This window comes from Ktedonospora formicarum (assembly GCF_016587355.1).
Taxonomy (GTDB): Bacteria; Chloroflexota; Ktedonobacteria; order Ktedonobacterales; family Ktedonobacteraceae; genus Ktedonobacter; species Ktedonobacter formicarum.
The window spans coordinates 1-115,343 of record NZ_BNJF01000003.1 but is presented as its reverse complement, the minus strand read 5'-3'; the positions used below and the strand labels follow the sequence as shown (position 1 = coordinate 115,343).

The 115,343-nt window shown below is 52.6% G+C and carries 95 protein-coding genes, 3 tRNA genes and 17 pseudogenes; 63 read left to right on the top strand and 52 right to left on the bottom strand.

Going from position 1 to position 115,343, the window contains the following annotated elements:
* Positions 1-413: 413 nt before the first annotated feature.
* Positions 414-1,172 (bottom strand): SDR family oxidoreductase, encoded by a 759-nt coding sequence (locus K3T82_RS26790; protein WP_220196627.1) that lies wholly within the window; start codon positions 1,170-1,172, stop codon positions 414-416.
* Between the two features lie 25 nt (positions 1,173-1,197).
* On the bottom strand, positions 1,198-1,395 hold the full coding sequence (locus K3T82_RS26785; protein ID WP_220196626.1) for a YwbE family protein: 198 nt from the start codon (positions 1,393-1,395) through the stop codon (positions 1,198-1,200).
* A 770-nt stretch (positions 1,396-2,165) separates the two neighbouring features.
* Between K3T82_RS26785 and K3T82_RS47960 the strand changes: the two are divergent.
* Positions 2,166-2,513: pseudogene (locus K3T82_RS47960) on the top strand (AAA family ATPase); the annotation flags it as partial.
* A gap of 342 nt (positions 2,514-2,855) precedes the next feature.
* Positions 2,856-3,242 (top strand): hypothetical protein, encoded by a 387-nt coding sequence (locus K3T82_RS26775; RefSeq protein WP_220196624.1) that lies wholly within the window; start codon positions 2,856-2,858, stop codon positions 3,240-3,242.
* 68 nt (positions 3,243-3,310) lie between these two features.
* On the opposite strand, the pseudogene K3T82_RS26770 reads toward K3T82_RS26775, so the two are convergent.
* Positions 3,311-3,550: pseudogene (locus tag K3T82_RS26770) on the bottom strand (AAA family ATPase); the annotation flags it as partial.
* Positions 3,551-4,458: 908 nt separating this feature from the next.
* On the opposite strand from K3T82_RS26770, the gene K3T82_RS26765 reads away from it, so the two are divergent.
* From K3T82_RS26765 to K3T82_RS26750, 4 genes are all read left to right on the top strand, one after another.
* On the top strand, positions 4,459-5,040 hold the full coding sequence (locus K3T82_RS26765; protein ID WP_220196623.1) for an RNA polymerase sigma factor: 582 nt from the start codon (positions 4,459-4,461) through the stop codon (positions 5,038-5,040).
* The gene (locus K3T82_RS26760) at positions 5,033-5,686 is read left to right on the top strand and encodes a DUF4179 domain-containing protein (RefSeq protein WP_220196622.1); all 654 of its coding nucleotides are present in this window, start codon (positions 5,033-5,035) and stop codon (positions 5,684-5,686) included. The genes K3T82_RS26765 and K3T82_RS26760 overlap by 8 nt, the downstream gene beginning before the upstream one ends.
* Before the next feature lie 50 nt (positions 5,687-5,736).
* Positions 5,737-6,156 (top strand): hypothetical protein, encoded by a 420-nt coding sequence (locus tag K3T82_RS26755; protein WP_220196621.1) that lies wholly within the window; start codon positions 5,737-5,739, stop codon positions 6,154-6,156.
* 234 nt (positions 6,157-6,390) lie between these two features.
* Positions 6,391-6,747, top strand: a complete 357-nt coding sequence (locus tag K3T82_RS26750) for a hypothetical protein (RefSeq protein ID WP_220196620.1) — start codon at positions 6,391-6,393, stop codon at positions 6,745-6,747.
* A gap of 42 nt (positions 6,748-6,789) precedes the next feature.
* On the opposite strand, the gene K3T82_RS26745 is transcribed toward K3T82_RS26750, so the two are convergent.
* Positions 6,790-6,933 (bottom strand): hypothetical protein, encoded by a 144-nt coding sequence (locus tag K3T82_RS26745; protein WP_220196619.1) that lies wholly within the window; start codon positions 6,931-6,933, stop codon positions 6,790-6,792.
* A 973-nt stretch (positions 6,934-7,906) separates the two neighbouring features.
* Between K3T82_RS26745 and K3T82_RS50905 the strand changes: the two are divergent.
* The 4 genes and pseudogenes from K3T82_RS50905 to K3T82_RS47945 form a co-directional block, all read left to right on the top strand.
* Positions 7,907-8,512, top strand: a pseudogene (locus K3T82_RS50905) (helix-turn-helix domain-containing protein); the annotation flags it as partial.
* Between the two features lie 272 nt (positions 8,513-8,784).
* Positions 8,785-9,138: pseudogene (locus K3T82_RS50900) on the top strand (XRE family transcriptional regulator); the annotation flags it as partial.
* 45 nt (positions 9,139-9,183) lie between these two features.
* Positions 9,184-9,861 (top strand): tetratricopeptide repeat protein, encoded by a 678-nt coding sequence (locus tag K3T82_RS47950; protein WP_236031592.1) that lies wholly within the window; start codon positions 9,184-9,186, stop codon positions 9,859-9,861.
* Positions 9,861-10,547: a tetratricopeptide repeat protein gene (locus K3T82_RS47945; protein ID WP_236031591.1), complete on the top strand. Its 687-nt coding sequence runs from the start codon at positions 9,861-9,863 to the stop codon at positions 10,545-10,547. Before K3T82_RS47950 ends, K3T82_RS47945 begins: the two co-directional genes overlap by 1 nt.
* Before the next feature lie 324 nt (positions 10,548-10,871).
* Here K3T82_RS47945 and K3T82_RS26735 read toward each other — a convergent pair whose 3' ends face one another.
* On the bottom strand, positions 10,872-11,525 hold the full coding sequence (locus tag K3T82_RS26735; protein WP_220196618.1) for a lipoprotein LpqH: 654 nt from the start codon (positions 11,523-11,525) through the stop codon (positions 10,872-10,874).
* A 337-nt stretch (positions 11,526-11,862) separates the two neighbouring features.
* On the opposite strand from K3T82_RS26735, the pseudogene K3T82_RS50100 reads away from it, so the two are divergent.
* The 6 genes and pseudogenes from K3T82_RS50100 to K3T82_RS26705 all read left to right on the top strand — a co-directional run bounded on the left by K3T82_RS50100 (position 11,863) and on the right by K3T82_RS26705 (position 17,308).
* A pseudogene (locus tag K3T82_RS50100) lies at positions 11,863-13,045 on the top strand (RNA-guided endonuclease TnpB family protein).
* Between the two features lie 46 nt (positions 13,046-13,091).
* Positions 13,092-13,394 carry a hypothetical protein gene (locus K3T82_RS26725; RefSeq protein ID WP_220196617.1) on the top strand — a complete coding sequence of 101 codons (303 nt, stop codon included), beginning with the start codon at positions 13,092-13,094 and terminating at the stop codon, positions 13,392-13,394.
* A 982-nt stretch (positions 13,395-14,376) separates the two neighbouring features.
* The gene (locus tag K3T82_RS26720; protein ID WP_220196616.1) at positions 14,377-14,985 is read left to right on the top strand and encodes a TetR/AcrR family transcriptional regulator; all 609 of its coding nucleotides are present in this window, start codon (positions 14,377-14,379) and stop codon (positions 14,983-14,985) included.
* A 131-nt stretch (positions 14,986-15,116) separates the two neighbouring features.
* Positions 15,117-16,709 carry an FAD-dependent monooxygenase gene (locus tag K3T82_RS26715; RefSeq protein ID WP_220196615.1) on the top strand — a complete coding sequence of 531 codons (1,593 nt, stop codon included), beginning with the start codon at positions 15,117-15,119 and terminating at the stop codon, positions 16,707-16,709.
* A 175-nt stretch (positions 16,710-16,884) separates the two neighbouring features.
* On the top strand, positions 16,885-17,031 hold the full coding sequence (locus K3T82_RS26710; RefSeq protein ID WP_220196614.1) for a hypothetical protein: 147 nt from the start codon (positions 16,885-16,887) through the stop codon (positions 17,029-17,031).
* Between the two features lie 37 nt (positions 17,032-17,068).
* On the top strand, positions 17,069-17,308 hold the full coding sequence (locus tag K3T82_RS26705) for a hypothetical protein (RefSeq protein ID WP_220196613.1): 240 nt from the start codon (positions 17,069-17,071) through the stop codon (positions 17,306-17,308).
* Between the two features lie 381 nt (positions 17,309-17,689).
* On the opposite strand, the gene K3T82_RS26700 is transcribed toward K3T82_RS26705, so the two are convergent.
* A complete protein-coding gene (locus K3T82_RS26700) occupies positions 17,690-18,565 on the bottom strand; it encodes an oxidoreductase (RefSeq protein ID WP_220196612.1) in 876 nt (291 codons plus the stop codon).
* A 263-nt stretch (positions 18,566-18,828) separates the two neighbouring features.
* Here K3T82_RS26700 and K3T82_RS26695 point away from each other — a divergent pair, with 263 nt between their 5' ends.
* The 6 genes from K3T82_RS26695 to K3T82_RS26670 all read left to right on the top strand — a co-directional run bounded on the left by K3T82_RS26695 (position 18,829) and on the right by K3T82_RS26670 (position 27,445).
* Entirely contained in the window at positions 18,829-20,043 is a 1,215-nt protein-coding gene (locus K3T82_RS26695; RefSeq protein ID WP_220196611.1) for an IS110 family RNA-guided transposase, read from the top strand.
* Between the two features lie 1,293 nt (positions 20,044-21,336).
* Positions 21,337-21,624: an antibiotic biosynthesis monooxygenase family protein gene (locus K3T82_RS26690; RefSeq protein WP_220196610.1), complete on the top strand. Its 288-nt coding sequence runs from the start codon at positions 21,337-21,339 to the stop codon at positions 21,622-21,624.
* A gap of 42 nt (positions 21,625-21,666) precedes the next feature.
* Entirely contained in the window at positions 21,667-22,110 is a 444-nt protein-coding gene (locus K3T82_RS26685) for a nitroreductase family deazaflavin-dependent oxidoreductase (protein ID WP_220196609.1), read from the top strand.
* Positions 22,111-22,742: 632 nt separating this feature from the next.
* Complete coding sequence (locus tag K3T82_RS26680) at positions 22,743-25,478, top strand: winged helix-turn-helix domain-containing protein (protein ID WP_220196608.1); 2,736 nt, start codon at positions 22,743-22,745, stop codon at positions 25,476-25,478.
* A gap of 199 nt (positions 25,479-25,677) precedes the next feature.
* On the top strand, positions 25,678-26,655 hold the full coding sequence (locus K3T82_RS26675; RefSeq protein WP_220196607.1) for an ABC transporter ATP-binding protein: 978 nt from the start codon (positions 25,678-25,680) through the stop codon (positions 26,653-26,655).
* Entirely contained in the window at positions 26,648-27,445 is a 798-nt protein-coding gene (locus tag K3T82_RS26670; RefSeq protein WP_220196606.1) for an ABC transporter permease, read from the top strand. Before K3T82_RS26675 ends, K3T82_RS26670 begins: the two co-directional genes overlap by 8 nt.
* A gap of 777 nt (positions 27,446-28,222) precedes the next feature.
* Here the strand turns inward: K3T82_RS26670 and K3T82_RS26665 are convergent.
* The 5 genes and pseudogenes from K3T82_RS26665 to K3T82_RS26645 all read right to left on the bottom strand — a co-directional run bounded on the left by K3T82_RS26665 (position 28,223) and on the right by K3T82_RS26645 (position 34,615).
* Entirely contained in the window at positions 28,223-30,013 is a 1,791-nt protein-coding gene (locus K3T82_RS26665; protein WP_220196605.1) for a tetratricopeptide repeat protein, read from the bottom strand.
* A 145-nt stretch (positions 30,014-30,158) separates the two neighbouring features.
* On the bottom strand, positions 30,159-30,662 hold the full coding sequence (locus K3T82_RS26660) for a hypothetical protein (RefSeq protein ID WP_220196604.1): 504 nt from the start codon (positions 30,660-30,662) through the stop codon (positions 30,159-30,161).
* Positions 30,663-31,242: 580 nt separating this feature from the next.
* Positions 31,243-32,469, bottom strand: a complete 1,227-nt coding sequence (locus tag K3T82_RS26655) for a HEAT repeat domain-containing protein (protein WP_220196603.1) — start codon at positions 32,467-32,469, stop codon at positions 31,243-31,245.
* Positions 32,470-32,846: 377 nt separating this feature from the next.
* Positions 32,847-33,380: a DUF4158 domain-containing protein gene (locus K3T82_RS26650; protein ID WP_220196602.1), complete on the bottom strand. Its 534-nt coding sequence runs from the start codon at positions 33,378-33,380 to the stop codon at positions 32,847-32,849.
* A gap of 70 nt (positions 33,381-33,450) precedes the next feature.
* Positions 33,451-34,615, bottom strand: a pseudogene (locus K3T82_RS26645) (RNA-guided endonuclease InsQ/TnpB family protein).
* A 352-nt stretch (positions 34,616-34,967) separates the two neighbouring features.
* Between K3T82_RS26645 and K3T82_RS26640 the strand changes: the two are divergent.
* The 4 genes from K3T82_RS26640 (at position 34,968) to K3T82_RS26625 (ending at position 38,353) form a co-directional block, all read left to right on the top strand.
* On the top strand, positions 34,968-35,189 hold the full coding sequence (locus K3T82_RS26640; RefSeq protein WP_220196601.1) for a variant leucine-rich repeat-containing protein: 222 nt from the start codon (positions 34,968-34,970) through the stop codon (positions 35,187-35,189).
* A gap of 5 nt (positions 35,190-35,194) precedes the next feature.
* A complete protein-coding gene (locus K3T82_RS26635; protein ID WP_220196600.1) occupies positions 35,195-37,006 on the top strand; it encodes a HEAT repeat domain-containing protein in 1,812 nt (603 codons plus the stop codon).
* Positions 37,007-37,610: 604 nt separating this feature from the next.
* Positions 37,611-37,979 (top strand): class I SAM-dependent methyltransferase, encoded by a 369-nt coding sequence (locus tag K3T82_RS26630; RefSeq protein ID WP_220197479.1) that lies wholly within the window; start codon positions 37,611-37,613, stop codon positions 37,977-37,979.
* Between the two features lie 11 nt (positions 37,980-37,990).
* Positions 37,991-38,353 carry a hypothetical protein gene (locus K3T82_RS26625; RefSeq protein WP_220196599.1) on the top strand — a complete coding sequence of 121 codons (363 nt, stop codon included), beginning with the start codon at positions 37,991-37,993 and terminating at the stop codon, positions 38,351-38,353.
* Between the two features lie 11 nt (positions 38,354-38,364).
* On the opposite strand, the gene K3T82_RS26620 is transcribed toward K3T82_RS26625, so the two are convergent.
* From K3T82_RS26620 to K3T82_RS26600, 6 genes and pseudogenes are all read right to left on the bottom strand, one after another.
* Positions 38,365-39,018 carry a transposase gene (locus K3T82_RS26620; protein ID WP_420799353.1) on the bottom strand — a complete coding sequence of 218 codons (654 nt, stop codon included), beginning with the start codon at positions 39,016-39,018 and terminating at the stop codon, positions 38,365-38,367.
* Positions 38,995-39,288, bottom strand: a pseudogene (locus K3T82_RS50095) (helix-turn-helix domain-containing protein); the annotation flags it as partial. The pseudogene K3T82_RS50095 and the gene K3T82_RS26620, both read right to left, overlap by 24 nt.
* A gap of 63 nt (positions 39,289-39,351) precedes the next feature.
* Positions 39,352-40,074 (bottom strand): ISL3 family transposase, encoded by a 723-nt coding sequence (locus K3T82_RS26615; protein WP_220196597.1) that lies wholly within the window; start codon positions 40,072-40,074, stop codon positions 39,352-39,354.
* A gap of 529 nt (positions 40,075-40,603) precedes the next feature.
* Positions 40,604-41,586: pseudogene (locus K3T82_RS26610) on the bottom strand (SDR family NAD(P)-dependent oxidoreductase).
* A gap of 319 nt (positions 41,587-41,905) precedes the next feature.
* A complete protein-coding gene (locus K3T82_RS26605; protein WP_220196595.1) occupies positions 41,906-42,478 on the bottom strand; it encodes a TetR/AcrR family transcriptional regulator in 573 nt (190 codons plus the stop codon).
* Positions 42,479-42,549: 71 nt separating this feature from the next.
* The gene (locus K3T82_RS26600) at positions 42,550-43,164 is read right to left on the bottom strand and encodes a hypothetical protein (RefSeq protein WP_220196594.1); all 615 of its coding nucleotides are present in this window, start codon (positions 43,162-43,164) and stop codon (positions 42,550-42,552) included.
* Between the two features lie 225 nt (positions 43,165-43,389).
* On the opposite strand from K3T82_RS26600, the gene K3T82_RS26595 reads away from it, so the two are divergent.
* From K3T82_RS26595 to K3T82_RS26555, 9 genes are all read left to right on the top strand, one after another.
* Positions 43,390-45,174 carry an SDR family NAD(P)-dependent oxidoreductase gene (locus K3T82_RS26595; RefSeq protein ID WP_220196593.1) on the top strand — a complete coding sequence of 595 codons (1,785 nt, stop codon included), beginning with the start codon at positions 43,390-43,392 and terminating at the stop codon, positions 45,172-45,174.
* Between the two features lie 111 nt (positions 45,175-45,285).
* Positions 45,286-45,357 (top strand) — tRNA-Cys (locus tag K3T82_RS26590).
* 158 nt (positions 45,358-45,515) lie between these two features.
* Positions 45,516-47,471 carry a variant leucine-rich repeat-containing protein gene (locus tag K3T82_RS26585; RefSeq protein ID WP_220196592.1) on the top strand — a complete coding sequence of 652 codons (1,956 nt, stop codon included), beginning with the start codon at positions 45,516-45,518 and terminating at the stop codon, positions 47,469-47,471.
* A gap of 136 nt (positions 47,472-47,607) precedes the next feature.
* Positions 47,608-47,678: transfer RNA gene (locus tag K3T82_RS26580), tRNA-Ala, on the top strand.
* 9 nt (positions 47,679-47,687) lie between these two features.
* Positions 47,688-47,760 (top strand) — tRNA-Met (locus tag K3T82_RS26575).
* A 479-nt stretch (positions 47,761-48,239) separates the two neighbouring features.
* A complete protein-coding gene (gene iscB, locus K3T82_RS26570) occupies positions 48,240-49,613 on the top strand; it encodes an RNA-guided endonuclease IscB (protein WP_220196591.1) in 1,374 nt (457 codons plus the stop codon).
* A complete protein-coding gene (locus K3T82_RS26565; protein WP_220196590.1) occupies positions 49,610-50,608 on the top strand; it encodes an AAA family ATPase in 999 nt (332 codons plus the stop codon). The genes iscB and K3T82_RS26565 overlap by 4 nt, the downstream gene beginning before the upstream one ends.
* 418 nt (positions 50,609-51,026) lie before the next feature.
* Positions 51,027-52,157, top strand: a complete 1,131-nt coding sequence (locus K3T82_RS26560) for a vWA domain-containing protein (protein ID WP_220196589.1) — start codon at positions 51,027-51,029, stop codon at positions 52,155-52,157.
* Between the two features lie 128 nt (positions 52,158-52,285).
* Complete coding sequence (locus tag K3T82_RS26555) at positions 52,286-52,708, top strand: G1 family glutamic endopeptidase (RefSeq protein ID WP_220196588.1); 423 nt, start codon at positions 52,286-52,288, stop codon at positions 52,706-52,708.
* A gap of 52 nt (positions 52,709-52,760) precedes the next feature.
* Here K3T82_RS26555 and K3T82_RS26550 read toward each other — a convergent pair whose 3' ends face one another.
* Positions 52,761-54,401 (bottom strand): IS1634 family transposase, encoded by a 1,641-nt coding sequence (locus K3T82_RS26550; protein WP_220193725.1) that lies wholly within the window; start codon positions 54,399-54,401, stop codon positions 52,761-52,763.
* Between the two features lie 618 nt (positions 54,402-55,019).
* Between K3T82_RS26550 and K3T82_RS26545 the strand changes: the two genes are divergently transcribed.
* The 3 genes from K3T82_RS26545 to K3T82_RS26535 are packed head-to-tail and all read left to right on the top strand — an operon-like array spanning position 55,020 to position 56,005.
* A complete protein-coding gene (locus K3T82_RS26545) occupies positions 55,020-55,280 on the top strand; it encodes a hypothetical protein (RefSeq protein ID WP_220196587.1) in 261 nt (86 codons plus the stop codon).
* Between the two features lie 10 nt (positions 55,281-55,290).
* Complete coding sequence (locus K3T82_RS26540; RefSeq protein ID WP_220196586.1) at positions 55,291-55,704, top strand: hypothetical protein; 414 nt, start codon at positions 55,291-55,293, stop codon at positions 55,702-55,704.
* A gap of 13 nt (positions 55,705-55,717) precedes the next feature.
* Complete coding sequence (locus tag K3T82_RS26535; RefSeq protein ID WP_220196585.1) at positions 55,718-56,005, top strand: hypothetical protein; 288 nt, start codon at positions 55,718-55,720, stop codon at positions 56,003-56,005.
* A gap of 153 nt (positions 56,006-56,158) precedes the next feature.
* On the opposite strand, the gene K3T82_RS26530 is transcribed toward K3T82_RS26535, so the two are convergent.
* Positions 56,159-56,527, bottom strand: coding sequence for a hypothetical protein (locus K3T82_RS26530; protein ID WP_220196584.1), 369 nt, complete (start codon positions 56,525-56,527; stop codon positions 56,159-56,161).
* Positions 56,528-56,558: 31 nt separating this feature from the next.
* Positions 56,559-57,482 (bottom strand): transposase family protein, encoded by a 924-nt coding sequence (locus K3T82_RS26525; protein WP_220196583.1) that lies wholly within the window; start codon positions 57,480-57,482, stop codon positions 56,559-56,561.
* A gap of 276 nt (positions 57,483-57,758) precedes the next feature.
* On the opposite strand from K3T82_RS26525, the gene K3T82_RS26520 reads away from it, so the two are divergent.
* Entirely contained in the window at positions 57,759-57,977 is a 219-nt protein-coding gene (locus K3T82_RS26520; RefSeq protein ID WP_220196582.1) for a hypothetical protein, read from the top strand.
* A gap of 878 nt (positions 57,978-58,855) precedes the next feature.
* On the opposite strand, the gene K3T82_RS26515 is transcribed toward K3T82_RS26520, so the two are convergent.
* The 4 genes from K3T82_RS26515 to K3T82_RS26500 form a co-directional block, all read right to left on the bottom strand.
* The gene (locus tag K3T82_RS26515; RefSeq protein WP_220196581.1) at positions 58,856-59,308 is read right to left on the bottom strand and encodes a hypothetical protein; all 453 of its coding nucleotides are present in this window, start codon (positions 59,306-59,308) and stop codon (positions 58,856-58,858) included.
* Between the two features lie 76 nt (positions 59,309-59,384).
* Positions 59,385-59,921 (bottom strand): DUF6036 family nucleotidyltransferase, encoded by a 537-nt coding sequence (locus K3T82_RS26510; protein WP_220196580.1) that lies wholly within the window; start codon positions 59,919-59,921, stop codon positions 59,385-59,387.
* Between the two features lie 816 nt (positions 59,922-60,737).
* Complete coding sequence (locus K3T82_RS26505) at positions 60,738-62,060, bottom strand: IS4 family transposase (RefSeq protein ID WP_220196579.1); 1,323 nt, start codon at positions 62,058-62,060, stop codon at positions 60,738-60,740.
* 826 nt (positions 62,061-62,886) lie between these two features.
* Entirely contained in the window at positions 62,887-63,030 is a 144-nt protein-coding gene (locus tag K3T82_RS26500; RefSeq protein ID WP_236031586.1) for a hypothetical protein, read from the bottom strand.
* A gap of 38 nt (positions 63,031-63,068) precedes the next feature.
* Here K3T82_RS26500 and K3T82_RS26495 point away from each other — a divergent pair, with 38 nt between their 5' ends.
* Positions 63,069-63,572, top strand: coding sequence for a hypothetical protein (locus K3T82_RS26495; protein ID WP_220196578.1), 504 nt, complete (start codon positions 63,069-63,071; stop codon positions 63,570-63,572).
* A 306-nt stretch (positions 63,573-63,878) separates the two neighbouring features.
* On the opposite strand, the gene K3T82_RS26490 is transcribed toward K3T82_RS26495, so the two are convergent.
* Both K3T82_RS26490 and K3T82_RS26485 read right to left on the bottom strand, forming a co-directional pair.
* Positions 63,879-64,106: a hypothetical protein gene (locus tag K3T82_RS26490; RefSeq protein WP_220196577.1), complete on the bottom strand. Its 228-nt coding sequence runs from the start codon at positions 64,104-64,106 to the stop codon at positions 63,879-63,881.
* Between the two features lie 131 nt (positions 64,107-64,237).
* On the bottom strand, positions 64,238-64,540 hold the full coding sequence (locus K3T82_RS26485) for a hypothetical protein (RefSeq protein WP_220196576.1): 303 nt from the start codon (positions 64,538-64,540) through the stop codon (positions 64,238-64,240).
* A 1,210-nt stretch (positions 64,541-65,750) separates the two neighbouring features.
* Here K3T82_RS26485 and K3T82_RS26480 point away from each other — a divergent pair.
* From K3T82_RS26480 to K3T82_RS47920, 3 genes and pseudogenes are all read left to right on the top strand, one after another.
* A complete protein-coding gene (locus K3T82_RS26480; RefSeq protein ID WP_220196575.1) occupies positions 65,751-66,353 on the top strand; it encodes a chorismate--pyruvate lyase family protein in 603 nt (200 codons plus the stop codon).
* 20 nt (positions 66,354-66,373) lie between these two features.
* Positions 66,374-67,630 carry a 4-hydroxybenzoate 3-monooxygenase gene (locus K3T82_RS26475; protein ID WP_220196574.1) on the top strand — a complete coding sequence of 419 codons (1,257 nt, stop codon included), beginning with the start codon at positions 66,374-66,376 and terminating at the stop codon, positions 67,628-67,630.
* Positions 67,631-67,714: 84 nt separating this feature from the next.
* Positions 67,715-67,946, top strand: a pseudogene (locus tag K3T82_RS47920) (IS6 family transposase); the annotation flags it as partial.
* Here the strand turns inward: K3T82_RS47920 and K3T82_RS50090 are convergent.
* Positions 67,903-68,154 (bottom strand): annotated as a pseudogene (locus K3T82_RS50090) (IS6 family transposase); the annotation flags it as partial. The pseudogenes K3T82_RS47920 and K3T82_RS50090 sit on opposite strands and share 44 nt — an antisense overlap.
* Here K3T82_RS50090 and K3T82_RS47915 point away from each other — a divergent pair.
* Positions 68,153-68,437: a hypothetical protein gene (locus tag K3T82_RS47915; protein WP_236031585.1), complete on the top strand. Its 285-nt coding sequence runs from the start codon at positions 68,153-68,155 to the stop codon at positions 68,435-68,437. The pseudogene K3T82_RS50090 and the gene K3T82_RS47915 overlap by 2 nt on opposite strands.
* 61 nt (positions 68,438-68,498) lie before the next feature.
* On the opposite strand, the gene K3T82_RS26455 is transcribed toward K3T82_RS47915, so the two are convergent.
* The 3 genes from K3T82_RS26455 to K3T82_RS26445 form a co-directional block, all read right to left on the bottom strand.
* Positions 68,499-69,881, bottom strand: coding sequence for a sensor histidine kinase (locus K3T82_RS26455; RefSeq protein ID WP_220196573.1), 1,383 nt, complete (start codon positions 69,879-69,881; stop codon positions 68,499-68,501).
* Positions 69,868-70,575: a response regulator transcription factor gene (locus K3T82_RS26450; protein WP_220196572.1), complete on the bottom strand. Its 708-nt coding sequence runs from the start codon at positions 70,573-70,575 to the stop codon at positions 69,868-69,870. Before K3T82_RS26450 ends, K3T82_RS26455 begins: the two co-directional genes overlap by 14 nt.
* A gap of 473 nt (positions 70,576-71,048) precedes the next feature.
* Positions 71,049-72,371 (bottom strand): IS4 family transposase, encoded by a 1,323-nt coding sequence (locus tag K3T82_RS26445; RefSeq protein WP_220196571.1) that lies wholly within the window; start codon positions 72,369-72,371, stop codon positions 71,049-71,051.
* Between the two features lie 592 nt (positions 72,372-72,963).
* On the opposite strand from K3T82_RS26445, the gene K3T82_RS26440 reads away from it, so the two are divergent.
* Positions 72,964-76,167, top strand: coding sequence for an efflux RND transporter permease subunit (locus K3T82_RS26440; RefSeq protein WP_220196570.1), 3,204 nt, complete (start codon positions 72,964-72,966; stop codon positions 76,165-76,167).
* 354 nt (positions 76,168-76,521) lie between these two features.
* On the opposite strand, the gene K3T82_RS47910 is transcribed toward K3T82_RS26440, so the two are convergent.
* The 5 genes and pseudogenes from K3T82_RS47910 to K3T82_RS26415 all read right to left on the bottom strand — a co-directional run bounded on the left by K3T82_RS47910 (position 76,522) and on the right by K3T82_RS26415 (position 79,970).
* The gene (locus K3T82_RS47910) at positions 76,522-76,887 is read right to left on the bottom strand and encodes an RNA-guided endonuclease InsQ/TnpB family protein (RefSeq protein ID WP_236031584.1); all 366 of its coding nucleotides are present in this window, start codon (positions 76,885-76,887) and stop codon (positions 76,522-76,524) included.
* 22 nt (positions 76,888-76,909) lie between these two features.
* Positions 76,910-77,161, bottom strand: a pseudogene (locus tag K3T82_RS50085) (transposase); the annotation flags it as partial.
* Positions 77,142-78,113, bottom strand: a complete 972-nt coding sequence (locus K3T82_RS26425; RefSeq protein WP_220196567.1) for a group II intron maturase-specific domain-containing protein — start codon at positions 78,111-78,113, stop codon at positions 77,142-77,144. The gene K3T82_RS26425 and the pseudogene K3T82_RS50085, both read right to left, overlap by 20 nt.
* A complete protein-coding gene (locus K3T82_RS26420; RefSeq protein WP_220196566.1) occupies positions 78,016-79,773 on the bottom strand; it encodes a recombinase family protein in 1,758 nt (585 codons plus the stop codon). Before K3T82_RS26420 ends, K3T82_RS26425 begins: the two co-directional genes overlap by 98 nt.
* Positions 79,770-79,970, bottom strand: a complete 201-nt coding sequence (locus K3T82_RS26415) for a hypothetical protein (protein WP_220196565.1) — start codon at positions 79,968-79,970, stop codon at positions 79,770-79,772. Before K3T82_RS26415 ends, K3T82_RS26420 begins: the two co-directional genes overlap by 4 nt.
* Positions 79,971-80,232: 262 nt before the next feature.
* Between K3T82_RS26415 and K3T82_RS26410 the strand changes: the two genes are divergently transcribed.
* Together K3T82_RS26410 and K3T82_RS50895 are read left to right on the top strand one after the other, a co-directional pair.
* On the top strand, positions 80,233-80,541 hold the full coding sequence (locus tag K3T82_RS26410) for a hypothetical protein (protein ID WP_220196564.1): 309 nt from the start codon (positions 80,233-80,235) through the stop codon (positions 80,539-80,541).
* 146 nt (positions 80,542-80,687) lie between these two features.
* Positions 80,688-81,922 (top strand): annotated as a pseudogene (locus K3T82_RS50895) (IS110 family RNA-guided transposase).
* 489 nt (positions 81,923-82,411) lie between these two features.
* Here K3T82_RS50895 and K3T82_RS26390 read toward each other — a convergent pair.
* The gene (locus K3T82_RS26390; protein ID WP_236031583.1) at positions 82,412-83,461 is read right to left on the bottom strand and encodes a transposase; all 1,050 of its coding nucleotides are present in this window, start codon (positions 83,459-83,461) and stop codon (positions 82,412-82,414) included.
* 538 nt (positions 83,462-83,999) lie between these two features.
* Here K3T82_RS26390 and K3T82_RS26385 point away from each other — a divergent pair.
* Positions 84,000-85,235, top strand: coding sequence for an IS110 family RNA-guided transposase (locus tag K3T82_RS26385; protein ID WP_220196560.1), 1,236 nt, complete (start codon positions 84,000-84,002; stop codon positions 85,233-85,235).
* 149 nt (positions 85,236-85,384) lie between these two features.
* On the opposite strand, the gene K3T82_RS26380 is transcribed toward K3T82_RS26385, so the two are convergent.
* Positions 85,385-86,261, bottom strand: a protein-coding gene (locus K3T82_RS26380; protein ID WP_236031655.1) for an IS5 family transposase whose coding sequence is annotated in 2 segments (ribosomal slippage) — positions 85,385-85,873 and positions 85,875-86,261 — 876 coding nt in all. Because the reading frame shifts where the segments join, the coding sequence is not laid out codon by codon here.
* A gap of 494 nt (positions 86,262-86,755) precedes the next feature.
* Here K3T82_RS26380 and K3T82_RS26375 point away from each other — a divergent pair.
* The 8 genes and pseudogenes from K3T82_RS26375 (at position 86,756) to K3T82_RS26340 (ending at position 94,562) form a co-directional block, all read left to right on the top strand.
* The gene (locus K3T82_RS26375) at positions 86,756-87,325 is read left to right on the top strand and encodes a hypothetical protein (RefSeq protein WP_220196559.1); all 570 of its coding nucleotides are present in this window, start codon (positions 86,756-86,758) and stop codon (positions 87,323-87,325) included.
* Positions 87,326-87,695: 370 nt separating this feature from the next.
* On the top strand, positions 87,696-90,437 hold the full coding sequence (locus K3T82_RS26370; protein ID WP_220196558.1) for a winged helix-turn-helix domain-containing protein: 2,742 nt from the start codon (positions 87,696-87,698) through the stop codon (positions 90,435-90,437).
* 197 nt (positions 90,438-90,634) lie between these two features.
* Positions 90,635-90,757: a hypothetical protein gene (locus tag K3T82_RS49645; protein WP_307811182.1), complete on the top strand. Its 123-nt coding sequence runs from the start codon at positions 90,635-90,637 to the stop codon at positions 90,755-90,757.
* A gap of 190 nt (positions 90,758-90,947) precedes the next feature.
* Entirely contained in the window at positions 90,948-91,673 is a 726-nt protein-coding gene (locus K3T82_RS26360) for a DUF998 domain-containing protein (protein ID WP_220196557.1), read from the top strand.
* Positions 91,674-91,889: 216 nt separating this feature from the next.
* The gene (locus K3T82_RS26355) at positions 91,890-92,759 is read left to right on the top strand and encodes a CPBP family intramembrane glutamic endopeptidase (protein ID WP_220196556.1); all 870 of its coding nucleotides are present in this window, start codon (positions 91,890-91,892) and stop codon (positions 92,757-92,759) included.
* Positions 92,760-92,787: 28 nt separating this feature from the next.
* Positions 92,788-93,027 (top strand): hypothetical protein, encoded by a 240-nt coding sequence (locus K3T82_RS26350; protein ID WP_220196555.1) that lies wholly within the window; start codon positions 92,788-92,790, stop codon positions 93,025-93,027.
* Between the two features lie 114 nt (positions 93,028-93,141).
* Positions 93,142-93,366: pseudogene (locus K3T82_RS26345) on the top strand (IS6 family transposase); the annotation flags it as partial.
* A 206-nt stretch (positions 93,367-93,572) separates the two neighbouring features.
* A complete protein-coding gene (locus tag K3T82_RS26340; RefSeq protein WP_220196554.1) occupies positions 93,573-94,562 on the top strand; it encodes an aldo/keto reductase in 990 nt (329 codons plus the stop codon).
* Between the two features lie 206 nt (positions 94,563-94,768).
* Here K3T82_RS26340 and K3T82_RS26335 read toward each other — a convergent pair whose 3' ends face one another.
* The 5 genes and pseudogenes from K3T82_RS26335 to K3T82_RS26315 all read right to left on the bottom strand — a co-directional run bounded on the left by K3T82_RS26335 (position 94,769) and on the right by K3T82_RS26315 (position 98,343).
* Positions 94,769-95,554: an RNA-guided endonuclease InsQ/TnpB family protein gene (locus K3T82_RS26335; protein WP_220196553.1), complete on the bottom strand. Its 786-nt coding sequence runs from the start codon at positions 95,552-95,554 to the stop codon at positions 94,769-94,771.
* A gap of 152 nt (positions 95,555-95,706) precedes the next feature.
* Positions 95,707-95,973, bottom strand: a complete 267-nt coding sequence (locus tag K3T82_RS26330; protein WP_220196552.1) for a hypothetical protein — start codon at positions 95,971-95,973, stop codon at positions 95,707-95,709.
* Positions 95,974-96,394: 421 nt separating this feature from the next.
* Positions 96,395-96,898: pseudogene (locus tag K3T82_RS26325) on the bottom strand (IS6 family transposase); the annotation flags it as partial.
* 244 nt (positions 96,899-97,142) lie between these two features.
* The gene (locus K3T82_RS26320) at positions 97,143-97,526 is read right to left on the bottom strand and encodes a peptidoglycan-binding domain-containing protein (protein ID WP_220196551.1); all 384 of its coding nucleotides are present in this window, start codon (positions 97,524-97,526) and stop codon (positions 97,143-97,145) included.
* A gap of 460 nt (positions 97,527-97,986) precedes the next feature.
* Entirely contained in the window at positions 97,987-98,343 is a 357-nt protein-coding gene (locus tag K3T82_RS26315; RefSeq protein WP_220196550.1) for a hypothetical protein, read from the bottom strand.
* Positions 98,344-99,015: 672 nt separating this feature from the next.
* On the opposite strand from K3T82_RS26315, the gene K3T82_RS26310 reads away from it, so the two are divergent.
* Positions 99,016-99,399 (top strand): hypothetical protein, encoded by a 384-nt coding sequence (locus K3T82_RS26310; RefSeq protein WP_220196549.1) that lies wholly within the window; start codon positions 99,016-99,018, stop codon positions 99,397-99,399.
* A gap of 288 nt (positions 99,400-99,687) precedes the next feature.
* On the opposite strand, the gene K3T82_RS26305 is transcribed toward K3T82_RS26310, so the two are convergent.
* The gene (locus tag K3T82_RS26305) at positions 99,688-100,287 is read right to left on the bottom strand and encodes a hypothetical protein (protein WP_220196548.1); all 600 of its coding nucleotides are present in this window, start codon (positions 100,285-100,287) and stop codon (positions 99,688-99,690) included.
* A 643-nt stretch (positions 100,288-100,930) separates the two neighbouring features.
* A complete protein-coding gene (locus K3T82_RS26300; protein WP_220196547.1) occupies positions 100,931-104,587 on the bottom strand; it encodes a WD40 domain-containing protein in 3,657 nt (1,218 codons plus the stop codon).
* A gap of 657 nt (positions 104,588-105,244) precedes the next feature.
* On the opposite strand from K3T82_RS26300, the gene K3T82_RS26295 reads away from it, so the two are divergent.
* Entirely contained in the window at positions 105,245-105,469 is a 225-nt protein-coding gene (locus K3T82_RS26295) for a hypothetical protein (RefSeq protein WP_220196546.1), read from the top strand.
* Positions 105,470-105,649: 180 nt separating this feature from the next.
* The gene (locus tag K3T82_RS26290; protein ID WP_220196545.1) at positions 105,650-106,174 is read left to right on the top strand and encodes a response regulator; all 525 of its coding nucleotides are present in this window, start codon (positions 105,650-105,652) and stop codon (positions 106,172-106,174) included.
* A gap of 164 nt (positions 106,175-106,338) precedes the next feature.
* Here K3T82_RS26290 and K3T82_RS26285 read toward each other — a convergent pair.
* Positions 106,339-107,049, bottom strand: a pseudogene (locus tag K3T82_RS26285) (IS6 family transposase).
* 825 nt (positions 107,050-107,874) lie between these two features.
* Here K3T82_RS26285 and K3T82_RS26280 point away from each other — a divergent pair.
* Positions 107,875-108,159: a hypothetical protein gene (locus tag K3T82_RS26280; RefSeq protein WP_220196544.1), complete on the top strand. Its 285-nt coding sequence runs from the start codon at positions 107,875-107,877 to the stop codon at positions 108,157-108,159.
* A 206-nt stretch (positions 108,160-108,365) separates the two neighbouring features.
* On the opposite strand, the gene K3T82_RS47905 is transcribed toward K3T82_RS26280, so the two are convergent.
* Positions 108,366-108,680 carry a hypothetical protein gene (locus tag K3T82_RS47905; protein ID WP_236031582.1) on the bottom strand — a complete coding sequence of 105 codons (315 nt, stop codon included), beginning with the start codon at positions 108,678-108,680 and terminating at the stop codon, positions 108,366-108,368.
* Between the two features lie 31 nt (positions 108,681-108,711).
* On the bottom strand, positions 108,712-109,644 hold the full coding sequence (locus K3T82_RS26275) for a transposase (protein ID WP_236031581.1): 933 nt from the start codon (positions 109,642-109,644) through the stop codon (positions 108,712-108,714).
* Between the two features lie 133 nt (positions 109,645-109,777).
* Between K3T82_RS26275 and K3T82_RS26270 the strand changes: the two genes are divergently transcribed.
* Positions 109,778-110,818, top strand: coding sequence for a recombinase zinc beta ribbon domain-containing protein (locus K3T82_RS26270; RefSeq protein ID WP_220196543.1), 1,041 nt, complete (start codon positions 109,778-109,780; stop codon positions 110,816-110,818).
* Here K3T82_RS26270 and K3T82_RS26265 read toward each other — a convergent pair.
* A complete protein-coding gene (locus K3T82_RS26265; protein WP_236031580.1) occupies positions 110,699-111,247 on the bottom strand; it encodes a transposase in 549 nt (182 codons plus the stop codon). The two genes, K3T82_RS26270 and K3T82_RS26265, sit on opposite strands and share 120 nt — an antisense overlap.
* A 387-nt stretch (positions 111,248-111,634) precedes the next feature.
* Here K3T82_RS26265 and K3T82_RS26260 point away from each other — a divergent pair, with 387 nt between their 5' ends.
* Complete coding sequence (locus K3T82_RS26260; protein ID WP_220196542.1) at positions 111,635-111,778, top strand: hypothetical protein; 144 nt, start codon at positions 111,635-111,637, stop codon at positions 111,776-111,778.
* Between the two features lie 147 nt (positions 111,779-111,925).
* Here K3T82_RS26260 and K3T82_RS26255 read toward each other — a convergent pair.
* Both K3T82_RS26255 and K3T82_RS26250 read right to left on the bottom strand, forming a co-directional pair.
* Positions 111,926-112,423 (bottom strand): annotated as a pseudogene (locus K3T82_RS26255) (IS701 family transposase); the annotation flags it as partial.
* Between the two features lie 44 nt (positions 112,424-112,467).
* Positions 112,468-113,130 (bottom strand): cysteine hydrolase family protein, encoded by a 663-nt coding sequence (locus K3T82_RS26250; protein WP_220196541.1) that lies wholly within the window; start codon positions 113,128-113,130, stop codon positions 112,468-112,470.
* A gap of 119 nt (positions 113,131-113,249) precedes the next feature.
* Between K3T82_RS26250 and K3T82_RS26245 the strand changes: the two genes are divergently transcribed.
* Positions 113,250-113,756: an Lrp/AsnC family transcriptional regulator gene (locus K3T82_RS26245; RefSeq protein ID WP_220196540.1), complete on the top strand. Its 507-nt coding sequence runs from the start codon at positions 113,250-113,252 to the stop codon at positions 113,754-113,756.
* Between the two features lie 106 nt (positions 113,757-113,862).
* On the opposite strand, the gene K3T82_RS26240 is transcribed toward K3T82_RS26245, so the two are convergent.
* Together K3T82_RS26240 and K3T82_RS50075 are read right to left on the bottom strand one after the other, a co-directional pair.
* Complete coding sequence (locus tag K3T82_RS26240; protein ID WP_220196539.1) at positions 113,863-114,444, bottom strand: hypothetical protein; 582 nt, start codon at positions 114,442-114,444, stop codon at positions 113,863-113,865.
* Positions 114,445-115,021: 577 nt separating this feature from the next.
* Positions 115,022-115,293: pseudogene (locus tag K3T82_RS50075) on the bottom strand (DDE-type integrase/transposase/recombinase).
* Between the last annotated feature and the right edge of the window lie 50 nt (positions 115,294-115,343).

Here is a 115,343-nt window from a genome sequence, read left to right as displayed (position 1 = left end):
CATATCTCTTTTCTCGTGATTCTTTCCTTAACGGCGGCGTCGAGGGTCATGTCCATCGGCTCAAACTCTTCAAACGTCAGGGCTAAGCCCGTAATCTCCTTCTCCTTCCTCAGCCAACGAGCTCTCTACCAAGCCATGTTGAAATTCTTCGGCTTTTCTTTCATAGGCACCTTGTAAATCGGTTAAGGATAGTTCGCCTACGTCAGCTGGTAGCTGAGCGAGATCAGCTAAATGGGACAGCCTCGTACACCTCAATATTGGCATTCGCCAAGCCCGGGCACTTTTGACCATTTGGCTGCGGCGTCAAGGCTCTCGGCTTCCAGAATGGAGTAGCCGGTGAACTTTGACGCTCCCGCCATCGATCGCTCACTCTACCAGATTGCCCCTCTCCTTGCAACAAAACCACAGAGCTTTCAGCCACGACCTATAAAGGGCATTCTGTTTGCCATCACGGTGACAAACGGGACATTGACATCGAGTGGCAGGCTCGCCATATAGAGCACCGCCCGCGCAACATGATCGGCATCCATCGTTGGTTCGACAGCAACTGTGCCATTGGCTTGGAGTACCCCATTTTCCATGTTGGCTGTCATCTCGGTTGCCGCGTTTCCGATGTCAATCTGCCCACAGGTAATATCAAATGGGCGACCATCCAACGCCGTTGATTTGGTGAGGCCGGTGATCGCATGTTTGGCCGCCGTATACGGGGCGGAATTGGGTCGGGGGGTATGCGCGGAAATTGACCCGTTATTGATGATACGTCCGCCGTGCGGATGTTGCTGCTTCATCATCCTGAATGCGTGCTGCGTGCAAAGAAATGTTCCCGTCACGCAGGTATCCAGCACACGACACCACTGCTCATACTTGAGGTCTTCGAGCGGGACGGAGGGCGCACCCACACCTGCATTATTGAATAATACATCCAACCGTCCGAATTTGTCCTGCGTTGCCGCGAATAACGCCGACACAGCTTCGGGGTCGCTCACGTTTATAGACATCACCAGCGTGCGCGACTTCGGCACACCAGCCTCCTGAACCGTCTGCTCTAAGGGTTCGACTCGGCGGCCTGCTAGCACGACGGAATATCCAGTTTCCAAGAGCAGTAATGCCGTTCGTTTGCCAATGCCAGTTCCAGCACCAGTCACGAGAGCGATACGACCTGTTCCATTCATGCGTCTCTCTTCCTTTTGTGGCATTCTATTCTTCGATTTTCTGTATGCGTCCTATCTGTCCATCGACAAGCCGTACCTTGATCCCATGCGGGTGAGAAGCGGATGTAGTCAAAATATTCTTGACGATTCCACGGGTCAGTTTTCCCGTTTGCTGGTCTTGCTTGAGGACGATTGACACTTCGATTCCCGAACGTATATCTTGACGGGTGCGTCCATCTGGCATTCAGTTTCGCTTTCTCCTACCATTCCTGGTGAAGAGATATCTATTTTATCAGAGTGGATGCGCAAGTGTTTCCTGATTTTCACAATCACACGTTGGATGTGATGTTCCCATCCACGAGTCCATTGTTGTCTGCTGCTTTCAGGAGAGATAATACATCCGAGCCACTCACTTTTGAGCGAGTGGACAGACCGGTTACGCCTATTGTACTCTTCAAAAGGCGCGGCTGTCCATCTTTGAGTCTATGTGGGTGTGCTACACTCGACAACGACGCCATTGAACACAGGGCTCTCTCAGTCCAGGAAGGTATGAACCACGAGAGATGTGAACTTCTAAGTTCTTCGACTTTATGAAAGCGCGTCCACAGCAGGACTGATACAGAGCGTGTACCATAAATCAGTTGAACCTGACCCTAAATGAACGAGGCAAATTTGGTAAACAATTTTTACGTTGCGTGAGGTGTTCGACGTACTTTTTCTGCACTCACTGTGGATTTGCGTACTTTTTCTACGCTGACCATAGCGTCGTTCCACATTACAAGGATCCGAGCGAGAAAGCCCTGCTCATTGATGACAGGGATGCATCGCCGTTCCTTGTAAGGCGGAGGAGAGGGGCGGATCCTCGCAACAGCGGATGTCGGGGCACTTGACGAAAGGTCACCATGCTACTATTCTATAGAACATATGATCCAGATACAAAACGCAATGCACGAGAGATGGGATGATGAAGCGTCAGGCTGCAAGCAACCACACACAAGCACCCACCATCCGCACCCCACGTTCCTGCTGGAACTGCCCCTTGCGGTGAACGCCGGGCAGGCCAAGCGAGTGTGTGCCCATCTGGAAGCTGCCCGACAGCTCTACAATGCTCTCCTCTCCCTCGGGCAGAAGCGCCTGCGCCGTATGCGGGATGATCCCGCTTGGCAAGAGGCCCGCTCCATTTCTTGCACCCACAAGGCGGAGCGAGCGGCGGCGTTCTCCGCCTTGCGCCAAGCCCACGGCTTCACCGAAGCTGCCCTGCATCAAGCCGTCAAAGGCTTGCGCATGAGCTGGATTGCTGAACACATTGAGGCGGTGCTTGCCCAAACCCTGGCGAGCCGCGCCTACCATGCTCTCAATCGTGATGGAGTTCTCGTTGGCATGTTCCCTCTCTTGGCCGGATGCAGGCATGCGAGCGCCTTAAGGCGCGCATCTAAAGCTAAAGCCTCCTAATGGGAATAGGGAATTAAGACTTAAGACAAAAAGATATAAAGTCCTAAGATTTACTGTGAGAAACAGTAAGTCTTAGGACTTTGCCTTATGATGAGAGCAAATGAGTAGCTAAGCGAGACATTGATGCAAGAGAGCATGCCACGCGTCCACATCCTTTGAGATAAGTTTGCTTGGAGATATATATGTAGTATGTACTTAGTGTTTTGGTTGTTGTCCTTTGAAGCCTCCGCGTTAAAGAGAAGGTGAAACACCATGTCCTTGAGAAGTAAAAGCGTTGTCCTACTCTTCCTGAGTGGGCTGCTCACCCTGTTACTCATGGCTGGCTCTCCGATATCAGCTTCTGCTGCCAGTGCCAAGGTAAGTGTGCCTACAGAGGTTTTTGGAGAGCACCAGCAGATCCAAGGCGGCCCTGGTTTTATAAGGTCCTACAGTGGCTATGATTGGTCTGGTGAGTATGGCCCTATCAAACAGTACCTGTTTGAGCACAGACGTATTGCGGCGAAGGCCTTTTCAGGGTATGACCCGATCACAAAGTACCAGTATACACACGACCCATTCTACCGCTGGTGCCTCGATCGGGGCGGGACGATACAAGCTTACGACGGCCACGAAGGGTGTTCATTATCGGTGACATTCTAAAAGAGAGAAACTGAGACCTCCCCGCGCGAAAGTAGCGGGAGTTCCAGGAGGTCGGCCCACGCTTCCAGTTCCTCACCTTCCCAATACGGCTGGTATCGGGCACACGAGGGAATGGGATCTACTGGATCAAGATAGGCAGCCAGAAGCGCTGAGTAGAGATCACGTTGCACAGGGCCCACACCACATTCGCACTGGTGCCAACACTCTGAGAGCGGTTTCTTCACTCGCCTGCCACCGCCATGAAACCATTGACTCAGCGCGGTGGTGCGTGTGGAAACTTCGACCAGGGGGCTGCCCGTGCTTGCAACCCCCAAAGGGGGCACGGCGGTGCGGTAGGATAGGCCGCCAGCGAGGTACTGGCTCACGCCAGCCCTTTTCCAACGGCCCTCCCCGAACCATGGCATGCACGATTTCCATGCACCAGGCTCTCCAGAGGCCCGCGTCTTATCAACGCAATTCCCACGATGGTCTGCTGACACATCCGTGCCAACCATTGCTTCTTGAGTCTGGCCTCCTGTTCATTCCAGCTTGGGATATGTCCCTCCGGTGGAGTATGAGATCGCTTATTACCAGGGGATGATCACTTGACTCCCCTTCTGGTCTGCCCTCATGGGTTCACTTGTATCTTAAGAGAGGGAAGGATCGGATACACTTGGAGGGAATCGAGACGAGGAGGAGAAGAACGGTGAACTTGCGGGTTCACTGAGATCCCGAGCTTGCTTTGGAGATGAGGTCCCGTTCTTCTGTGCCGGCATCGCAAACCGAACGGTATCTGAGGCATTCCCGGCTGGAGAGGTCGGCAATGAGCCTGTATTCACAAGTATGGTTCTGATCCGCGCTCCCTGCCTCTCGTCGTCAAGTGGAACAAGGAAAGGAGCTTCTCATCAATGAGCACCCTACTTCCTGCTCTCGGCTTGATATGGCCAAAAGCACCTTCGATGTCCATCTGCTCACAGAAGTAAAAGCCAACTCACACCACTTTGCCAACACGCCACAAGGATTTGATGCTCTCGCTGTCTCAGTGCAACACCTACGAAGTGGCCAAACCCTTGACAAGGAAGACGGTATCTCCAAAGGAAGGTTTTATACATTTTCTGTTTCTTCTGCAATGTCCCCAATTGGTCATTTCTGCGTTTTTATACATGCCATCATGATGGAAGGGTTTCTATTGATCAAGAGTAAATGACCCACATTCTGTAAGAAAGACAATGTGTGCATGAACAATAATCCACACCTTCTCTTGTGGGAGGAGAGAAGTCCGGAGGAGGCGGAGGCACAGCTTCTAGAAGCTGCTAAAGCCAATCCTGCGGACTTTGCCCCGCTGTATTTCTGCTATGAAGCGCGTGTCTACCGCTACTTACGCACACGTGCCAGCAATGATGAAGACGCAGACGATCTGCTTCAGCAGGTGTTTCTCAACGTCCTTGAGGCTTTGCCTGCGTATCGTGCTCGTGGTATTCCCTTTGCGGCCTGGCTTTTTCGCATTGCTCGCCATGTCGCGATCGATCACTATCGTCGCAGCAAGCGGAGCGAACGCTGGGACTTTCTCCCAGAAGAAATGCACGCTTCAACGGAGCAGAGTCCTGAAGTCATCGCGTTGAAACAGGAGGATCAGGTTCGGCTGCGAGGTTTGCTGGCTCAGCTTCCTGACCAGAAGCGCGAGCTGCTGGCACTCCGCTTTGCGGCCGGGCTGAGTACCGCTGAAATCGCTCAGGTAGTCGGCAAAAGTCATGCCAGTGTCAAAAAACAGATCACGCGCCTATTACACTCTCTGAAGGAGCAATACCGGTATGGATAAACACGAACTCCAACAACGCTATCCCGATCTCTTCGATGGGCAGGAAGATGCTGCATTCCACCAGCTCATTGAGGCATTAGACACTACCTATCAGGCGTCAGTTCCTTCCCGGCGCGCTTCGTGGTCACTCATTCAGGCCCGCTTCAGACTCGCTCATACGCCAAAAAGAGTTCTGTCACCAATCCAGTGGTTCACAAGGCAACCATCGTGGTCTGCGCGCAGCCTGGGAGTCATCGCGGCCCTGCTCGCCGTGCTGCTCATTGCAGGAACTGTGTATGCAGCGGTCTCCCCCTTCTTACGCCAAGTGCTCTTTTCCAATCCTGCGACCCATTCCCTGGTGCAAAACAATCTGTTCCATTCCATTCATCAGTCGCGGACGGTTGCTGGGGTCACCATTACCATTGAAGCAGCCTACGCGGATGCGAACGAGTTGATTATCGCCGATACCATCACCACCGCTGATGGGCATATCATCCTCTGGAATGAGAACCGTACCCCAGATCACAATCAGCTCTCGGTGCTGCGTATTGTGGTTTCAGAAAAAGATGGCACCGTTCTGGGTGATACCGACAGTGGGAAGCTCATCGTGGGGGGAGTGCCTCGCAGTTCAAGGAGGATCATCGTGGGGCCGAGGCATTTTATGTAGATACGAACGGGATTACTGGCAATCCCCAGCAATTGGATATCCAGGTGAAAATGGACGTAGGCACAGGTGCAGCCTTTCGCACACCGAAGGTCCTCGGCTCAGCGACGTTCGATTTCTCTGTTCCGTTTCACGCTGGAGGCATCATCAACCTGGGTCAGAAGCAGACCGCAGATGGGGAGACCATTACATTACAGAAGGCTGTGATCACGCCCTCTGCTGTTCGCATCTTCATCAGCGGTCAGCAACCGTGGGGGAAAGCAAGTCTTTGGGCGACGGTGAACGTTGCGCAGGACCCCAAGACGTATCAGGTGCAGGCAGGCAGTCCTCAAGTTGATGGCACCTTTCTCTTTAGCTTCCCCAATGACCAACTTTCTGGGAAGCATGGCACCTGGATCTTGACCGTCATGGAGCGGGAAAATCACCCAGGAGGGAGCATCAGGACCTGGACCTTCCGCTTCACGGTCGTATAAGTTCCTGGAGAGCGCGGGGGGAGCCATATTCCCATCCCGCTTGCAGGAGAGACATGTCTTGTCTCGAGGCGTGGAAAGGAGAGGCCTGAAAGAAGGGAGAGGTCGCTAGATCCAGTTTCGTGGGCACGGAGCATGTTAGAGCAGAGCTGTTATTGTTGCCTCCATCCCTGCATACGGCTTTCATCCAAGTGCTGGTGCCGTCTGAAAGGGCTGTCACCTGCAAACGGGATTACGTTGAACTGCTTGAACATCCTCAATACGAATGGAGCGAGGAGAGCCCAGGAGACTATTCTGAGCTCTCCTCTGGCTCACGGTGACCCAGTGTGGGAAGAGGCAAGTGGTGGTATCCTCCAAGAGAACCTGCCCCCGGATCTCGATGGTTGCGATGACCTCACATTGTTCAGTGAAGCGGGCTGCCGCCTCTCGTCTGGCGTGGACGTGCTCACGCTGTGTCTCAAGACCCAGGGGGAGCGTAAACCGGGGACAGTGTGCGTGCCCTTCGTCGCACAGTCATGGTATGTCGTGACTAGCAGTATCATGCCTTACAACGTGCCCGAGAGCGCATGCTTTATCTACGAAGAAGGGTTGTAAATCTCAGCACGGAAGTTGCGGATGAGCCAATTTGATAGAGCGTTACGGTCGACGAGAGGATCGCTCCCCTCGCCTCCGCTTCAAAACCGGACGTGCGACGTTAACCGCATCCGGCTCCTCAGTCAAAGAGTCCTTGTCATGGATACTGGTGATGAGCCAGCTTGAAAGCCGTTCTTTCCGCGCCATAGCCATTCACTCGTTACTGTTGCTGCCTTGCGGCCCTGGCAGGGTTCACGGTGCCTTCGGATCTCAACGCTTCCTGGTCCGCTTTCTTCTCTTTGACCGTCCCCACGTCAGCATATCCTGAGCATTACCTCAGGCTTTCGCTTCTTGGGGAATCCTTCCAGCCATGCCATAGGGTTGACACCTTCTCTGTTGCCAGAGAGAACATGGCTGGTTCCCACGTTCCTGAGCTTCGTTTTGCGTCGTTTTAGGCTGGTCCTATGCACCGGGTTTATCGGGAGTGAACCCTGGTCACTTAGGGGTATGCCAGGTCCCTATCCTTTACCAGTTTGGTCAAGCCACTACTCCACGTCGGCTTGTTCTCAGTTACGATGCCTCAACTAGACCTTCGCTTGCGCTAGCCATGACGACCGGCTTGCGGGGATGATCCCGTTGGAGTCGGGACGTACCCGCTTTTCTTCCCGCTTCAGCAGATTGAGCGTCAGTCTCGCCACTGGGGAAGATGCATTTCCCTGTTCACAAGGGGTTGGGAATTGGCTTTCTGCCGCGCCCAACATCGAAACTCAAGTTATCAAGGATCACTCCTTGTCGATCATCCCCCGATAGTTATCGGTCTCGACCGAACGTGTCGCACCCCTAAAGCTGAGATATACTCGAAGCTTATGGCGTCTGGATGAACGAGTGCGCGTATGATCCTGCTCGCTCCTTTGCTCCGACCGTCTGAAAACGCTGTTCATGAACATCCCCCTTTATCGCCGCTCTGGCGAAACTTCATCACGAGCAGACGCTTCCAGCTTGCCTCTTCACATCCATCAGAAGCAGGCCCCAGCAGGATACATTCTCTCAACTCTCGGCTATTTCCAGGTCAAATTGCCCCATTCACTTTACATACCGGTTTTTATTCTTTTATACTATATTTAGATGGGTAGATTTGAGCGAGGAATGACAGAACAACCGGAAGAAATGGACCTTCTTTATGCGTTTTGGGACCCGTTTGCGCGAGGAGCGATTACGTCGGCATTTGTCACAAGAGGAACTGGCAGAGGTGCTTGCCCTCTCCGCCAGGAGTATTCGCCGTTGGGAGCAAGGACAGACGCTTCCCCAACCCTCTGTCCGGCTCCAACTCTGTCGCTTTTTTGGGCTGCGCCCCGAAGAGCTGTTTGAAGATCAGGAGGCCTCCATACCTCGCACACCGTTGTGGTGTGTTCCCTATCCACGCAATCCCTTCTTTACTGGTCGAGATGAGCTCCTCACGTCACTTCACACCTCTCTGTACACTGATCAGGAGGAGACGTTCACCCATCCGTACGCGCTCCATGGGCTGGGTGGCGTTGGGAAGACGCAGATTGCCTTGGAGTATATCTACCGGTTCTCCCAGACGTACCGTGCCGTCTTCTGGATTGGGGCAGAAACTGCCGAGAGCCTTGCTCTGAGCCTGCTGCAACTTGCCGAGACGCTCCAATTGCCAGAACGAGACGACAAGGACCAGCAGCGCATCATCACAGCAGTCCGTAATTGGTTGACAGAGCATGATCAATGGCTTCTCATTTGCGATAATGTGGAAGATCTGGGCATGTTGGACCACATTCTTCCATTCGCACAACACGGGACGGTCTTGCTCACGACGCGTCGGCAGGTGTTGGGAACACGGGCACGAAGCATTCCCCTCTTGCCAATGGGGCACGAGGAAGGACTGCTGTTCCTGTTGCGCCGCGCCAGAGTGCTGGAGGCGGAAGCGACCCCTGAGCACGTACATCAGCTTGCTGGGCAACAGCCCACCCAGCACGCGGCGGCAACGGAACTGGTCGTACTGATGGGGGATTGCCTCTGGCGCTCGATCAGGCGGGGGCCTACATGGAAGAGACGCGGTGCGGCCTGCCCGCCTATCTGGAGCTTTTCCGTACTCAGCGTGCTGCTCTTCTCCAGCAGCGAGGCGAGGGGGCGGGGGCACAGGATCACCCGCTGCCAGTTTCGATCACGTTCGCGCTCGCTATCACCGCGACGGCCGAACGCCACCCAGCGGTACGAGACTTTTTGCGTGTCTGTGCACTGCTGCAGCCGGAAGCGATCCCTGAAGAGCTCTTTCGCCAGGGGGGCAAGCATCTTGGAGCAATGTTGGAGGTGGCATGCCGCGACGCGCTGGAATGGAATCGGATTGTTGCCCTCGCGTGTTCCTATTCCTTGCTCTCGCGCCAGGCTGAAACACAGACGTTCTCAATCCACCAACTGGTGCAGGCGGTGCTCCTGGATAGCATGACCGAGACAGAACGGGAGGAGTTGACCCAGCACGTTCTTCACGCGTTCGAGGCAGTGTTTCCTGAAGTGGAGTCGACGACGGAGTATTCCGTCTGGAAACAATGCGAACGGCTCGTGCCACATGCGCTTCCGAGTTTACACCGAGCGGCAGCCCCTGAACGCTCACTTACCCTGGCATCCCTGGCGTTCAAAGTAGCACAGTATTTGCGTGAGCGCGGGCAATATGAAGAGGCAGAGCCGCTCTACCAGCGAGCGCTCCATATGCGGGAACAGGGTCTAGAACCAGATCATCCCCATATAGCTGCTTCCCTGAGAAATCTAGCGGTCCTCTATTGGCGAGAGGGCAAATATGCTGAAGCAGAACCGCTCTTTCAGCGAGCTTTGTCCATAGTAGAACGAACGCTGGGGCCAGATCACGCCCAGGTGGCTGGAGCACTCAACAACTTAGCGCTGCTCTACAGCGATCAAGGCAGATATGCGGAGGCAGAGCCGCTCTACCAGCACTCATTGCACATTTTCGAGCAAACCCTGAATCCTGAACATCCACAACTTGCCTTAGCGATCAATAACCTAGCGGCGCTCTACGCCTTTCAAGGCAGGTATAGAGAAGCAGAACCGCTCTTTCAGCGCGCGTTGCATATCTGGGGCAGGCTCTGGGACCGGAGCATCCCGTAGTGGCTCAATCCCTTCATAATTTAGCCGAGCTCTACCGGTATCAGGGCAAGTATACGGATGCGGAACCGCTCTTTCAGCGGGCACTCTCTCTCCGTAAGCAGCATCTCGGTCAGCGCCATCCATTGACGGCAGAAACGTTGCGCGATCTGGCACTCCTCTACCGCGATCAAGGCAAATACAGAGAAGCAGCACTCCTTTTTCAGCGAGCATTACACATCCGGGAGCAGACGTTGGGGCCGGAACATATCTTGGTGGCCCTGGTGCTTCAAAATCTGGTCGAGCTCTACTGGTATCAGGGCAAGGGTAGAGAAGCGAAATTGCTTTATCAACGAGCGCTGCGTATCAGTGAGCAGAACCAGTGGGCTACGGACCCCAGTTTACCCGAGACGCTCAATGGACTGGCAAACTTTTGCCGAGATCAGGGAAAATACGCAGAGGCGGAGCCACTTTACCAACGAGCGCTCACTATGAAGGAACAGCTTTTTGGTCAGCATCACCCTGAGACGGCACAAACACTGCACGATTTGTCTGTCTTCTTTCAAAAGCAGGGCGAACTGTATAAAGCGTTCCCTCTGGCTGATCGGGCCCTCAAGATCCGCTCACAGGCCTTGGGTGATGATCACCCCAAGACAGCCGCCACCCGAGCGCTCTATGCCCAGCTTGTACAAGAACCAGAGGCAACATAAACGGTTGTGTTGCAAGAAATCTGGGAGGCTGGGACAGGTGAAACTGGTATTGTCAACTTGGCAATAGAGCTGAACAATATGCTAAAATCGTTTCATGAAAACAAATGGGATTGTCAACTTATTTGTGTGTGCCCACTAATGGGCGGAAGTGTTGTCTAGAAGGACTCCATTTGGATAACGATGGAAGGGTGAACGGTTGTCTGAGTTCTGACAGAACCATATGACCTGGAGAAGATCGGCTTCAAGGAGTGCGCCGGCGAGGGATGCGTGTGCTCGTTGCTGGCGCGCCTGTTTTCTCTGTGTACGCTTCTGTGAAGCTTGTGGTTATGGGCGAGGAAACGTGATGGTGGGGTTTACGTTGGACCGTTGATCGACAATCAGAAAAGCTGTCTGAGAGGTATTCAAAGAAAGTCTGAGAGAAATGCTCTCTACTGGAGAGTAGACTGGCAAATCGGTGCTATAGCGAAGGGGTTGGTTTTTTGCGGCTGTTCGTGTACAGACCCAATCAGTGAACTCACATGTGTACACTTCCAAGCGAAACGGGGCTGTTGCCGTTTCATCATGATTGTCCATTCCCTTTCCGGTTGCTTGGAGTGAAAGCTGATATGTATGCCCTTGAGAGGTCAGGCTATCTTTGTGGTCAAAGCTGGGAAACAGAGAGCAGAGCAAGAGGATGTATCCACAGATCCCCATTATACAGATGGCTGTAAGTATCCCTGCGCCAACCACCAGCCGTTTCCAGGCAATCGGCAGCGCCTTCCATGTCACGTTTCTCCCTGTTTTGGAAACAGCAAAACGTGTGAAGAGGGAGATGCTGAGAAGGATGAAAAGAGAACCGAAGAGGGTGTAATAGAAGAACCCATAACGTTGTGTCTGCACCATCAGCCAGTACAAGAAAGGCAGGTTCCAAGCGTAGAGTTGCTGATTGAGAAAGAGGAGAGCGATGATGCCGCCAGAGATACTGATGCCAAGTGCCATCCTATTGAGGCTCTTCTTGTGAGAACGTGTAGTTGCTGATAAGCCTTTCATGGTGAACGTGATGACCTCCAATGAAAACCTTCCAGTGATACAACTCTTCTACGATGTAGATGTGCTTCCAACACTATTCATCTTGCGTGGTAATCAAGTCTATCAAATTTTTTCCCCTACATGTATGCTATCCTTCACAATCCTGTTATGGAAGGTGCCAGTTATCTTATCGCGCCAGAAGACCTCTGTGCTTCACACATGGGGATGAATGGCGCGCTCCTTTGTGGGGTAGAGCGGGCGGCTCAAAAGATTGCTCTTTTACACTGTACATGGTGGACTGTAACACATGAAGCAGAAACACGCCTACAAGTATCGGTGCTCTCCCACTGACGAGCAGAAGCAGACGCTGGCTCGCACTTTGGCTGTGTTCGCTTCGTCTACAATTGGGCACTGCACAAAAAGACCGATGCGTTCTATAATGAGCACCAACGCCTCTACTATAAAGACCTCTCTGCCATGCTCCCTCTCTTGAAACAGCAAAAGGAGCATGCCTGGCTCGCCGAGGTGTCAAGCGTCCCTTTGCAGCAAGCCCTTCGCCACCTCGACCAAGCCTTCCTCAATTTCTTCGAGGGGCGTGCCAAACATCCAGCCTTCAAGAAGAAGCGCCACCATCAATCGGCAACCTACACCGCCAATGCCTTCACCTGGCGCAATGGATGCCTCACCCTTGCCCGCGATGGGTGAGCCTCTGGCAATTCGTTGGTCGCGTCCTTTACCAGAAGGTGCGACCCCTTCCGAGTGTCACCATCACCAAAGGCAGTGCTGATCGGTACGCGCATCAGCATCCTGGTGGAAGAGGAGATAGCGCATTTGCCATCCAATGAGCAGGTGATCGGGGCTGATCTTGGCTTGACGTCTTTTGTGGTGCTCTCCGATGGTGAGGTGGTCGGCAACCCCAGGTTCTTTCACAAGGATGAGAAGAGACTCGCCAAAGCCCAACGCCGTCATGCCAGGAAGCGCAAAGGCTCCAAGAACCGAGAGAAGACTCGTCTGAAGGTGGCTCGTCTGCATGCTCGTATCGCTGATCGCCGCCGTGATTTTCTGCATAAGCTTTCCACCCGTCTGATCTGTGAGAACCCGCGCGATCTGTGTGGAAAGTTTGCAGGTCAAGAACATGGTGAAGAATGGCACGTTGAGTAAAGCGATCAGCGATGTGGGCTGGTCCGAGTTTGTATCGCAACTCTCCTACAAAGCGGACTGGTATGGCAGGAACCCTGGTCAAGATTGACAAGTGGTACCCATCGAGTAAGCGCTGTTCTCAGTGTGGTCATGTGCTCGACGCTTTAGCGCTTGATCGTCGTCATTGGGACTGCCCTGAGTGTGGCGTTCATCATGACCGCGATGTCAATGCGGCAAAAAACATGGTGGCGGCTGGGCAAGCCGTCCTGGCCTGTGGAGAGGCCGTAAGACCTGGACGGGTCTTGACTCGTTCGGGCAAGCCTCAGCGAAGCAGGAAACCCAACAAGTGATTGTTGGAATCCCCTGCCCTTCCAGGCATGGGGAGCATGTTAATGCATGCAGGTGCGCAAACGGAGGGAGGCGCTGATAGAAGCGGAGGAGTTGGCGACAGCGGTGGACCAGCGTCTCAAGGAGCAGCCTGTGGAGGTGCCAGGGAGGTGGATGTGGTCGGACCTGGCGCTGAGGCGGGAGCAAATGGAGACAGCGGTGGATGTGTTGAAGCTGTGTCTCACCATCCAGCGAGACGCTGATCCCGAAACGGCGCATCACGTGAAGCGGCGGTGGCGGCGAGGGGTGGGCCTGCGGGAGGATGGATGGATCGAAGTGCGCAGCGTGAGAGGACACAGTCCATATGTGTAAGACCGATGGTGCTCTCCAGGGTCGAGGAAGGTGCAGACGAAGCACTATGGGCGCTCTGAGAGTCTCTTGTGTGAGTTGGCGCTTGATGTGAGTCTGGAGCCGTCGCGTTGATGCGTATGAGACTGGTGTGGTGGTGGGAACATGTTGTGAAACGTGGTGAGCCTGGTGCGTAAGAGGCGACACGTGGGAGGATCATCAACGGCTTCGTCTGGCCGCGCGTGTGTCCCGTGCTCGCTGCTGGGTGGGTGCCTGGTGGCATTCATGAGTGGCCAGGCTGAATGCGAAGCCTGGACGTTTGGTCTATTTTTGTGTTCGGACGAGAGACAACAATGGCTTCCCGAGGTGTGTTAGCTACGCCACAGGAAGACCATGATGTAGGTTTTGTACTTCTCTTCCTATTCATAGGAGAGGGCGCTGACGTGTATGCTTTGGGTGGTGTCGGGCGTGATCGTGAGGGTGGCCTAGTCTTCTGATGAAGCAAATTGTACGCGACAGATCCAGGTGGTGGAGGAGCATTGTTCTATTGAGAGCAGATGAAGAAAACGATGATTACTCGGATGAAGCTGGTAGTATGCTACCGTGAATTCGAAGGCGAATGTTTCGATATCCTGTGCTGTCACGAGATGGGGCGCAAGGGGGATCCCACGTGTGATCTCCGAGAGTGGAGGATCATCAGGGTTTCAGGCCACTCGACGATTTTGCACATCTAGAATGAAACAGATCAGATAGGCTTGTAGCTGCATCTCTTTGTCGTTATGGAATTATCTCTCACGTGTCCACCGCTTCATTGATCTCTCCCATTTCACACTTGGCACACACATTTTCTGAGGATATCCCTTGAGAGGTATTCAACCAACCACTAGGTTGACAAGTAGTGCATCCTGTGGTAGTATTCGACCATATGGTTGGTTGATTATCTGAGGATAGCCAATTGACCGAGAGAGTACTGAACCGACGAGGAAAGAGAAAACGGAGACGATGCATGATGACTGACAAGAACGAGATCACACACCAGAGTGAGAATCGTGCACACGCTTTGATTCTCGCCGCCTATGACACTATTGCTGAGAAAGGCTTTGAGGGTTTGCGTCTACGAGACGTAGCAGACCAGGTTGGGATGAATCATGCGACATTGCACCACTACTTTCCAACCAAAGAAGCTTTGGTTCAAGCGGTGGTGTTCTATGCGACGCAGCGTTTGGGCGAAACAGTTGTTTCCCCTGAGGGAACCCCTACGGACCAGTTACGCGCTCACTTTCGCTTGCTTTGGCAACGAATACAGGAAGAGCCAGCTCTCTTCATTGTCTTAACAGAAGTCGGACTGCGTGCACAGCGTGATCCAGCTATTCGAGCGATTGTGCAGCCACAAGCGGAAGGATGGCTTGCCTTCCTCGTGAACATCCTGCAAGCAGGGATCGAGCGAGGAGACTGGCCCAAGCATTTCGACGCCGAAACCGTCGCCTCCGCCATCATCGCCGTCATCCAGAGCGTTAGCTTGATAAATGTCAAGTTATCGCCCAAGAGGACCGAGCAAGCTCTCAAACAACTTGAGTTCTGGCTCCTGGATGAAAACGCAGAATCTCTGTCCTGACTATTCCTGCCAGTTTCTGCATCCTCTTCCCAAGAGAGCATACTATGTGTGCTCTCGAGCATCTCTTTGCCTGTTGTTCTGTCATCAGTTAGACCTGTTGAAAGAAGAAACAAAGAAGGGAAACAATCCTGATGCATCATCTGTCTCACTACGATGAACATGCCCCTGTTTTGATTGTTGGTGGCAGCCTAGTTGGGCTGTCAACGGCACTCTTTCTCTCAAAGCATGGTATTCCCTGCTTGCTTGTGGAACGCCATGCCGGAGTATCGCCGTTTGTACGTGCCGGTGGGTTTAATTCACGCACACTGGAGATCTATCGCTCGGTTGGATTGGAGCCAGCTATTCGCGAGGCAGCGCCGGAAGCGCTCAAAGAGATGAAAATCGTGCGGGTTGAGACCCTTGCTGGTCGCGAACTTGGGACCTTTCTGGAGAACAGCAGTGATTATGCCATGGCTGCCAGCCCTCTCCGGGGGAGCATTATCCCACAGAATATTCTGGAGCCTCTTCTGCGTGAGTACGCGCGCACACTCGGCGCTGATCTTCGCTTCAGTACGGAATGTGTTTCCTTCGAGCAGGATACTAATGGAGTAAATGCGGTGATCCGCGATCTGGCCAGTGGGCAAGAGCAACGTGTGCTATCAAGCTACCTGGTAGCTGCTGATGGGAATCGTAGCCCCATTGGAAAGAAACTGGGCATTGATGCACAGGGACCCGGAACGCTCGCCTATCAGATGAATATCCTGTTCCGTGCGGATCTGCGTGCCCCGCTTCGTGGTCGACGCCTGCTTGCCTGCTATGTTGCCAGCGTCCAGGGGTTGTATGGCGGCGATGAGGATGGCGGCCTTCTTTCTGTTCCCTATGATCCTGAGAAAGAAAGTGAGCAAGATTTCCTGGGTGAACGGGGTATCGAAGTTGTACGCACTGCTATGGGGGTCCCAGATCTGGCGGTTGAAATTCTGGGGACACGAACCTGGGAGATGGCAGATCGACTGGCTGCTCATTTTCAACAGAGCAGAGTTTTCCTGGCAGGTGACGCGGCACATGTCATGCCTCCAACGGGTGCCTATGGTGCCAACACAGGCATTGCCGATGCACATAATCTCGCCTGGAAGCTGGCTTTTGTTCTCAAGGGGAAAGCCGGGACGGGACTGCTGGAGACCTATGAACCCGAACGTCGTGCGGCTTCGCAACTTGCCGTGGAACAGGCATTGTTGAATTATGTAGAGCGCTTACATCCCGAACGAACTGTCCAGGTGAGCGCAGAGAAGATCGCTTACGAAATTCCCATCTTTGGCTACATCTATCACTCGGCAGCGGTCCTTTCAGAGGATACCGCTCTCTATGAAGACCCGCAGTGTCCGTCAGGACGACCAGGCACACGCGCTCCTCATGTCGCCCTGGAACGCGATGGAAAGCCTCTCTCGATGTTCGACCTTTTCGGACACGATTTTGTGTTGCTGACCGGAGCAGAAGGCGCGGCCTGGTCTGAGGCGGCTGAGGCTTGTGCGCAGCGATTGGGCATCACTCTGGACACCTACCGCGTGGGTGCTGATGTTCTGGATATCGATGGGTGCTTCGGAAGTCGGTACGGCCTTTCTTCTTCTGGTGCGACACTGGTGCGACCAGATGGCTTCATCGCCTGGCGAGCACATGAAGCCAGTCAGCAACCAGTGCAGGAGCTTTCTCAGGTCCTGACCCAGATCCTGTGCTTGAAGCTCTCGTGAAACGTTTGTCCTCTGAAACTGGGAGTGAAGCATTCTCTTGTTGAACAGCGATAAAATCGCGTTAAAAAGAGGTCGGCCCATCCAAGCTTGACAATGATGGGTAAAAGCTTGGGTGTGCTGACTTGCCAATGAGTGGAGAATGGTTTGGCTTTCGTTGAACGGGAAGGAAAAACGTATGAGAGGGCAGGAAGAGCGGAGCCATGAACACGATCAGGAGGCCAGAGCATGCCTAGTCAGGCTTATGCAGATGGGGTATTCCTGGCAAAAGGCTCAAGCTCAGGTGGAATTGCGCATCAGTAGATCGACCGCGTACCGTCTGTAACAGACGGTACAGACACGGGGAGAAGCCGCTTTGCGGGATGGAAGACATGGGCCACCCAGCCAAGCTGCGAGAAGCCGTACTTCAATGGCTGATGGCGATCTGCCGCGCCAATCCACAGATGCCGAGCCGCGAGGTGCAAGTAGCGCTGCAAGAACAATTCGGCATCCAGGTGAGTATCGGGCACCTCAATCGCGTCCGCGCCCAATTAGGCATTGGCAATCATGTTGGACGTCTGAAAAAAACGCAAATGTCATGTGCTCACCAAGATGGTAAATGACCCGAAATGTGGTTCTGGCTCGCATTTGGTGATTGATGAGCTTATTGGGCCATCCTGGCCTTTTCATTGAGGACAGAAAAAGAACACAAACTGCTGTTTCTCACATGCTTTCGCCAAATTTGGGACAGATCCGAAATCTGGGAAATCAGCGTGAAACAGAGGGATCAGCCAGGAAGACGATAGAGAAGCCCCTTCCTCCCTCGATCCATTCCCATTTGGAAATTGAGGTTCCCTTTGTGGAGAAAAAGGCGCTATGTGTCACCAAACTTCGCCATGGATGATTTACCTCTCCTAGCAGCAAGGATGACCAATACCTGATGCATAAAGAGCCGATGAGCCAATCAAAGAGAAAAACATTTCTCCTCTCTTTCCCTATTCTTCTTAACCAGAAGGACGGGTTAAAGCGGCATCAAAGGCAGTACTGACCGTGATTGGTTCCCAGGTATCAACCTCTTCTTTCACTTGCTGGAGCTTGTGACGAACACGCTCCAGAGCATCAGCACCAAGAACCAGACGCAAAGGCGGATGAGCAGTTTCCACGACTTGAATCATAGCCTGGGCTGCACGCTTTGGATCACCCGGCTGCTTGCCATTGATGTGTCTTACCTGTTCCCGCGCAACTCCGCTGGTTTGAGCGTAATCTTCAATCTGGCGAGCAGCCTCCTTTAAGGATCGTCCAGTAAAGTCGGTGCGAAAGTATCCTGGTTCAATGAGGGTCACATGGATGCCCAGTGGAGCAACATCCTGAGCAAGCGCCTCGGACATGCCTTCTATCGCGAATTTACTGGCATTGTAGATGCCAGCGCCTGTCTCACCGATGAAGCCATCAACCGATGCCATCATGAGAATATGCCCGGAGCGCTGTTGGCGTAGAAAGGGAAGGATGGCACGCGTCACATGCAGAGTCCCAAAGAAATTTGTCCCCAATTGTTGACGTGTTTCTGCATCCGTGGCCTCTTCCACGGCACCTAGCAGGCCGTAGCCAGCATTATTGACGAGCACATCTATCCTCCCAAAATGCACAGCTGCTTGGGCTGCGGCATCCTGGCCCTGATGTGGGTCTGTGACATCCAAAGGCAAGAGTTGAACATGAGCTGGAGACGAGCGGGCAAGGTCCTGTAAGCGCTCAGGGTGACGTGCCGTTGCCACGAGCCGATCACCATGCGCGAGCACGGCTTCAGCCAGCGCACGACCAAAGCCTGTCGAACAGCCAGTAATGAACCACACGCGTGGATGGGGAAGGACATTGCTTGCCATCGTGTTTCCTTCTTTTACAGTAAACTACTAGCAGGCCTTCTCGACACAAGGCCACAGCAAGCAGTACACTTGCTGATATGAACGCTCGAATCTGGAAGGCGAAAGACTCGTTTCCCCATGTGGCTTGACCAATTGAGAAAGATCGCTCTTCGCCTTCCTGGGTTCCTGGAAAACGAATCATTGGAGAGTCGCGCCGTGAGCGCCGCAGTAAAAGGACCCTCTCGCCTCACCAGGAGCCGTTGTTTCAGCAGGAGGGCCTGCGTATGTGGTTTGCAGGAATCGATTGGGCAGATACCCATCATGACATTCTTGTCCTCGATGAACGAGGGCAAAAACTCACTTCGTTTCGGGTCATGCACACCTCGAAAGGCCTCGACGAGCTGACCAACCGCCTGACAGCCATCTGTGGTCCAGAGCACAAGGCCGAACTGGCCTGCATTGTTGAGACCACTCGTGGCTTGTTGATTACGTACTTGTTGGAAGCTGGGTTTACCGTCTATCCAGTCAACCCCAAAACGGTGGATCGCAAACGCTCGGCATCGGGAGCCAAGACGGACCAGATTGATGCCTATCTGCTGGCGAAACACGGCCGATCGGAGTTGGCTGATCTGCGGCGACTGGAACCCGATAGCCCCTTGATTGCCGAACTCAAAGCCTTGACGCGCGATCAAGATGGCTTGATCCAGATGCAAACCCGCCTGGTCAATCAACTGACCGCTTGTCTCAAAGCCTACTATCCGGTTGCGCTCACCCTGTTTACCAAGGTGCAGCAACCTTCGACCTTGCACTTCTTGCTCGCCTATCCGACCCCGCAGGAGGCGATGAACGCTTCGTGTGAAGCGATTGCTGAAGTGTTGAAAAGCGCTGGGCATCCAACGCCAAAGAAGACCGCGGCCTCGATTGTGAACCAGGTGCATCAACCCCAATTGGCTGCCGATGACGTGACATGCAGGACCAAATCGCGTTTGTTGATCGCTCTGATTCGTCAATTGCAGCCTGTGATGGAAGCGATTGCCGCCTATGATCAGGAGATCGAGCGTCTTTTTTTGATGCATGCTGACAGTCATCTCTTTCTCAAGCTGCCTCGTGCAGGCAAGCGGATTGCCCCACGACTGTTGGCAGAAATTGGGGATGATCGCTCGCGCTATCAAGGTGCGGCCAGTTTGCAAGCCCTGGCTGGGACCTCGCCAGTCCCCTATGAAAGTGGTAACTATGCCAAGCCGCATCGGCGCTATGCCTGCATCAAGCCGTTGCGCAATGTGCAGCAGCAGTTTGCCTGGCAAAGCATCCAGACCGAAACCTGGGCTAGCGAGTACTATGAGCGCAAACGTCGGGAAGGCAAAAGTCACAGCGTTGCTGTCCGTGCGCTGGCCAATGTCTGGGTCCGCATTCTCTTTGCGCTGTGGCTCAAAAGAGAAGCCTACCAGCCTGCGATCTTTGAACACGCTAGACATCAGCATGCGCCTCGTGCGGCATGAGGGCTGAATCAACCACAGAGAAACGAAACACTCGCGCCTCCCAGGCAAAACAGGCGCCTGTTTTTGCCTTTCAACTCGGCATGCCTTTTTTTGACCACGCAAGCTCAGGCGTGTCAAGGAAAGCGCAGCGGCTTGACGCGCCTGAGCGACGTGGTACACTCCTTCATGCCGTGTTGGAAGCATCGTTCTTCCTCCTGTTCTCAATTGTTGCCTGGTTTCACATTGATCATTTGAGGACTTGACATAGAGAGTCTTTCTCATTTACTGCAATGACAGTGAGTAGGGAAACACCGTTCTCTGGTGTTTCGTATAAATGGTGACACGACCTGCGTCAGAGAAAAGTTCCACATGAGTAAGGCAAGCTTTTTGAGTTCATCGGTCATCCCCGCTGTTAGGAGAGGTAAATCATCCATGGCGAAGTTTGGTGACACATAGCGCCTTTTTCTCCACAAAGGGAACCTCAATTTCCAAATGGGAATGGATCGAGGGAGGAAGGGGCTTCTCTATCGTCTTCCTGGCTGATCCCTCTGTTTCACGCTGATTTCCCAGATTTCGGATCTGTCCCAAATTTGGCGAAAGCATGTGAGAAACAGCAGTTTGTGTTCTTTTTCTGCCCTCAATGAAAAGGCCAGGATGGCCCAATAAGCTCATCAATCACCAAATGCGAGCCAGAACCGAAATGTGGGCACGTTTTGCCCTCAAACCTGCACATTTGCCCCCAATCTTGAGCAGCACAACCATTGGTTCGTTGAGAAACCGCCTCTGGAGCCGTAGATGGTGAATCGTTTTTGGTAATTCCAGGTGCTATGGGCGTAAACAATAATGGACCTGAATGTTCGGACGTTCTTCCGTACCTGGCTCATATCCGAACATTCGACACCTCGCCGTAACATGAACATACTTGACGTATGTGGTCAGTGCACAGTGGTTATTTGGACTCTGCCATTCAAGCGAGAAAAGCGAGCTTGAGTACATGCTCCTGCTGTACAAATTGCTATCCGTTTATCAATGTCCACAAACTGAGAACCAGATATGAGTTTCTGGACACATGGTCTTTGCTTAGCGTTGTTTTTCGCACTGTTAATACTCGACCCCCATATACGGGTAACCCAGCCTGTTCGTCCACATGGTTGCTTCCTTGAGGACAGCGTAGATCGACGAAATACGGTAGGGAGTGGCTTGCCTGGGATCGGATGATGTCAGATACCTTTTGACACTTGCTCCTTTCTCCCTTCGTGTTACTAGGAGATTGTTTTGTCCGAAAGTAGCAGAAGGAGGGAAAGGACTCAAGCAATGCAATCGGTGATCCTTATCAATGCCTTCGAGGTAAGAGCAGGTCAGGAGGAGCAATTCAAGACGGCATGGCACCAGGTAGCCGAGCGTCTCCGACATGCAAGAGGCTTTCGCTCGACCCGGCTCCATGAGAGCTTAGACCCCCAGGCGAGGTTCCGTTTCATTAATGTCGCGGAGTGGGAATCGCCGCAACATTTTCAAGCAGCGATGCAGGAAGTAGGAGAGCAGCTTCGTGCGACCATATCCTATCAGTCGTACCCGGCGCTGTACCAGGTGATTGCTGAGTAAACTAACAGAATATGCAGAGGCATATGAAAGGAGTATCGTGCTATGGAGGAGCCATTTCACCCACCTCTGAGGCAGCGTCTCTTCAGCGCGTTCCTCAGGGCACTCAATCGTGTGGGGATAGCGGTAGGGCCGTTCTCTTTCTTGACGGTGCAGGGCCGCAAAACGAGGAAAAGCTATACACTACCGGTGACGCCCATTAAACAGCAAGGCGTGCTCTTTGTGATCTCCCCCTTTGGAGAGGTGAGTTGGGTCCGCAACGCGCGAGCCGCAGGAGTGGTGAGCCTGTCACGTGGTCGCTGGCACGAGAGGTTAGCAGTACATGAGCTGTCTCCGCAGGAGAGTGCCCCTCTCCTCAAAACCTATCTCACGCGCTTTCTGCCTTTTGTGCGCTCCTCTTTCGCTGTCACACCACAGTCGAATCTGGCGGAGTTTGCTGCTGAAGCCCCACGCCATCCCGTCTTTCAGTTGACCCAGGAGCCAGATTGAGGCACAGAGCTGGCTCCTGGGCAAGTGACCGACGACATGTCTAGAAAGAAGGAGGAAAGAGAGAGTGTACAGGAAAAGCTATTTTCCTCCTGTATACTCTTATACTCTCTCTCGTATTACTCGCTACTCTGCCCCTGGTGACACGTACGTAACGCTACCCTCCTTTCCCGCTCAGTTTTACCCGAGCGGGACGCCTATTTGTCCTTGACAACCTGAAGCGTCCAGAGTATGTTCTCTGTAGAAGTTTGAGGAAGAGTTCTGTAGAAGTTTGAGAGAACAAGAAGCATGGCCAAAGCGACACCGAAGGTTCTTGATGGATATCTGAATCTCTGCATGAGGCAAACCGATACGCAGGAGGCGATTCCTCTCGATTCTCCTGCATGGTATGGCTGGCTTGAACAACACCGTTCCTTTCGTTTCGAGAGCGCTCACGGCTGTTTCACTGCCCGGAAAGAACAGCGCCCGGGGGATGGTACTGGTATGCCTCTCAACAGCAACAGGGGAAGCTGCGTTCTGCCTATCTAGGCAAAACATCAGACCTTTCCAATGAACGCTTACACCGGATTGCGTCTCAGCTCAGTGATCGCGCTACGTCTGAGAGCTCTCATCCTGAAGCGAAAGACCACCCGTTTTTGCCCTTTGATCCTTTTTCACCACACGATCCTTTCTTAGTGACGAAACTCACTGTCCCACACACACACACGCATCTGCTGCCGCGATCTCAGCTTATCAAGCGTTTGGATCTGGCAATCGAGCGTAAACTGACGCTGCTCTCCGCTCCTGCAGGCTCAGGCAAAACAGCACTGTTGCAACTCTGGACGCAAGATCAAAAGACGCCTGTGGCATGGCTCTCTCTCGATGAACAGGACAATGACCTTGTTCGCTTCTGGGGCTCTATCCTGGCATCGCTGATGTGGTACTATCCGGCTTTGAAGACACCCTCTCTCAGCCCTCCTTTTGAAAGGCACGACCAGCAGGCGTCTGTCCTGATTACGATGTTGCTCAATACACTTGCGACCTTCGAACAAGACTGTTTTCTTGTGCTCGATGATTATCATCTGATTTACCATGCTGACATTCATGCCACATTTTCGTTTTTCCTGGAGCATCTTCCATCCTCTGTTCATCTCATTGTGGCCAGTCGCTCCGAGCCGCCATTCCCACTTGCTCGTTTGCGAGCGGCAGGGGCCATCCTGGAATTGCGGGCCAGTGATTTGCGCTGCACTGCTGCTGAAATCGCCGCCTTTTTCACGGATGTGGTTGGCCTTTCTCTTCGCCCCGATGCTCTCGATAGCCTGCAAACACGAACCGAGGGATGGATCACTGGCTTGCAATTGGTGGCCCTTTCGCTGCAAAGTATGCAGACGCCTCAGGAGCAAGAGACCTTTGTGGCAACCATGAGTGGACAGACGCGCTATATTTTCGAGTATCTTCTTGAGGAAGTGTTTCTTCGTCAATCCGCCGTTGTCCAACGATTCCTGATGGAAACCTCCATCCTCTCTCTGCTCAACAGCGCTCTGTGTCGTGCTCTCTGCGAATGGTATGATGGGTCAGACCTCCTGGAAATCGTTGACCACCGGAACCTCTTTCTGGTGAGCCTTGATTACCAGCACGCCTGGTATCGATATCACTCGCTCTTTGCTGAGGCATTGCGTCATCGTTTCCGTCAGCACTATCCTGAGCGATGGTCTTTGCTCCATCAACGAGCGGCACAGTGGTACCTGGAACAGCATATGATGAGCCAGGCCATTGAACACGCGCTCATGGCTGGTGATCTGGAACTGGCCGCTCTTGGTCTGATCCAGGTCGCAGAACCCTTTCTAGCGCGGGGCAATACGGCTCGCTTGCAGTCCTGGCTAGATGCGTTTCCTCATCTTTTCATCCGTACCCAGCCCCCCCTTGCGATCATCTCCGCGTTTCTCCTGCTGCTTTCCTCGCGTTTTGATGCAGTAGAGGCGTGGCTTCTTGATGCGGAGCATGTGCTCAACACCGGGAATTGCCCCTTTCCTTCGAGTACACTCTCCGCAGGGCACCTCCGCGGATATATCGCGACGGCTCGTGCGGCTCTTGCGCTCAACGCTGGAGAGACAGCCCAAGCGATTACCATTGCCATGGCGGCTCGCGCGTCTCTATCGGAACATAATGTCTTACTGCAAAGCCTGCTGGTCCTCAACCTCAGCGATGTGTATGAACTGCAAGGCAACATCTCCTCTGCCATTCAAGTGCTCAATGAAGCGAGCGTCCTTAACGAGACGAAGAAGGCCCCCTTTGTCTTGCTTGATGCGCTGGGAGATATGGGCAGGCTCCAGGCTGCGCAAGGGCATCTGTACCAAGCCGGCGCGACATACCGTCAGGCGCTTGATCTGGTCCGTGAAGAAGCCGGAGATGGGCGCTCTCTTCCTCCTCCTGCTGGAAAAGTCTTGATTTACCTGGGTGAGCTTCACTATGAATGGAATGAGTTAGAGCGGGCACTGCACCTGGTACGTGAAGGCATTGAGTACTGTCAGCAGTGGATGCATCTGCGGCATCTGCTGGAAGGGTATGTGCTGCTGCTTCGTATCTGTCTGGCGAGAGAAACCTGGAAAGAGTTTTTCGCGATCTTGGAAACAGCGCAACGTTTGATCCAGGAATCACAAGAAATTAGCCAGCAGATACAGGTGAGTAGTCCTGGCCCCAAATTGCTTCAGGCCATAGACCAGATTGAGGCGCTTCAGATGCGCTTGCAGATCATACAGGGAAAGCCAGAGGACGCTGAACGTGCTCTGCGGGAGCGCTATCCCCGGCTAGAAGAGCATAGTTGTGTCTGTTATGCCTGTGCGACCGTTTTTGTCGAACTGCTGCTTGCTCTCCAGCGGCCTGAACAGGCGCTGGAACTGGTGGAGCAATGGTTCACTGATGCAGAAGCGAAAGGTCAGGTCGGGAGAATTGTTGATCTCTCCATCTATCGCGCCCTCAGCTTCCAGGCTCAGGGACGCAGCGAAGAGGCGCTTACGGTGCTTCAGCAGGCCCTTGTACAGGCGAACACCGGAGGATATCACCGTCTGTTTGTAGATAAAGGCCCCTCATTACGGCCGCTGTTGCAAGGACTTGCGGCACGTGGGCTCGCTCGTCGTTTGGTTCAGAAACTTTTGGATGCCATGCCACCACAGCGTCTTCCGCAGATATTTTCGCCGGACAGGCTCAGTCAGCGAGAGCAAGAAGTCCTATATCTGCTGGCTGATGGCAGATCGAATCGCGAGATCGCAGCTCATCTGGTTTTGAGTCTGGGTACCGTCAAGTGGTATATCCATGCCATTTATACCAAGCTCGGCGTTGGTAGTCGGACACAGGCCCTTGCGGAAGCTCACAGGCGGCGTTTGCTTGGCTAACCATCGTGCGTGCCGGTCAACAAGGAACATCGTGCATTTTCCTCATCCTATTTTCCTATCTTACGATAGATGACAGGCGCAGGGTTTGGTCGCTACACTCCCAAGAAAGAGAAACACTTGTTCTTCATTCTTCTCACTTCACTTCTCTGAAAGTGATAGTGAACAAGAAGCTTTTTTTATGCGAGGAGTAGAGACGCTCATGCAGCCCAACGAGACCACGCCAGCTATTGTCATCGAAGCCCTGAGCAAAGAGTATCGTCTGCAGTCAGGGCAGGCGAAAACCGCCGTAAACCGTCTAAATCTAGCTATTCCGCGAGGGCAGATCTGTGGATTTCTCGGGACAAATGGAGCAGGAAAAACGACGACTATCAAAATGCTCTGCGGTCTTATCCTTCCCAGCCAGGGCCGCGCGCTGGTCAATGGATATGATGTGTCGCACGAACATCGCCAGACGATGCGGCACATTGGGGTAGTCCTGGAAGGAGCGCGCAATATCTATTGGCGCCTATCTGCTTTTGAAAATCTCCTCTATTTCGGGCATTTGAAAGGATGTCATGGGGCAACACTTCGAAAACGTGCGGGACAATTGTTACACGAGCTGGATCTCTGGGATAGGCGCGACCAAGCGGTGCGCACGTTCTCGCGAGGGATGCAACAGAAAGTTGCCATTGCCTGTGCTCTTATTGCTGATCCTCCCATTGTACTCCTCGATGAGCCAACGTTGGGGTTGGATGTGCAGGCAGCCCAAACAGTCAAAGCATGGATTGCGCGGCTCTGCCGAGAGCAGGGAAAAACGATTGTGCTTACCACACATCAATTGGAGATCGTCGAGGCCCTTTGTGAGCGAGTCGCGATTATGCAACAAGGTCATTTGATCGCTGATGAACCGCTGGACAGGCTCCTGGAACAATTTCAAAAGCGCAGCTATCAGATAACGCTTCAAGGGCCACTTACGCCTGAGCAGGTGAGCGCTTTTGCACCGTTGCGCGTGAGCAGCGCAGGCAGTATGAGCGTGATCTCACGGGATCAGGCTGATCAGGCAAGTCTCTATCACACGCTGACGCTCATTGAGCACATGGGTCTTTCCCTGCGTGCAGTCCAGTATGGTGAGCCCTCATTGGAAGAGGTCTTTCTCGGCTTGATGCAACAGGCAGAAAGGCAGAAAATACATGGATAGATGGTTCTTCTCCTTACGGATGGTAGGAAATGAAATAAAAAAGCGCTTGCTGATCCTCTGGGACTACAAGTTTGATGCGCTGATGCAACTGCTGATTTTCGGCTTGATATTTGTGGGGGCAACATTTTTCCTGGGAAAAGGGCACTTTAACCTGGAACTCTTATCAGTTCAATTTGTAGGCTACACGATGTGGATGTATGGGCGTGCTGCAATGAGAACGATGAGCGAGGATCTCAGTGATGAGGCGCAAGCAGGAACACTTGAACAGATGTATATGGCACCCGTTGCCCCTGAACTCTTGCTCCTCGGGCGTTTGCTCGCACTCTTTCTCTGGACATCACTCATGGTTCTGCTCATGGCTGGGCTGCTTATCACCGTGTTTCACATTGTCCTCCCGTTTCGATGGGAGGAACTGCCTATTCTTCTCTGTATGTTCTGCGAACTCTTTGGCCTCGCCTTGCTCCTCAGTGGGTTGGGACTTGTGTTCAAACAGATCTCCACCTTCGCAGATCTCCTGCAGCAGCTGTTCCTATTTCTCACCGGTTCGCTGGTCCCCATCAGCATTTTTCCTAACTGGTTGGCCGTCCTTGCCAGAACCCTCCCAACCACACAAGGCATTCTTGCGTTACAGGCGGTGCTGTTTGACCATCAGTCGCTGGTCACCTTGTGGACGACCGGAGATCTCTCCTTGTTATGTTTGCACGCCTTCCTTTATCTTGGAGGTGGTATCGCGACGTTCAGAATCTGTACAAGATATGCCAAACACCAGGGGTTACTGGGACAATACTGAAAGGTTTGCTTATGGTAAACCGCCTTATAGAGCCGACTTTCATAGAACCTCTTTCGTTAGTATCAGTTACTCATCTCACGCGCAAAAAAGTGAGACTTTGATTTTGACACGTTTTTTGAGATTGCTGTTTAGATAAACAGGACCTATGAGAACTTGCAACGCAAGTTCTGCAAAAAGGAAAACATGCTCACATTGACGACTCTCGTCGAGAGATGAGCCCTTGGTTTTGGCTTTGCGCTTGCTTTTGAGGACCACGCCATAGCGTGGAGCAGGCTGCGGGTGAAACCCACAGGTTCGTCCTGGAGATTTTCCTCGTGGTTGGCACGTCCGAGCTGGGGTTCCTTCCCAACTGTACCAAAAGGGAGGGTTAAAACAAGTTTCTTGAAGAGTGGACAAAGAGTTCTTTCTGTTGACATCTGTTGCTCTTGCATTCGTATCTCGTTTCTGCTAGAATTCCTCCTTGTACGGTGAGTGACACCGGAAGGGACGCCTGTGGAGATCCTGTAAGACCTGGTAGATCCAGGCACGTTGTTCGTTGAAGCAGGAACCGAACGCCAGATAGGGCTTGTCCCTCTTTGGGGAAGTTTCGGATAACGGCACAGAAGAGCGCAGTGTCTCCTGGGGGACTATGGACGTTTTTGGCGATGGTGAATGTTTCGTTTCCGTTGCTGCCTGCATCGATTATAAGTAAAGCCGCGTTGACGAATGAGATTGCTATAACGGGAACTCCTGTTCTTTGATATAGTCTTCAGGAGAAGAATACACTCTTTATTCTTTTCACTCCTGTTCAAAAGCCTGCCCTTGAGCGGATTGAGAGAGAGCACGGTAATCCCGCTTGAGTTCAGTTTCCCACTGCTCCAGGGCGTGACGCGTGGCCGGTGATGCATGCACGGTTTGCGTTCCAGAGATCGCCAGCGCGCGTTGATAGTAGAGATTGGCTTCGACGTATCGGCGTAGGTAGAGCATAGCTCGCATCAGAAGCCCCAGCGCTTCGCAGAGCGCGGTGTGCTGCGATCCCCATCTCTGCTCAAAGTGGTGCAGGAGGCGGCGCGCATAGTTTTCTGCCTCCTCATAGCGCTTCTGCTTGAGACAGAGGCGTGCCATGCATCGTAGAGGCAATGGATCGGAAGTCTGACTGAGCTGCGTATTCTTCGCTGCTACAGTGAGCAGGCGCTGACAGATTTTCTCTGCCTCCTCGTCATTGCCTTTATCTATCAGCGCGCTCGCAAGCAAGCTCTGTGAACTTGTGGTGTAGGTATGCTCAGGTCCGTAGAGATCTTCATAGATGCTTACAACACGCTCATAGCACTGTACTGTTTCCTCGTATTTTGCCTGTTGTTGATAGAGGCTTGCCAGAGAGCTCATGACGGTGGCAACCATCATATGACGAGGGCCATATGCCTTCTCTGTATTCTGGAGGATCCGCTGAGCCAGCGCCTCGGCCTCAGAGTATTTTTCGTTAAACTGCAATTGGCTGATCATAGAGAGATGTTGCAATCCCGACTGCTCTTGCGCGTATTCGTCGTCCTGCTGTGTCTCCTCTTGTTCATCGGGCAGCTGCTGGACAAACGCCTCGGCCTCCTGCAGCTGCTTGCCTGCCCGACCTTGCATCTGTTCGCCAAAGTCTTGCTGTATGCCTTGCATCCTCTGTTGCATCCTGTCCGAAACCTTCAACCCTGCGTTGAGAATGCGCCATTGACTGCTCAGGCTCTCCAGGTCGAAAACGTCCTGTCGCAGCGCGTCAGTATCAATGATGAGGATGTGAAGAGGGCGCAGATACTTGACCTGGCTTAGCGCCTGCCTGGCATCATCATAGCGCTGTTGCCACAGGTACACGATAGTCAGCATCAGCCAGGTGCTTACCAGCAAGGGATGCCCCTGCTCAAAATAGCGCTCACGTAGCTCCAATGCTTCGAGGAGCAGGTGCTCTGCCAGCGGGAAATCGCGCTTCTTCTGGACCGCAAAACAAGCCCAGATGCTTAAAGCGAGTGCGATACGCGAGTCCTCGGCTCCGTAGCGCTCGGCGAAGACCCGCAGCAGCTTTTCAAAGTACATCTCTGCCTTTACAAGCTTGCCCTGCTGCGCTGCCTGCTCCGCGTAATCGTAATCCATCAGTGTATCGAAGTCGAGCCATTCGTATTCATAAATATGTTCACAGAGGTCGAGTGCCTTGTGACCCAGTACGGTAGCGTCCGCAAGCAGAAGGTGCTGGGCATGAAAGTGGGCGGCGTGGAGGGTAGCGCCGATCAACGGGAGATCTAGTTTGCTGTAATCGCTCTCATCTCGCTGTTGATGCTCGTGTTCATACAGGTCGATGATGCGTAGATAGACCTGTATGGCCCCTTGTACATCTTCCTGCTGACGTAGGGTTTCCACCCTCTGTTGTAATGCTGTGACCTCTTCAAACAGCTTCAGACTGTCGGCACGGGACCGTAAGAGCGTGAGTAGGAGTGTTTGTGCCCTCTGACGTAAATCCTGTTCAACGAGAGCGATTTCTTTCTGCTGCTGCTCCTGACGTGCTCTCCAGGAGTCCATCATAGATTTTAACGGAGGGATATTGAATGACATGGCTGAACCGCCTTTCATAATTTCAACAATTTGTATTCAGGTTCATGCTTTTCTCCAGTTTTTTTACTCATCCTCTCTTCTTCACTGTTTCTTTTAACGATCCTCGCTTAACGATCCTCGCTCTTATCTGTTGCGAGGCAAGAGGCTATATTTCCTGACGGAACTTTGCTGACAAGGCCGCAAGGCTTAATTCTATGATCCCGACCGCAGACGATCCGCGAGTGAGCGAGGTCGTAGGAGTGCGTGACAGCGGTACCGTGTTTGGCCAGCCAAAGCCATCCCACAAACAGAACCAGTATTGGGCAGGTGTCGTCGTGAATCGAGCCAGCACCTGTATCAGGGTCTGGGCGTCTCCAATCGGCAGCAAACCGTTCGGTGGCTGGCCTACGAAGTCAGCCCCAGTGCCCTCCATAAGATGGGCGAACTGCACGCGTCGGTCGAATACAGGTGCATCTGGTGGAAGGAATTGTCTCCAGCGAATGTAGGTCCGATCGACGGCAGTCCCGATGTCAATAGGATGCAGTGGCCGAGCATAGGCGCCAAAAATCGGCGGTACTAAAGAAGCAACAGTAGACGAGCCGTGACGTAGCCGGTTTGTGATTGGTTCCGCTTCACTGACCTGATCACTCCAACGCAAAGGTTCACTCATATGTGCCCCTGGTAAATCGTTCTTTGTCACTTTATAGAGAGCTGCCATAAAAGACGCCGTTTGTGCACGTTTTGTGGCGATCGCATAACAAAGGCTTCTTCTCAATCAGTATATAAGGCAAGCGCTCCATTGACCAGGACAGAGATCGGACATTTCCTGGTCAATCTGCTCGAAAGATCTTCTCTAGCGGTTCCTGCCAGTCCTGATAAGAGCCAGAAATTCTGCATTTTCATTGAGTAGCAAACGCCATCGCGTAAGGATCGCATGTGAGCGTCTTCGCGCCAGCGAGAGCGCACAGAGGGTCCCAGCTGCACGATATGGAAGATGACCTTGTGAGACTGGTGCGGGAGGTCAGGAAGTGAGACGCCCTGCAGGAGCAGGGAGATGACCTCGGCAGGGAGAACCTGGGCTAAGGCATCAGGGATGGGCTGCCCCCGTTCACGCAAGCTCGCCAGGGTTGTGAGAAAGGCATGGAGTTGGGGCGTGACGCGTCGTTTGGGGACAAAGAAGACCTCATCCTCGCTTGCGGTGTTGCTTTGTTGCGCTTGGGTGCACGTTTGTTGACGAGGCTCTCATCTCTTCAGCCAAATCTTTGGCTCAAAACGGAGATGTAGCGCTCTAGGTAGTTGCGTAGGAAATCACTGTATGAAGGATCCTGTGTCATAGCGAGAAGGCGCTGAAATGTCTTCTCGTCACAGAGGGCAATGAGCGTCTCTGGTAGGAGCCTTGTCAGGTACACACCAGGATCTTCTTCCGGGTGTTCATAATCCCATGTGCGTTGCATGTAATCGTTCGCCCAATAGTAACTATTGGAAAGGTCATCCCAGTTTGATCGGGAAGGGAAGTATTTGATGATACAGTCGAGGATGAGTCCGGAAGCTGTCGTATCTCCCAGTGCTCTTAGAACAGGAAGGACATCATAGGCAATGCGCTCAAACTCGTAAACATTACTACTACGATATAAAAAATCTACTAAAGGCCCAGTTGCCGCTTGATCTTCCAATTGAGCCAATGCCCATAGAGCCGCCTTGCACACCTTTGATGCTGTATCCTGTAAAGCCGCACACAAAGGTTTCGTGGCAGCCCTCTCCCCCAGTTTTCCTAGGGCATAAGCCGCCTTCATGCGTATGTCTGGATGATTATCCTGTAATGCGGTACACAATGGTTCAACGGCTGCTTGTTGCCCCGACTCTCCTAACAAATCCACAATGTGTTCCCTCTCGCTTGCACTTGCACCCTGACTATGCAATAGCTCTACCAATGGTTTGATGGTTGTCCCTGAGAGTTCTCCTCGTTCAATTTTGACCAGAACGGAGAGCGAGGTTTCATAAAGTAAATCGTCTTTGAGAGAAGAAACAAGCCTATCAACCCAGAATATGAACAGAATACGGTTTTTCTGGGTATTGAGCCGATGGACGAGTCTGTGGAGCGCTTGGGCCATCTTCTCACGTACTCTGGGGTTTGGGTCATGAGCAGCCGCCAGTAAAGGAGCAATAGCCGTCTCATCCCCCAAGGAAGCGAGTTGGTTTGCAGCAGCAATGCGAGCGCGAGCAACGCTTCCCTGACTCACTGTATCTTGCAAAGCCGTAATCAAAGCTGGCAGTGACGGCTTCTTGCTAGTGACTGCCATGATAGCTTCGATTCGTACCGATGCAGTACTCTCCGAGAAGAGGACTCTGGCCAGTTCCCCTTGGCGAGCGAGTGCGCGAGCAGCTGCTACTCTCACTTCTAGATCTCTATCAGTTAAAGCATCGCACCAGGACTTAATGGCCGCGCTATCTTTATCTTTTTCGAATGGTATTGACATATGCGTTACCCGCTTTTAATGAGTCAATAGTTGTTTTCAACTATACTCTTTTGTAAAACATGAAAATTGAACATCAATTCCTCTTGAATGTTATCATGTTTCTTCTATGTATTTCTCATCCAAGATGTTTGAATATTTACTCATAGAGAAGGCTGCCAGTTGAAAGGAGACATGCTTTTTCTTTCTTCTCATGTGAGATATTTTTTCGAGAAGGCACAAAGAGTGACCTTCTCTTTAGAAGGCGAAGAGGGACACCTTAAAAAGGACATTTTTGATACCAAAATATTTGATGCAAGATTGCAAGAGGGAAAAGGAAGAACATACAAGGTCAGGGAGAGAGCGTCGCCTTGAAGCCCGGAGGAAGATGCAGCACTTGTTCAAGGGTATACTGCTGGGCAAACCCCGAAGGCCCCGGTCAGATCAAAAAGCACGCTGGGGCGCTCAGTGCCAACCCAGGCCCGCGCATAGAGAAAACGCATCAAAGCAAATCCTCCAAGGCTGTCAGAAAACTCCTTGTAGCCATAGTGTTGGCGGATTTCCTGGGCATGATCTTGCTGGGTCTGGATGTGTTCCGCATAGCGAACAGTACACTGCGGATTGGCAAGACGAAGCTGGGAGGCTATATATGCAATGACGCCCACCGGGATATTCACCGGGTTTGAAAGAAATGTTCCCAAGAATCTGAGTGTCCCAATTTGCACGGTAAAACCCAGCCTATTGTGGTCTCCACGTCGCTCGGCTATGAGCCGGCGATCTTCGTCGTTCAGATGAAAATAGCGAGCGAGCTGCTCAGGTGTTGGTTCGCCAATGTAGCGTCCATAGCGTTGCTCTTGTTCCTTTGTGAGATAATCAACGGGCATGGCTTGTGCGGATTCCTGCTCCAATGAATGTGGGAAAACGTCTGCAAGCATCGCCTTCCTCCATCTTTTGTTGTTGCTGCTTCCTCCGTAGGTGCCTCAAGACCAGCTGGTCTTTTTGGTCTTATCCCGCGTCCACAGCCAAGTTTGCGTCTTCGTCCGAGCCAGTACCGGAGACGGCTTGATCAACGAGCCCGATCAGGCGAAGGGCTTCTTGCAAGACATTGTGTCCAGCATTGTGATCGCGATCCTGGGGAACATGAACATACGAGCAGGAGGGATTCTGACACACAAAGATGCGATCCTTGAGGCTCATCTCATCCCAGGTCCATCCACAGCCGTGGCAGGTCTTACTGGAAGGAAAGAAACGGTCGACCTTGATCACCTGTCCACCTTGTTGAGTGGCTTTGGCTTCCAGCAGACGCACGAGCGTGCCTAGCGAAGCGTCGGAGAACGCGCGAGCCAGGCGTCGGTTTTTGAGCAATCCCTTGAGGTGCAGGCTCTCCACCCCGATGATCCCGTAACTCTCTGCCAGCCTGGTTGTGAGCTTCTGAAGGACATCCTGGCGCAAGCACACGATCTGGTCGTGCAGGCGTGCCACCTTTCTGCGCGCTTTGTCCCGATTCGCGCGATCCCACCTTCCGGCGATGCAGGCGTTTGTTGGCTTGGCGCAGCTTCTTGAGCGTGGTTGTGAGAAAGGCTTGGTTCTCGACTTGCTCTCCCGTACTCAAGGTTGCCAGACGGTTGAGTCCAACATCGATGCCCACCGCTGCCGCTTTCTCCATTGGGATCGAGTCCGGGAGTTCGACCTGGATGGAAACAAACCACCACTCGGCGGTTCTGGTGATGCGTGCCCCGAGGACTCTTCCCTGAAAGCGCAGATGCTCGGCCATATTGACCCAGCCGAGCTTAGGAACCCAGAGACGATGATCCCTGATCTTGCATTGGTCGTTGGCGAGATAGAAACTCGGCTTGCTGCGTTTCTTGCTCTTGAACTTCGGGCGGTGAGCCTTCCCCTCGAAGAACGCCGTAAAGGCTTTGCCCACATCGAGAAAGGGCTGGTCAGAGGCGTTCTTGGTCACATCCCAGGTCCAGGGGAAGGATGCTCGTCGGATCGCGTTGAATTGCTTCTTGAGCTTGAGGGCAGTTGGTTGCTCCTGGGCTTCGTATTGCCGATTCCACTCGGCGAGCGCCCAATTCCACACGAAGCGAGCCACCTCTGCGGCGCGTGCAAGGGCGTTGGCCTGTTCTGAGGTGGGATGCAGTCTGATCTTATGGGCGCGAATCATGCGGTTCTGCTCTTTCTCCTGCCTGTTGGTTTCATTATTGAAGAGCAAATGTTCTCATCTGTCAAGCAGCCCGAAAGCGTGGCCCTTGCACATGATTGATCCCTTTTTCCTATTTTTTCGGTAACAGTTGCATTCTCTTTTGCTAATTGGTTGAGCTTCTCAGAAAATGAGAAAGTCATACCAGCCTCTCTACTGATGAGTTTATCGCGGACTTTTACAAGAGGCTGCGGCCGGCGAGGACTTTTTGGTCCAAACAGAGCAAATCGCTCCCTTTTTCTCTGCTATAATCCAGGCTGGGTCTGCCATTGTTGCCGCACAGGCCCACATAGGTTCCAAGAAGGAGGTCACTTCCATGATGGAGCAAGACAGTAAAGAGCAGCGTCGAGCAGAGGCCAGCAATCCAGCAACGAATGCACGACGATTAAAAACCTTGAGTGCAGATGCCGATCTGCGTATTCTGGTGGCGGGCAACCCTGCTGCGCCCCCTCACCTGTTACAGCGCCTGGCCCAGGATCAGGATGAAGCGGTGCGCAAGAACGTCACCAGCAATCCCAATACCCCTGGAAGTACCTGAGAAAGTTGGCCTGGCAGTTTCCCCAGGAGTTTCTGCACAATCCAGTCGTGTTTCTGTACCTGCTGGCTCACCCAGAACTGATGCCAACAAACCGTCCAACTGACCATCTGTTTTGGGAAGGGCTCCTGCGTGCAGCCCCGCTTCCTCCACCCTGGTGGGACTGGTTCTGCAAGCAGCCAGGATATGCAGACACTGAGATGCTCCGTCTGCATATCCAGTGTAATGGTGAGGTGGACGATTTCTGGCGTGCGCTCCAGGCAGAAAGCGCCCCAACCCTGCTTCCTCTGATCGAGCTTCTGGTTCTTGAGGAGCGCCAGGCTTCGGCTCTGCTCGCTGCTCCTACATCTGTCTCCCTAAGTCAGTCCGAGAACGCTTTGGAAATAGCCAGAGAGGAAACCCTCTGGTGGCTGGCTTGCCATCCCCAGACACAGATACGCACGCTGATAGCCAGTTCCACACGAGTGCCCACAGAGATCCTGGCAAGTATGGTCCAGGATCTCGCCTGGGATGTGCGCAGAGAACTTGCTTGCAACCAGCGAACACCCGTGGAGGTCCTGGTCTCATTGAGCCGTCATGCAGACGCCTCCACGAGGTCTCGCGTCGCCGAAAACGAGCACGTTCCCGTGGAGACCTTGTATGTGCTGGCGCAGGATCGAGAACGGTTCGTGCGCGAGGCACTGCTCAAAAACAAGCAACTCCCCACAGAGATCCTGGCACGCATGGCTCAGGATCGTGATGAGGAGATTCGCAGACAGGTTGCCTCTCATCCCCGGACTTCTGCCGATATCTTAGGAATGCTGGCTCAGGATCGCGATGAGGCGGTACGCAGAAGGGTTGCCTCCCATCCGCAGACATCCGCCGATGTCCTATGGATCCTGGCCTGGGATAAAAGTCTCGAAGTGAGAGTGGCAGTGGCGGAAAATGAGCTGGCTCCAGCTGCGCTTCTCGAAGCCCTGATGAAGGGCGAAACCCTTGGCGAAACCCTCGGTGAAATCCACTTCAAGATGAACGTGGTTGGCAATCTGCGGGTATCGGTGTCTCTCTTACGCAGACATGCTCAGCACGAAGACCAAAACGTGCGAAGGGTTATCGCCGAGCATCCCCAAACCCCCCCGGAGATCCTGAGCCAGATGTGCCAGGATCGCGATCCCTTTGTGCAAATAGCCGTCGCTGGCAACTGGCAAACGCCTGTCGACGTGTTGCGGACATTGGCTCAGCATGAGTTTGAGGGGCTGAAGCGTTGGGGGCTGGAGGCGCTTGCCCAAAACATCCAGACGCCTTTTGAGGTGTTACAGACCCTGGCTCAGAAGACACAGCACGGCCCAACCAGATGGAGTGCAACCTTTGTTTCCCGATTACAAGTCGAGCTTGGGGAACACCTTGATCGGGAGGAGGTGGGCACCATCCTCAAGGATCTCTTTCGCACAAAGCGGGTAGACTATCCGGCGATCAAAGAGGACTCCCCTGAGCAGCAGATATTGACGCTGGCTCTTCTCAAAGGTTCAACACTGGTTCGCAGAGCCATCCTCACCGTTCTGGCGACGGAGTGGGATGTTTCAACCATGGGTGAACTGTATGAAAGCCACCCCTATTCGTGGTGGGTGGGACAGCCCGACACCGGGTTCAACCTGCTTTCTCCTGAGGTGTTACAGAAGCTGGCACTTGCTCCCAAGTGGAAAGTCCGTTTCCTGGTTGCATCTCATGAGCAAACTTCTGAGCTAACCAGACAATGCTTGAGTCAGGATGGCAACCGCTATGTGCGAGCCATCGCCAGAGCCAAAGCGGCTCATATGGGAGAGTCCGCATCTTCAGAATGATGGAATGTTCTGGCATCGCATCTTGTGTCTTTGAGTCAGTGACCCCAGCCCTTTAGGGCTGACTTTTCTACCTATTTTTAGTGAATAGCGCTGGTGTCGCTTGCCAAGACGATTCCGGAGGATGAGCTCAAGGTCATTCAAGAGAACCGTAGTGAATCTCGTTGGGCCTCTTATCAGGCTTGCTCTGGATGACCTTGAAAAATGTGTAGAAAAGTCAGGGGCTTCCTGTGGCGGTTTTGGTGAAAACTATTTCGTTTAACGAACCAGCCTGTTGAAAAAATCCTTGTTGAGTTTACGAAGATATCGATGAGCAAAAAATCCTCGGTCTCATCTTGAAGAAGCAGAAAAAAGGAAACAAGTGATATAAGGGATTAGAAATAAAAGAGGAAAAAGAATCAAAAGAAATTTCTAGAAAAAACAAAGAATGCGCACATGAGATTGTCATTTCTCAGGTAAATTGGGTCATACACAGCTTTGGTGAATCCACCCGCTTGCTTATTCTCCTTTCAGATGAAAAGAAGGATGTGAACAAAAATATATTACTTGCATGAACTCCTTCAAAATCGTAGAATAGAGCGTTGATTTTCAGGAGCATGACACAAGAATAGAAAGAGGGATCTATGAGTACCCCGACATTACTTCTGTCTCTTCCATTTACGACTCTATAGCTCAGGACTTCGAGAGTCACGCGACTCAGAGTGTATACAACGCTCACTATGATCGGCCAGCGGTGCTGAGTCTGCTCCCACCCGTACAGGGCAAAAGGGTCTTGGACATTGGGTGTGGACCTGGGTTGTATGCGGCCTGGCTCATTGAGCGTGGGGCACAGGTCGTTGGATTCGACATCAGCGGTGAGATGATTGAACGAGCAAGGCTGCGCGTTGGAGATCGTGGAACGTTCTATCAGCATGATATCTCCCAACCGCTTCCTTTCGCTGCTGATGCATCTTTTGACATTGCCGTGGCCCACTGATGCTTCATCATGTGACGGCACGCGTAGCAGCACTCCGTGAGGTGGCACGTGTCTTGACGGCTGACGGTTCATTGATCGTGTCCACATCGCATCCCTTTGCGGATTGGAAGCAACATGGTGGATCGTACTTTGCGACCGAACTCGTCCAAGACACGTGGTACAACAGCTCATCCGAAGCCTTCCAGATGCCTTTTTGGCGGGTTTCCTTGACCACCCTTTGTGATGAGTTTGCTCAGGCAGGTTTTTTTATCGACCAACTGCTTGAGCCGCAACCTGAACCAGCAGCGGCAGAGATCGATCCTGAGACCTATCGTGAGCTCATGGAGCAGCCTGCCTTTATTGCCTTCCGCTTACGCAAACGAAAGGGAGCGTGACATCCCTTTCGTTAGAGGGCATGGAGCACGCGTTGCCGAAGCAAAGGAAATCCGGCTCTACCATACATGGTTCTTTTGAGCAGTTTGAGCTTGTTGACTTGACCCTCCACCTGACCATTAGAGTAAACCAGGGTGAGCCCGGCGAGCACCGCTTCTTGGTCTCGTTCCAGTCCCGCTACAAAACGTTGCACTTCGGAGATCCCACTCTCGGCTACGTGTTGCTTCCAGTCTTCTAATCGATGTCCTTCACGTTTGCGAACGATCTGCCCAAAAGCTTGGACCAGGGGATGCAGCATCGAGAGTTGGGAACGGGTCTGGCACAACTCTAGGAGATTGCGACGTTCGTCTAGCTCCAAATCGTCAAATGGGCGAACAATCAACCAGAGAGCTTCCTGTACGGATACTCGATCTAACACAGAGGGCGCGGGAAGCTCGACTGGCCCTTGGCGCAGTGTGTGGATGAAACGGTAGACGGTACGTATGGATCCTTTAAAACCCTGTTTCTGGATTTCTTGAAAGATAAACCTGCTCTCTCGACAGCCTTGCTGCCATCGGGAGAGAACGTAGGGAGCATAGGGATCAAAGATGCTCCGACGTTTGCGTTGTGGCTGGTTAGTTGTGCCATCAGGTTGCCGAAGCCAGCGCTGTACCGTCCGTACTCCTATTGCGAGCCGACCAGCAATTTCTTTGTGGGAAAGGCCACGTAGCCGCAAGGCTCTGGCCTGTTCAAGACGCTCTTGTTTGTCGGTTTGTAGTTTACGCTGAGGACGATGCGCAGGACATACCTCTCGCTTTTGCCAGCGATACACCGTGCGTACTGGCATTGCGAGCCTTTGGGCGATCTCTTTGGGAGAAATGCCGTGTGAGAGGGAGGCTTTGACCTGTTCAAACCGCTCTTGTTTGTTAGCCTGCCGCGCTACGCGCTGGCGCTCCACCTCTGTATCAGCGGCTTGCGACCTCTCATTAGCTGAGAGAACGGAAGGTGCGTGAAGGGGGAGCTACGCAAAGCGCAGCTCTTTGTAACTGCGAGCAATTAGTGGTTCAATAGCCTCTACTAAGTTCTTCATTAAGTGAAAGCGATCCGCGACGGGAACTGCCTGGGGAGCTCCTTCACGGGCTGCTCGTGTATAGTCATTGCCTCGATCTCGACTCACGTACTCAATTTCCGGGTGCTGGCGCATCCACTTGGCGGCGGTTTCCGTCGAGCGTTCGTCAAGTAAATCGATCACTTGGTGGGAACTTAAATCGACAAGAATCGTGCCGAACCTGCGTCCTCGGCGAAACGAAAAGTCGTCAATTCCTAAAGCAGTGACCAAACCGGCGCTAGGGGTGGGAAGATCCATGATGCGTCGCACGAGAGTCATCCATGAGGTGGAAATGCCCAGACGCGTTGCTAGTCGCGCTCCCAATCTTCCCGAAGTGGAGAGACCAATAGCTTGGATTGCAGCAATCAAACGAAGCGTCATCTGCGCCCAGGGTTCCACGAACGTAGGCAGACGCTCTGTGAAGATCTTCCGCTGGCAAGCAGAATTGCGACAAAAGAATTTGCGCACTGCCAGGTGCAAACGAACGTTACGGCCTCCACAAGGCACATCTCGCACGGTTCTGCTGTAATGGTTATGAACCGAAGTGGATGCTTGAGCACAGAGAGGGCAGCGTGAACAAGGACGAGTGCTTGCCACCGAAATGGTGAGTGCTGTTGTTTCCTCTTGGATCTGCATAATGCATAGTCCTTCCGGAAGAGACAAGAGAGGCAACCCTTCCATCACCAGTTCCTCGTGAACACTAGAGAGCAGCATTTTTCACAAAGAGTATATCATTACTTCTCAATACATGTACTGTAACAGAAGTAAGCATAAAATGGCGTCCTTTTCGGGCTGTTGCAAACGGTGACGAGAAGCAAATCGGAGACAGGCCCAGGATACGTGAAAAAATCTCTCACTTTGAGTAGTTTTCTCACGTATCCTGGGCCTGTCTCCGATAGGGACACGCATCCGTTATCCGAAACTGACCCAAAGAGGGACAAGCCCTATCTGGCGTTCGGTTCCTGCTTCAACGAACAACCTGCCTGGATCTACCAGGTCTTACAGGATCTCCACAGGCGTACATTCCGGTGTCACTCACCGTACAAGGAGGAATTCTAGCAGAAACGAGATACGAATGCAAGAGCAACAGATGTCAACAGAAAGAACTCTTTGTCCACTCTTCAAGAAACTTGTTTTAACCCCCGCAACGCGGATTCGATTCGCCTTACGCGGCGGGTTGGCCGATGAGTTCGAGCGAGACCGTCCACAGTTTCTGTGCGGTGTCCGGGTCAATCGCCCACTGCTTGACGCCGTCGCCATTTTTGAACAAGTCGGCGTCGTTAGGCACCGTGTGGGCCTCCTGGCCGTCGGTAAGATAGTGCCCGCCGGTGTGGGCGAATTCGGGGCAACTGCCGCGACGAGGGTAGTAGCTGCGCCTTGCTCGACAGTCTTGTAGACGAAGACTCCGGCGGCCTCGGCGGCGGCCAAGTAATCTTTTTGTTTCTGTGTGAAGTCTCTTTGCAACCCGGTGGCGACACCGCCGGGGTTGACAGCGTTGGCGACGATGCCGTCAGCGGCCCAGCGGCGCGTGGCTTCGACCGCGAATAACGAGTCGGCGGTCTTGGACTGCGCGTAGGCCGCCTGCGGGTCGTACTCGCGTCGTTCAAAGTGGATGTCGTCGAACACGACCGGTGATCTCATATGTGCCGTGGAGCTGACTGAGACGATACGTGCCCCGCCCCGTTCGCGGGCACCAACGGCGAGGGCGTCATGCAATCCGAGGCTCAGGGTGAAGTGGCCAAGGTAATTGGTGGCGAACTGCAGTTCCCAGCCTTCAGCAGTTCGGGATAGAGTGCTCGGAATGACCCCTGCATTGTTGATCAGCAGATGTAGCGGGCCGTTCCAGTTCTGGACAAAGTTGGCTACTGAGGCTTGATTGGCAAGGTCCAGAGCGGTGACGTGCACACGCTCATTCCTGGTTGACTTCGCAATGTCCTCAGCTACCTTCGCGCCAGCGTCGGTATTGCGGACTGCGAGGGTGACTTCCGCGCCAGCACCGGCGAGTGCGCGAGCGGTCTCAAGGCCGATGCCAGACGAGGCTCCGGTGACGATGGCACGGACACTGGTGAGGTTGAGACCAGCCACGACGTCCTCAGCGGTGCTTGTGGCGTTGAAGCGGGTTGTGATGAGTGAATTGGGTGTTGTCATGAAAACCTCTTGAAAGAAGCATGAGTGTTTGTGATTGTACCGGAAGGGTGGGGAGTCGTGATTGATAACACACACACCATTTGCCCTGGCACGATCTCATCTACAGGTGACGAAGAGAACCAAAAAGTCAGGGGCATCATACCTGAACAGGCGAATGGCATGATCATGAGAGTTGGAGTCAGATCAGTAGACCAAACCGTGTGGTAATGAGTGCCATACTTACCTTCCTTTCTCAAACTCAGAACCGATAGTCAGACAACGTCTGGCAATCATTTGTTTCCTAAATGAGCGCTTACATACTCATTTAACAGGAAAATTTTTAGGGCCCTGTCACTGCATTCCAGAAAGCGGTAAATCCAGCATCCCAAAAACGATCGGCCTCTGAAGGATGGAGTGCAATGAACTCAATCGTCATATTCATGAGAGAGAGGAGTAAGGCTGTGCCAAATGCATAGGGCTGATCCTTGAGAGCACCATAGGCAAACATCTCTTGAACCATTGCATGAAGAGTTTCGTATCCTTCCATACTCAGGCGTTTGGTCTGTTCCCTAACGGAATCCGAAACGCTCAATTGGGTGATGACTTTGTATTTATCAGGATGGGCAATGCCAAATCTCACATACATGTCCCAAATGTAACGAGCACGGACCTCTAAGCTTGCATGGGCGGGATAGGTGTCGAGCATGTTTGCTCGCACTTCGGCCTTCAATTCCAAATACAATTCATTGAGTAGTGTCTCCTTGGTTTCAAAGTAGGTGAAGAGTGATCCTTCTGAGACTCCGGCTACTTTGGCGATTTTAGAGGTAGGGACACTCAAACCTTGCTCAGCGATCACCTGAACGGCTGCCGCAAGGAGAGCGTCGCGTTTCTCTGGACTTTTTAGTCTTGCCATACACTCTCACCAATTGAATAATGACTGAGTACATACTCATTGTAGCAGGTGTGTCAAGGCTGCCGCTCTCTCTACTTTTCAGAGAGCCGCCAGATTTCTCGCTTGACCCAACGTAAGCCGTGGTTAGGAGTAACTGTGGTGCGCTTTGGATGCCAGGGAAACTTCACACTTCCCTCGGTGAAAGGAATAGTTCTCGTTGCTAGACAGGTTGGACATTCAAAGCGCGAGACCCCCGCTTCTTCTGTTTGAGCACGTGTTACTGAGATAACTTCGGTAAAGGAACATCCGACGGATTTCTGTGCCGGAGAAGGAGTATTTCCAACAGGATCACGTTCTGGCGCACGTTGCCCCACACGAAGTTTGGTCGGTTTGGGGGTCACTTGCGGCATGGGGAGTACCGTTACAGTAGAGGATGCCTTCATCTGGTCGGCTTGGTCAGCATGAGGCACCCTAGATCCGTTTCCGGCTGCTTGTTTTGCCTTTTCCTTTGCTACGTTGGTCGGCTTTTTTACCAGAGCCTGGAATTGTTTGGCGCTCTCGCTATCGTGGCGGGCGATGCTATGTTCGCCCGCCCGCGCTTCCATTTCCAGACTGAACCGTCTGGCCGGATGTGGCATCGTTTGCGTCAGGACCGCTTCGGTCAGACTGGTCCCGTTCTGGATAAGTGTTGCTGCCACTGCGTCCACCAGCCAGTCCTTCAAGACCCTTTGGCGACGTTCTTCTGTATGTACCTATCCCAGATCAATGTAGTTTTGGGAACTTCATTTTTATTGAATACATTGACATACTTCCTTTCGCATGCTAGTGTTGTAAAGCTGTTAGGGCACTCATCAATGGTACTCACCCTTCATCGCTACGCATATCGTGAGGATCAACTTTCTACAAGCCTGAGCTGGAATGAGCATAGACATATGACTGATATTCGTCAACACTTGCCCGAAATTCTCTCCTGTCTACGTCACCACCTTTCTATGCCCCGAGATAATAGGTGCCTTCTACAGCAGGACGTTCAGGCAGCACTCACGCGTCTCTTACCGACAAGTTATGGCATCGGCACTGGCTTGCTGGCAAATATACACGAGCAGCGATCTCATCCTATCGACATCATTGTCTATGATAAGACCATCACGCCTGGTCCGTGGTGCGCTGGCGCGCCCATGTATGATATACGCCAGGCACTACTCGTAATCCTGCTGGCAAATGAACTTGATACGTCTGCACTTCATACGCTCTTGCAAGGAATTGCCAGTGTCAAAATGCTGCGACCAGCGTCTCAGAAGCATACAACGCAGACTGCAACGAAAGCCACCCGTATTGCCAAAAAACTCTTCCCGCTTGGTATTCTGGCGTTTCAAAGCCTCACCGACATTCAGACACGGGATCAGGAAAAACTTTGCCTTACCCTTGATGCCATACTTAAACGCCAGGATGCCGCGCTCCGCCCCGACTATCTCATCGCGCAGACCTATAATCTTTCCTACACGACCCCTCTCCTCCATGGAGATACATTTGAGCAAACCACCATCAATATAGCGCGCGAACCGAACCTGACCAGGCCACATCCTTGCTACATCTGTAAACAAAAATTCGCACGTCGCCATTTTTTCTATGAGCACTTATGCCTCCGTTGTGGCGACCTCAATTATCAAAAGCGAGCAATACGAGCCAATCTTGCGGGACGCGTTGCGTTAGTAACTGGTGCTCGCGTAAAAATCGGTTATGCCACTGCGGTGCGCCTGCTACGCGCTGGTGCGCACGTCATAGCCACTACGCGTTTCCCTTGTGATGCGGCCCGCCGCTATAGTAGCGAACCAGACTTCGACGTATGGCGTGACAAACTTCAGATCTATGGGCTTGATTTTCGCTATCTTCCAGTGCTGGAACACTTTATCGCTCATCTCCACACGACAAATCTCGGCCTGGATACCCTGATCAACAACGCGGCGCAAACGGTATGGCGTCCCCCCGCTTATTACGCCACCCTTCTCGCGAACGAGCAAGCTTCACTCTCAGCTCTACCACCAGAACAGCAGGCTTTAATAAAGCAATTACATCCAGTAGTTCATCATGTTCCATTCGCGTTATCTGAAGGGCAGGGATCGATAGATGCTACACCGCACATATCCGCGACTCATGATGTATATGCCGCAAATACTGCGTCTCTTTTCCCACCGGGCCATTATGATGAACATCAACAACAGATCGACTTGCGGCCTCAAAATAGCTGGAATCAGGGTATCGACGAAATCAGCCTCACCGAATTCCTGGAGGTACAGGTGATCAATGTCACCGCACCATTCCTGTTGATCAGTCAGTTACGCCCACTCTTACGGCGTAGCCCCTTCCCACAACGCTTTATCGTGAATGTGTCTGCAGCAGAAGGGCAATTTGCCCAGGAGAAACTCGGTACACACCCACATACCAATATGGCTAAAGCGGCGCTTAATATGCTCACTCATAGCACAGCCGCCGATCTTGCACGTGACAACATTTTTATGAACAATGTTGATCCGGGTTGGGTCTCACAGCAAGCCCCTATTACGGATCCGGCAACCCGGAAGGATATGCTACGCCTGATGCCGCTCGACATGGTCGATGCCGCCGCACGCGTTTGTGATCCCATCTTCATGAGCCTGAGCATGGGGAAGCCACCCTATGGTCAGTTCTATAAAGACTACCGTCCAGTCGCGTGGTAGCGCATCATCATAAAGGACATATGCACTACGACACATGCTCGTTGGATCAGGAGATTGACAGCGACGTTTGCCTATACTATAGTGAGCAAATCGGGCGCTGCCTGATCGATGTGGGGCATAGTGCAGTGGCAGCACACTGCCATGCAAAGGCAGAAGCGCAGGTTCGACTCCTTGCTACCTCACGTTGTATGTGGGGGCGTGGTGTAGCGTCAGCATACATCGAGGCACCAGGTTCGACTCCTGGTCGCCTCCATTTTTCTTCAAGGATGGCTTGCGTCAGGGAATGCTGATGCTTCGATGCTTCTAGAAAAAGCTTTCAAAGCGAGAAGGTTCGATTCGATATGGACAATGAGGGACGTCTACATCCACATGTGAGTGAAGCTACTGATCCCAATACCGCCTCAAGAAGATTAGCGGAACTCGCTCATGAGCGCGGGCTCCAATCAATTGTGGCAAGCAATCCCTCTACTCCCCCAGCCACGTTAAAACAACTGGGGCGGGCAAAAGATCCTCTCATTCGTCGGGCAGTAACACAAAATCCCAATACACCGCTACCACTTCTACTGGACCTTGCCCAGCAGTTTCCCCGTGAGTTTCTTGACAATCCTGTTATTCCGCTCTTGACCCTGACCCAACCCAACTTTATGAAAGCCGCTCCCAGGGAGACCTGGAAACGTCTGCTCCTGTTTGAGGATCTCCCTTCCTACTGGTTACAACTCCTCACTCAGGAAAACATTGTGGGTATCCGTTATGGCGACGAAATCAAGGTAACCGCAAAATCACATGTCGCATTGGCTGGCGAGGCGACTGGAGCATGGCGCCACCAGGCTCTGGGAGCGCTAGGCGAATATCATCACTACCGAAGTTATACTCAGATAAACATCCATCTCTTTGCGCTTTTTTCACTGGCCTTTCCAGATGAAGTGACAAAGCTCGACTGGTCAAACGACTATCTTCGTCGTCATATCAGCAAAGACCCACAAATCCTTGCTCTCCCTGATCAGGAGCTTTCCGAAATAGTCCTATCCTTCTTTGCGCGCTCACAAGATGACACACTTCAAGGAAAGGCCGCTCGCCATAGACGGACCCCTCCTGGCAGACTTACAACGCTTGCGAGGCATGAGAATCCTGCGATTCGTCGCGGTGTCGCCAGCAATCCCCGTGTCCCACATACGCTCCTACAGCAACTGGCAAGTGATAGCGACGACTCTGTCCGCCGCGCTGCCGCATTTCATCCTCACCTGACGCCCGATGAACTGGAAATCATCGCGCTTGACTCTGCCGCTCCTGTTCGCGCAGCCATTGCCTCACGCCCTCAGTTGAACGCTGCCACCTTTGCGTTCCTTGCTGCGGACACCGAAGTGCTGGTACGAGCCGCGCTGGCTTGTAACGCCCATGCCTCTCTGGAAGTGCTGACAGTTCTGGCCCATGACACTGAAATAGAGGTACAGGCTGCTGCCGCTAGCAACCCTCGCATCTCCAGAGCTCTGATGACTGAACTACAGAAGCAATCCTCAAAGGTCATACATGCTGCGCTCGCAGGAAACGCCCAAACACCTCCCCACATTCTTGCACAAATTGCAACTGATCTCTATCCACATTCCACAATGTACAGGCGCCTCGCGGCTAACCCGCGAACGCCACTCTCGCTCCTGGAAACACTGCTGCAACACAACGATAGACACGTCTGGGCTGCAATTGCGCGTAATCCAAATGCAACCCCTGCATTGCTGACTCGCCTGGCACAGGTTAGCGATGATGATGTACGGAGTGCAGTCGCAGGCAACAAGCATACCCCTATCGCTGTTGTAAGAGAGCTTGCACATCAATCACAGCGGGCAGTCTGGTATGCATTAGCAGCAAATCCGCATACACCACTGGATATCATCGAGCGCATTATTGCGACAGATGATATGGAACTGTGGCGAAGAGTCGCAAGTCATCCGACTCTCATGCGCGCTCATCGGCGTCCCTTTAGAGACCTTTTTATCAAAGAGCTCCAAAAACATCTTGAAACCTCAAGCTTGCCTCGAAACTTTTATGAGATCTTGTTACGGCTTGCACGTCGCTCGTCGACTTTGCAGGGAGCCTTGCTAGAAGCTCTTGTCCCAACCGCCTCGGTGAACTCCTCTCATTGGCCGGAACGCTACCGTACCGCGCTCCAAGAGCAGGCGTCAGATACCGAGCTCGCTGCACTGACCCATGATGGAAATCGCTTTGTGCGGGCTGCGGCCCGCACAACTCTGGCAAAACGCCGACCCAAACGGACAGGTTCCAGAAAAGAGCCTCACGCTTGATCGCTTCTTCACATGAGAGATGCGCGGATGCGGTACTTCCTACCTTTCTCTGGGCCAGTGCGCTTGACTTCCTCAGGCGTTGACATTGAAGAGTTTCTCTATTATAGTGAACAAATCGGGCATTGCTCGATCGATATGGGGTGTAGTGTAACGGTTAACAGGCGCCTTGGCAGGGCGTGATGTGGGTTCGACTCCCAGCCGCCTCATATTGTCTGTGGGGGCGTGGTGCAGCGTCAGCACATGGGGCTCATAACCCTTAGACACCAGGTTTGACTCCTGGTCGCCTCCACGCCTGATTGATACTTCTGCTCTGTTCCCCATACGACAATTGAAGCGATGGTCGATACCCTGGCTGGCAAGAAACATCCGTTAGAGAGTGGAAGTCAGGGACCCCATGCCTTCAGGCCTGTTTCTTACCCACATCTTTTTGGAGGAGCTTCACAAGCCAATCGCACTACATGTGTTTGTGGAACGCTCAACAGGAGAGTTGCCTCCTGCGTAGTTTCACAAAACCTGAAAGTAAGATGTGGGTAAAAGACAGGCCTGAAGGCAGGGGCTTGTACATGCAAGCCTGAACCTGACCAATCTGAGCCTTGAAACAGAGGCTACGTTAGGAGCGAATGCATAGGAGCGTTGGGGTGCTTTGCCAGCCTCAACCGCTTCGGCAAGTGGTTAAACATCTGCACAGGGTGAAGGACGTGCTGCTTGCAAGAAACCGCTCCATAACCTTGACGAGGCACACATTACCTACGAAAGTAGAGGCTCAATTTGAGCAACGCGTTCGTTCTTGACCACAACAAGAACCCATTAAACCCGGTGCATCCAGCAAGAGCGCGGCTTTTGCTCAGCAGTGGGAAAGCCGCCGTGTACAGGAGATACCCCTTTACGATTGTTCTCAAACGGGTGGTCGAGAAACCAGAGGTCCAACCGTTGCGGCTCAAACTCGATCCTGGGAGCAAAACAACAGGGATCGCTCTGGTGAATGATGCCAATGATAAGGTGATCTTTGCCGCTGAACTCTCCCATCGTGGGCAGACTATTAAAGCCAGTCTTGATCGTCGTCGTGCGCTTCGTCGTGGTCGAAGACAGCGCAAAACCAGATACAGAAAATCGCGATGGCAAAACAGAAGACGAAAGCCGGGATGGTTGCCGACTTCCCTGGAAAGTCGGCTTGCCAATATCCTGACCTGGGTCAGGCGATTGTGCCAGTACGCTTCTATTGTGGCCCTAAGCCAGGAGCTGGTTAAGTTCGATCCGCAATTGCTGGACAATCCCGATATTGCGGGGATTGAGTATCAGCAGGGAAAGTTGGCAGGTTACGAAGTCAGAGCATTTTTATTGGAGAAGTGGAACAGAACATGCGCCTACTGTGGGAAGCAAGATATTCCGCTTCAAGTGGAACATATCCAGGCACGTGCCAATGGTGGCACCAATCGGGCAAGTAATCTCACCCTCGCATGTCAGCCGTGTAACAAGGCCAAAGACACCTTCCCGATTGAGGTGTTTCTTGCGAACAAGCCAGAGGTACTCACGCGGCTTCTCGCCCAGGCGAAAAGGCCCTTGAAGGACGCAGCGGCAGTCAATGCGACGCGCTATGCCTTGTTGGAACGGCTTCAAGCGGTGGGCTTGCCAGTGGAATGCGGCACTGGAGGGTTGACAAAGTACAATCGAACGCAACGAGGGTTGCCCAAGTCTCATTGGCTCGATGCGGCCTGTGTTGGCAAGAGGACGCCTGAGGTGCTTCATGTGAAAGGGGTTGTGCCATTGTTGATGACAGCAACAGGGCATGGATCACGGCAGATGTGCCGTGTTGACCGCTATGGCTTTCCACGTGGTCGTGCCAAACAAGCCAAGAAGGTCTCTGGCTTCCAAACAGGCGATATGATCAAAGCGGTGGTCACATCGGGCAAAAAAGTTGGTACCTATGTGGGGCGAGTGGCTGTACGCAGCACAGGGAGTTTTAATCTCACGACGGAGCAAGGGACCATACAAGGAATTCGCTCTCGTTTTTGCCAGCCCGTCCACCGAAGCGATGGGTATGGATATCGGTATGGGGCATCCTTCCCATTGCCCCAAGAAGGAACGCCTCTTTCCTCCCCACGCCTCAAAGGGCAGGGGGCTCCAGAGGCGGAGGTTCGATGACACCTGAAGCCTTATCTCAATTTCTCCATAAACTGGTAGAGCACCGCTTGCTGTTGAGCACAATGATCTGGGGACCGCCTGGCGTCGGTAAATCGAGTATTGTGGCCCAGGCGGCGCAGGCTCATAATTTGGAGATAGTCGATCTGCGTCTTTCGCAACTAGCCCCTACTGATCTACGTGGTCTCCCCGTGGCCGATAATGGTATCTCACGCTGGTATCCACCGGAATTTCTTCCACACGAGGGTCGGGGGATTCTCTTTCTTGATGAGCTTAATCTCGCTCCGCCAGCGATGCAAGGTATGGCACAGCAATTGATCCTGGATCGACGAGTAGGTGGTTATGTGGTGCCTGATGGTTGGTTTATCTGGGCTGCCGGCAATCGCAAAGAGGATCGAGCCGCCGTCTTTGATATGCCTGCTCCGCTCGCCAACCGCTTTATTCATCTGACCGTCGAGCCACATTTCGAGAGCTTTAAAGCCTATGCGCTAAAGAACGATATTCATGAGCATGTGCTGGCATTTCTCTCGTTTCGACCTGCCCTGTTACATAAGCTAGACCCGCAACAACCTGCCTGGCCCTCGCCTCGCTCCTGGATGATCGCGAATACGCTCTACCAGGTTGGGCTCGATATCGCAACCGTTGTAGGTCTTGGTGTGGCTTCAGAATTTGCCTCGTTTACGCAACTCTACCAGCAAATACCTGACGTAATGGCAATTCTTCGGGGGGATGGAGAAACCATTGATTTTCCCAAAGAGCCATCGACACGTTATGCGCTTACCATAGCGCTGACGATGCGTGCCACAAATATACAAGAAAGTTATTGTGCCTTTCAATGGATTGCGACCAAAGCAGGTACGGAATGGGTGCAACTGTTCGCAACCGATCTCTTCCGGCAGGCACAAGCGCGCAACGAACTGGGTCGGCTAGCAACTCTGGTGCAACGTGACAAGCGTTTACAGCACATGTTCGCCGACTATATGTCGATGCTAGGTTGACATCTCCCCATGGCTCAAGCCAGGGGATTCTCACCCTCGCGTGTGAGCTTTCCTGCTTCGTTGGAGGTTGCCGCCAGAGTGACTTGTCACGCTCTTGGTCTTACACCGCCTCCACAGGCATTCACTTTCCCTGAGCCCCAGGGGAGTTTCTCAATATTGCAAGTGGGAACGTGGTTCTTGTCCCCGTTCATCAACTCACATGGTTCTCGTGAGTTGGCAATGGAAAGAGAGTGGACATTGGTGAGACACGCTCGTGCTTTTCCCCACGGGAGCGATGTACCGTGGAACGCCCAAACACTCTTCCGTTTTCAATGGATTGCTGATCTCTTCTCATTGAGCTCTTCAACACCGGAAAGGAGAGCGCCATTCATCCCCATGTCTGAAGAACAGGGGTCTTCTGGCGCGCTTAGATAAATGTATGGCACAGAAGAAACAAAGCGATGCGCTACAACGACAGATTACCGCCAGTATCCTCAAACTACGTATCCGCTCACCGTTCTTCGCCACGCTTGCGCTCTTCGCCCACCTCTTTATTACTGAGAGCATACCCACAGCCGCGACAAATGGACGCGACATCTTTTTTAATGAACAGTTCTGGAGCCATTTGACGGAACCAGAGCGTCTGGGAGTCGTTGCACATGAGATCATGCATGCGGCGTTGTTACACGTTCCCCGACGAGGCTCTCGCGAACCACAACTGTGGAATATTGCGGCAGATATCGTTGTCAATGGCATCGTGCTTGCCCAAGAAGGGTTCGCACTCCCAGCAGGGCATATACGCGAAAAGTCGTTAGAACATCTGAGTGTTGAAGAAGTCTATCATAAGTTGCAATCCCATTTTAAGAGGCATCCACATTTGGGTATGCCTGACCTGCTTGACCCAACTGATCAGGAAAAGCGACCATATGCTGAACTTGAGCAATATTGGCGGCAGGCCCTTCAACAAGCGCAGACACTTACGGAAGTGATAGGGCAGGGGAAGGTTCCTGCTGGATTACAACGTGAGATATCCCATCTGAACCCGGCACAGCTCGATTGGCGATCATATCTATGGCGTTTTCTAGGACAAACCCCAACTGATTTCCAGGGATTTGATAGACGCTTTGTCGGACAGGGACTGTACCTGGAGGCACTGGAGGGAGAGACGGTACGTGTCTACGTGGCGGTCGATACCAGTGGCTCAATAGGCTCGGCTGAGATTGCCCAATTTTTAGGAGAGGTAAGAGGCATCTTGAGTACCTATCCGCATCTTGAAGCCTCTCTGTATTACACTGATGCTGCCTGTTATGGGCCTTACCCCCTGACCCTCCAGAGTGCGTTTCCTCAACCTATTGGAGGAGGTGGTACCGATTTCCGCCCCTTTTTCCGAGCCGTTATGGGCGAGCATGATGCGGTGCAACCCCGAGTCTGTGTCTATTGTACGGATGGCTATGGAACCTTCCCTACAGAAGCACCTCCCTTGCCAGTACTCTGGGTGCTGTCCCCAGGTAGCCTGGATATGCGTGCGATTCCCTTTGGCGAAGCAGTACGACTCATTCCTGATATGTGACGACTCCCCACGCCTGAATGGCTGTCTTTAACTCACATTTCCATTTTGGTAGAATGGAGAAGTCAGATACCCCGTAGCTGTGCGCTAGGGACAAGCCCCTAGCGCACAGCTACGGGGTATCTGACGAAGTGTGGTATGAAACGCTTCCAGAATTAAGCCAGACGACATCAATGACCGTTGCTCCAGGTGATAGAATTGCTGCGGTTATGGAGCTTGAGCCTGGAAGTCATAAGCAGTGGGTTCTCTCGTTGCAAGATGTGACCCAAGGAACCATGTATACCACCAAAATCACATATCCATCGAGTCAAGTCTATGCTGACTTCATCGTTGAGGACCCATATATCCATTCCATTGAAATGGATGCTCCACTCTTTCCACTGCAACGCTTCTCACCGGTCCAATTTACGAATGCTCAAGTGCATTATTTCGATGGGTGGTATTCCATTGGGGCGTTAAAGATGTTGCAAATCTCTATGGCACAAAATGAAGAGGTGCTTGCTTCTCCGAGTCGGATTACGCTTCCCGATTCATTCTCGGTTCGACACGCTTGAAACTGTTATGATTGAAATGGGAAGAATTTATCAAGACCCACATTCCGCAGTTTTAATCTGAAAAAAAATAGAATTGTTGAGAGGCAGGCCCCAATAAAGAAAGGATCTGATGATGCAATGGTTGCAAGCGGAGGACAAGCGATTGCGTGGTGGCTGCGGTGCGGATGTGCAACAATTCAACGCCTTCAAAGCATTGGAAGACCCAGCGCATCGTCGGTCGAGCCGTGGGCTTGTTGACTTGATTGGGGATAGTTTGCCCAGTTGCCTCTAATTGCTCACGCAAGCGATGTTCCGCCAGACGGTACACCAACAAGGCAAGCACCATGATCAAGCTCAGGGCCACGATGCGTTCTGGCTTTTTCACAAAAACCGAGGACGCCAGGAACAAGGGATCTTTCAGGAACCGGAAGCCCCGTTCGACGCTTCCCTGTTCCAGATACAGGTTGATCAACGCATCGTTGGATATCTCGGCTTCATCCACCACATTGCTGGCAATGACAAAGCAGGCTTTGCGCTGGGCGAAGGCCAACAGTTTGCTTTCGTTGAGGAGAACCTGGGGCGTGACACTCCAACGCACCCCGCTTGGCTGCGCATTGCGTGCAGGACGGCCTCGTCCTTCAAAAACCGCCTGGCTCTTCAGTTCCATCGAGGCATCCAGCCACTGCGGCAGCCCTTTGAGACTTTGTTCCCAGGCCTGTTGCGCATCCTCTCGGCAGGCAAATGCCTTCGTGCTCACATGCCACACCTTCTTGCTCCACATTTCCAGTTGCTTGTCGGCCTGCTTGCGCGCCGTCTGCAACGCTCGCTTGATCCCAGCATCACTGCGAACGATGATCCACCGCTCAGGCCCCTGAGGCAGATCCATGTGCTGCACGACCAGGTGACGAATTCCATCGGCACTGGGTTGCCACGCCTCCTCGTCTTGCATCACGGCGGCTTTGGCTTCTTTGCTCGTTTCGGGGACGCGACTGACCCACCGTACCCCAGTTTGATTGAGCTGGCGCATGTTCTCTGCACTGTAGAGGCCACTATCGGCCACGTAGAGCGGGTTTTCCTCGGGTTCTGTCTCTTGCAATTGGGCATGCAGGTCGGCAATCACCTTGATCAGGCTCTCTTTATCGCTGCGGTTGCCCGAAAGCGGCTGCAAAAAGAGCGGAATATCCCCTTGATGGGTGGTCGCCAGAGCCAGCATCCACTGTTTGAGATCTTCGCGATGATCGCGCGAGTAGCCATAGGTGACTGCAATGACGTGCTCATGTTCCTGCTCGGTTTCATAGGCTCCATTCACCGAAAACGAGGTCGTATCCACATGCACGTGCTGGGCTGTTATCCCAAAACGTTGCCGGGCCTGATGGGCAATGCCAGCGAACACCGTGGTCACATCGTGCTCATAGAGCCAATCAAGGGTACGTCCCAGGCAATCATCATTGAGCATGTCCGCGCTGATGCCGGCTCCCAAGAGGTGCGCGACCGGTTTATTTTCGAAGAATTGTGGCACCAGATAGAGCTGACGATTGGCAAAGCCCAATCCATTGAGAATCATGGCGACAGTGGAGGTCCCGTAACTCACTGCGCGCTGTTGGTTGGGTTCCAAGGCATCCAACCACTGCGCCAAGCCCAATTCCTGGCACACGCCCGCCACAATGCCCAAATGGTCCAAACGTTCGTTCTGGTAATCCTCAGCTCGTTGCATGCTTTTTCTACTCCTTGCGCGTTCTGAGATTACCTTATCCAATTTCAGTTTTCCTGTCAATTACCCTGCGGAATGTGGGTCAAGAGTATCAAATGTGGGTTTAATGTTGTCAAATACTCGCATGCTAAAAACAGTAAGCATCTGAGACAGATGTTTTTTGTCATGTACGAGAAAATGCTGCTCTCCACAATTTAATAGTTGAACACGAACACAAAGTCGTGATCGGCTTGGGGTGACTCGCCCATTTCTTGTGTATCTCTTGTTTTTAGCCTGTGCCAGTGTTCAAATGAGAGTACCTTTAATTGGCAAAGGCGCTTCGGTATGTTTGCCTGTCATATCCCGAACACTGAGAGCTTGCTTCTGTATTTGGATACGAACCTATTTTTGAGCAAGTGAAATATGCAATACGAGCGCAGATGGTGAAAGAAATTAACTGCTACATTTGTAGGCTTCCCCTATATCATGTGGTTTTATTGTTGCCAGCTTGATGTCCACTGATCAATCGTTGGATACATATACGATAGTATGCTTGAGGTAGGAGCCTTTTTTCTATTGTCTTGCTGTTGTTGAATGATAGTATCGATCTCCCATGATCGATGATCATCGAGAAGGAATCTCATGCAGAAAACGGAAGCGCAGATGCGTATTCCTCTGAAACGTCATCCTTATCTGTCCAACAATAGATGGCTTTTTCTTCTCCTTCCAGTTCTCTCTTCTGCCTATTACATCCTTTTCAGGTGGAAGCCAATAGGAACAAGTTTTCAATCTCTTCTCATCAGTTACATCTTGTTGTTACCTATGGTGGGGGTATTGCTTTTTTGCGTATTGGTTCATGCGACCATGGCTGACGCCGCCACCAGTGCTGCACATCACGCATGAGGGAATCTACTTGCCTGGACCGTTGTTGTACAGAGGCTACCTGCCAGCGATCTGTACTCCTATGTTTCTTTACTGGTACGAAATACGAGCAATTTTTCCGTATCTGGCCCCTGATGATGTTCCAGTCATTGGTTTTGATGTCTACAACGACGAAGCGATATTTGCTCGCTCAATGCAAAAGAATGCTCCTGGTCCTCTCCAATCCTTCTTGCTTCGGCAACATAAACGCATCGTGCATCACAATGCACTCTATCTGACCCCAATAAATATCCGCCAAAGTGCTTTTCCCTCTTCTGCTGAAGACGTTCTTTCCCAGATCCACATGCACTTTGCCGCAGAATTACAAGAGCATCGGGTGAGCATTCTTGGGCAGCAGGATTGGAGATCGATACGTTTTTTTCGTGGTTTCCGTCTCCCGCAATGACCCGAAGAAGTCTTTGCCGGAGACGGTGGTGGATGTGCTGAAGGTGTGTGTGCAAATCGAGGGGGAGTGTGACCCCGAGACGGTGCGCAACGTGCATCGTCAACTGAGGCGGTGGCGGCGAGGGATGGGCCTGCGCGAGGAAGGGTGGATCAAGGTGCGAAGCGTGCGTGGGCATGGTCCATATGTGTATTATCGGTGGCGGCTGCCAGGGTCGAGGAAGGTGCAGACGAAATACTCTGGGCGCTATGACGCATTATTGTGTGAGTTGGCGCTTGACGCGGGTCTGGAGCCGTCACGTTGATGGGTTTGGTGAGACCTGTGTGGTGGAGGGAAAATTTTTTGAAACGTTGTGAGCCAGGTGCGTAAAAGGCGACGCGTGGGAGGACCATCGACTGCTTCGCCAGGCGCGTGTGTGTCACTGGCAGGAGCAGGCGCGTCCTGGAGGTGATCTGTGTCAAGGAGCGCGCCTGCGAGGGATGCATGTGCTCGTCGCCAGGCGCACCCGTGTGTGCTGATGTGAGTGTTGAAGGCCTGGTGGCGTCTCTTCGTGTTCTTCTAGCATTTCTTGGAGACGAAGTTCGCCTTGGAGGGGTTGAACCCAGAGCAGGCGTGCATCCTCTGGCAGTTCCGTCCCGTCGCCCAATGCGAGCAGGTTCAGACTATCATCAAGCTGACTCACGGTGACCCAGTCTGGGAAGAGGCGAGTGGTGGTATCCTCCAGGAGGACCTGCCCACGGATCTCTATAGTCGCGATGACCTCATCTTGTTCTGTAAAGCGGGCTGCGGCCTCGCGTATGGTTTGGATGTGCTCAGGTTTTTTCATAGATAGATGTGTGTATTCTAACGTATTGCCATCAATCTGTATACTCCTGGTCCAACAAGCTTCCTCTCCTGAGCCAAAAAGGTGCTAATGTGTCATGAAGAGGGTCATGTGTATCACTGTGCGGAAATGAGAAGAGAGGTTGTCTCGGGTTGGCCCAGATGATGGGATGCTCTGCCTGGCAGTGATAAGGCGTGTTGTCACCTGCGTGTGAGAAACACTGTGAAATGTTGTGAGCCAGGTGTGTAAGGGGGGTTGTGTTGCAAGAATGATAAAGGGAAAAAACTGGGTACGAAGAGTGGCTCACTTTGATCAGTTTAGGCAGCCATCCCAAATAGATTGGCAACCCTGGATGTTCTTGTAACCATTTCGCCAGGGTAGATGCCTCACGGTCAGGCAGCAGTTCAATGGGAAGACGCTTTTCCAGATCGATGAGGATCGTACCGAACTTTCGCCCCCGGCGGAAGCTCCAATCATCGACTCCAAGGATGCGAGGAGTGGCATGAGCAGTCTCAGGGGCGCGTTGGATCAGCCGAAGGAGCGTGTCAGAGCTGCTGGAGAGACCCATGCCTGCCACCAGGCGTCTCCCGGCTTCTCCGCCAAGAGCAAAGCTAACCAAGGTGAAGACATCGGTGAGTCGCATTGTGCGTCGCGCATAGGGCGCAACGACGGTGGGAAGCCGCTCGGTGAAAATCTGGCGTGGGCACTCGTGATTCTGGCAAAAAAAGCGGCGGGTATGCAGTTCTAACCGCACTGCCCATCCCATCCACGGCAAATCGGCTCCCAGGTGCGTGTAACGGGAATGCACTTTCTCTGAAGAGTACTGACACACTGGGCATTGCGCCTGTGGAGGGGCTGTTGCCACAACGGCTGTAATGAGCTGAGGAGAGGCTTGCAAGCAGATCAGATGCAAACACTTTGCATCAGGTAACAACGCTGGGTTTGTTGGAGATGCCATCGGAAGAACTCCTTCCATCATGTCCACGCAGATCGCTCATGTTCTGAGTGTAGCAGAAAGATGTTTCCGATGACATAAAAAACTCATGAAGATCCCTACTGATCAAGCAAGAAACCAGTATTTTTCATCAAAAAAGCGGATGACCCAGTATCATATGACGAGGTGTCGTGCTCTACCGGGCTTACTCTTGCTCGCTTGTGGTATTTTGTGCGAAAACATACTACAATACTCTTCTAAATGCTTTGGCATATCATCCAAGGTATGAGGAGAGAAAAGATGGATATCATCAGCATACTCAACAACCCCAATGGCTTTGCGACCCTTGCTATCCCTGTGCTGCTTGTCGTCCTGTTGCTATGGGCTATCTTCAACGCTCTCAACAGTGGCTGGTACAAGTGTAATGCGCCTGGATGTGAATTTCGCACACGTGATCCAGAGGCAGCGGCAGGTCACACAGCGCTTCATGGGATGCATAAAACGGTGCCAGAGGACTGAGGGAGGTAAACTGAAGAGAAGAAATAAGCCCGGCTCAGCGCCGGGCGTCTTTATTCATGCTCACGTGATGCTGAGCCTATCAACAAGCCTTCAACCAACTGCTCCGCGACCTCAAAAAAGACACCGCCTTATCAAACAAGGCATAAGCACATTCCACACCTTTTGGGCTTCGGATATCAATGCAAAAATTTGAATTGCGTCCTAACGGAACTACGCTCAGTGTTTATGCTTTCGGCTACGTTCACCGAGCATATGAGGGAATTCCGAGCAAAGCGTCTGCTTCAGATAAGTGCGAATCAGGAAATTCCTGTCTCTATCAATCTACAGCTTAGGAAGCTGATTCTCCATATTGTGCCTTTTAGTGCATTTGCATTGGGTGAACGTATTGATTTGCGGCTCACTTGACTCATAGACACAAATTATTTGATTTTAGATGTAAGGGTCCGACAAGCCTCTCGCGAAAGGAAGAAAATAATCGGATTGATGCCAAACTGCATTGCTTCTTAGACGCGCACAACAAACTTTCAGTTCGTATAGGTAAGATACGGTATAACTAGCCTATTTAGGGTATAGCGTGTAGACAGTGAAGGCTAATGAGAATTGAATCTAGTTATCTGGTGGGCAATGGGCCAGGATCCCCAAGAAGCAATGGCTTCTCAGGAGCGATAATTTGGGATCACCACTGTAGCAGATAAGAACGGTGCTGTGGTCTAATAAGGCAGTTAATAGTTGAAACACCAAGTAGATGCAAGGGTGACTGGTTGAGGTGATCAACGGCCATGTACGTTCCTCTCCATCTCTTGAAAGGAACACGAAGAGATGCATCCTCAAGAGCGATCTCTGTTAAGTATGCCTTCTGCTAGCAAGAATCGTATTTACTAACCAACGAGAGAAATCTGTTGCGAGGGACGTGCCTGGCTGGCAATCTCATATTTCGTGGAGAAGGCATGTGGGTTGCAATAGATGTTGCGTCGAGCAAATGGTTCTGGCGATTGCTGCCGTAAACGCTCTTGTACTGCCAGCCTTTGTGCTCCCAGACCAGTAAACCATGGGTGCGAAAGGTGATAGGTCGTATTCGTGACCCATAAAGGGCAAGGCAGTTCATGGCGTTGACATAGGTATTCTACTGTCGCTGCACAAAACGCAGCCCACTGGTGCTGTTCGAGAGACGCCTCGTGTGGTTCTTCAATGGGATCATGGATAAGCGCTGCTCGCTGGTTAACGGCATAGGCATACCAGTAATTGAGAAAATCGCCGAGGGCCGTCCAGGGGCGTTCTCCTTCAAGGATCAAACGATAGGTTGTGCGTATAGTGTGTAGATCGTTCCACATAACGTGTATTCCTCTTGGCTGGAACAGAGTGCTTCTTGTCTATTATACCATGTTTGTGACCAATAGCTGACTAGTTTTAGAAGAGTGCATCAAGCGTGGACGTCAGGTTACATTCCATTTGCCACTCCTTAGATGCATAGCGATCAACCAATGTTTGCGCTTGTTCACGTGTCTTAATGCCAATGTGCTCGCAGAGGGCGAGAATATCATCTTCATCGCGATCTCTTCCAGCCAGGAGTTTGAGAGCGAGGATATAGTTAACCTGCGGAATATAAATTTCAAGGTTGGGATACGCACGCCAGAGGGAGAGAGGTCCCGTCTCAGGGGAGAACGAAGCGACAATATCGTTCATCCAGTCTTGTTTGAGATGAAAGCGTCTTGCGACAGCCCAAATAGCAGCACGGAAGGCTTTTGTCTCGTCGCTGGGATTCATGGTATCGGGAAATGAGAGCGGGATGACATCAACATCTTTGGTTGAGGTACGATTTTTCAGAAACAGCATCATGTAGACGCCACCCACGACCACAAGTCGTGCTGGTTTCTTAATGGCGGAACGGGTGCTTAAGGCTTCATCCAGCGCTTGTAAGTATATATCAATCTCGTTACTTTGCATAAAAGTGGTTCCCTTTCATAGATGTATCTTTTGAGAGAAGAGTAGTAGAACACACGAATTAAGTAGTATGTATCCTATCACAGTGTAGGGCAGTTCGTTACATATCTCACTCTTGAGCGGCTTTTTCTGTCTCTCGCTTATGGGTGCTTTGATATCCATCGGGCATAGTAGCACCTTTGAGTGATTTTGCCTTACTCTAATATGGTACACTGACGTTGCTTCATGCCTTTCTCCTGATCTATGAGACAGCTCGAATAATAACTGGAAATACTTCTAGCATGTCACATCGACACGCGAATAGCACGAATTTTTTGCTAATCGACGTGAGTTCTGGATAAATCGGCCATTACCAATATTGTTTCTCCAGCATTCAGATGCTCTAATCAAGAGGCTTCTATGTCAGCTTCAAAACTCAACTAGAAAAGGCCCTAAGACAGATGAAGATTTTACAGACCCTTACCAGGCTTTATATTCGCAGGGAACAACTTGCCACCAGCGTGAAGTTTTATGAAACACAGTTTCAGGTGAAAAGCAGCATGCGTGTCACTTTTCCTGAAGTTGGTTTGGAGGCAGTACAGGTGGGACCGTTGCTCCTCTTTGCTGGCCCAGAACAAGCTCTGGCTGCCATCAGAGGCACGCACGTGAACGTCCTGGTTGATTCAGTTAAAGAGTGGTACGATTTCCTGAGCCAGCAGCAGGGAATCGTCTTTCTCGAAGAACCTCATTATGCGGCAACAGGTTGGGAAATGCGTGTGCAAAATCCTGATGGGGTCGTGTTCAAATATGTCGAGCCCAGTTCTGGAGACGGCATAGGCGTCAAGTTAAGCCCCAGTAAACCCCATCAAGAAGTTGATGGGAGGTACTGGGGCGCGTACTTCGAGCGGGGATGGAAGCGCTTCCCAACAACGCTTCACGGATACATGCAAGGGCTTGAGAAAGAGGGATATATCCACGAATGCCGAGAACCAAGAGCGAGAGTTGATCTCGAAAGAGATCAGCACAGAGCATCCAATTACGGTGAGGATCATCCCAACAACTCTCAAGGAGAACCCAATGTTCCACGAGCATAGCGATCAGCTTAGCATAGAACTCACAAAGAATATGGTCGGGAAGCTGGCTGCTCCATTCATCCACATGCCCATGACTCTTCCAGAGCTTGAAGAGCAATTCCACCTGCCAACGCGCCCGAAACAGCAGGAGTGCTTCTTCTGCTGAGAGGCGTTCCACAGGCGCATTGGTAACAATCAAGGTCCAGCGAGCAAGGGCAAGAGCATGTGAGGAGGGCACATGCCCTTGCTTGTTGGCCTTGTCCAGCAGATGCTCACGGCGTTTCTGAGCTACCTCATCAGAGACAGGTAAGGCAATAATCCGCGCATTGAGCCAGAGGGAGCGAATGGAGCCTAAACGGACCGAAAGATCAATGACTGTGTCGGTCAAAGCGGACAAGTGAGATGCCAAATCCAAGCGTTGCCCCTCGGGTGTACTCACGGCCAAATTGCCTCGTGGGCGAATGACAAAAACGACCCCTTGTTGGTCCATCTGACGCAACTGCTTGAGGGAGTAATAGGCAGCATCTGCCACCCACACACTGCCTTGCCCGCAAGGCAGTGTGTGGGTGCTCGTTCGGCTATCATGATCACGTCCCTGATGGAGTGCTGGCCCGTCCAACCTGCCACTGCGCAGATCCCAGCGCACGCCGAGTTTGACAGCCGATGGAGATGCATTCCCTCCGCTTCCTTTCCAGAGCCAGGCGAGAGCCGATGGCAATTCAATACAGGTAGTATCTTCGAGGAGAACTGCAGGGAAACGAGCTAGGAGCCCAACAGATAAAGAAGACGTTAGAAGGAGCGTGTGAACTGCTTGCTGTAACACGCTCAAGAGCCAATGCGCTGTGTTCTTTGTCAAGCGTTCAAAGATTGCTTGTTTACTCACTCTCACCCCCACCGAGTGCGCAAAGCGGGCCAGTTGACTGGGACCAGCTAATGGATGTTTCAGCCAGCCAAAGACGAGTAAAAGCAGCAAGGTGCTCGCAGAAAAGCAACGATGACGGACAATCAATCCTTGTTCTTGAGCCAAACGAGGCGCATCTTTATAGATCAATTCCTCTAAGGCCTGGCACAAGGGTGCTCTACTTTTCATAGAAAAGCTCCTGTTTCTGATAGCAGTTTGCCTACTTCTATCATGACACAGGAGCTTTTACCTGTCAGGTTGAGATCTCTTCTCTTAACTTGACGCCTATGGAGCCCAGTTCTGGAGACGGCTCTTTTTATCAGGTTGTGTAAGTAACGTGAGTTCTGGATACGTGCGCTCCATCGACGCACGTATCCAGAACTCACGTTAATCAGGGGAAAATTCGGGGGAATTTGGTTCTTTTCTCAAGTGCCACTGTAGTGCAAAGCTTGCAAGCAAACCAAACACCAGCCTTGTAGCGGTTGGCATAGGAGGGAGCGGAGGATTGAAACCCAAGAAGCGTATCATGATGCGCTTCTGCATGAAGTAGCGGTTCCCTTGAGAGGGAGTAGAGGATTGAAACAACAATGTCGTGCAAGATTTCGCATCCCAGTACCTTCGTAGCGGTTCGGTCGTGAGAATGAAGGTGTGGGCATGGACCATATGTCTATTACCGATGGCGAGAACCAGGGTGGAGGGAGGTGCACACGAAGTACTATGGGCGCACTGAGAGTCTCTTGTGTGAATTGGCGCTTGATGTGAGTCTGGAGTCGTCGCGTTGCTGCGTGTGAGACTGGTGTGGTAGTGGGAACATGTTGTGAAACGTGGTGGGCGTGGAGGGTAAGAGGCTGGGCAGTGCGTGAGCTACGGCTGCTTCGCTAGGCGTGTGTGTGTCACCGGCAGAAGTGGGAGGGGCCTGGGAGAATCTGCTTGAGGGAGCGCGCCGGCGAAGTCAATCAGCGAGCGCTCGATCTCGCGTGAGTGAGATGGTCCCAGCCAGCCAGAGGCAACCCATTCACGCTACTATCTTGCAGGCTTTGACGCGAATCTCATCGGCTTGCACATGTTGCAGATCCAATTGGGCCGTTTCGACGATATCTTGATGAACCTGTTGGCAGTGAGCTCCGGCTCGATCTCGCCAGCTGCTTGACCGGATCATGGGCAATCCTTTAGAGTAGGGAACAATGAGGAGACAACATGAATTTTCAAGAGGAGGACAAATTTCATGAAATGCGAAAGCAAGCGGGCATTCTTCCGTCATTCTCCTTTCTCGGTTCAGATCAGGTTCTCCGCTATCGAAAAATCGTAGAGGCACTGGCACAGCGAGATCATTACATCGAGGTGTTGGAAGCAGTATTGGATGTTCTCGGAAAACATTTGCGAGGAAACCTAGAACAGTTTAGAGACACACTTCCTGCGGTATTTGAGGGAGCAGAAATAGCAGATTTCGAGTCTCGGCGTTATTATGTCCGAGTGCTGAAGGCTCTGTTGACAAGCGTTGAGGACAGGATACCTGAAGAGACACGCTTCCCTGATTTCGAAACGCTTTCAGACGATATATATCTTCTGCCTCTCAATATGCCTGAGGGCAGGGAACAATGCACGCTACTTGATCGGATTTCCAAGCAATTTGACGCTCGGGACAGCCATATCCGCTTGTTACAAAGAATGGTGAAGGAAAAAGTGCGGAAAGAATTTTGACTGGTGTAAAGTACCTAATAATATACTTGTCGTCGACAGCGCGCCCATGTGTGCTATGAAGGGTTAAAACAAGTTTCTTGAAGAGTAGACACATAGTTCTTTCTGTTGACATCTGTTGCTCTTGCATTCGTATCTCGTTTCTGCTAGAATTCCTCCTTGTACGGTGAGTGACACCGGAATGTATGCCTGTGGAGATCCTGTAAGACCTGGTCTATCCAGGCACGTTGTTCGTTGAAGCAGGAACCGAACGCCAGATAGGGCTTGTCCCTCTTTGGGTCAGTTTCGGATAACGGTTGACCCCAGCACCTAGCGTGGAGCCACCCAGGTGCTGATGACCTGGCCGGAGCGATCATCAAGGACGATGCGAGGCACCGCTCTGCCTGCACGGGATACGACGACCCATTGGGTGATCGGTCCAAAGAACAGAAAGCGATGCCTGGGCCAGCAGGAGAATGGTTCCTGCCAGAGCAGATCAGGCCATCCTTGTGCTTGCGCGATGGCATGGGCACGTTGTAATGCTTCACCACGAGTCATGTGCACTCCTGAGACATCTCGTTTGGTGTCGTCTGTCGCCCTCTTAATCCTCTAGAACGACCCACTTGTCCGCTTCAGCTCTCTCTTCTTCTGTGTGCTGATGTGAGCGAGGCATGAACCAGGTGCGCTTGCTAGTGTTCTTCGAGCATTTCTTGGAGGCGCAATTCGCCCTGGAGGGGGTGCACCCAGAGCAGGCGTGGATCCTCTGGTATCTCTGTGCCATCGCCCAGCCCAAGCAGGTCCAGGATGTCGTCAAGATGGCTCACGGTGACCCAGTCCGGGAAAAGGCGCGTGGTGGTATCTTCTAAGAGGACCTGTCCCCGGATCGCGATGGTCGCGATGGCCTCAAATTGTTCGGTGAAGAGCATTGCCACCTCCCGTATGGCGTGGACATGTTCAGGCAGCGGGAGCAGGACCGATTCGCTGATTCTCATTTCCACACATTCCCCTTCTTCTCTAGAAAGCTGCGTATATTCTATCATGTTGTCATCAATGTGTCTACGTTTTGTGCTGTGAGCGCCCTCCATGTCCTATAGTCGTTATTGTTTATCGTTGGAAAGGCTGTTGGCCCCTGCTCTGGTTGAGGATTGGAGAAGGTGGATGGAAAGGAGGTAGGAGAGGGCAGGGGGAGTGGAACTGGAGGGCAGGCGCTTCGTGTGCGTTTCAAAACGCACACGAAACGCCCGAGGAATGCCTGGTCTTGCCGGTGTGGTGCCAGGTGGTTGGGGTGGTCATCCTGCAATGCCTCGTGCTCGGTTCTGCCCAGGTGATAGGACGCTCTGGCTGGCGGTGAGACAGGAGCGTTGTCACCTGCGTGTGAGAAAAAATATGAAACGTTGTGGGTCTGGTACGTAAGAGGATAGGCGGTGCGAGAACTGCGGCTGCTTCGCCAGGTGTGTGTGTATCACTGGCAGGAACTGGGGCGAGGTCTCTGCGCCTCGCTCAGAGGGTGGTGAACGAGGAGGGTGTGTGCCTCACGGAGATGGGAGTGCAGGATGGTGTGAGGAGGGACGAGGGAGGCGGTGAGGGCGAGATTGAGGATGTCGAGGGCTTCGGTAAGAGAGATATATCCCCCCTTTGCTTGGTGGAACGAACAAGAGCATGTGGTGTGCAGACACAGCCGAGGCTCTATGCTATCAGATGGGGTCATTTGTTTGCAATAGAGCCAGTTAGGCCATAACTAGGATAATGCAGCCACTGAAGCAGTATACAAGAAGAAAGTCCTTTTTATCTCGACTTTGTGGTTGCAACATGATAGAGTACTCTCGATGGTACTTTATCGGCTTAAAGAGAAATCCTAACAAATCGAAACCATCGTTTGTGCAAAGATAGTTGCCTGCCGATATAGTTGCCCCAACGCGCCACCAGCGATCAAGCATCGGAAATACAGAGGGGCTAGGAAACACCATTGCCTCAGCCGTCTACTGGAACATATGTTCCTCGCTATCTTGGCTCTCACGATACTTCGCTTTGGCCAAACGCATGATCTCGCACCTGCTTTTCCAAAACTTGGAAGCAGTAGTGGCAGCTATATGTAGGAAGTGGGAAACGGCTCTTTGTCGCGAGATCTGCACTGCCATATGCTTTTAACATTCTGGAGGATCTAGGATAAACTCATAAATTGAAGCAATGGAAGGAAAGGCAGTGATAGATCTAAAGATAACAACTCAGAACCTTATTTACCTGGCATTCGAACACCCCACCCTGCTCTCGGGCATCTTTATGACACCACTTCTCGAAGCTCATGCTGGAGGCCCTCTTCAGATACATTTGCTATCTCAGCAAATTCGTCAGCTTGAAGTCGCCGTACCAGAACTCCTATTGAATCAGCAGGAGTCTATCCTTGAGCGTAAAGTCTTGCTTCAAGGGAGAGGGAACTCCATCCCGTATTTGTATGCTGAAGCACTGATTGTACCAAGCGCTCTTCCCGCTCCCGCCTACGCCAGGCTCCTTCAAGGGGAAGAACCAATAGGCCGAATTCTTCAGGAGCTTCGTCTGCCAACCTTTCGGGAGGTCATCGCATACGGGAAAGCATGCCTTGGGGATCTCGCAGATGGGAAGGTCGCAGAGCATTTTGAGATTGACCTCAGTGCGGAGGTTGCCTTTAGGACTTTACTTCTGTATGTTAATCAGCACTCACAAGGTGCAGCTATGCGTATCACGGAGGTAGTGCCTTGGATCTATGCGTATGATCGGCAAGATGCCGCTACAAGCCATGCGATTGGTGGCGCCGGATTGGATCATTAGTGTTTGTGAGGAGGATTATCGTGGGTCGGGAATCTCGAAAGCACGAACCAGAGGTGGATAGGTTATCGCACTCTAACGGTGCCACAACACGAACACAAGTTGGAATTGTTGGTGCAGGTCCAGCAGGACTTCTCATTGGCAACCTGCTTCTGCAAGCAGGTATTGACTGTATCATTGTGGAGCAACATACCCGTGACTATATTGAGCATAGGGCACGTGCTGGTTTGATCGAACACTGGGTTGTTGAATTTTTACAGCGCAAGGGATTTGCGGATCGACTTCTACGGGAGGGGAAGCCTCACTCTGGTTGTGAGTTTCGCTATCGAGGGCAACGCTTCCGCATTCCATATGCCTCGTTGTATGGAGGTCGCACCCATTACGTCTACCCCCAACAAGAATTAGTGAAAGATCTCATTGCTTCATTTCTCAATGCAGGTGGAGACCTCCGCTTCACAACCCCTGCGCTTGCTGTTACCGCATACGATACACCAACTCCAACAATACGTACATCCACTGGCAATATTGTCTGTACCTTCCTTGTTGGATGCGATGGCTTTCATGGCGTGACACGTGCGTCCCTCCCGACAACGGCATTCACAGCACACGAGAAGCAGCACGAATTTGGCTGGCTCGCTCTTCTTGCGGCGGCTCCCCCGAGCACTGAGGAGATTATTTACGCATTGCATGAACGTGGTTTTGCTGGTCACATGCTCCGCTCGTCAACAGTCAGTCGCTTCTACCTCCAGTGTCCCATCGGCGATAGTATCGAGAACTGGCCGGATGAGCGTATCTGGTACGAATTGGAGACGCGACTCGCTCTCCACGAGCCTTGGTCACTCACCCGAGGGCCTCTTATTGAGAAAGGTATCCTCGATATGCGTAGCTTCGTTTATGAGCCGATGCAATACAAGCAAGTTTATCTGGCTGGTGATGCTGCACACATTATTTCACCTGCAGGCGGCAAAGGGATGAATCTCGCGCTCGCTGATGCTGCCGTCTTCGTTGAGGGAGTGCGTGCATTTTATAAGCACGATGACGAAACTCTCCTTGCAGCGTATTCGGAGCGATGCTTAAAACGGGTCTGGCGAGCGCAGGAATTCTCACACTGGATGCTCCATGTCATTCACGCTCCCACGTCGGGTCACTCCGATGCCGATTTTATGCACCGACTCCAGCACGCACGACTGGAGCGCTTGCGTACATCTCCAGCTTCAGCAGCGAGTTTCGCCGAGGAGTACATTGGATGGGACATAGATCTTGGTGCATATACTGAATAAGTAGGTCTGAGTTGTCACCAAAACGGCTCAAGGATGGTATTGTCAACTTGGCAGTGCAGCTGAGCAATATGTTAGAATAGTTTCATGAAAAAAAACGCCGCTCCTCCCAACTACAAATGTTTCCGCTTCCCGCCTGAAATTGTAAGCCACGCGGTTTGGCTGTATGTTCGTTTTTCGCTCAGTTTTCGCGATATCGAAGAACTTCTGGCACGACGAGGAGTGGTCGTGAGTTATAAAACAGTGCGACAATGGTGTTTGCGCGTTCGGGCAAACATATGCCAATGAACTCCGCCGTCGCCATAGCGAGGACGACGATGGCGCAATGCATTGGCGTACATTTGCCCAAATTTGAGGCACTATTGCCGGACCGTCTCATAGGTCACGACAAATCCTCGTTGTGCTAAAAGCCCTTCCACATCGCGAAAACTGAGCGAGAAGCGAACATACAACCAGACAGCGTGACTGATAATTTCGGAGGGAAAACGGAAACATTTGTAGAGGAAAGCTGCTTCATTCATTTTCATGCGTCGATTGTATCATACCGTCCAGCTTTTTGGAGGCTTTCCGTTTAAGTTGACAGTACCCGTTGCTCGCAAGCTGCTGGTAGTTATCTGGCATGTGCTGACCGAGCAGGAAGCCGACAGCAATGCCCACATCGAAGCTGTAGCCCGCAAATTGATTATACTGGACCCAGAAATTTGGGTCCACCATGCAACTCGGCAATGGCTTCCATCAATTTCTCTCAGTCGTAGATCTACTCTTCTCTACGGTCATCAAAAGCAATTTCGATTGATTCAGGGAATGTAGGAGCAATCAAAGCCTCTGTATGCATTGCAAGAAGAGAACGACGCCAGCGGGGAGATCTCTGTCATATTAGTATCTGTTCGGTGATCGGCAAGGTAAAGATAAAGCAGCTCCCTTTACCAACATGGCTCCGTACCGAGACCTGTCCACCATGAGCGTGAACCAATTGCTCAACAATCGCCAAACCGAGTCCATTGCCTCCCGTTGCACGAGTACGGGAGGAGTCAGCACGATAGAAATGCCTGAAGATCAAGGGCAATTGCTCATTTGCAATTCCTATGCCAGTATCACTGACGGAGATCTGTACCTCTTGTTCCAACGCGTGCACACTGACGCTCACGTCTCCCTTCTCTGGTGTATATTTGATCGCATTACTCAACAAATTCCGTAAGATTTGCCCTACTCGGTGGGCATCTGCCTCTACAAGAGGGAGATCTTTTGGGAGTTCAGTAGAGAGTGTGAGTTGTTTGCGCTCCGCTTGGAGAGAGAGTGCTTGAACGGCCTGAAGGATGACATCTTCTAACGCAATCGGCTCCCGGTGCAGGTGTAACTGACCTGCCTCCGCTAAGGTTATATCTTGTAAATCGGTGGTCAGGCGATTGAGCAACATGGCTTCTTCATAAATGGACGAGATGACTTCTGGCTCAGGATCAACTACTCCATCTTGAAGCGCTTCAAGGTAGCCTTGAAGATTCGTTAAAGGGGTGCGCAGTTCATGGGCTACATCATTCAAAAGCTGGCGACGCTGGTATTCGCTACGTTCCAGGCTCTCTGCCATCGTATCAAATGCGTGCGCCAATTCTCCTATTTCGTCCCGCCCCCTGATCTGCACACGCTGGCTCAGATCTCCCTGCTCCAGGCGTCTGGCAGCATGGGTCAACGCTCGAACTGGCTTGAGAATGGTCCTTGAGAGGGTAAAGGCCAGAACAAAAGCCGCACCTCCCGTGATGAGCACGGCGAGTACGAGCGAGCGGTTCACCGAATCAAGAACCCTGGTTGCTGGCGGGGGTTGGAAACCATCTGCGAGAATACGGCCATCTGTTGAAAAGATACTCGTAGATGGGAGGGTATCGGGTGGAGTGGTCTTTCCCACTAGCGCTTTTCGGTTCTCCAGTGTCAGGAAGAGGGAAAGTGTGAGTGTTTGACCAGTCAGCCTGTGCGTAGAATCAGCGATGATACGCTGATGCTGGTCAATTACCACGATGCGTACCTTCGTCTGTGCCGCGCTCTGTTCAATCAATGCCTGAAGTTGCTGCGTATCTTGAGGCTGGTGATAGATCTCCTGAATGTGAGCTAGCAGTTGTTTATTCGCAGTCTGTTCATCCTCTAGATACTGAAAAATCCCGTGAATCTGCTGACTGGCAAAGATGGTAAGTGCTCCTAAAGTGACGATTATGATCAGGAAAAACATAAGGAGCAAACGCATATGCAGACTACGAATTCTCATTCTCTCGCTCTTTTCTTAATTTGTAGCCCACTCCATAGACGGTTTGCAGGTAGATTGGCTGATCAGGACTAGGTTCGATCTTTTTACGTAAATTCATCATGTGAACATCAATCGTCCGCTCAAACCCTTCGTAGTCAAGGCCAAAGACGCGAGTGACCAACTCGGCGCGACTAAAGGCGCGACCAGGCTCTCTCGCCAGTGTCTCCAAAAGCTTGAACTCTTTGGGGGTCAGATGAACGAGCACATGATGCAAAAAGGCTTCATGTGCCACAAAATCGACGACAAGGTCGCCCAGGTAGAGTGGGGGTTGATTCTCCTCTGCTTGCTTCTGGCGCGCACGCCGAAGCACCACGCGCACACGGGCCACGAGTTCACGCGGACTAAATGGCTTGGTCAGATAGTCGTCTGCTCCCAGATGCAATCCGAGCAATTTTTCATCTTCGGTCGAGCGAGCAGTGAGAAGGATAATTGGAATGTCACTCTCTGCGCGCACCAGACGGCAGACCTGCAGCCCATCAATGCCAGGTAGCATCCAGTCCAGGATCATCAGGTCTGGTGGTTTCTGTCTGGCAAGATCCAGTGCTGTTTGACCATCAAAAGCGGCGCTGACTCGATAGCGTTCCTTCTCAAGGTAAAGACGGATCAAGTCCACCGTTTTTTTGTCGTCATCGACGACTAGGATCTTCTGCTGCATGGTTTTCTATTCTTTGCTAAACAAGATGGCTGAACAAAGGAATCGTGGTTGCTCATTGCTCTCTGGAGTATACACTAAATCTGTAAATTTTTGATAAGAAGTGGTAACTGTTTCATGAGATCTTCATAGCCACCCCATTCACGGCAACGAGTTGACCGAAGCGCTTGGTGAGATTGCTGGCCGTGATGACAGCTTCTTCTTGTTGGGAACTGTTTTGTACCATACGAGCTAATCCTTTCCTGATCGTCTGCGCCAACTATAGCAGAAAAGATATAAAGATCTGATGAAGATCGATCAGAATTCTTATCATATTCCGCAGAGACCAGAAGGATTGAGATGCCAGGAGGCAGTGAGCGTTCGCTCGAATCAGGAAGGCGGGACTTCATCTAGGTGGCATTGTACATCAGTTCAGGGGGTGTGAAGTCAAAGATTCTGCCAGATAAGGCATTCTCAGGAAGGTCGAGGCATAGGCGTCAAGTTAAGCCCCAGTAAACCCCATCAAGAAGTTGATGGGAGGTACTGGGGCGCGTACTTCGAGCGGGGATGGAAGCGCTTCCCAACAACGCTTCACGGATACATGCAAGGGCTTGAGAAAGAGGGATATATCCACGAATGCCGAGAACCAAGAGCGAGAGTTGATCTCGAAAGAGATCAGCACAGAGCATCCAATTACGGTGAGGATCATCCCAACAACTCTCAAGGAGAACCCAATGTTCCACGAGCATAGCGATCAGCTTAGCATAGAACTCACAAAGAATATGGTCGGGAAGCTGGCTGCTCCATTCATCCACATGCCCATGACTCTTCCAGAGCTTGAAGAGCAATTCCACCTGCCAACGCGCCCGAAACAGCAGAAGTGCTTCTTCTGCTGAGAGGCGTTCCACAGGCGCATTGGTAACAATCAAGGTCCAGCGAGCAAGGGCAAGAGCATGTGAGGAGGGCACATGCCCTTGCTTGTTGGCCTTGTCCAGCAGATGCTCACGGCGTTTCTGAGCTACCTCATCAGAGACAGGTAAGGCAATAATCCGCGCATTGAGCCAGAGGGAGCGAATGGAGCCTAAACGGACCGAAAGATCAATGACTGTGTCGGTCAAAGCGGACAAGTGAGATGCCAAATCCAAGCGTTGCCCCTCGGGTGTACTCACGGCCAAATTGCCTCGTGGGCGAATGACAAAAACGACCCCTTGTTGGTCCATCTGACGCAACTGCTTGAGGGAGTAATAGGCAGCATCTGCCACCCACACACTGCCTTGCCCGCAAGGCAGTGTGTGGGTGCTCGTTCGGCTATCATGATCACGTCCCTGATGGAGTGCTGGCCCGTCCAACCTGCCACTGCGCAGATCCCAGCGCACGCCGAGTTTGACAGCCGATGGAGATGCATTCCCTCCGCTTCCTTTCCAGAGCCAGGCGAGAGCCGATGGCAATTCAATACAGGTAGTATCTTCGAGGAGAACTGCAGGGAAACGAGCTAGGAGCCCAACAGATAAAGAAGACGTTAGAAGGAGCGTGTGAACTGCTTGCTGTAACACGCTCAAGAGCCAATGCGCTGTGTTCTTTGTCAAGCGTTCAAAGATTGCTTGTTTACTCACTCTCACCCCCACCGAGTGCGCAAAGCGGGCCAGTTGACTGGGACCAGCTAATGGATGTTTCAGCCAGCCAAAGACGAGTAAAAGCAGCAAGGTGCTCGCAGAAAAGCAACGATGACGGACAATCAATCCTTGTTCTTGAGCCAAACGAGGCGCATCTTTATAGATCAAATCCTCTAAGGCCTGGCACAAGGGTGCTCTACTTTTCATAGAAAAGCTCCTGTTTCTGATAGCAGTTTGCCTACTTCTATCATGACACAGGAGCTTTTACCTGTCAGGTTGAGATCTCTTCTCTTAACTTGACGCCTATGGCATTCTCAGGAAGGTCGAGGCTCTTTTTTTATGTTCGCGTGTAGAGGCGAAACACAGAACGTTTTCCCCCACCTTGTTCGGCTTTTTCTTTTGAGAGCATTCCGAACTTTGGTAGCATCTTCATAAGATCTTCATAACCTTTCTGCTATAGTATCTCTCGGCAAGAGGAAATCCATTCGCACTTGCCAGTGAAGTGTGCGTGTCTTTTCTCACACCTGCTTACTTTCTCGGTAATGACAAGGAGAGAAAGTATTCATGTACGCAATGAAAGCACAGTCTATGGACTGGAAAGAGGAGATCTCACTTCTCTCCCCAGCCCTAACGGCACTATCATCAAGAAAGCAGAACTTTCATTCGTAGGTAATGCAAGCATGACGTCATGTCTTGTAGTCATGATATCGCGCTCTTGGTGTACGTCTGCGAAAAGACGTCACTGATTAGATTACAAGCTTTTGGGCCTTCGGGCCAATGCGAAAGGAGTTCATGAGGCATGTCATTTCTCTCACGGCTGAGCCTCGCCAATAGAAGCATTGTCGCCCTGGTGACTATTGCTATCCTCTTGCTGGGAGGCTTTCTTATCCCCTCGCTTAAGCAAGAGCTTTTTCCCTCGATGTCGTTTCCAACTCTCTCAGTAGTCGCGACCTACGCGGGCGCGTCCCCCGAAGTCGTTGAGCGTGATGTGACTGAACCCTTGGAACAAAGCATTGAGGGGATCAAAGGACTCCAACAGGTCACCTCGTACTCCAACCAGGGAGTGGCAATTGTTACCGTTTCCTTCGATTATGGTACGAACATCGATGACGCAATGCAGACGGTGACTCAGAGCGTCAACAAAGTCCAATCGAGCCTTCCATCAGGAGTTATGCCACAGGTCCAGTCCTTTAGTATCTCTGACCTGCCTGTGATGCAGATGGCCGTGACCTCCGACGAGGACCAGCAAGTGCTCGCTGACGCGCTTAAACATGACGTGGTTCCCGCACTCGAAAAGATTGACGGTGTTGGAAGTGTCAATGTGACGGGTGTACGGGACCAAATTGTTACCATCACGGTTGATGTGAAGAAGCTCCAGGCCAAGGGCATAACCTTTAGCCAGTTGCAGGGCGCACTTCAGGCCAATAACATCACTATTCCCGCTGGTTCGACGACCAACGACGGCAAGACCATGCCGATCAATACTGGAAATACCTTCGGCTCGCTTGATGATCTGAAGAATCTGGTCATTGGCGTCCAGACCAGCCAGACCTCGCAGTTTCCTACTGGCACTAATACCACTGGCACTACTCCCGGACAAACAGGCACCCAGCAGGCGGTTCCGTCAATTCCCGTCAAGCTGAAAGATGTCGCGACGGTGAAGGAAGATCTTTCGCCTTCGACCTCGCTGACTCGCACCAATGGACATCCGAGCCTGGGCATCTCGGTCGTCAAGGCGTCTGATGGCAATACCGTCTCAGTCTCTCAGGAGGTCAACAACCAGCTTTCAGACTTGGAAAAGAAGCTTGGGCATAACGCGAAGATCACGATTATTTCCGATCAGGCTCCTACGATCAGCCAGTCGGTGAATGATCTCATACGTGAAGGCGTGATTGGTGCTGTCTTCGCCATTATCGTCATTCTTATCTTTCTCTTCTCGCTGCGTTCGACCCTGGTAACGGCGGTCTCGATTCCACTCTCCATCGTTATCGCCTTGATTGGCTTATATATTGGCAATTATACGCTCAATATTCTGACGCTCGGCGGCCTGACCATTGCCGTCGGTCGCGTGGTTGATGACTCGATTGTGGTCCTTGAGAACATCCATCGTCACCTACAAAATGGTGAGGAGAAGAAGTCCGCGATCCTCGCCTCTGTGCGCGAGGTCGCAGGTGCGGTCACGGCTTCCACGCTCACCACCGTCTCGGTCTTCCTGCCTATCGCCTTCACCACGGGTCTGGTAGGAGAGCTCTTCCGTTCGTTCTCCGTAGCGGTGACGGTCGCGCTCCTGGCCTCACTCTTCGTCTCGCTGACCATTATTCCGGTTCTGGCCTACTGGTTCCTGAAGGCTCCCAAGAGCGCCCCCCAGCTTCAGAAGCAAGCACGCAGCCATTCCGGCGGCTGGCTGGAACGCGGCTATGTGGCGATTGTCAGCTGGGTCACTGGGCGCTGGTGGCAGCGCACCATTCTGATTGTTGCCGCTCTCGCACTTCTCGTGGTTTCGCTCTCCTTCTCTACGCGACTGCAAACGAATCTCTTTGGCTCATCGAATGAGGGATCGTATAGCGTCAGTTTGAAGCTGGCCCCCTCAACTAGCCTTGATGAGGCCAACAAGAACGCACAGAAGCTCGAACAGGCCATCGACGGACTCGACGGACTCAAGACCTATCAAGTAACGGTGGGTTCGAGTAGTGGCCTCTCCTCCTTCTCGGGAAGTGGTGGCTCCAATACAGTGAGCGTCACTATCACAACCGAAGATGACGTTGATCAGACCACATTTGAGAAAGCCCTGCGTGACCGCCTGGAGCGCAGCAAGAGCCTGGGTACACTGACTGTCTCTTCAGGCAATAGTGGTGTGTCATCATCCAATCTCGAAGTTGATATTCAGTCCTCTGATGATCAAACCTTGCGCGATGCAACCACAATGATACAGGATGAGCTAACTGGTATCTCTGGGCTCACCGATATTGTCAGCAGCCTGACCGACGCGGCACCGCAAATAGAGATCGATGTCGATTCGACCAAGGCGCTCCTCTATGGGATGACCCCCGCTCAGGTAGCGCAGAACGTCCGCCTGGTCTATTCAGGCTCAACCGTATCTCATATCACCCTCAATGGCACCCAACAGGATGTCAATCTCTATGTGGGTGATCCCGCATCAAGCATCGATGACATCAAGAACATGAGCATTCCCACAACAACGGGGACAGTCAAGATTAAGGATCTCGCGACAGTCAAGCAGGTAAATGGTCCGACGCAGATTACCCATATCGATGGTAATCGCACGGCGACGGTGACCGCAACGGTGACTGATAGCAACGTCGGCGCGATCAGCACGACGGTACAGGACCATCTGGATAAGCTGGACATTCCTTCGGGTGCAACGGTCTCGCTCGGCGGCGTGAGTTCGGACCTGAGTGGCACCTTCCGCGACCTTGGTATCGCAATACTCATTGCGATCACCCTGGTCTACTGCATTATGGTCGCGACCTTCCGCAGCCTCTTGCAACCGGTGATCTTGCTGATCTCGATTCCCTTTGCTGCAACAGGCTCGCTCATTCTCTTGCTGGCAACCAATACCCCACTCGGTGCCGCCGCAATTATCGGCTTCCTGATGCTGGTTGGTATCGTAGTGACCAATGCCATTGTGTTGCTTGATCTGGTGCACCAATATCGCCAACAGGGCTACTCGGCGCGTGACGCAGTGATTGAGGGTGGACGCCATCGCCTGCGCCCCATTCTGATGACGGCTATCGCGACCATCCTGGCACTGATGCCGATGGTCTTGGGCATTGGTGGTGAAGGCTCCGGTGGCTTTATCTCCAAGCCGCTTGCCATCGTGGTCATTGGTGGTCTGACGACCTCCACTCTTCTGACCTTGCTCGTTGTGCCTACTCTCTATGTCATTGTGGAAAGTTTGCTCGGTCATGCCGGCCCCACGAAGACGGATACACCCGCGATTGACGACAGGCCAATCTCCCCTGAGGTTGCCACTGTTCACTAAATCGCCATAGCCAAAGGGAGACGCCGCGCATGTCGTGGCGCCTCCCTTTTCTTTCGTTTTCAATGGGGAGGCTGAGGTTGTGTTGCAAAAAACTGAGGGGAACGCAAGGCGCAATCCCCCATTATCTTGTTGTGCTTAGATGGCCATCCCAAACAGTTCAGCGATGAATGCTGCTTGAGTGGGGCTGTCACCTTTCTGTATCCTCTGCACTTGCCGTTCTCCGAAATTTCCCCAAATATGGACAAGCCATACTCAACATTCGGTTCCTGCTTCAATGCAGACAGCAAGCCTTTCGCTTGTCTTCCATCTGCTCCACAGGCGTCACTTCCCGCAGAACTTGCGGTACGCCATTGTTCATTGTGCCAATGCCGCGAGATTGTTGGCGGCATTGGCATCTCGATCCTGGACGTTTCCACATTTCAGGCAGACAAAAACCCGATCCGAAAGGGTGAGCGCCTCATTGACCCAGCCACAACACGAACAGGTTTTTGAAGAAGGCTCCCAGCGCGAGGCCAGCAGCACCTGCACCCCTGCCTGTTCGGCTTTATAAAGGATCTGCCGCTTGAACTCGTACATGCCCACATCGGCGATGGCTCGGGCCAACCGGCGATTCTTGAGCATGCCTGCAATGTGTAAATCCTCTAAGACGATCACACGTGGTCGCTCTTGATCGGGCGCGGGTTCTCGCCACGATCTGGATGGTCGCTTGGTGCAAGGCATCTTTGCGTACGTTGGCGATCCGGGCATGCATTCGCGAGAGGTGTTGCTTGGCTTTCTGGCGATTATGTGATCCTTTGGCCTTGCGGCTATGACGTCGTGAAGCTCGCTTGAGTGCCGTGATCTTCTTGCGCAACGCCCTGGGGTTCTCGAAGGTGCGTCCATCCGAGAGGGTCGCCAACCGGTCGAGTAGCAGGGCGGTGTTGCCACCGACCCGCCCTCTAAGAACTGCTCGTGAAACTTTCGCGTCAAGCAGCTCAAGCCTTTCTAACGCCACTCGCGGGACGCGGTTTCTCCACGTGTAAACCCTGGCTGTGAATTTGTTGATGACAATTGGGATGAAGGAGCACTCGGTTTTCTGTTGTGTCTGGGCCACCTTTTGATCTCCATTCTATGTGATGGCTGTGCCATCCCGTGATCTTGGTGATTTTCTGATGGCAGATCGGGCAAAGCCCGTTTTGTTCTTTCCAGAGGTGAATAAGCCAACGTTTCCCTTTGAAGGTACCTACCATATGAACGTCTAGACGTTTTTCATAGTAGCTTTCCCATACTGGGTCGTACGGGTTTGCTTCTCCTTTGACTTTCACATGTCGTTTGATTGGCACGTGGGCCGTCTCAGCGAAATAGTATTCCCGTCCATCCACCTCTCCATAGAAGACCCAGTTGTTTCCTTCGATGGTCTTGAAGTATTTCTTCGTGATCCATTCGTTGGATTTCTTTGGATGTCTTCTTTTCATCCATTGTCGTAGTCTCTGATAGATTGCGTCATCTACGGAGCTGAAGATTTCTGCGCTTACGACATGTTGATGGTATTGCGCCCAACCACGAATGATGGGGTTAAGTAGCACTATCAGCTTACCGGCGGAGAGCGCGGTGTTCTTCTTGATTATCTCCCGGATCTTTTCTACGTGTGCTTGCACATTCTTGTTTGACGGCTTAATCAGTAACTTCTGCCGTTTTCCTGCTTTGTACTTGCGCACGTTCTGACCCAGGAAATCAAACCCGTCCTCGATATGGGTGATGGTTGTTTTCTCTCGTGAGAGTTGCAGTCCGCGCTCATCCATGAATTGTTCGACGAGTGGTTGTACTTCTTGTTCCAGGAGTTCTTTGGTTCTTCCGGTCACGATGAAGTCATCCGCGTATCTTGCAAAATTCACAAGCGACCCGTTTCCTGTTTTCACTTTGGGAAAATGTTCCATTAGCACTTTTTCCAGCCCGTCCAGCGTCATATTCGCTAGTACGGGTGAGCACACGCCTCCTACAATGTTGCAAACTTTGGGTACGAGCACCTGATAGGTTTGATGGAGGAGTCGGATCAATCCGAAAAATCACGTTCACCTGTTCCTCATGAATTTCGACGCGTTTCACCAGCGTGCGGATCATCTCCCGACGCGTGAGCCAATCTGCTTGAGACAGCCCTTCACTCACCTTCGTGGCAAAAGTTTCTAACCGCCCAATGATCAATTGCAGCTCTTGCTCAAGACTCTCCTGATCCTGAATCTGTCGAATATGCGCTTCGAGTTGTCTGACCCGTTCACGCATCCGTGTGATCCTGGGATCAAATTCGGCTTTGTCAATGGTGCCTTCGGCATAACTATCAATCAAGCGAGCAATCCCTTGTCGCAACCGCCCCAGGCTCGTTTGGAGCCCTTTCAATTCTGGAGCCATATCCGCTGTCTGGAGTTGCTGTCGATATTCGTGTTCCAATCGTGCAGGATCCTCAAGCAGTTGGCACACTTCTTGCCACACAGCTTCATCGACCAGGTCTGTGCGCAGTTGCTTGTTCCAGCACAGCCGCACGCCTCCGAAGCGATAGGCATCCGAACCAATACAACGGTAATAGGCATAGCTGCGCGGATGCCCTTTCCGCGCGCTTGGGCTAATTGGCTTGCCGTAATAAGCATATCCGCAACATCCACAGACAAGCAACCCCTGCAACAAGTAGCGAGCCCCGCGCTCTCCAATACGAGCACGTTGTCGATTTTCTTGCAGTTGCTCCTGAACGCTTTCAAAGAGTTCCTCACTCACCAGAGCCGGAACGGGAATACTCAACCACTGCTCACGCGGAACATCCTGGGTGCTCACAGCACGTTTGGGTTGCATGGGGCGTCCCCGTTGTGCGCGTAAGCGTGGTCGCAGTGGCTCAACGCTCGTTTTGCCAAAGGCGGCCATCCCTTTGTAGGCTGGATTTTTGAGCATATCCCAGACCGTCGCGCGATCCCAGACCGTTTTGCCGGTTCTCGTCTGCTCTTTGGCTGCGGTTAGCCGACGACAGACCTCACCAATGGAACAGCGATCGTGTCCGACCCAGGCGAAGACCTGACGGACGACACGCGCTTCTTCCAACAGGATATCGAACCGCGCTTCGCCGGCCCCCTCATGCTTGCCGATGTACCGATAGCCATAGGGCGCTCCACTCAAAACGCTGACCATGCCTGCCTGTGCCGCGTGCCGCTTGCCACGGCGACTGCGTTCCATGATTTTCGCTCGCTCGTATTCGGAAATCATGCCTTGCACCTGTAACAAAAGTTGATCTTCCGGTGTCTGCCCAACTTCTCGATTGAGAAAATTCACCTCGACCCCCGCGCGGAGAAACTCTTCAAGCAGGAGCACCTGATGGGCATAGTTGCGGGCGAAGCGATCGGGGCAGAGCACATAGAGCCGGTCAATCCCTCCAGCAGCGGCCACATCGCGGAGTTGCTCCAAGGCTGGGCGAATCAGCGTCGCGCCACTGTACCCATTGTCGATAAACTCATGTTCTCTGGGAAGCGACAAGCCTAGGGTACTGACATAAGCACGCAGTTCGCTCACCTGGCTGTCAATGGTCTTGGTCTCGCTTTGCTGCTCGGAGGACACACGAGCATAGATCGCCACTTGTAGATCGTTCATGAACGTTTCCTTTCTCCCACCTGCCCCTGGGTTTCAGATGAGATCGCCTCGATTCTCGCAGGCGTCAGCCGTCGTCGCCTCGCGCTGGGAAGGAGGAAGGCGTAGGCTGTATGCAGCACCTGGTGTTCTTCGCGGTTGGGTTCAAACAGGACCTGCACCTCCAACGTCATCGGTTGCTTGCGAGCGCGTTTGGTCATGATGAGCTCCTAGATCGCGCGTGCCCGTATCTTCAGCTTGATGCCCGTTGCAATCAAGGGGTGCGCCATGAAAGCCATCTCCATAGGCTGCGCACAGCTGAGCTCGCGGGATCGCTCTCTGATACACGAAACTCTGTTATTGACCCGGTTTGGATGACTCAATAAACTGAACATGGAGAGTCGTAGAAGAAGTGAGGAAACGATGGCAACGGGACAGACATATGACAAAAGCTTTAAGCAAGAAGCAGTGTGATTGGTTCAAATGAGCGGAAAATCACAGAAGCAGGTAACGGACGATTTGGGTGTAGCGATGAGCACGCTCAGCCGCTGGTGCTCAGAATTGGCTGCCAACGGAGAACGAGCCTTTGTCGGGAGTGGAAATCTCCAACCAGAAGCTGAAGAGTTGCGCCGCTTACGCCGAGAAAATGAGGTCTTGAGGCAGGAGCGTGACATCCTAAAAAGAGGCATGCTCCTGCGGAGCACCACCGCGGATGAACCAGGGTATACTTGGAAGGAAGGGTCCCAACGTACAGGACGAAGTTCACGCTTGATAAGCCTTGAGCTTGGCTAAAAAGATGTTCCTGGGTATCGAAATGCACCACCGTATGTCGCTCCTGTAGAGGAAGCACGAAGAGGAAAGTATCATCTGTGCAGATACCTCGTTGGCGATCTTTCGTCCACCAACGTCTCCGAGCTTCACCAAGGAGGGTGGTTGCCATGCATGTGCTTTACCAATGTTGTTGCGGTCTTGATGTTCACAAGCGCTTCGTGGTTGCGTGTCTGATCTGGTATACCGACGATGGCAAGCAGCACAAAGAGCTCCAACGCTTCTCCACGCTGACCCCTGATCTGCTCCGCCTCATTGATTGGCTCCAAGCTGCCCACTGCACCCATGTGGCCCTCGAGTCCACGGGGGTCTATTGGAAGCCAATTTTCAACCTGATGGAGGGGCTCTTCGAGATCGTGTTGGTCAATGCCCAGCACATGCGCGGCAGTTCCTGGTCGCAAAACCGACGCGAAAGATGCCCAATGGATTGCTGATTTGTTGCAGCATGGCCTGCTCAAAGCCTCCTTCATTCCCCCTCAGCCCCAGCGCGACTTGCGCGATCTGACCCGCTATCGCAGCAGCCTCAAGCAAGAGCGAACGCGCCATGTCAACCGTCTCCACACATTGCTGGAGGAAACCAACATCAAGCTAAGTTCCATCTTCGCGGACATGATGTGCAAAACGGGACGTGACATTCTGCATGCGCCTCTCCGCTGGGGAGACGAGACCCGAGGTGTTGGCCGATCTGGCGCTGCGACGTATCCCAAGCAAACGAGATGCTCTAGTTCCTGCCTTGCAAGGATGCATGCGAACCCACCATTGCTTCCTGTTGGGGGAACTGCTCTTGATGGTTGAGCACCTGGAGCGCAGCCTCGCACGGCTGGACCGTGAAATTGAAGAGCGTCTTGCGCCTCAGAAGGAAACGATGGAACGGCTTGACGCGATCACTGGAGTCAGTCAACGTGTGCTGGAAACACTCTTTGCTGAGATCGGATGGGATCTCTTAACCTTTCCAGATGCGGCTCATCTCGCCTCCTGGGTGGGCATCTGCCCAGGACAACACGAGAGTGGAGGCAAGAGGATGAGTGGGCGGACGCGCAAAGGGAATCGGCATGCCAAAACCATCCTGGTGCAGGCGGCTCACGCTGCCGGCAAGACCAAAACGTACCTGGGAGCACAGTATCGCAGGATGAGCAAGGGCCGAGGGGGCAAACATGCTGCGGTAGCGGTGGGACACAGTATTCTGCTGATCTACTATCAGATGCTCACAACGGGGCATCCTTATGACGAGAAAGGGGAAGACCACTTTACGAAACGCGATCAACAGGAGAAACAACAGCGATTGGTCAAGCAACTGGAGCGGCTTGGGTATCACGTCGATTTGACGCCGCACCACGTCGCCTAGCTTCTTCTCTTCCTCACCTCGCACCTGATGCGGGCACAGGGGGACTTTTTTTGCCTTGGACACAGCTGGTTCAGAGGAAAGCGGCCATGCCGCAAAGCGCCACCAATGATGATGAAAATCGGGTATACTCGCAGCAGAGGGAAGCGCAGAGAAGCCACCAAGCGCCGTGGAGCAACGAGCCCGTTAAAAAAAGCTGGCTGAGGGATGCCCAGAACCAATGATTGTCGCCACCTCGCTAGAATTCTTTGTGCCAACCGGCAAACAATTCGGAGAAAAGGCAGCACCACCCTTTCTATGAGCTCAGTTCTCCTTGCTTTTTGTCTCGCGCTGCGAGAATTTAGTCTACCTAAGTTTCGCCCAAAGTAACGACAACGTGTAACGGTTTCAACAAGCTCTGCAAAGGATGGAGAAATGAATGAGCTAGGCAAGCCTGTTGGTTCAACACAATCTCAGCAACAGCTCCGGAGACATCAAAGCAGAGCAAGCCACTCACGTGAAAGACATCACGACCATCCGCAGGGGGCCGTAGTGTTGGATCTTGTGGCAACTCAGCCATTGGCGTGCCCAGACCACCACGTTTTGGGCCAAAGAGCCAAGCAGCACCAGCATATGCTGAGCTTCAAAGCGCTTCTTGTTGCGTTTGGTGAGGCCCAGCCCTTGCTTGTCCCCTTTGAAAGCCGTTTCGATCCCTCCCCCTCGCTGATCATAGACGGTGACATACGCCAAGAGCACAGCCACCGAATCGTTGGCCTGTGCTGCTTGCCATCCCAGCATGGTGAGCACCTGCTGGATTTCCAACGAAAAAATCAGAATGCCATAGGCAAACGTCCCATCAATGCGGCGACAACGTACCGCAATGCGCTGTACGGGACGGATATACCCAGTCGCTGGCTCGCTCACCCAGCCAAAGGAGCGCTCCGACCAGGTGGGGTCCTGGACCCACTCGTTGACCGTCTTCCACAGACGCGCGATGCGCCGTCCTGAATATTCTTTCGCCATGATCTCGTATCCTCGCGCAAGCAGCCAATTCAGGTCATCCTCAGTTCCGGCTCCTGCATCCACGCGAATGATGGTCCGCCTGCGTTTGGCTTCGTCCAGTTGCAAGGTGGCTTCCGCAGCCTCCACCAACGGTTGCAACGCTTTGATCAACTGAACGTTGCCTGTAAAAAGTTGATCGACGACCACTTCTTCATAGCGAGTCGCCAACACGCGACCCAATTGCCGCCCCCGGCGGTGAGAGAGTCCGGCAAAGTACCCCTTCGTCGCAAAAGCCGCTTTGGGTCCACAGGGCATGCCAGTCAGATCCACATCCAGCAGTTGGGAACCGGCTTGAGAGTCGTGCCGAAATCCCTGGCTGTGGGAGCGATAGATCTCATCGAGCGCCTGATGCAGTTGGCTCACATTTTCAGATGTGCAGGCATCCAGCGTTTCTTGTACCACTGACTGCTCGGCACAGGCCGCTCGACCGAAGGCTTGTTGCAAGCCTGGGTCAGCTCGCAGTCGAGTATTGATTTCGATCAGTCCATGGGCTCCAGCCAACAGACGAATAAACGCATCTGTCAGCTTGTCGATGGGGGTATGCTTGACGGTTTTCTGTTTGATCTAGACCTGGGCGCGAATCGGACCAAAGAGATCAAGTTGACGCAACTTCACTCCTATGGCCGCCAGAGAAGCGGCTGGGCTAAAATGGTTCGTTGTGTCTATGATAGGCTTGTTCATAGTGGTGCTCCTTCTCATGTCAGCGAATTTGGTTTTTTTCATGAGCTCAGAGTCATCACTTTTCTTCTGGCTTTGGCAAGCTCGTCTTTACCGAGACAACCCTGCTGCTATTTTGGGCGAAAGCGTGATGTCGCTCTGCGACGTGAAAGCGGATGAAAATGGACTATACTGACCAGGGAGATGAGCGCGAGTGGTCGTACCTAAAGTGATACCCTCAGTTCGAGGCAAAAGCTGACCGGGGTGCGTCCAGCATGAATGACTGTTGCCATGAGCACGCGGAGGAATCTTGTCCGTTTTTTCGCACCCAGCGCCCATCATCCGTAACAGAGAGGCCAAGTTCATTCTGGGGAGGTTCGTTATGCAAGTGGTCTACGAGCACTGCGCCGCCATCGATGTACATCAGGAGACAGCTGTGACTACCATCTTGATGACCCAAGCGAATGGGCATGCGCAGAAAGAGACCCGTACCTTTACGACGATGACCAGTGACCTGCTCAGGCTCGATGATTGGCCGCAGGAGCGAGGTGTGACTGTCGTCGCGATGGAAAGTACGGGGGTGTTTTGGCATCCAATTTTCAACATTCTAGAAGAAGGACGAGAGATCATCCTGGTCAATGCTCAGCATATGAAAGCTGTACCAGGACGCAAGACAGACGTGAAGGATAGTGAATGGCTGGCAGATTTATTGCGGCATGGCTTGCTGCAAGCGAGCTTTATTCCGCCGAAGCCGATCCGGGAACTGCGCGAACTGACACGCTATCGTAAGATGCTGGTGCAGGAACGCAATCGAGAGGTCAACCGGTTGCAAAAAGTGTTGGAAGGAGCCAACATCAAACTGGCGATAGTGGCTACTGATGTGTTGGGCAAGAGTGGACGCGACATGCTTGAAGCAGTGGTGGACGGAGAGCAGGATGCCGAAGTGTTGGCTGCCCTGGCCCGTGGGCGGCTGCGTGCCAAGCTCGCCGACCTACGTCTTGCCTTGGAAGGGCGCGTGCAACCACATCATCGTTTTCTGCTCCAACGTATTCTCGCTCATATTGACTTTCTGGACCAATCCATCGCTCACATCGAACAGGAGATTGAGCAGCGCCTGCGCCCTTTTGAGGAGGCCGTGAAGTTGGTGCAAACCATTATGGGGTTGCAAGCCACAACGACTGCAGGGATTCTGGCGGAGATTGGCATTGATATGACGTGCTTTCCTTCCGACAAACACCTGGCGTCTTGGGCAGGGGTGTGCCCCGGCAACAAACAGAGTGCGGGCAAGCGTCTGAGCGGGAAGACGACGCAGGGCAATACGCACCTGCGTGCGCTCTTAGGAGAGGCTGCCTGGGCTGCTGCTCGCACCAAAGGCAGTTATCTGTCCGCGTTCTATCATCGCCTGGCCCGTCGTCGGGGAAAGAAAAAAGCCCTCGTCGCTCTGGAACACAAGCTCCTTATCATCATCCATCATGTCTTACGTACGAAGAAGCCCTACAATGATCTGGGAGCCGAGTACTTTGACCATTTAGAGAAAGGTCGCCTGGAGCGGCAGCATATCCATCGCCTGGAACAACTCGGCTATACGGTCACACTGACCCCAAAGGAGGCCGCTTAACCTTTACCATGTCATTCCATCAACCAATGGCTCTTCCCAAGGAGCAGTGGCGCTCTGCTTCTGCCTCCGCTGGTTCCCTATGCGTTTCTGCATCCTCAAAGAGGGGGAGGATTTTCGGAGGAACTTAGAAAGTGTCCGAAGAAGAAAGTTTAGTATCGAAAAGGAGCTAAGCGAGAAAGCATGAGCCGGATAGAGGCAAGCTGGATGAATGCCTCTGAACTGGTCGGTAAGCCTTCGTAATCGCGAGCGAGCCGACGAAAGCGCGTAAGACACGCGAAAGTGCGCTCAACGACCCATCGTTTGCGTTGTACCAGAAAAGCCCCCTTGGGCTTCTTCGCGGGCCTGTAAACTGGCTTGGCATTGACCCAAACCCATGTGCCCGAAGCCGCAGTGATTGGGCTTGGACGGGCAACAATTTCCGTCCTCCATCCCAAATGCATCCTGATCCAGTCGGTCAGAGGCCCTCGATAGCCACGATCAGCAAACAGGTGCCGCACTCGGGGAAAGCGACCCTGCTGGTTTTGCAGCAGCAAGGGAGCCCCCAGGCAATCGACGATCTGTGCTGAATGGACTTTCACCGCAAGCAGGTGACCTTGGGTATCAACCAGAATATGGCGTTTACGGCCGGTAATTTTTTTTTCCACCATCAAAGCCGCGTTCAGGCCCTCTGACGGGAGCGGTTTTGATGGACTGGCTATCAATGATAACCGCGCTGGGCTCAGGATCTCGTCCCATAGCGGCACGAGATCGTTTGCGCAGATGGGTCATGATGGGCTCCCAGACCCCTTGCTGGCTCCACATGCGAAAGTAGTGATGTGCCGTCTTGCCATGAGGCAGATCATGTGGCATTTGCCTCCATGAGCATCCTGTACGCAAGACATACAAGATCGCATTGACGAGTTCCCGTCGATCAATGGTTGGGATGGTGGCGTTGGCTGACACTTTGGGTATGAAGGGTTCTATCAGTTCCCATTGGGCATCCGTCACATCCGATGGATAGGCTTTTCGCTTGCTCGTCTCACACATCTCGTTCGTTCCTTTCGGCTCATCTATTTGGGGCATTGCTCCTTTCTTTTTTCTATCGGCTACTCTTTGGTCTTAGGACACTCTCTTAGGTAGTCTAAACGTCAATCTCTAAATAGGCCCAGAATCACTCTGCAACAGCTACACACAAGGCAATTCCTATGGAAACTGCACATATATGCCAATCCATCAAGGGTCAGATTCCGCAACTCATTCGCCAAGATAAATGGAAAACGTGCCAAGAAATGCCTGAAAAAGCTCGCATTTCTCACTCATCCCAGGTATACTTGCTACAAGGAGATACCCGCTTTCAGTACGACTCAGGGAAAGATGGTCATGAGAATGGCACCCGAAGCATTCCATACTCGGAGCCAGCACCTTCGGCTGAACGCTGAAACCGAAATGCTCATTGCCTCCATTCGCTCGTTGCCCCCGATTTGCCGGGTGAGTAGACGTATCAGGAACATCACCAGCCGCTATCCGAGTCCCAAGAGGGCATGCCCATCCAGTTTGAAAGCGATCACGCCGAGCTTTGGGCAATTTACCAGATGAAACGAGACGAGGATGTCTTGGAGTATTACGGCCAGTCTTCTCGCATCTTGCTCAGTTGCAACGCCAAATCTGGCCGCAGAACTACCCAATGGCACACTCTGGGCTTCTTTGTATTATGCCGCGAGTCAGCCGGCTGGAAAGAATGGAAGTCAGCCCGCTCGCTTGACTGTCTTATGGAAAATCAGCCTGCTCGCTATCAACTTGCCGGGACTGGACAATGGCACTGTCCTCCAGGGGAAACCTATGCAGAGCACCTCGGTTTGACCTATCGGTTGCGTTCTTCCGCCGAGTTCCATCCCCTTGCGATTCAAAATCTGGAGTTTTTACAAGACTTCTGGGAGCCTGATGTTCCTCCCCAGTTGGAGCAAGAAGCGTTGGTTTTGACGTATATCCAGGCCTACTCTGGTACTCCCCTGAGCGAATTTCTGGCTCTGTACCCTGGCCTCGCCGTGACGTTATCTGGATGCTGCTTTCCACCTGCCGAGTGTTCGCCGACTTTTCCGCAACCTTGTTGATGCGTCACGAGTACGTGACACTCTATGCGGAAGAAGAGCAGATCCCGGGTGCTCATCAGAGAGAGCTTGCCCATCTTTCGACTCCCTTTGCCTTTGTGGATGGGTAATGATTGACCTGTACGGCTGATGCCTTTCTTCAGATGCAGGGGCATTCGGAACGGGAATGGGGGCTGATCCTGGATGAGGAGTGCAAACAGCAACGAGCCCATCACCGCAAGTAAGTGAGCATGGACTGTTCGCTGCTCATAGCGTTTGCAAGAGTTGCTGATCGAGGAGGCGATGCTCTCCTACTGAATGAGCAAGAGACATGCAGGAAAATAGACCCCCAGAAGCGCGTTCTGGAAAGTTGAAGAGAAGGGAGACTGATCCTTTGCTTAGTCCAGACTTGCTGGTAACGAAGTTCACCATTCCACCTATTCGTTCGATGCGACTTCCTCGCGAGCATCTGTTGAGGGCTCTTGAGCAGAGCCGCACCAATCCCTTGACGCTGCTCTCGGCCTCGGCTGGTTTTGGCAAAACGACGCTGCTCTCGGCCTGGGCCAGACAAACTATGAGTCAGGTCGCATGGGTGACACTGGATGAGCAGGACAATGACCCAACACACTTCTGGGCCTATGTGATTGCCGCGCTCAGGAAAGCTGGCTCTCCGGTTGGAGAAGCGACGCTCGCTATGCTGCACTCACCACAACCCTCGACGCTTCCAGGTGCGTTGACTGCACTCATCAACGAACTGGCATCACGTGCACAAGAGGTCGCCCTCATTCTGGATGATTACCATCTGATACGCGAGCCAGCGATTCATGAATCCCTGCGGTTCGTACTTGATCATCTTCCTGCCTGCATGCACGTACTTCTTGCCAGTCGAGTCGATCCTCCTCTGGCGCTTGCTCGCCTGCGTGCGCGTGGGCAGGTAGTCGAGATCCGCGAAATGGATCTGCGCTTGCGTGGCGACGAAGCCGCCGGGTTTCTCACTCAGGTAATGGACCTCCCGCTCTCAATGGAAGCGATTCGCCGTCTGGAGCAGCGCACGGAAGGGTGGATTGCGGGACTTCAACTAGCAGCTCTCTCATTACGTAGACACCATGATGCCTCAGCCTTTGTCCAGACCTTTACCGGCAATCATCGCCTGATCTTGGATTATGTGCAAGAGGAGATTCTTGACCCCTTGCCTGAGGCGCAGCAACGTTTTTTGCTCCACACGTCTGTGCTGGAGCGGATGAATGCTGAGGTCTGCCAGCGGCTTTCTGGTGAGTCAACCAGTCAACAGATTCTGGAGGCGCTGGAGCGCGCCAACCTCTTCCTCATTCCATTCGACGAGGAGCGGCGCTGGTATCGCTGGCACACGCTCTTCCGCGAGGTGCTGCTGGCTCGCTTACAGGCTACCCAGCCTGATCTGGTGCCCCGCCTGCACCGGGAGGCTGCGCTCTGGTATCAACAGCAGGGATGGCTGTACGAGGCGATCTCCCATGCGAGGGCCTCACAGGACTTCTGGTTTATGGCTGAATTGCTGGAGGGCTGTGTCGAGCGTTTGCATCTGCAAGGGGAGCTCAAAACGCTGCTGAACTGGATCAAGCTCCTCCCTCAAGAGGTCTTGAGCGCGCATCCGCACCTGGCCACCAGCTACATCTTAGCGTTCAATATGCTGTCCCCTTTCTCTGATGGAGAGGAAAATGAGTATCTGACCCTGCTCTGGGTAGGTGTGGAGCAGACGTTGCGGAGTGAAGATCAAGCCACTCTTTCCCAAACCGAGCGCGACCGACTGCACCATCGGATGATGATTCTCCAGGCATGGAAACTGGGGAAAAAAGCGCTCTCTGATGACAATGTGGAGCAACTGAACAGCCTCGTGGAGTCGCTGCAACACCTGTCTTTGGATGACGATACCGTGTGGAAGCAGCAACTTGGGGGAAGTGTTGCTATGGCACTGCGTCTGGCGGGGAATTTTCCTCCGATGGTCGCAACCTTGCAGGAGATGAGGAAGATGACCAGGGGAACACAGGATCGTTATCAGGAGGTGCAAACTCTCTGGGGGCTAATTGGTGCCATGATCGCCCTGGGACAGCTATCACAAGCCCAGACTCGCTGCCAGGAATTCCAGCAGTTAGTGAACCATCTGGGAGCGCCTCTCCCAGCAGCAGCGTATCCTCATTTCTTCCAGGCTCAGCTTGCCTATGCATGGAATCAACTGGAGATCGCGAAAAGCGAAGCCTTGATCGCGATTGAGAAAACGACTCCTCTGCACTATCTGGACATTCTCATGGGAAGCTATGAAGTGCTTGGACGGTGCTGTATAGCTCAGGGAAATCTGGTCGAAGCAGAACACGCCATACATGAGATGGAGCAAGTGAACAAACGCGCCAGACTTCCACTGTTTCTTCCCGGGTTCGAAAGTCTCCGGGCCCAGCTCTGGCTGGCCCAGGGTGATTTGGTACGGGCAGTAGAATGGGCCAAACACATCCCCTACCGAGAGGTGGCCCTCCACTATAACCACGAAAGTGCCTATCTCACACTGGTGCGCATCTATCTCGCTACGCAGCAGTATCCACAAGCATTGCAGTGGCTTGCTGCGCTGCTGGGCAGCGCAGAGCGGGTGGGAAGAGGAGGAAGTGTCATTTCCATTCTAGCGTTGCAGGTAGCTGCTCTGCAAGCTTCAGGTGCCACACAAGAGGCGCGTTCTATTCTCTCTCGTTTGCTCATCGAAGCCGAGCCCGAGGATTATCGGCGCATCTTTCTCGATGTGGGAGAGCCGATGAAGGAGGCCCTCCTGGTTTTTCTTGAGACTTCGTGCATGCAGCAGCGTGGTGTTTCTCCTCCCCTTATTGCTTATGCTCAGACATTGCTCGATGGGTTCGCATGCGAGCAGCACCAGAATGCTGGGGAGAAGGTCATCCTCTTTGGCACCCTATCGTCCTCCCTACCCGAGCCCCTAACGCCACGTGAACAGGAGGTCCTATGCCTCCTGGCTTCGGGGGCCTCTAACCAGGAGATTGCTAATCGACTGGTGGTCTCGCTCAGAACAGTCAAGAAACATGTCGGCAACCTCCTGCTGAAGCTCTCTGCTCAGAATCGAACTCATGCCGTAGCACGGGCACGGGAGTTATCTTTGCTCTAACACGGGTGTCCTCTCAACCGCGGCTTCCTGCTCTCACGTAGATCCTCAGGCCAGGTGTCCAAAAGGACACCTGGATCCTTCCTGACACACTCCGCAAAATAGGACCCAAAGTGTCCCTTTGACAACTGTGTTTCACCTGCTGAGAGCGTATTCTTGTTCTCAGATGAGAAAACGTCATTCGAACGGAGTACCAGCAGATGAGATATGTCATTCGGGTGAAAGGGCACTTGGACACATTCTGGCAAGAGTGGTTTGATCGCCTCTCGATCACGCATCAGAGCGATGGCACGACTCTGCTTTCCGGGCATCTCCCTGAATAGGCAGCGCTCTACGGCATCCTCTGCAAAATGCGCGATTTGGGGCTGACGCTCCTTGAGCTCTCGACGAGTGCGTCCATACCGCCTCCAGAAGAGTGAGCAGAGCCTTTCTGGCAGCCCTCCATCGCTGCTCTTGTGCGGACGACATGGAACTCTTCCTAATATTGATTGAAGACAAAAGTGAGGAGCAGAAATGAATACAACATCACAGCATCCCATCGACGATACCACCACACCAGTGTTGATCGGTGAAGATTTCACCAAACCAGCGGCAATTCGGTGGCTTGTGCTCGGGGCCATCGCTGGGCCTGTTCTGTTCACCCTGGCTTGGATCATCCTTGGCTTCTTGAGCCCAGGATACACCGCCTGGGGCACGCAGGTCGCGCCCTACTCGCCCATCAGCCAACCCATCAGCGGCCTGGGTCTGGGTCCCACCGCCCCATTCATGAACGCAGCCTTCGTTCTCAGTGGACTCCTGATACTGGTCGGCATCGTTGGCATTTTCCAGGGCATCAAGGAGATGGGTACCCTTGCGCGTTGGAGCAGCACGGTACTGCTCGCGCTCTCGCCACTGGGTATGATGGTGGACGGCTTCTTCACCTTGGAGTCGATGCTGCTTCATACGGCTGGTTTCTTCCTAAGCTGCGCAACCCCGGTGCTGAGTTTCGTGGTCATCAGTCTCTTGCTTCGCCGCATCAGGAGCTTTCGACTGCTCGGCAACTGGCTACTACTGGGCAGTCCTCTGACACTGGCACTGGTGGTCCTGTTCTTCCTGACCTTCTCACCCACCGTGGAGGGAATGCAAACCGGAGTGGCAGGTCTGACGGAACGCATCCTGGCCATTGAGGTCCTGGCTTGGTTTGTGGTCATGGGTGTACTCGTCTTCCGTCGCTCATCAGGAAACAAATCGAGAGGTTGACTGCAAGAAAGGCTTCTCTTTGAACAGAGCTGAGAGAAAAGCACTAATTATTGCCCATGAGTATAAATGGATATTGTTACAAAATACGGGCTATTGTGTTTGAGAGTGAAAACGTGTTTGATCGGAGATTGTGATTTTGAGTGATTCAGCAGGTATGCGTCCTTTTTAATGTGCACCATTTCTTATTCTGCTGTTAAGGAAGGGGAATCTCTATTTATGAATGAGATGCATGATTCAACGACGCTCCCATCCGGGAAAGATCCCTTTCCCTCAGAACCAATACAGGTTTCCTCTCCCGAAGAAATACCCTCCCTCCCAGCAAAACGCTCGCATGCGAAGGCATTCTGGTTTTTGCTCCTGTGTACAGCTATGAGTAGCCTGCTGATCATTCCCTATACCTTTGCATTACTCGGTATCAATAATCCCAGTATGTCAGTTATTACAATCACTACTATCGCAGAGATTGTACAGGATGTTATCTTCTCAGCTATTGGCGCGGGCATAGGTCTCTGGTTGGGAAGCGGCATTGGATTAGGCGCGCCACTACTGGAAGACTGGCTGAATGGGAGACGCGAGGCAGCACGTGCCTTCGTTAAAGGACTCCCCTTGGCCTTCATTATCGGGCTCCTGGCTGGAATTATCGTCTTCATCCTGGCGGCTCTCCTTTCTCTCGTTGCGCCTATGAAAACTAGTGAGCCTGCTAACCTTCCCTCAACCTGGCAGGGCTTTCTTGCTGCGATCTCAGCAGGTATTCGTGAAGAGATCTGGACACGCTTAGGTCTACTGACACTTTTCGCCTGGCTCGGAACAAAGATTGTTCGCGGTGGGCGTCTCTCGGCATCCATATTCTGGATAGCAAATATTCTGGCGGCTCTCATTTTCGCTTCATTGCATTTCACGAATGCGGCTATTATTGGCGCATCGGGCGTGGCGATGGTGCTCAATATTCTGCTGCTCAATAGTATTGTTGGCCTGACCTTTGGGTGGGTCTACTGGAAGCGTGGCATTTTATTGGCAATGGTAGCGCACTTTGCCTGCGATATCATCCTCCATGTTATCCCACCACTGCTCGTTGGTAAGTTTTAGCCCTCAGCTCGTTTTTTAATGAGTTTGATTGTCAAACATTTTAACTGGTAGTAAGCCTTATAACATCCATACCAAGGAACGATTGCGTCTCCTTCGGCAATTGGATGATCTCTCTCGGCAGGGTTCCCGGCTTCAAGGAGCGGTATTGACCTTCCCGATGCTTCCTATACACCTCTGGATTATAGAGCATGGGAGCCGAGAGTTTCTGGCCTGGCGGGACTTGGCTGACTGTTTCCTGATCTGTTTTGAGCAGCGCGTAGATCATTGAAGCCATCTGTCTGCCAATGCGTCCAAGAACTCTCTTCTTGCCACGGTAATCCAGTTGTGTTGCAAGAAGTAAGCTGATCTTCTAAAGTGAAGCGAAAAAACAAAAGAGGACCCCATGACCGAGCAGAATCCGTTCAAAGGACGTCATTTCCAGGCCGAGATCATTCTCTTGTGTGTGCGCTGGTACCTACGATACGCGCTCAGCTCTCGCGATCTGGCAGAGATGATGTCCGAGCGCGGACTCCACGTCGATCACACCACCGTGTATCGCTGGGTTCAGCGCTACGCTCCCGAACTGGAAAAACGCTGTCGACCGTCCCTAAAAGCTTGCAGTGACTCCTGAAAAGTGGACGAAACACACATCAAGGTCAAAGCAAAAGATACTGAACAACGTGTTGGGTAAGTTTGGACAAACAAGAAGAGATGTTACTCAGGCTATCTTTACTACTTTTGGAGGATGTGGAGAACAAAACTTCAGCCTTATACTCACCAGTGTAGTGACGAGCAATAACGACTCAATCAATTTTTTTGGAGGAGGAAGCAGCAATGAGTCAAGGAATGACCCGAACATTAGGACGAAGCGGTATCAAGGTGAATGCATTAGGAATGGGCTGCTGGGCCATCGGTGGGCAAGATGGAGGGAACCTCCCCAGTGGCTATGGGCCAGTAGACGATGTCGAGTCCATTCGTGCCATCCATCGTGCGCTAGAACTTGGTGTAACTTTTTTCGATACGGCGGCTGTTTATGGCTGTGGACATAGCGAACACATTCTTGGGCAGGCATTGGGAAAACAGCGCCAGAACGTCACCATCGCAACCAAATTTGGGGCACAGTTCAATGAAGCAACGCGCATTGTTACTGGCGGATTTGAGTGTTCGCCAACGTACATCCGTCAAGCCTGTGAAGCCAGTCTGCGCCGTTTACAAACAGATTACATAGATCTCTACCAGTTCCACGAAAACCATTATGACCTCGAACATGCCTTCGAGGTACGCGAGATTCTCGAACAACTGGTAGCCGAAGGCAAAATCCGCTTCTATGGTTGGAGTACCGATGATCCAGAGCGAGCACGCTTGTTTGCTCTGGGACCTCATTGTACTGCTATTCAGCATACCCTGAATATTTTCGCAGACACCCCAGATATGCTTGCCATTTGCGAAGAATACCACTTGGCAAGTATCAATCGTGGCCCCCTGGCGATGGGTCTGCTGAGTGGAAAATATACTTCAAGAGACCAGATTGGACAGCAAGACATTCGATTTTCTCAGCTGCCGTGGAATCCCTTCAACAATGAGCGTCTTCCTGGCCTCTTGCGCAAGCTAGAGAAGGTACGTCGCATCTTGACCGATGATGGACGCACTCTGGCTCAAGGAGCACTCGCCTGGATCTGGGCACGCAGTGAACACACTGTTCCTATTCCTGGTTTCAAGACAGTCGCACAGGTCGAAGAGAACGTTGGTGCCATGCGTTTTGGGCCCTTGAGTCCGACTCAGGTAGACTTGATCGAAGCATTACTCAATAGAGCCGATGAGTAGACGAGAAAACAAGGCCAGTTGTATCCTGCCTCTCGTAGTTCTTTGCGCTCGTAGGGAAGAGAATATCCGTTCTCCGAAATTTCCCCAAATATGGACAAGCCATACTCAACATTCGGTTCCTGCTTCAATGCAGACAGCAAGCCTTTCGCTTGTCTTACATCTGCTCCACAGGCGTCACTTCCCGCAGAACTTGCGGTACGCCATGTTCATTGTGCCAATGCCGCGAGATTGTTGGCGGCATTGGCATCTCGATCCTGGACGTTTCCACATTCCAGGCAGACAAAAACCCGATCCGAAAGGGTGAGCGCCTCATTGACCCAGCCACAACACGAACAGGTTTTTGAAGAAGGCTCCCAGCGCGAGGCCAGCAGCACCTGTACCCCTGCCTGCTCGGCTTTGTAAAGGATCTGCCGCTTGAACTCGTACATGCCCACATCGGCGATGGCTCGAGCCAACCGGCGGTTCTTGAGCATGCCTGCAATGTTCAAATCCTCGAGCACAATCACACGCGGCCTCTCTTGATCAGGCTTGGTTCTCGCCACGATCTGAGCGGTCGCTTGGTGCAAGGCATCGTTGCGTACGTTGGCGATCCGGGCATGCATTCGCGAGAGGTGTTGCTTGGCTTTCTGGCGATTATGTGATCCTTTGGCCTTGCGGCTATGACGTCGTGAAGCTCGCTTGAGTGCCGTGATCTTCTTGCGCAACGCCCTGGGGTTCTCGAAGGTGCGTCCATCCGAGAGGGTCGCCAACCGTTTGATCCCTAGATCAACCCCAATGATGTTACCTCTGGCTGGCTGGGGATCTTTCGCATCCTCGTGCACACAGATCGAGACGTACCACCTGCCTGCTTGCTCACGGATGGTCGCACTGCTGATCTTGCCATCCAGAGGGAAATAGCCATGTTCTTTGAGTCGGAGCCTTCCCAAACGAGGCAACTGGATGGCATCAGAAAACACCCGAATGCTCCCAGTGAAGCGAGCGGACCGCGCCATGCACACGCCTGGTAGGCGTGTACACGTCGCGGGTCCGCCCGTATTCCTTCTTGCTCGGTGCCGTGTTCATCCCACGATGGGTGGCGTGGTCCGACTTCCGAGTCAGACTTCCTCCACCCAACGCATTAGGAGCTCTGGGAGATCTCCAGGTGCTACTGCTCGGTCAACGGCACAGGTATCGCCCAGAAGAGCGCCAAGGCTTCCCCGCCGTTGACGCTCCTGGCGCGCAGCACCTTGCTGATTTTTCGATGCTGCTCCGTGGACAGACAATTGTTCATCAGCCACGCCATCTTCCCGCATTTGAGCGGCTCCTCCGACGCGCGCAGCGTCGAGAGGATCGCGTCAACCTGCTGTTCAGGCGTCAACTCCACTAGGGAGTTGAAGATGATTTTCCCGTTGTTGATCAAGGAACTGCTCATGGCGAAATCCTTCCTTGGATTGGTTGATTGGTGCATGACACGAGCAATCGATTGGCCTCTCCTTCATGTTCCAGAAGGAGGTTCATCCGACGAGGTGAGCGGCCAACTCATCTCACGGTTCCTGCTGTCTCCTCCATGATGCCTCAACGTACGAACACACGGAGGAACTGCTCTGGGGACGAACCAGAACCCAGTCACCTACCAACTCGCAAGGATGTTGGTTTGTTCTTAACCGTAAGGGACCGAGTTAGTCTATCAGGCATGACTCAATGAAGCCTGATATCTCCCTCTTCTGTTCCAATTTCAGCAGACGATGCGATCGCGAACGGGCCTTCAGCAGATCACCACGCGAACCTCGTAGCAGAAGGGGTATCATGTGTTCTCTCTTAAAGAGGGTTAACTGGTCTGATTTGGGACAGCTTTCATGCCGATTTTTCCCTTCAGTCACGGCTTTGGGATAGGCTGCGTTTTTATCGACTGTAATCACGCGAGGAATCACTGTGTGGGAGGCACTCAGGGCTTTCGCGAAAAAGCGCTTGGCGGCTTCTGCATCACGAGAAGCGCTCAGATGGAACTCCAGGGTCGTTCCTTGGGAATCCACTGCACGGTAAAGATACATCCAGCTTCCCTTGACTTTGACAGACGTCTCATCCACCCGCCACGAGTCAGTTGTTCCCTTGAGATGAGGTCGACAACGTTTTTCCAACTCAGGAGCATATCTTTGGACCCAGCGGTACATCGTCGTGTGGTCAACATGCAAACCCCGTTCCAGCATCAACTCCTCCAGATCTCGGTAGCTCAATGAATAACGAAGGTACCAGCGTATGCAGAGGAGTATAATCTCTGCTTCAAAATGGTGCCATTTGAAGGGGGCTGCTCTGCCATGATTGGTTCTCTTGTTCTTCTTTTCTCTATTTTGACAGATTAGCTCTCTTTTTGCAAAACAGCCGAAAAGAGACAGTGTTTGCTGCATTGTATTGTTCCTGGGAGTGAAGAACTGTGGTGGATGTGGCTGGGTGAGGAGGAGGCACTGACGTGGGTGTATGTAACGCAGGCCTCCAGAGATCGCTGTCGATGTGCCAATACATGTGCTTTGAGTGAGCAAGTGAGGTGACGATTGGACAAGCATCTGAGTCCAGGTGGTGTGTTTCTCCCCATGCTGCAGTGTGTTAGCAGAAGTAGAGAGCAGACCAGGTCTGTTTTCCAACGACACCATCAACGTGGAGAAAGTCCCAATCCTGAAAATCCTTCACAGCGGTCAGCGTGCCTTGGCCAAATATCCCATCCTCTTTGAGGGGATACTGCCACGTGAAAAAGTCTGTGTGCTGGTAGAACCAGTTCAGTCGATCTTGCAGCCGTTTCACCCAATACCCCGTCGAACCAAGGGAGAGGGTTGGCGGGCATGGATGGGCATCTTGAGAATGGAGTGAAGCGCTTATTGTGGTTTGTGTGCTCTGGGCAGCATGAGCGGGAGTAGGAGTACTGACCAGGAATGTCATACAGAGCAGGAGGACCAGACCTGGTAGGAGAATCAGAAGCATCTTACGAGACATCGGTATTCCTTTCTGTTTTCTCTTCTTGTCACAAGAGAAACGCTTACAGAATGAAAGAAACGAACAACAAAAAACTCCGAGTGGACTTAATTGATGAGTGTCACATGCTTCTTAGCAACGTGTCTTTCTTTGAAGTGTATGAGAAACAAGGATCTTCTACCAGGACAAGAAGCGGTCACTTTGCGGTCAAAATGTCCTAAATGTTTTAGTTGACAATTTTATCTACTTATTCTGTTTTTGAAGCAGCAGTTGCAGTGCTGGAGGCTACGGTCGGCGCGCGAGAAAAAGATTTCTTGCGCTCCGGCGAAGGAGGCGAAGTAGCAATAAAAGAATGCTTGATACACTGTATTGTCCTTGGGCGTGATGGGCTATGATGCGCCTGCTGGGTGAGGTGCAGGAGAGTGCATGTCGAGCGCACACATACATCGGCGAATGTAAATGTACATGTAAGAAGGCCAGCTTAGGCTGGTGGGGAGCCAGGGGTGGAGGCATCTGGAGTGAGGTGAGGCTCACCGTCCTGGGGCGCAGGCATTTCTTGAAGACGGAATTCGGCCTGGAGGGGGCGCACCCAGAGCAGGCGGGCATCCTCTGGCAACTCCGTGCCATCGCCCAACCCAAGCAGGTCCAGGCTATCATCAAGCTGACTCACGGTGACCCAGTCTGGGAAGAGGCGCGTGGTGGTATCCTCCAGGAGGACCTGTCCCCGGATCGCGATGGTTGCGATGACCTCACATTGTTCGGTGAAGAGCATTGCCGCCTCGCGTATGGCGTGGGCGTGTTCAGGCAGCGGGAGCACGACTGATTCGCTCGTTCTCATTTTCCACACATTCCTCATCTTCTAGAGAGAGCTGCGTGTATTCTACTATGTTGCCATCAATGTGTCTACGCATGGTACTGTGAGCGATCTCTCCCGAGCCGTTGCCACCTGCCTGTGAGAAACAATACGAGAAGTGGTGAGCTAGGTGCTACACCTGTAACGAGACGAACGTGAGAGCTGATCAGCCTGGTGTGTCTCTGTTTATTGCCTATCTTGAGAGAGGGGCTGGATCAGCCCTGATCCTAGCTCTTCATTTAGGGACGCTGGGAATGCCAGGGGAGCCAGACGTGTTCGGTATCCTCACGTCGATAGCGGTTGTGCCCAGAGCGGATGTCGACCTGAAACACTGTCTGTGCCTCGTGATTCACGATGTGGCGGCACACCAGTTCATGTCTCCATCCTTGTCTTTGCTTGGACAGCTACCTTGCAAGCTCCTTTTCGCGATGGCGAGTTTGGGGGCGGCTTCTTTCATGAAAAGTATTTCGTTTCAATAAATAAGCACAAGTGCTCGACTTTGCAAATGACGAGGACGTGTGTGCTCAGTCGCGTTGCCCCTTAGAGTCTGAGTAGCTATCAATCATTTCCAAAGAGTATCAGTGATGACGAAACGCTTGCCAGATAAGAACGAAAGACGTAGGATACAAGACAGAACGCAGCAAAGGGAAATCACAGATGGAACACAGCGATAAAGCACTTGACCACTACTTGTCTCTTAACCCCAGCTACTTTGATCTGTTTGAGCGTCTTGACCTCCGACAACAAGAGATATGGATTGATACATACAGCAGCAAATATAGCTTGTCTGTAGAAATCTGGCTCGGTACTGGAGTAAGTGATGATCGTCGCCAACTTCGTCTCGTTTTCGACGATGTTCAGGAGCTTCAATTACAAGCGGGCGCTGGTTATCTGACACTCCCACTCGTCATTCGCTCTTTACGCAATGATCAGTGGGAATACCTAAGATACCGTGTTATCGACCGGGAAGAAGAGGTGCTTTCATTTTACAGCCGAAGTTTTGAAGCACAACTAGTGGGTGAAAATGCCCACTCTGCCTAACCGTCTTTTGCCAGGCTTCATCTGAGTCTGTGTGCAATTGCTAGAGAGTTTCTTGAGGCATCTGTTGTCTCGTAGTGAGAGGACAGACCTCTGGCGGCTATTTTCCCATACAGAAGATCTCTCTCGCGTTGCTTCTCGCGCAGTTCGGTATCTTAGGAATGGCAGGCTATCAACGGTGTTTTGCCCATGATGGCCTGCTTGTAAGACAGAGTGTGGAGCAGGTCACCGTTCGAGACAGCATGTGGAGGGGGAACCGTTTCCCGATGAGTGAAGAAGGCATAGCATGAGCTACCGGTGACCCCAAACTATTTTGTTTTTCTGTGCTTCGCGAACTGAGGCATCGGGTTGCAGGGGAATTCCCAGGTCGTTGAGGTCAGCGAGCGTGAGCGTCTCAGCATCCAGATCGTCCTGGCAATAATAGTAGCGGGTGTCAGGTTCGACCATGATACGATGATACGCGCTCCCTTGCCTATTGCTCGCGAGTCGATCTAATGGATCGAGGTCGAAAACGTATCTGGCCCAGTAGAGCATACACGGCCATTGGCTTTCATCCTCATCTCGCCGCTCCCACCACACGCGCCGAAATGCGAACGTCCCCTCCTCGCGAGTCACCTTGACACTGCTTGGCTCGAGTTCGCGGACCTGTTTGTTGTTGTTGTAGGGATGCATCTCACGCAGATCGTAGAAGGTGACTTGGATTGTGCGTTGATCAATGGGATGAAGTGCGTATTTCCCTCTCACGATTGAGAGGATTGAGAGTCCGGCTCCATCGGCCATTTCCACAGAACCTGATGGAGAGAAATGCAATCGATGAAAGTAGTCAGCGAGGTGTGGGTTTGCGGCAAGCGTTTCACCGAAGGTGAATGCGATGTGAATCTCTTCTTGCATCTGATCTTCCCTGAGCAATGTGCAAGCCATTCATGCGAGATGGCCTTCTTCGCTCCCTTATTCTAGCAGCATGTTCCCTCTTTCCACAAGCGATTTTGGGACGTTCCTCAGGGAACGTGGCTGTGTTGCATCATTGTTGTATTGCGAGAAGATGCAGTTCTGGACTGTGTTACAGGTGAGAGATATTTGCGCGTGTAGGTCGTGCATGAGGGGACTGTTCCCCGACCTGTGGTTGTCCATTGAAAAAAGAGAGGTTAGCCAGGGTGGTTAACCTCTCTCGATCTATTCAATCTGCGTTGGTGGTGATTCTTGCTGACGAGGGACATGTTTGGAAAGGGCTCTGACGCCTGCCTCAACGCCGCAATAGCTTCCAACCATCCAAACAACCTGCCCAAACAAGGGAGCATCGATCCTGCGGAGAGAAAGCACAAAGGCTAATGCAATAACAAGGACCATCAAGCACGGTTTATGTAGGGGTTGTGTTGCAAAAAATTAAAGCTCAGTAAATTGACGGCGTCTATAAGCATCATCCACGAGGAAAAGATGTAGAACATTCGCCTTTTCTCTGCAGCAATGTTTCTTATGCTGTAATTACTCACTCCATTTTCTCGGCTCTAAATTTTTTGCAACACTACCGCCTCTACTATGAGTGGATCTCAATTGCCCCCAATGACAGCAACGCTGTCTTCTGTGCCTCCGTTATCCCGCGGATTCCTGTGATATTGAGCCGCTCATAGGGGCGATCCCGCCGCAATGTCCGTACCATTTCCCTTGTCTCCAGATTCCATATGCGGATCGCACCGTCATCACCACTGCTGGCCAGCCAGCGTCCATCTGGACTCACTCGCAGTGCCTGCACAGCTCCACAATGTCCCTTCCGCATGGCCAGACACACCCCATTCTGCACTTCCCACCATTGTATCTTCCCTTCACTATTTCCACTCACGATTACTTCCCCCCCTGGACTCCAGGCGACGGTTAACACCCTTCCTGGTTCTCCTCGCATCATCTGGCGCCCTTTTCCACTGGTCACATCCCACACCCATATCTCTTGCCCTCCTCCACTCGCTACGTGTTTGCCATCTGGGCTCCACCTCACACTCATGGTCCCTCCTCGGTGTCCCTGGAGTTTCTCAAGGAGTTTCCCATCAGTTGCCTGCCATAGGCAAATGCTCCCATCATCTCCGCAACTGGCGAGCCTCATACCATCAGGGCTCCACTCGACATGATGAATCCAGGTTTGGTGCTGGCGCTTCATCCAACGGCGTGTCGAGGTTGTCATATCCCACACCTGCACACCATACAGATAGGTTCCACAAGCTAACAAATTCCCCTTTGGGTTCCAGGCTACCCCGTAGAACAAGGTGTCGTTGTGGTCTGGATCGTGCAAAACCTGGAGACATTCCTCCTTGGTTGGTTCCCATATTCGGATTGCGTTATCCCATCCGCTGCTGGCGAGCCGCCCATCCGGACTCCAGGCAACGCCACGTACGGCGAAACTGTGGCCCTTCAATTCTCTGGGAGGAGACTTTCCTGCTCTCTCCCAAAGCGTGACCAGCAGATCTGAACCTGCACTTGCCAACCACTGACCATCCGGACTCCAGGCTAGGTCGTAGACCGAAACTCCGTAGCCCTTGATGATACGGAGGCACGATCCATTCGTTGTATCCCATACCCGGATCGTGCTATCGTCGCTGCTACTGAGTAAGATACGGCTGTCAGGGGTAAAGGCTATTTTATGCACTGCTCCAGTATGTCCATGCAATACTGCTCGATACTGGTTTTGTGTGATATCCCACAGCCAGATAGCCATGTCGCGTCCTGCGCTCGCCACGGTATGGCCATCCGGGCTCCAAGCCACTGCATCTACTTGCTGGGTGTGTCCTGTCAATGTCGAGCACAGCCGGACATTGACGACATCCCACACCTTGACCGTCCTGTCCCAGCTGCTGCTTGCGAGGTGGATGCTATCAGGGGCAAAGCTCAAGGAGAATACCCAATTGGTATGACCCCTGAGAACGCTGTTGCAGGGAGGTGGCTGGCTTCTTTGCATTTGCCACAGCCGAATGCTTCCATCGAAGGTACTACTGGCTACCAATTGGCCATTGGGGCTCCATGCGAGAGCGAAGACAGGTCCTGGATGGGGTACCATCTGGACCTTCCGACCAGAGGAGACATCCCAGAACTGAATGACTGCATCGTCTCCGCCGCTGGCGAGGGTTTGTCCATCCGGGGAAAACACAGCGCTGAAGATGGGGCCAGCATGCCACTGGGTCCAGAGCAAAATACCGCTTTGCAAATCCCAGAGCTTGACGGTGCCATCCCAGCTTCCAGTCGCCAGCGTCCGTTCATCTGGACTGAAAACAAGGATGAATGTCGTGTCGGTATGGGCTTGCCAGACGAGATGTAAGCGGTGACCTTCCTCACACCAGACTCGTACTTCTCCCCGCCAGCTACCAGCTGCCCAGTATTCGCCCGTGCGGCTCACAGCGACCACTCCCGTTGCGGCCAGTGCTTCGGTGAACACCGTCTCCTGGAGTTTTGATTCTCTCAGGGATGTATCTTGCATCTCAACCCCTTGCAAGGAGGCACCTCGGATCACGAGCCACGAAAGATCAAGTCCGCGCAGGTGCCCACGCACCAGGCGCAGCAGCGCGATCAGGTTCGCTGGTCCATAGCCCTGAACGGCATCAGGTTGGTTGCGAAATTGGTCGAGCAGTGAGCAGAGCGCCTCCTCCACCTCTTCTGGATTGAGGAAGGCGCGCTGGAGGCTCGTGAGCAGTGGGATGACCAGAAGACGCTCCTGAGTCTGCCGCACGTATTCTTTGGCATCTGCTTGCTCAAAGCCGTGATGGCGAAGGAGATCCATCTGGTGCCGCCGCAGTTCGCTGGTGCCTTCAGTGATCAGTGTTGCCGTCATGTATTCCAGGACCACCGATTGCAGTGTGAAACTACCCTGGCGATGCCCACACTCGATCAACGATCGACGGCGCAGGCCATCCATAGCTTCCAGCAGGCGGGTGCGTGGCGGGGGAATGACGAACATTGCCAGAAGCTCATCAAGCGTCACCGGTTCTCGGACAATGGCCAACCAGCGCAGCACGGTCTGTTCCAAGGCAGAAAGTCGGGCGAATTGCTCGTCAAGCAGGTCATCGATGGTGCCAAAGATGACCACCCCCTGCTCGAGAAATGGGCCGATGTTTCCCTCGAACAGCTCAACAATTGTTTCGGCGACGATCTTCAAGGCGAGCGGGTTGCCAGCATACAATGCTGCAAGCTGTGCTTGCTCTTCCTCTGTGCCAGCGAGCCCTTGCTCCGCGAAGAGCTGCTCGCACGCGGCACGATCGAGTCCGCAGAGACGCAATGAGCGCACAGTGGAACGCTTGCCCTCCAGCGGTCGTACCTCCGCCGGTTTTTCTCGTGAGGTGAGCAGCAGGCAGCCCTGGTGGGCTGTTTCCGCGACCCGGCGCAGCATGTGCCCATAGCCTTCATAACTAGCGCGGAACCGTCCCTGGGGTTCCCCTTCTTCCAGAAGCGCTTCCAGGTTATCAAGCACGAGGAGGGTGCGAACGGTGCGGAGTTGCTGCAGCAGGAGGCTGATGCGTTGACCGAGCGTGGCAGGAATTGCCTCAAGGGACTGAGGAGCGAGCACCTGCAGGACATCCTCGAGCAGTGCCTCGCATGAAGGCGCGTCCCGTAAGGAGCGAAAGATGACCACGTCGAAGTGGGGGGCCAATCGGTGCATCGTGCTGACTGCCAGGGCCGACTTGCCAATGCCTCCCATCCCGAGCACGTTGATGACGCGACAGCGTTCCTGCACGGCCCATTGGGTTAGCAGAGCCAGCTCGTGGTCGCGTCCATAGAACGCCGAGACAGAGAGGGCGTCTCCCCAATCCACTTGTGACTCAGCGGCAGTTGACGGGATGGCCGATCTCCTGCTACTGATTGCTTCAATGGGTGGCAATTCACCAGATGTGCGTGAGTGCGGTGGGTGACCGAGGAGCACAGCGAGCCATGGTTCATCGAGCAGCACCTTCTGATGTGCCGCTTTCCACAATGCGCGGATCTCCTCGGCTTCTTGACCAGCGGGAAAGGCCTGTTGTTGAACCCCCAGCGCAATGAATCGTTTGAGGTGGTCGACTTTGGGATAATTGCTGCCTGCCTCCCATTCTGCGACCGCGCGTCGGGAGACCCCGAGGAAGGCGGCAAGTCCCGCCTGGGTGAAACCAATGGCCGTTCGGAGCGTGAGCATCATTTGCCCAAATGTATAGTCTCGCTCACGGTAGTAGGATTTTGCCATTGGCCCCCTCCTTTCTGCCTGCTTGAGAGGAACAGCACATGGTGAAGTCATGTGAAGTGGTCTGCCATCCGGATGATCAGTGACTTCCTCGTGTACCATTGATAGGCTTGTCGTGGGCTCTGGAGCTGTACACAGGTTCTCATACCTCTAGGATTGTAGAGGCACAAACCAGATAGGACAGGAAAATCTCTACAATCACTTCCTCTTTCTGCTCTTTGTATCATAGCAGATGGCCTGGTGAAGAGCGAGGGGGGGCTGAGCGGAGGGCTGCTTTCGTCAAGCAATGCATGAGAAGACGAAAGAGCGTTTCGGGTCGTCACGTTCCTACTCTTCTGCAAGATCCTTCGCCAACTCTTCGTGTGCTTCATTGCCCTTTTGCTCTCAATACTGTGCAAACATACGATGGCAAGCGCTGCTGCAGCTCTGCGCAGGTAGCCACGTCAGTATGAAGTGAGGTGAAGTGAGGTGACACCTGAGATGTCACCTCAAAAGAAGTGACGGCTCCAGAACTTCCTTCTATACTCTCTTGGAAGAAAGAAATGATCCGCGACTGCGTGACGAAAACCGCTTGAGCGCATGATCGCCGGGCGATGTTCCTTCTAGCCAGGAGGGTGGTTGAGAAAGGAGCATGTATCAATGTTACAAGAGGAGTAGGAGATGAGAAACAGTCGAGTAATGATAGAAGAGCAGCAGGAAAGAAGCCGGATGAGTGACGAACCATCCTGGAGGAGTCCCGCAGAATGGCAGTGCCCACGGTGTGCCTGGTGTCTGTGTGAGCAGGGTCTGGAATTAGGGAATGGCTCGCATGGGATTTGCCCACGCCATGCAGAGCTGCTTCTCCAACGCCATCGAGCGCACCATGTGTGCTGCTTAAGTGCCTAAACGTGGGTGTTTCGTATGGCGGGAAGGAGAGGGCGTTGTGTCCCAGCCTGAGAGCCTTGGGAGGGAGCCTCGATCGCTTAGAGCAACGTTGCGATGTGATGAGTGATTGTGAGGTGGGCACAATCCGTTACCTTGCGAAGCATATGGCTGCATATGGCAGCGAGCAGAGGAACATGAACAATGAGTGAGCGTGAGAAGGAAAGCAGAAAACATTGTTCTGCTTCTGACGAGAGGAAGTCATCTCAGTGGCTGGTCCGAGTCATGGTCATTGATGCTTCCTCCACCATTCGTGAGATGGTTGAGACTTGTCTGAGGAGTGAAGGCTTTGTGGTCCAGAGTTTTTCTACTGGCGTGGAGGCCATGCAAAGGTTGAGGCAACCTGACGTTGTGGTTCCTGATCTCATTGTGCTCAATAGTGTGCTCCCTGATGTGAGTGGGTATGGAGTGGTACAGTATATCATGACTAAACCTCAGTTCACGCATACCCTCATTCTCATGCTGATGCATCATAATGGCGTCGTGGATCGCTTGAAGGCGCGGCTTGCCGGATCGAAAAGTTGTCTGGCGATTCCTTTTGTCAGCCAGTATCTTCTTCAGGTGATCCTGAAAATGCTGTCATCCTTGTCAGCCACTTCATCTGGGAAATCGACGAGTATACGTGATGAGATGAACCATGAATCCTCCCCTCCCTATGTCGTCTGGTAAAGAACAGATATCGATCGGAAGCGAGGGAGACAGGAAGAATATTGCCACGAACTGAGAGGGAAGCGAGGGGAGCACCCGAAAATCACCGAGCGGCAGGAACAGGGGTTGTGTTGCAAAAACTACGACGAAGGAGAGATGGACGTGAGGAGGTTCTCCTCGTTCAGTTAGGCTGCCACTCCAAAGCGTTTGGCGACCAGTGCGACCTGCCTTCCCACATCGCCTTTGTCCACTCCTTGCACTTGTCCTTTCCTCAGCATATTCATCATCTCGTAGCCTTGTAATGTTTGCCATGCTGTCTCAATCGAGAAGAAGCCCATCCCAGGTTTCGTCAACCGTTTGATGAAGCGGTGATCTTGTTCAATCAGGTTGTTGAGATACTTGACCTGTCGTAATTCGCAGTGTTTAGGGATGTGCCCTTCCGCTTTTCACTCAGCGAATGCTTTGGGATAGGCCGCGTTTTTGTCCACGTTGATCACCCGTGGCTCTGTGGCATGAGACGCAGCGAAGGTTTTCAGAAAGAAGCACTTGGCAGTTTCTGCATTTCTGGTTGGACTGAAAAAGAAATCGAGCGTGTTCCCCTGCGAATCAGCAGCCCGATACAGATACGTCCATTCCTTTTTGACCTTGATCTATGTCTCGTCAACACGCCAGGAATCAGACGTGGGTTTCAAATGGGGGCGGCAACGTCGTTCGAGCTCAGGAGCATAGCGCTGAACCCAGCGGTAAATCGTCGTATGATCCACATGCAGACCTCACTCCAGCATCCTATCTTCCAGATCGCGGTAGCTTAAAGAATAGCGCAAATACCACCTGATGCACAAGAGAATGATGTCGGCTTGAAAATGACGCCATTTGAATGGGTGCAGCTCGGTCATGATGAGTCCTCTTTTGCTCTTTTCTCTCAAATGTAGCAGATCCGCTTACTTCTTGCAACACAACCCTCTTTCGAGGGTTGGGGTAAGCGAGGAGTGCATAGAACCGTCCATCAGTTCTAATACCTTTTTGGTACGCTCACTTTCTGCCGCTGATGCGGCGCACTGCATTACCCATCGCTCTCGGTGCATAGCGCTCGATCCACCTCAGACATGGGTGGCATCGCCCGCGCTCCAGCTTGCTGCTGATAGAAGATCCGAGGTAAAAAAGATTTTCGGGTAATTGTTCCTCACCTCTCATACGCCTTATCTGGCAATCAGCACGCACCGCCCTGGATGCGCTCGACGAGTTTAATTTCACCGCTGGCTTTGTGCAGGAAGACCTGGTACAGATCGATACCAGCGCGGACGTATGACCAGCCCCATCCCGCATAGCACAAGGAAAGTAAAGAAGCATGTACATTGTTTAGGAAATTGAGAAAACACGACTTGCATTTTTCCAAGGAAAATGCTACTATTACATGTATTGATCTACTCACCTTCTGAAAGGAATGGTTCCACCTGAGAAGGCTTCGTCACTGCCTCCTGCTGCGTTTCGCGCGGAGATGGTTGACGAAGGAAAAGGCTCTACGCCTCAGCAAGAGAACTATCACATATAGGATTGCAACGCTCACTCTCCATGTCTGCGTTGTTGCCAGATCTTCAAATGCTACTCGACTCACCTGAAAGCGAGTGGATGTTTGAGGCTCTGGACACATCAAGCACTTCGTGTCTTCCTCCAGGAGACCCATCCGGGTGTCCTGACGCTGTACAGCAAGGGAGAGCACCATGAAGAGGCCGAAGGACGAGGCCCATCCGATCAACGCCGCACTCGACACCGTCACCGCCGTGCGCGACGAGGTGCGCGAGATCGCTGACACCATCCTCAACCATATCCTCCGGGGCGTGGACTACACGTGCGACGACACTCCGGACTATATCTACGAGGTGATCACCACCGAGTACACCGTCAAGTTCCAGGTGAAGAGCGTGGTCGGCGGTCTCATCTTCGCCGCCCTCAAGACGAACTCCGCCTTGAAGAAAGGTGGGGTGAAGCTCACCCTGGGCCGATGAGCACCGCAAGCCCACAGTGATGTGAAGGGAGGGGCCGCCCGAGGGCGGCCCCTCCTTTCCGCTTGTAGGAGACTCGTACATGTGATTATCCAGGCGCTATCATCGAGGCATTATGCTCGACTCTTGCCCATCGAAACCGTATCTTGCAAAATGCAGTTCGTCATACTCTCCCAGCGGACCTGGCCCGGGTTTCAGCCGCACACTATTCACCCTCTAATGCCACGCCACGTATCGCCTCCAGGCCATGCTCTAAAATAGGGGAGAGCACCGAGCAGAAGGCGCGCGGCAGGGGAGAGCAATTTATCCTCGCGCCGCATCAGGGAGAGGCGTCTCTCTCCCTGACACATTTTAAAAGCGCATGGAAAAGTGCCATCTGGTAGCGAGCTTGCGAAACGGTAAGCAGTGAACCAGATCAGCTTGATTGCTCGTTCGACGCAAAATATCCAGGAGCCAGAGACGTCCGAGACGAAAGATACCTTTGTCACGTCGATCATGTCGATCAAAGCGATCGCGTTTGCCATGATGCATGCAGGAAGCCGCCAGATGACTGACTCACCACATCGCCAAAAAGAGTGCCAAGAGCAAGCGATCCAGGCGAGCTTCATCTTTGATCAAACTGGCTTCCAGGTTCCATCCACGACGTTTGCTGTCCTGAAAGGTTGACTCAACACGCATGCGTAATGCATACTCGTTCACACGCCGTTTGCCTGCTTGTAGGTCGGAAATCAGGATCCAGCCTTCTTCGCAATCGGGCATCCAGCAGGCACTCACATAGGCTTCAATCGTATCCTCTTGCCAGACTTTTGCCCAGCCATACCATTGCTGTCCCGTTTTCTGCACAAACGCATCAAAACGGCACCAGGAACTCCACCCTTTGCCCATCTTGCGCTGACAGGTATGTTCCTTGCAGACCCGCAAGAGATAGTGAAACTTCCGATCGCGACAGATCTTCACCAACGGAAAACCTGCCAACCCTCGATCGGCGAGCAAGGTGCAGTCTCCCCCGGCGAGATGCGGGATAATGCGATCCAGCAGACGTTCCACAATGTGCCATTGCTTCTCTTCCCATTTCTCTTGAGCTGGCATCACTGCCCAGGCAACTGGCAAGACCCGTGAGTGAACGAGCAAACCCAGGTACACGATGGTTGCATCATGGCGCAATGGCGTACAATCAAGCACGAAACGCAACGACTTCCCATGCCAGAATTCAAGCACCTGCGATAAAAAAACGTCCCAGATGTTCATGACCTTGACCCAATCATTGGCGAGAAAACGAGCGAGTCTCCGTTCAATACTGTTCATCTTCGCTGGATTGATGCCCTGCAAACTGATACTCTCAGCCACCCGTTGCAGCACTGCGCTTCCTGATAACACGATGCCGATGACAAAGAACGCGAGCGTTTTCTTTTGATGCCCATGGATCGTTGGAAACAACTCCTTGACTTGAGCGCTCCATCGTTCCCATAATAAAGCGGATGCATCCATTGAGGCCGTTCCTCCGAGAATAATTTTTGCTTTCTTCTCTTTGGACGGTCTCTTTTTCTGCTCGCTTCCTCTCTAGCTAAAATATGTCAGGGAGAGAGGTCCCTATGGGCGGTCTCGTTGAAATCAAGCGAGTGTGCGGGGGATTGTTTCCAATCCAACGTATACTGGAACGGTCTATCTTGGTCGTACTCGTCGTACTCCTTCGCACCAACGCCACTCTCCTCTGGCTCCTGTCGGGCGAGACCATGGTGGTCATCCGCATACTCCGCGAGAAGAGTGGATCGCCGTGGCGCAGGTGCCAGCTATCGTGAGTCAGGAGCAATTTGAGTTGGTCCAGGAGAAATTGGCTCACAACCAGCAGTTCGCTCGCCGCAACAATACGGCACATCAGTACCTGCTGCGGGCACTGGTGAGCTGCGGCGTTTGCCGTCTGGCGTGCATGGGCCGCAACCATGAGGGAGGATACGCCTACTATGCCTGTCGCGGCAAGAAAGCTCCGATCTACTCCTGCCGCGACGAGAAGTGCCCCTCTCGTTACATTCCAGCGCAGCAACTCGACGAGTTGGTATGGCAGGATATGTGTGAAATTCTCCGGCATCCTGAGCACATCGTTGCCGCCTTCCAGCGGGCTCAGGGAGGACTGTGGCTTCCCCAAGAACTGCATGCGCGACGCGAGAATTTGCGCAAAGCCCGCGTGAGCCTGGAACATCAGATGGAGCGCCTCACTGACGCTTACCTGGCCAATGTACTTCAGTTAGGAGAGTACAAACGACGGCACCAGGAGTTGGAGCAACGGCTCCAATCCGTTGCCGAACAGGTTCGCCAGCTAGAAGCCAGTGTTGGACGCCGTGATGAGTTAGCCGCTATGGTGCAATGCATTGAAACCTTTTGCCAACGCGTGCAGCAAGGATTGGCTCAAGCTACCTTTGAGCAAAAACGACAACTCATTGAGTTACTTGTTGATCGTGTCGTGGTCACTGGAGAAGAGGTGGAGATCCGCTATGTGATCCCCCTCTCTCCCAAAAATGAGCAGATTCGTTTTTGTCATTTGCGATTAGACTATTTCCACTGTCCAACGCGCGCCGAACGCCTCGACCATCTCCTCCAGAGAGGTGCCAGTGGGAGCAAAAATCAATACATAGGCCATCTCCGCAGGTTTCGCGCCCTTCTCTAAGCTGCGTCGCACTAACAGCCAGCGCTGCCACCCCTCGGTCTCTGGTGCTGCCAGCTCGATACGTGTCCATACGAAGAGGCGCGGGCCTTTGCTGCCTGCGCCTGCACTCAATACCTGCCAATCTCCTCTCGCAAGAGCCTGGACAAACTGATCTACTCGTTTGCGAACGCTTCCCACTTCTATCTGCTCTTTGCAGGTTACCGCCAGGGCATATGCCTGTCGGCGATCCTCCAGAGCCTTCCGCAGTAACTGGGCACTCCCATAGACCGTATCTCCTGTAACCCAGGCGATGGGAAGACTAGCATCCAAGGTTCGTTCAAGCATGCGCTGCGCTAACTCCGGCTTGGTCGCAAACGTCACCGAATCTGGCACATGAGCTTCTCGGCAGCGCTCCTTGGGTGCGGCAAGTTTTTTTGCACGCAGATACATACCTCATTTATGCATTTCATTTTCTATACTCTTTGCATTGGATTGTGTATCGTTCCTCAGCGGCGCATTTGGTTGAGAACCTTTGGCGCGCGATCCATCGATCAGCAGCCCCAGTGAACCTCCTAGATCAGACGCAAGGAACGGCACCAAAACATGCCCCTTTAGGCATGGCTCCGACCTCAAAAAGTCTGTTGCAGACGTGTCATAAAGGGCTTGTATGGCGTTTCGTGAAAACGAAGCGAACACAGTTCTCGTGTTGAGAACGCTCGTTCTCTTCCTGCGTTTCTGATGATACCAAGTCTTCTCAGCCATCCTCTCCGAGGTGTGGATGAGATTGGGCAAAGTGCCCACCCTGGAAGTCCAGGATGAAGTCGGAAGGAGACAGGCATGTCCGAGAGCCCTGAGTACGAGAAGATCGAGACCCAGGAACTCCAGGACTCGGCAACCGTCGAGGAGACCTACGACGCCCAGGAGGCGTCGGAGGGCAGGATGCCGCTGGGGTTCGACGACCCGAGCCGGCACGCGAACTGATCGAGTCCCCATACTAACCAAGTATGGGGACTGAAGGATGGAGGAGCGAGGGTGTATGCCCTCGCTCCTCCATCCTTCTATTGAGTTCCCATGAGCGGAATCTTCTCATTATTACCGCCTCTCGGCGCAAAAAAACTTGCCGTACCCGCGCTCCTTGTCCTCTACCCAGCTTTTCGGCAAATACAATTCCCGGTCCAATAAGGCATGTCCACGTGCGCTTGCGTAGGAAAGAAACACGCCGATTTGACAATTCTCGATCCGTCCCGCCGTGCCACTGTATTGTCGTTGCACGCCGACTGATTTGCTCCCCTTTTTAAGAAAGCCCGTCTCGTCGATGACCACGACTGCTTCAGGCGTCGAAAGACTCTCCGAGACATAGGCACGCAACGCATCTCGTACTCTATCGCAGTCCCACTTTCCTCGATCCAACAGATGCTGGATGGCATAGGGGGTGGCTGCTCCCACCGCTTCCGCTACTTGCCATCCATTTTTTCGTTCCGCCATCCCCATTCATCCCTGCACATAGACAAGCGCCAGCTGAGAGGATTCGGGCCGCACAAAAGCCTGTCTGATCCGCTGGCCCAGCTTGTTGAAGGCGGTGGCCCATACCTCTTCAGGTAAGGCAGAGGAGGCATAAAGAGGCATGGAGACATCTCCTTTCGAGACAGAGATCGTGGTGGCGGAACGCCTCAAAGCCGGGAGATCTGTTCGAGAATCTCGTCAAGAAAGAGGACTTTCGCAAAGCCTTTTCTGAGCACCTGTAATTCGGGCTCCTGCATCGCAGGATCATCGGTGGCGGTGATATCGCTGCCGAAGATGACCTTGAAGCCGCGTTCATACGCCTGCCGAGCGGTGGTTCCACAACAGAAATTGGTGAGAGTACCACAAATGATCACCGTGTCCCTGTGTAGGTTCTTGAGGATCGTTTCCAGGGGGGTATCGTAAAATGCGCCATACGACGGCTTGTAGAGCACGATCTCGTCTTCTAAAGGTGCCAATTCGTGCCAGATGACGCCATCGCGAAACCAGGCAGCGTCTTCTTCAGCGTAGCGATTGGGCATGAGTGGCCCGGCCAGAGGCCGATCCAGGTAATGATGAGTTCTGGCAAAGGCTGTATAAATGACCGGAACGCTCTTTGCACGGCACGCTTCGATCAGTTGCTTGATGAGAGGAACCTGCCGAGTGGCTTCTGGAACCCAGAAGGGCGTGGAGTGTGGTTTGACAAACTCCTCCTGCATATCGATCACGAGTAATGCGCAGTAGTCTCGTTCCACCCCGAAGGCGGCGTTTCCTTCTCGATAGGCATGACGCGCGAAGGCGAGAACTTCTTGTTCCGAAAAGGTTTTTGTCATGGGATCTCCTTGAAAGGTCTGCTTGTCTGTGCAGAGTATAACAGGAAAGCGGTACCAAGTACATTCATTTCTGAAAGCGATATGCTATACTTCTTTCAAAATCGAAAGGAAATGGTGCGATGACTTTCAAAGATGATCGTCCGCTGGATGAGACGGGGTGGAGTATCCTGCGTGAGTTGCAAAAAGATGCGCGGCTTTCTTTTCCTGAACTGGGCCGACGGGTGGGACTTTCTACCCCAGCTGTTGCTGAACGAGTGCGCAAACTGGAAGATGCCGGGGTGATTACTGGCTATGGAGCGCGCGTCGATGCGGCAAAGGTTGGCTTGCCCATGACGGCATTTGTTCGCATTACCACGACTCCCCAGACCGAGGCCGGTCTGCGTGCCCTCATGGCGGAACTCCCTGAACTGTTGGAATGTCACCGTGTCACAGGAAATGAGAGTTTTCTGTTGAAACTGGTGGTCACATCGATCACCCATTTGGAACAGGTCCTCAATCAACTCATGGGTTCTGGACCTGTCACCACATCCATTGTTCTCTCCACGCCACTCTCTGGAGAACCGATCAAACAAGAGGCGACAAAAAGAGAGCACAATCCGATTGCTCATGCGAGCCAGGAATGCTGATCAGGCTTCTCCAGAGAAGCTACCATTTCATCTACAACTGTAGGGTTATGAGAAAACAGGGTTCTAAGTATATGCGAGAGGATGGTATTGATGTATATGGAATGTGCTAGTTTTTCCAATACAGGCTGGGCGCTACGGATTTCCCTCCATTCCAGTAGGTGAATGGTGCTGAGTTGAGTTGAGGACCTATCACTTTTATGTTAGGGAGTGCTCCTCCAGGCCAAAAGATCAGGGGATATTCATTCGGCCAGTAGCTGGAGGGATCTGATGCAAAACTATATCCTACCTGGAAGAGACGATTTGTTGGCCAAAAAATAGAGGGCTTCGCGAAAAGTAGATCCGCCATAAACCGAGTAGGCGCTGAAACAGCTGTGTTTTCTACTGCCTGTTGGTGAGTGAAGAATGTGTTGCCGACCCTGGTGAGGCTATTTGTTGGCCAATATGTGGTAGGCTGGTGGGTTATGGAAACCTTGTCTGAAGGCTGTTCCATGATTGGCGCAGACAAAGGCCAATAAGAAGTTATGAGACGAACGGCTGCTGTGCTTCCTGTAGCCTGCTGTTGATTGAAGAATACGACTCCTACTAGGAAGAGAACACCTATGATCTCAAGTACAAGCACAAAACGTTTCATACCTGTGTTGCCTTTCATTATAAATTTTTTCAGAGGTATAAAGTGAATATAGAGCACAGGTCTTCACTCTTACTCATTTCAGGTGTAATTGGTTGGGGGTGCTTACGATAAGTATGTTCGTTGGTCTACAAAAGGCGTGTCTTGGATTGTCAATTTTTCTGCTTATACAAGAATAGTACAAGCAGAACATCTTATTGCTTATACTAAAATACGAAGTCTTCTCAAATATATGCCAGTCAGTCTAACTCCAGACACTTGATGTCTGCTAGTATGGATGAGAATTAGAAGGAATGAGAGCTAGAAAAGCATTAAGGGGTTAGAAGTGCTCAAAATCTCAGAATGCTTTTTTACAGCTAGTAAAAGATAGGCAAACGCCAATTTAATCACAGTAATTGCAATTAGCTTTCCTGAATGTATATGCCAGGTATTGTCAACTTGATGAAATAAGAGAAGAGCTTTTTAAGGAAGAGACAAGAGAGAGAGAAAAGAAGCTGAGTATCAAGGAGGCAGATTCGGCCTTATGCGACTGTTTCCCTTCCAATTACCTCATTCCATATCTGGAATCGTTCCTGCATGATGGTACGATACTCCCCGGCCTGGAAACGATGTCGTTTGGGACGAAAATGATCAGAGATCAAACCAAAAGCAGAGAGAAAGCGTTGCGCGTGACCAGGGATTTGAAACGGCGCATCGTACGTTCACGTTGCCGTGTTGGCTGGTGCGAGTTCTCCGCTTGGTTATTCAAGCCCTTGTGCTGGCGATGCTCGACGCCTGGCATGATGTCTTTCTTGGCGGCAGCATAGCTCGCCAGTTTGTCGTGATGATGACTCGCGGAACGTATTGGAGTCCTTTGAGCAGCTTGCGAAAGAAGCGTTTGGCCGCTTTTTTGTTGCGCCGACTCTGCACGAGGATATCCAACACATTGCCATGCTGATCGACGGCTCGCCACAGGTACT

Coding starts and splice junctions, on each gene's coding strand:
- K3T82_RS26295 (WP_220196546.1), top strand. CDS start 105,245: ATGAGAAACAGTCGAGTAATGATAGAAGAGCAGCAGGAAAGAAGCCGG.
- K3T82_RS26560 (WP_220196589.1), top strand. CDS start 51,027: ATGGCACAGAAGAAACAAAGCGATGCGCTACAACGACAGATTACCGCC.
- K3T82_RS26265 (WP_236031580.1), bottom strand. CDS start 111,247: ATGTATCTGCGTGCAAAAAAACTTGCCGCACCCAAGGAGCGCTGCCGA.
- K3T82_RS26290 (WP_220196545.1), top strand. CDS start 105,650: ATGAGTGAGCGTGAGAAGGAAAGCAGAAAACATTGTTCTGCTTCTGAC.
- K3T82_RS26500 (WP_236031586.1), bottom strand. CDS start 63,030: ATGATCCGGTCAAGCAGCTGGCGAGATCGAGCCGGAGCTCACTGCCAA.
- K3T82_RS26340 (WP_220196554.1), top strand. CDS start 93,573: ATGAGTCAAGGAATGACCCGAACATTAGGACGAAGCGGTATCAAGGTG.
- K3T82_RS26355 (WP_220196556.1), top strand. CDS start 91,890: ATGAATGAGATGCATGATTCAACGACGCTCCCATCCGGGAAAGATCCC.
- K3T82_RS26745 (WP_220196619.1), bottom strand. CDS start 6,933: ATGGCGCGGAAAGAACGGCTTTCAAGCTGGCTCATCACCAGTATCCAT.
- K3T82_RS26685 (WP_220196609.1), top strand. CDS start 21,667: ATGGAGGAGCCATTTCACCCACCTCTGAGGCAGCGTCTCTTCAGCGCG.
- K3T82_RS26525 (WP_220196583.1), bottom strand. CDS start 57,482: ATGGCATCTCCAACAAACCCAGCGTTGTTACCTGATGCAAAGTGTTTG.
- K3T82_RS49645 (WP_307811182.1), top strand. CDS start 90,635: ATGAGATATGTCATTCGGGTGAAAGGGCACTTGGACACATTCTGGCAA.
- K3T82_RS26725 (WP_220196617.1), top strand. CDS start 13,092: ATGCAGGTGCGCAAACGGAGGGAGGCGCTGATAGAAGCGGAGGAGTTG.
- K3T82_RS26760 (WP_220196622.1), top strand. CDS start 5,033: ATGGATAAACACGAACTCCAACAACGCTATCCCGATCTCTTCGATGGG.
- K3T82_RS47910 (WP_236031584.1), bottom strand. CDS start 76,887: ATGCCTTGCACCAAGCGACCATCCAGATCGTGGCGAGAACCCGCGCCC.
- K3T82_RS26565 (WP_220196590.1), top strand. CDS start 49,610: ATGACACCTGAAGCCTTATCTCAATTTCTCCATAAACTGGTAGAGCAC.
- K3T82_RS26425 (WP_220196567.1), bottom strand. CDS start 78,113: ATGACGCTGGACGGGCTGGAAAAAGTGCTAATGGAACATTTTCCCAAA.
- K3T82_RS26690 (WP_220196610.1), top strand. CDS start 21,337: ATGCAATCGGTGATCCTTATCAATGCCTTCGAGGTAAGAGCAGGTCAG.
- K3T82_RS26505 (WP_220196579.1), bottom strand. CDS start 62,060: ATGAAAAGTAGAGCACCCTTGTGCCAGGCCTTAGAGGAATTGATCTAT.
- K3T82_RS26695 (WP_220196611.1), top strand. CDS start 18,829: ATGTGGTTTGCAGGAATCGATTGGGCAGATACCCATCATGACATTCTT.
- K3T82_RS47950 (WP_236031592.1), top strand. CDS start 9,184: ATGACCGAGACAGAACGGGAGGAGTTGACCCAGCACGTTCTTCACGCG.
- K3T82_RS47905 (WP_236031582.1), bottom strand. CDS start 108,680: ATGGCAAACGCGATCGCTTTGATCGACATGATCGACGTGACAAAGGTA.
- K3T82_RS26650 (WP_220196602.1), bottom strand. CDS start 33,380: ATGCTTGCAGACGTTTTCCCACATTCATTGGAGCAGGAATCCGCACAA.
- K3T82_RS26785 (WP_220196626.1), bottom strand. CDS start 1,395: ATGCCAGATGGACGCACCCGTCAAGATATACGTTCGGGAATCGAAGTG.
- K3T82_RS26605 (WP_220196595.1), bottom strand. CDS start 42,478: ATGGCAAGACTAAAAAGTCCAGAGAAACGCGACGCTCTCCTTGCGGCA.
- K3T82_RS26640 (WP_220196601.1), top strand. CDS start 34,968: ATGATGGAGCAAGACAGTAAAGAGCAGCGTCGAGCAGAGGCCAGCAAT.
- K3T82_RS26450 (WP_220196572.1), bottom strand. CDS start 70,575: ATGCAGCAGAAGATCCTAGTCGTCGATGACGACAAAAAAACGGTGGAC.
- K3T82_RS26275 (WP_236031581.1), bottom strand. CDS start 109,644: ATGGATGCATCCGCTTTATTATGGGAACGATGGAGCGCTCAAGTCAAG.
- K3T82_RS26415 (WP_220196565.1), bottom strand. CDS start 79,970: ATGACCAAACGCGCTCGCAAGCAACCGATGACGTTGGAGGTGCAGGTC.
- K3T82_RS26545 (WP_220196587.1), top strand. CDS start 55,020: ATGCAGAAAACGGAAGCGCAGATGCGTATTCCTCTGAAACGTCATCCT.
- K3T82_RS26445 (WP_220196571.1), bottom strand. CDS start 72,371: ATGAAAAGTAGAGCACCCTTGTGCCAGGCCTTAGAGGATTTGATCTAT.
- K3T82_RS26385 (WP_220196560.1), top strand. CDS start 84,000: ATGCAAGTGGTCTACGAGCACTGCGCCGCCATCGATGTACATCAGGAG.
- K3T82_RS26655 (WP_220196603.1), bottom strand. CDS start 32,469: ATGTCAATACCATTCGAAAAAGATAAAGATAGCGCGGCCATTAAGTCC.
- K3T82_RS26260 (WP_220196542.1), top strand. CDS start 111,635: ATGTCCGAGAGCCCTGAGTACGAGAAGATCGAGACCCAGGAACTCCAG.
- K3T82_RS26675 (WP_220196607.1), top strand. CDS start 25,678: ATGCAGCCCAACGAGACCACGCCAGCTATTGTCATCGAAGCCCTGAGC.
- K3T82_RS26305 (WP_220196548.1), bottom strand. CDS start 100,287: ATGCAAGAAGAGATTCACATCGCATTCACCTTCGGTGAAACGCTTGCC.
- K3T82_RS47915 (WP_236031585.1), top strand. CDS start 68,153: ATGCGTCGATTGTATCATACCGTCCAGCTTTTTGGAGGCTTTCCGTTT.
- K3T82_RS26720 (WP_220196616.1), top strand. CDS start 14,377: ATGATGACTGACAAGAACGAGATCACACACCAGAGTGAGAATCGTGCA.
- K3T82_RS26320 (WP_220196551.1), bottom strand. CDS start 97,526: ATGTCTCGTAAGATGCTTCTGATTCTCCTACCAGGTCTGGTCCTCCTG.
- K3T82_RS26550 (WP_220193725.1), bottom strand. CDS start 54,401: ATGCAACGAGCTGAGGATTACCAGAACGAACGTTTGGACCATTTGGGC.
- K3T82_RS26615 (WP_220196597.1), bottom strand. CDS start 40,074: ATGCAGATCCAAGAGGAAACAACAGCACTCACCATTTCGGTGGCAAGC.
- K3T82_RS26700 (WP_220196612.1), bottom strand. CDS start 18,565: ATGGCAAGCAATGTCCTTCCCCATCCACGCGTGTGGTTCATTACTGGC.
- K3T82_RS26765 (WP_220196623.1), top strand. CDS start 4,459: ATGAACAATAATCCACACCTTCTCTTGTGGGAGGAGAGAAGTCCGGAG.
- K3T82_RS26335 (WP_220196553.1), bottom strand. CDS start 95,554: ATGGCGCGGTCCGCTCGCTTCACTGGGAGCATTCGGGTGTTTTCTGAT.
- K3T82_RS26440 (WP_220196570.1), top strand. CDS start 72,964: ATGTCATTTCTCTCACGGCTGAGCCTCGCCAATAGAAGCATTGTCGCC.
- K3T82_RS26530 (WP_220196584.1), bottom strand. CDS start 56,527: ATGAAAAAACCTGAGCACATCCAAACCATACGCGAGGCCGCAGCCCGC.
- K3T82_RS26790 (WP_220196627.1), bottom strand. CDS start 1,172: ATGAATGGAACAGGTCGTATCGCTCTCGTGACTGGTGCTGGAACTGGC.
- K3T82_RS26660 (WP_220196604.1), bottom strand. CDS start 30,662: ATGAGTGAACCTTTGCGTTGGAGTGATCAGGTCAGTGAAGCGGAACCA.
- K3T82_RS26245 (WP_220196540.1), top strand. CDS start 113,250: ATGACTTTCAAAGATGATCGTCCGCTGGATGAGACGGGGTGGAGTATC.
- K3T82_RS26705 (WP_220196613.1), top strand. CDS start 17,069: ATGGAAGACATGGGCCACCCAGCCAAGCTGCGAGAAGCCGTACTTCAA.
- K3T82_RS26310 (WP_220196549.1), top strand. CDS start 99,016: ATGGAACACAGCGATAAAGCACTTGACCACTACTTGTCTCTTAACCCC.
- K3T82_RS26515 (WP_220196581.1), bottom strand. CDS start 59,308: ATGTGGAACGATCTACACACTATACGCACAACCTATCGTTTGATCCTT.
- K3T82_RS26420 (WP_220196566.1), bottom strand. CDS start 79,773: ATGAACGATCTACAAGTGGCGATCTATGCTCGTGTGTCCTCCGAGCAG.
- K3T82_RS26670 (WP_220196606.1), top strand. CDS start 26,648: ATGGATAGATGGTTCTTCTCCTTACGGATGGTAGGAAATGAAATAAAA.
- K3T82_RS26585 (WP_220196592.1), top strand. CDS start 45,516: ATGGACAATGAGGGACGTCTACATCCACATGTGAGTGAAGCTACTGAT.
- K3T82_RS26490 (WP_220196577.1), bottom strand. CDS start 64,106: ATGACTCGTGGTGAAGCATTACAACGTGCCCATGCCATCGCGCAAGCA.
- K3T82_RS26485 (WP_220196576.1), bottom strand. CDS start 64,540: ATGAGAATCAGCGAATCGGTCCTGCTCCCGCTGCCTGAACATGTCCAC.
- K3T82_RS26360 (WP_220196557.1), top strand. CDS start 90,948: ATGAATACAACATCACAGCATCCCATCGACGATACCACCACACCAGTG.
- K3T82_RS26710 (WP_220196614.1), top strand. CDS start 16,885: ATGAGAGGGCAGGAAGAGCGGAGCCATGAACACGATCAGGAGGCCAGA.
- K3T82_RS26735 (WP_220196618.1), bottom strand. CDS start 11,525: ATGGCACTTGGCATCAGTATCTCTGGCGGCATCATCGCTCTCCTCTTT.
- K3T82_RS26455 (WP_220196573.1), bottom strand. CDS start 69,881: ATGAGAATTCGTAGTCTGCATATGCGTTTGCTCCTTATGTTTTTCCTG.
- K3T82_RS26755 (WP_220196621.1), top strand. CDS start 5,737: ATGGACGTAGGCACAGGTGCAGCCTTTCGCACACCGAAGGTCCTCGGC.
- K3T82_RS26510 (WP_220196580.1), bottom strand. CDS start 59,921: ATGCAAAGTAACGAGATTGATATATACTTACAAGCGCTGGATGAAGCC.
- K3T82_RS26410 (WP_220196564.1), top strand. CDS start 80,233: ATGAGCGGAAAATCACAGAAGCAGGTAACGGACGATTTGGGTGTAGCG.
- K3T82_RS26595 (WP_220196593.1), top strand. CDS start 43,390: ATGACTGATATTCGTCAACACTTGCCCGAAATTCTCTCCTGTCTACGT.
- K3T82_RS26715 (WP_220196615.1), top strand. CDS start 15,117: ATGCATCATCTGTCTCACTACGATGAACATGCCCCTGTTTTGATTGTT.
- K3T82_RS26495 (WP_220196578.1), top strand. CDS start 63,069: ATGAATTTTCAAGAGGAGGACAAATTTCATGAAATGCGAAAGCAAGCG.
- K3T82_RS26330 (WP_220196552.1), bottom strand. CDS start 95,973: ATGAGCAGTTCCTTGATCAACAACGGGAAAATCATCTTCAACTCCCTA.
- K3T82_RS26375 (WP_220196559.1), top strand. CDS start 86,756: ATGCCCATCCAGTTTGAAAGCGATCACGCCGAGCTTTGGGCAATTTAC.
- K3T82_RS26315 (WP_220196550.1), bottom strand. CDS start 98,343: ATGAGAACGAGCGAATCAGTCGTGCTCCCGCTGCCTGAACACGCCCAC.
- K3T82_RS26520 (WP_220196582.1), top strand. CDS start 57,759: ATGGATATCATCAGCATACTCAACAACCCCAATGGCTTTGCGACCCTT.
- K3T82_RS26300 (WP_220196547.1), bottom strand. CDS start 104,587: ATGGCAAAATCCTACTACCGTGAGCGAGACTATACATTTGGGCAAATG.
- K3T82_RS26665 (WP_220196605.1), bottom strand. CDS start 30,013: ATGTCATTCAATATCCCTCCGTTAAAATCTATGATGGACTCCTGGAGA.
- K3T82_RS26775 (WP_220196624.1), top strand. CDS start 2,856: ATGTCCTTGAGAAGTAAAAGCGTTGTCCTACTCTTCCTGAGTGGGCTG.
- K3T82_RS26250 (WP_220196541.1), bottom strand. CDS start 113,130: ATGACAAAAACCTTTTCGGAACAAGAAGTTCTCGCCTTCGCGCGTCAT.
- K3T82_RS26280 (WP_220196544.1), top strand. CDS start 107,875: ATGAAGAGGCCGAAGGACGAGGCCCATCCGATCAACGCCGCACTCGAC.